We start from the raw sequence: 115,343 nt of genomic DNA, 5'->3' as shown, positions 1-115,343 counted from the left end.
GCAACCGTTAAACCCGTAAACATGATCGCAATGGCACTGGCTGCTTTATCTTTTGAAACCAAACCTGTCGCGATGGTCGATCCAATCGAGAAGAACACACCATGGGCAAGGCCTGTCAAAATTCGTGCGGCGATCAGCGTGTTATAGCCTGGAGCTTGCCACGCCAATAAGTTACCAATGACAAACAATGCCATCACGGTTAGCAATACCGCTTTACGATTCCACTTTCCGGTTAATGCCGTTAATACTGGTGCGCCAATAGCAACGCCAAGCGCGTATAAACTGACTAATAGGCCTGCCGATGGCAGAGATACATTCAAGTCGCTCGCCATGGTAGGAATCAAGCCTACGATGACAAATTCTGTGGTTCCGATGGCAAAGGCGCTGAGCGTCAATGCAAGTAATGCTAATGGCATAATCATCTCTCTTACTGTTCTTTGTTAAATACCGAGCGCGATAAAATGGGGCAGCTTGTGACTGCAATAGGAGCGCTTCGTTTGATGGCGGGGATTATCTAGTAATATATATTTGTGATAAATGACGTTATTAACAAATAACCTTTGTTAAATTTGCAATTATTGAAGAGTTAGCCGATCATTGGATTAAGCTGATGAGATCGAAAAGACAAAGATGATTTGAGCTGTGATGAGCACAAGCGAGATGACATTAAACAAAATGAAGATAGCGAAGGAGCCTTATGTTAACCCGTTCAGATGATTTAGAAATGGTACTCACCGTTGTCGATGCTGGTGGTTTTTCTGCGGCGGCAGAGGCGCTGGATGTGCAGGTCGCCAAGGTATCTCGTTCGGTGAGTAAGGTTGAGTCGCAACTCGGCGTCTCAATATTCAACCGAACAACGAGACGCGTGGAATTGACGGAGGAAGGGCGGCAGTTTGTCGATTCAGTCAGGGTGGGATTACAGATGATTCAGAGCGCGGAAGAAGAAATCGTGTCGCGCGGAGAGTTGCCAAAAGGTCGTTTAAGAGTCGATGCCGCCAGTCCATTCGTATTCCATCAGCTAGTGCCGTTGGTGCAGTCATTCAAAGAGGCTTACCCAGACATTGAGTTGGAACTCACTTCCAACGAAGGCTTCGTTGATCTTCTCGAAAAGAGAACTGATGTTGCGATTCGAATCGGTAAGTTGTCCGATTCAACACTGCACGCTCGCCCGTTAGGAAAAAGTTTACTCCATATTGTGGCGTCACCTGATTATCTCGCTAAGCGTGGGCTGCCCACCAAACCTGAAGATTTGAGTTCGCATCAAATTGTGGGGTTTGCGGGTAACAAAGTGCTTAACCATTGGCCTTTACCAAACCAAAGTGATGTCGCGCCTACTGTGACAGCCAGTAATGGTGAAACCGTGCGTCAACTAGTCTTAGCTGGAAATGGGATTGCTTGTTTATCGGGGTTTATGGTGCAGGAAGATATGGCAGCAGGTCGCCTAATCCCTATCTTGGAACAAGACAAACTTGCCAACACAGACCGAGAGCGAGTGAATGCGGTTTACTACAAGTCGTCATCGGTCTCTAAACGTATCTCGGCGTTTATCGACTTTATTCAGCCCCGTTTGAGCTTGTAGGGAAGGCTTGTGTAGAGACGATAAAGGTTATGCAGCGTGAACAATGTTTTCGGTGTTGATCCTTACATGTCCCTTAGATGAACAACAGCTTTAGCGCTTACGTAAGTAATGCGTTTGCACAATCTCATATAAGTAAGTCGACACGCCTGTTAGTGTGAAATCAAGCGGTGAAACTAGATCTCCAAACAATGGTGAAGCATCACCCAGACCGAACAGACTCACCATCGAAATGGTAGAAAACCCGCTAAGTTTATATTGCCTGACACTCACTCAACTTAGGTGATTTGTAGGTCAATTTACTGATCTTCAAATTTATACTGGATAATTACCTATAAATTTCAGGATTTAGCAGTAATAATCAATGAATAGATCGGAATAGCTTGTTCATTGAAAAGCTGTACGGAAAGTTTCTAAAGACGCATCGTGAAAAGGAAGTCAGATACATGCCTGTGCTCCAACGCATCAGTTTAACGTTAATCTTAATCGCCGTTTTAGGTGGGTGTTCTTCACTTCCTGAAGGCATCGATCATCCAACAGAACCGCCAACCTCTCCTGCACCTAGCTCTTTATCGGTTCTAACCAATGAATTTCAGCCTGAAGCTTTAGAGCAAGGCACCACTGCGGTTCGTCTGCAAGAGTCCGGTTGGGATGCTTTGGCACAGCGATTAGCGCTGGTAGAAAGTGCCGAGCACACCATCGACATTCAATACTACATCTGGAACTCTGACGAATCGGGAAGCTATCTCGCTAGCCGTTTATTAGCCGCGGCTGAGCGTGGTGTGAAGGTGCGCGTAATGCTGGATGATATCAACCTCAACGAACGTGAAGGGTTGCTGTCGGCACTGGATGCACACCCGAACGTCGAGATTCGTATCTTCAATCCAACACCAACACGCCGCGGTTTCAGTAAATGGCTGAGCTTTGTCGGCGACTTTTCTCGTTTAAATCGCCGTATGCACAATAAGTCGTTTACCGTCGATGGTACTTTGTCTGTGGTGGGTGGACGTAATATTGGTGATGAATACTTCGACCTTTCTGATGAAATCAATTTCCGAGACCGCGATGTATTAGTCATGGGCTCGGTAGTTAACACCATCCAAACCAGTTTTGTTGAATACTGGAACAGCCGTTGGTCTTACCCTGTCGATATGCTGGGTGATGACGAGCAACCTGATCTCTCGAAGATAGATAATATTGTCGTTCCGCATTATCAAAATTACCCGGAATTGCCACTAGATCGTAAGGCTGCTGATAGTTTGCTGAAAGAGGTGATTGGTGAGATGGCATGGGTGAATGCGCGTTTTGTTTACGATCAGCCTGTTCCTGATGATTCAGACAATACCGATGAACCGAAAGCGACCGCGATTCTTCTAGGTAAGTTAGCGAGTGAATCGAAACAAGAGATCTTATTGGAATCGGCTTACCTTGTATTCGATGATGGTCAGCTTGAAGAGTGGCAAGTGTTGAACAATAAGGGCGTTGAGATAAAAGCGCTAACTAACTCTATGGCCTCTAATGATCTGGTGACTAATCATTCTGCTTATGCGGGCAGACGTTACGATATGTTGGAGCATGGCATCGATCTGTTTGAGCTAAAACCAGAATCTAAGTTGTGTGAAGCATCGACTCAAGACGTGTCTAAATGTGCGCCTGAGACAGCCTATGGCTTGCACGCTAAATCAGTCGTATTCGACCGCAGCATCGCGAGCATCGGCTCATTTAACTTCAACTTGCGCTCTACCTACCTCAATACTGAATCGGTTTTGATCATCGAAAATAAAGAGATTGCTGAAACGTTAGCAGACACTATTGAGCAAGCAATGAGTGAAGATAATAGCTGGCGCTTGGAATTGGAAGACGGTGATGTGTATTGGTATTCAGGCGATCAACGTTGGGACAGCGAACCTGACACTGGTCAATGGGAACGAATGCAGTCAGGCTTCCTACAGTTGTTACCGATTGAGAAATATCTGTAAGCTAGCCGCCTCCGGATAAATAAAAATGTCAGCGTATATTACGCTGACATTTTTGTTTGTACTGCTGTTTGCTGTGGTTTGTTGCAAGCTCTTAACGGCTTAACGGCTTAACGGCTTAACGGCTTAACGCTTGGTCAGCTGCTTGCTGTTCAAGTAAGGCAGGATATGCGGGCGAGATTCGCCAGACAGCTTTTGCGTGATCTGCTGTGACCAACTGCTCTGTTTTTGGTTGCTTGAACGGCTTGCGTAGTAGCTCTGCATTGAATCATCGTAGCTGGCAATGTCATCTAGGCTCAGCGGTTGGTATTGGTTTTCGTGCATCACCACGTGAGCTGGAAGGCGAGGCTTGACCTCTGGTTGCTGTGCCGGATGACCTAAGCACATCCCAAACAACACGGCGGTATGTTGTGGTAGTTCTAACAGTTCATCGACTTGTTGTGCGCTGTTACGCAGCCCGCCAATGTACACGCCACCTAAACCTAGAGACTCAGCAGCCAACATGCAGTTTTGCGCCATGATGCCAGAATCGACAGCGCCAATCAGGGTCAGTTCAGTAAAGTCGGTTTTCACTTCAGGGTTGATTTGAGCGTGGCGTTGATAGTCGATACAGAACACCAAAAACTCAGCCGCGTTCTCCACGTAAGCTTGATTGCCTGCGTATTCGGCTAGCAGTTTACGCTTCTCTTTGTTTGTCACTCTCACGATAGAAACAGCCTGCAGTAAGCTCGATGACGAAGCCGCGAGACCAGCCTGAATAATCACATCAAGTTGTGCTTTTTCAATCGGTTGATTTGTATATTGACGAATGGAGCGGTGCCCCAGAATAGTTTCAATCGTGCTGTTCATAACTCTCAGACAGTCCTTGTGATGATGGCGTAGAGAATCACAATAACGACAATTACCATGAGCGTAAAGGGCATTAGAGCCTTTCTGGTTGACATATTTCAGCAGCGTCAGCCCAGTTTTTGAGATTCTATTTATAATCGATTAATGCCAGCTGCTATGCCGCTGGCATTTTATTATTGAGTGAAACTTGCTTCGAAATAGGCACCAAATGCTCAGAACTGTCGGATAAAATAGGGCATACTGGACTCAATATATAAACCCAAGAAAGTAACCACGCGCATGAATCCAATCTGCCTCAACGACCCTTTTTTTCTTCCTAATGGCCAAGTGATCAAAAATCGCCTGTTCAAATCGGCAATGAGTGAACAGCTAGGTGATAAACATCATAACCCTAAGCAAGGTTTAGTCACGCTTTACCAGCGTTGGGCTCAAGGAGGAATTGGTCTATCCATGACGGGTAACGTGATGGTCGATAGAGGTGCGCTTGGTGAACCTAAAAACGTGGTGTTGGATGAGCACAGTGATTTAAGCGTATTTCGTGAGTGGGCGAGTGCCGGAACACAGAATGGTTCGCAGATATGGATGCAGCTGAATCACCCAGGTAAGCAAATTCCTAAATTCTTATGTGATAGCCCGGTTGCTCCTTCGGCTATCTCTTTAGAGCGTGGATTAGAAAAAGGCTTTAATACGCCACGAGCTCTGACTGAGAAGGAAATAATCGCAATCATTGATAAATTCGCGCTGAGTGCAAAGCTTGCAAAACAAGCGGGTTTTACTGGTGTACAGATTCACGGTGCTCATGGTTATCTTGTCAGTCAGTTTTTGTCTTCTAGACACAATCAACGCCAAGACAAATGGGGTGAGTCACTCGAAAACAGACTTCGTTTCGTGCTTGAGGTTTATCGCGCGATTCGAAAAGAGGTTGGTGAAGATTTCCCTGTCGGAATTAAGCTCAACAGCGCCGACTTCATGAAAGGTGGCTTCACTGAAGAAGAGTCGATGCAGGTTGTGCAAACACTGAGTGATAACGGTATCGACCTGATTGAGATCTCTGGCGGCACCTATGAAAGTCCATCAATGATGGGTTCAAAGAGCAAAGCTGAATCAATCAAGTCCAGCACAGTAAAACGTGAAGCGTATTTTATGGATTACATGGTTAAGGCGAGAAAACTCGTGAGTACACCGCTGGTGGTCACGGGTGGTTTTCGAACCGCGCAAGCAATGAATGAAGCATTAAACACCTCGGCGACCGATTTTATTGGTATTGCGCGAACAATGGCGGTTGATCCTGATTTCCCTAACAAGTTAATTGAAAACCCTAGCCACGGCATGCCACTAACGGTGCCAACCACAGGAAAACCCGCATTAGACAAGGTGGCGATGGTCGGGCTGGTTTGGTATGAACATCAGATGTGGCGCATTGCCTCTGGCAAGAAAGCCGACCCAAAACTAAGCGCACTCGGTGTGGTGTTAAAAACAATTTTCAGCGCCGGCTGGCACGCTTTCAAAAAGCGCAGAGCGTAAGCAGTCATGGATTGTTAAAGCAGAACTTTGAGGAATTGAAGTTCTGCTTTTTTGTTTGTCTCCTTTTAAGTTCTCGATAAATACATCGCAGAGCACCCTCAGCCAGCTTAGCTGTGGTACTAATCTAATACCAACATGAGCATTGGTTATAGTGTTCATAAGTGGCAAATCAGAGTAGACCAACTAGGATGAATTGAATTAAACCCTACAATTAATTCAACAACATGGTAGTTGCTATGAAGAAAATAACCCTCTTATCTGTCGCGATCTTATCCAGTCTCTCTTTCTCATCTTTTGCTAAAGATTGTGATCCCAACTTGCTGCCTTCTTGGAAGGACAGCGAGAGCAAATCCGCTATCGTCGACTTTGTTGGGCAAGCCACTAAAGCTGAGTCTGATACGTTCGTGGCAATTGAAGATCGCATTGCCGTGTTCGATAACGACGGTACGCTTTGGTCGGAAAAGCCTTATTACTTCCAATTAGCCTTTGCACTAGATCGTGTAAAAGAGATGGCGCCTGATCACCCTGAATGGAAAACCGAAGCACCGTTTAAGTTTGTACTCGAAGATGATATTGAGAGCGTTCTGGGCAGCGGTGAAGAAGGGCTATTGAAAATCATCATGGCGACACATTCTGGTATGACTGTTGAGCAATACCAGCAAGACGTTGAGCAATGGCTGACGGTAGCAAAAGATAAACGTTTCAACAAAGCCTACACAGACCTTACTTATCAGCCAATGAAAGAGATGCTGACTTACCTGCAAGAGCATGACTTTAAGACTTATATTGTGTCGGGCGGAGGCGTTGATTTCATGAGGGCGTGGGCTCCACAAGCTTACAATATTCCTACAGAGCAAATCATCGGTAGTGCGCTTAAATACAACTACAGCTACAACGATGGCAAACCAACGGTGACCAAAGATTCGTTGATTTTGACCATTGATGACAAAGCCGGAAAGGTCACTAACATTCAGCATATTATCGGCAAGAAACCTATTCTAGCGGTCGGCAACTCAGACGGTGACCAAGCGATGATGCAATGGGCAACGAGCCAACCCAATTCAATGGCGATGATTGTTCATCACACTGATGCTGAGCGCGAGTGGCAGTACGATCGTGAGTCTCACGTTGGCAAGCTTGATAAAGCGCTAGATGAGGCGAATTCCAGAGAGGATTGGACACTGATCGACATGAAATCCGATTGGTGTGAGGTGTACTAACGCCAAGTATACCCTTGGTCAAAACTTCAAAGGCTCGGATTTTAAATTCGAGCCTTTTTTGTGAGCGGAGGTTTTGGGAATGAACGGTTTGAAAGCAATCGTTTGAAAGGAATAAGGTGTTATGGGTTCGCTTTAAGCAAGAACGTACTATAAATTTTCAATGCATGACGGTTTAATCGAGTTAGTCGGAAATTAAAGGAATAGAAAAATGAAAACGATCGGTTTGCTCGGCGGTATGAGTTGGGAGTCGACAGTGAGCTACTACAAATCCATCAACGAGGGCGTTAAAGCCACACTCGGCGGGCTCAATTCTGCAAAGGTTTGTATGTACAGCGTGAACTTCGATGAGATAGAAAAGCTTCAACATCAAGGTCGCTGGGCTGAGACGGCGGATATCTTATCGGACGCGGCTTTATCGGTAGAGAAGGGCGGGGCTGATTTCATTCTGATTTGTACCAATACCATGCATAAGGTCGTTCCTGAGATCGAAGAGAAGGTCACGATTCCTATCTTGCACATCGCTGATACCACAGCGCAGAAGTTGCTTGAACAGGGTGTAAAGAAAGTTGGATTACTCGGTACCGCTTTCACCATGGAACAAGATTTCTATAAAGGCCGTCTGACTAACAAATTCGGTATCGATGTGGTGATTCCTGATGAGAGTGACCGAGAGAAAGTCCACAACATCATTTATCAAGAGCTGTGTCGAGGCCAAGTAAAAGAAGAATCTCGAGATGTATACCGTCAAATCATTGAGAAGCTAGGCCAACAAGGTGCAGAAGCCGTTATTCTGGGCTGTACTGAAATCGCCCTCCTGATTCAGCAGCAACACACTGATGTTCCCTTGTTTGATACCACAGCCATTCATGCAGAAGCGGCTGTACGTTTGGCGACGAGTGACTAACTTCTAGTTCTTATTCTTAGTTCCATAGCTGTCCTATTTTCGCTCTTGTACGATTTTCATTCGTTGAAGTGAAAGTTTTTTGTACAAAAGCAGGTCGTTAGTTAAAGAAGCGATGCTTTGTTCATTAACCAAGGCCTTATCGGTAGGTAAGGTTTTAGTTAATGACTGAGGTATCCGCGCTTTTAAGCACTATGCTTTAGTCATGACCGAAAGAGGATTTATTATGAAATGGCTTATCTTATCTGTAACGCTGTTATTCGTGGCAGGATGCCAATCGACGGGGTCTCAAGAAGCACAAGTCGGTGACGACATGAATCGAGTTCATACCCAAGGGTGCAGCAGCTAATCTTCTTTTGTGGAAACACATTTTCAGCTGCTCCGGTAGAGAGTTACCCCTACAAAGCCTTGTGTTGTCACAAGGCTTTTATTTTATACAAAATCTAAAAACTGATTCGACTATATCGCGAATTATCAATGAATACTGGTGTTAATAAACTCTGTTTTATTAAAGCACGCTCTCGTGCTTATAGACCGGAGAAACCAATATGAATTACGAGGGAAAAGTATATCGTCCATGGACAGAGGCGAAGAGCATTCTGATTTAAACCACTTTAGATTGCAGTATCAACACGTGCACGTTCTGTAATATGTTCAGCGATAAACGATTCAAGGTTTGTGATATTGAGGATGTGTTTAAAGATATCGAAGAAGCTCGCCTGATTTATCCTTATGTTGAATCAATTTTCCTTATCGATGGCAACGTGATGGCCGCCCGCACGCACGGATTATCTCCTTAAGATTTTGGATAAGCTTCGTCATACCTTTCCAGAAAGCAGAAAAGTATCGCTCTATAGTGGTTTGAACGATTTCCGTCGTAAAAGCTTGAGCGAACTTAAAGAGCTTAAAAGTGCCGGTCTCACTATGTCTTATGCGGGGTTGGAGTCAGGCGATGCGGTTGTACTCGACAACATCAAAAAGCGCATGACACCAGAACAAGCGATCGAAGGCATGGAATTAGCCAAAGAAGCCGGCATTGAAACCTTACTTTCGTTTATCTTCGGCCTTGGCGGTCGTGATCGATCACGTGAACATATTGTCGAGACCACAAGATTACTGAATATCATGAAGCCTGAGCAGATAGCGCCAATGGCGTTAGCGATTCAGCCAGGAACCGTGATGGAACAAGAAGTAAAAGGTGGCAAGTTCGTTATGCCGACGCAACTTCAGATCTTAGAAGAAGAAAAGTATCTGCTTGAGAATCTAAACATCGACACTTTCTATTGGGGCGACCATGGTAATAACATCGTGACTCAGAAAGGTTTCCTGCTTGATTCAAGAGAGCAATTTTTGGCTAAGGTGAACCATGCGATAGCATCAAACCCAATGGCTAAAGACAGTGTTATTCAGACGTTTGCTTGGTAGCGTTTAGTTAAAAACGATACTTGCAGGCTAAGTAAAAATCGAAAGAAGTATTGTTTTCGAGGCGGGATAATCGCCATAAGCCTACTTCCGTTACTGAGACAATTCAAAATCAGTAAAGCCATTTTCTTGGTGGATGTTGTAAATTTGTGAATCTGAACTGTCTATATTCTAGGCTGTGTACTGGATCTCATTTGTTATTTGAGTCCCTTGCTAAGGTAAATAATGAATGTGTACTACCAATCACTTTACTCAACTTAAGAGGTTTCTATGCTAGGTGAAAATCACTCTCTTGTTCACGAATTTCCTGAAATGAAAGACAAAATTGCTGAGCTTGCTAAAACTGACGATGGCTTTGCAGAAGATATGAAGACATACGACAACCTTGATAAAGAGATTCGTAAACTAGAGCTGAAAGATTCACCCATTGATGACGGCTCGATGCACCAATTGAAACATGATCGTTCTGAACTTAAAGATTCACTGCATGCTCGTTTAACTGGCTAGTGAGTTGGCAATTTTGCTGACTAGCTAAATGGCGAATTACAGACTTAGACAAAAACTCCTTCGGGAGTTTTTTTTCGTTTTGGCTCAATCACTTCTTCACAATTCAACTGAGTTAATACGTTGTATTGTTATGTTAATGACGCATAATGAGGGTTACTGGTACACGATTTTTAAGATTTTATTGGTAATCTCATGAATATTGAACACCTCAAATTGTTTGTTCGTTTAGCTTCCACACATAACATCAGCATGGCTGGGCAAGAGCTTGGTTTGTCTCCTGCTGTTGCAAGCTCGCACATTAGTAAACTGGAAGACAATTTAGGCGTTCGCTTGGTGCATAGAACCACTCGTAAGGTCTCTTTAACCGAAGAGGGGGAAGCGTTCTTGCCTCATGCTGAAGAGGTGTTATCGAGCGTCGATGCTGCCAAATCGGCGGTTGGTGTGGGCTGTGACTCTCCAACCGGAACGCTGAGAGTTACCGCATCTGCGTCTTTTGGGCGTTTGCATCTTGTCCCTGCTTTACCTGGATTCTTAGAGCGCTACCCTGGGTTAAAAGTCGATCTCAGACTATCAGATTCGATGGTGGATGTTGTTGAAGGTGGCTTTGATATCGCGATTCGCATCTCGGAGCTGAAAGACTCGACACTGATTGCCCGAAAACTTGCGACAGACAAGCGTATTGTGTGTGTATCGCCTGATTACTTAATCAAATATGGTAAGCCAGCCACACCTCGAGATCTTAATGATCATCAGTGTATTAGCTTAATTGGTTTAGAAAACTGGACGTTCAATACTGAAAGCGGGCCTAAGACGATTAAGGCATCTGGGTCGTTCAGGGCAGATAACGGAGAAGCACTGCGTGACGCAGCCTCAGGTGGTATGGGTATCACGGTGACATCGAATTGGTGTGCCTATGAACAACTGAAAAGCGGTCAGCTGGTTCAAATATTAGAAGATTACCCATTAACATCAGAGCCTGCAATTTGGGCTGTGTACCCAAGCACAAGGTTACTTGCACCAAAGGTGAGAGCCTTCATTGACTACTTCTCTGAATATTATGGTAATCCGCCGTATTGGGAGAAAACATAGAGACAAACGTTATTAAAGCGCTGACATGGTGAGCGTTTTTAAATGTGTTGTTTCGTTGAGATAAAGAATAGCAACCTTTTGTGAAGTTGATAATCAACCGGATTAATAAAACACTATTTAGTTTTTGTTGAAAATAGAGGTGTGAATAAAGTCTCAGGCTGAGCGGAATAGTAGACAATAAAAAAGCTTAGCGTGGGGAGCGCTAAGCTTTGTCATTATTTATATTCAGGAGCGGATGGTTTTGCTAGAAGAACTAACCGACTTGAGAAAAGTTCACCACAGTGCTTTCAAGATTCTCTTTTAAGTAGCTAGAAACTGCATGCTGCTCTGTTTCACTTAAGTACAGGCCAAGCTTGGTTCTGCGCCACAAGATGTCTTCGTCAGTCATCGCCATCTCTTCATTGATCAAGTAATCGATCTCAGCTTGATAAACGCCGTGTGCTTCGCTTGAGAATTGGGTACCAAGATCAGCTTCGCTCGTTGCACCTTCCAGCAGCTTCCAAGTGTAAGTACCAAATTGAGTCACATAACGTAGTAACAATGCTTCTGATATCCAAGGGTACTTGGTGTGGATCATCTTAGCGAGCTGTTCTCTGCTGCAGCTGAAGTTACCACCCGGTAGTGTGTCGTTAGCTGTCCAAGGTGCGCCCATGTGTTTCAGGTAAGGTTCTAGCTTGTTCAGTGCCGCTTCGCCGAGTTTACGATAAGTCGTTAACTTGCCACCAAAGATAGATAGCAGTGGTGCTTGATCCATTTCTGCATCCAGCTCCAGTGTGTAGTCACGAGTGATCGCTTGTGGCGAGTCAGATTCATCATCACAAAGCGGTCTTACGCCACTGTATGTCCACACAACATCGTCACGCTCTAGTTGCTTAACAAAATGCTGGTTAACGATATCAATCAAGTAATCAACTTCTACATCGTCGATAGCCACTTCGCGAGGATCGCCTTTGTATTCAAGGTCGGTAGTGCCGATGATCGAGAACTTATCTAGGTAAGGGATCATGAACACAATACGATTGTCTTTGTTTTGCAGAATATACGCTTGTGGTTCGTCGTGAATGCGTGGCACAACAATGTGCGAGCCTTTGATCAGACGAATATTACGAGGCGAAGCCTGCTCTAATCCATCATCAAAGAACTGCTTAACCCAAGGGCCAGCCGCGTTAACCAGCGCTTTCGCTTTACGTTCAAAACGTTGGTTTGTCATCACATCAAGAATCGTTACATGCCAAATGTCGCCTTCGCGGTGCGCTTTTTCAACTCGGCAGTAGTTGCGTACTTCTGCGTTGTTTTCTTTCGCCGCCAACACGTTCAGCAATACCATACGAGCATCATCAACCCAGCAATCTGAGTATTCGAAGCCTGTCTTCATTTCTGGTTTCAGTAGCCCTGATTTTGCTAGGTTGACTGTCTTACTTCCAGGAAGAGTGGTGCGCTTACCCAAGTTATCGTAAAGGAATAGGCCACAGCGAATCATCCAAGCTGGGCGTAAAAATGGTCGATGAGGTAAACGGAAACGCATTGGCTGAGCAACGTGAGGCGCTTTTCTTAACAAGACTTCACGTTCAGCGAGTGCTTCCGAAACCAAACGAAATTCGTAATGTTCAAGGTAGCGTAGGCCACCGTGGATAAGCTTTGAGCTAGCAGAAGACGTCGCAGACGCGAAATCATTTGCTTCGTATAAGCCAACGTTTAGACCACGACCTGCTGCATCTGCCGCGATGCCTGCACCATTGATGCCGCCGCCAATCACGATCAAGTCTAAAGTGGAAGATGTACTGTTGTTTGAATTATTTTGTTGAGCACTCATGGTTTTGACCTCTTTCTGAGCGAACGAGCATTTTAGAACATAATTGAATTCTATATGAACTTTCGTTTGCGGTCATTTATTATTTTCGTTTATGCGCGTTTTATGTGATTTGGGCATAAAAAAACCTCTGCTTATGAAAGCAGAGGTTCAAATAAGACTAATTCGAGCATAGAAGCGACAGTGACAGCGAGCAAGTTTTACTTTATTAACTTTTCTATAAAGAATGGTGATTCATTTAAGAAAGTGGCGTCACTGAGCTCTTATGTTTAGTTATTCGCTCATAGGACGAGCGGTATCGATCACTTCTAATGGTATTGCCGAATCTTTAAGGATGTTGAGAATCTCTTCCGGTGGCTGTTTATTGGTGAACACCATGTGTGCTTGAGAGATGTTACCCAGCTTAACCATTGCGTTGCGACCAAACTTACTGTGGTCGACTGCCAGGAAGATGCTGCGGCTGTTTTCGATGATAGCTTGCTTCACTCGAACTTCATGGTAGTCAAAATCAAGCAGTGAGCCGTCAAAGTCGATGCCGCTGATCCCTAGAATGCCGAAATCGAGGCGGAACTGCTTCACGAAATCGAGTGTTGCTTCACCCACGATACCGCCATCACGGTTTCTCACTTCGCCACCTGCCAAGATAACCTTTATCTCGGGGTTTGGTAGCAGGATACTGGCAACGTTGATGTTGTTAGTCACGACTCTGAGTTGTTTGTGGTTTTTGTTCAGCGCGCGTGCCACCGATTCTGGTGTGGTGCCGATATCAACGAACAAGGTTGCACCATCTGGAATGTGTTTAACCAGCTCGTCGGCAATCACATCTTTTTCATTGAAGTTAAGCGCTTTACGCGTGTTGTAAGAGGTGTTTTCTGAGCTAAGAGGAATGGTTGCACCACCGTGATAACGACGGATTTTGTTGCTATCAGCCAGCTCATTGAGGTCTCGTCTGATGGTTTGTGGGCTAACATCGAACTTCTCTACGAGCTCTTCGGTGCTCACATATCCTTGTGTTTTTACCAGGTCTACAATCTGCTGGTGTCTTGGTATCTGCTTCACTTAACTTACCACTCCCTGCACGCTATGGGCTCTAGCGCGTCACAATCGAAAATATTAACTCGCGCTATTGTGCTCGAATTGATGAGGAGAGAGAAGTAATGATAGTAAGGAATTATGTCCAAACCGCAAAAACGTTGATCAAAACATGAAAAATTGGCTCCAAACGCAAAAAAGAGCACAAAATAGTGCTCTTTTTAGTTTCGTTTACTGAGGAACGAACAATTCAATCGATAAGAGAGTGATTATTCGAACGCTCGATTTTACTCTTCGTCGTCATCGTGCAGTTCAGACCAAACCTGTGCACACTTGATTGCACGCTTCCAACCTTTGTAACGGCGGTTACGTTTCTCTTCGTCGTGGTGCGGCATGAAGGTGCGGTTAAGAACGGCTTTGTCTTGAAGCTCGTCAATGCTGTCCCAGAAACCAACCGCTAGGCCAGCAAGGTAAGCGGCACCAAGAGCCGTTACTTCCGTTACTTCAGGGCGGTGAACCTCAGTATCAAGCACGTCTGATTGGAATTGCATTAGGAAGTTGTTCGCTACTGCGCCGCCATCAACACGTAGGTTTGCTAGCTTGATGCCAGAGTCCGCTTGCATCGCGTCTAGTACGTCACGCGTTTGGTAAGCAATACCTTCCAAGGTTGCACGGATGATGTGGTTAGAGTTAACACCACGAGTCAGGCCAACAATCGTACCGCGAGCGTAAGCATCCCAGTATGGTGCGCCTAAACCAGTAAACGCAGGGACTACGTAAACGCCGTTTGAAGAATCTACTTTGGTTGCGAAGTACTCAGAGTCTTCTGCGCCAGCCAGTAGTTTCATTTCATCACGTAGCCATTGGATTGATGCGCCGCCCATGAATACCGCACCTTCCAGTGCGTATGCAGGTTCGCCTTTAGGGCCACATGCCAGTGTGGTTAGAAGGCCGTTTTTCGATGTGACTTTCTCTTGGCCTGTGTTCATTAGAAGGAAACAACCAGTACCATAAGTGTTCTTAGCTTGGCCTGCTTCTACACACATTTGACCGTAAAGTGCAGCTTGTTGGTCACCCGCAATACCCGCGATTGGAATACGAGTACCGCCTTTACCACCAAGGTTCGTTTGACCGTAAACTTCAGAAGAGCGCTTCACTTCAGGCATCATGATTGCTGGAATGCCCATTTCATCAAGTAGCTTCTGATCCCAGCATAGGTCGTTGATGTTGAACAACATAGTACGTGACGCGTTGGTGTAATCCGTAACGTGTACACGTCCTTGAGTCATTTTCCAAACCAACCAAGTATCAACGGTACCGAACAGTAATTTGCCAGCTTCAGCGTCTTCGCGAGCGCCTTCAACGTTGTCTAGAATCCATTTTACTTTTGTACCTGAGAAATACGGGTCAAGGACTAAGCCTGTATTGTCACGTACGTAGTCTTCTAGGCCACGTGCTTTAAGGTCTTCACAGATGTCTGCAGTACGGCGACACTGCCATACGATGGCGTTATAAACAGGCTTGCCTGTCTCTTTGTTCCAAACAATGGTGGTTTCACGTTGGTTCGTGATACCAATGCCCGCTAGCTCATCGCTGCGGATGCCTGCTTTAGCAAGAGCTTCAACCAATGTAGAGCTTTGAGTCGCCCAGATTTCCATTGGATCATGCTCAACCCAACCGGCTTTTGGATAAATCTGAGTAAATTCTCGTTGAGAAGAACTAACGATGTTTGCATCGTGATCGAGGATTACAGCGCGAGAACTTGTGGTGCCTTGGTCTAGGGCAACAATGTATTTTTGCTCGGTCATGGTAAGAATCCTTTTTCTTTTGTTATTTATATTTTAGTAAATGTAGGGTCGCTTAGGAATTAAGCTTGAGCTTGTTCAGCTTCTTCTTCTGTTTCACATTGGTTTGGAATTGTGCAGCCTTGGCCTTCTACTGGTAGGTAAGCACCGATAACACGTGGGTACAACCAACCACCAAAACACGCACCAGCAATTGGAGCAAGAATTGGAACGATGAAGTAAGGAATATCACGAGCACCGCTTAGTGCGAAATCCCAACCTGCAAAGTAAGCGAACAGTTTTGGTCCGAAGTCACGAGCAGGGTTCATTGCAAAGCCCGTCAGTGGACCTAAAGAACCACCGATAACCGCGATAAGAATACCGATCAGTAGAGGGTTCATTGCACCGCGAGATGCGCCGTTGTTCTCATCACCTAACGCTAAAATGGCAAACATCAACACTGCAGTAATCACGAATTCCACAGCAAAAGCGCCGAAGAAAGAAAGTGAAGCATGTGGGTAAGTCGAGAAGATACCAGCAGTTGATAGTGCGTCTTGGCTGCTACGAACGAAGTTATGTGCGATTTCGTAGTCAGTAAATAGGTTGCTGTACAGGCTGTAAACCAATGCTGCAGAGCAGAAAGCGCCAAGCAGTTGCGAAATGATGTAAGGCACCACTTTCGCTTTATCAAAACCATGGAACATGGCCAGTGCAATCGTTACGGCTGGGTTGATGTGTGCGCCTGAAACGCCGGCAGTACAGTAAATTGCAATCGCAACACCGAAGCCCCAGATGATGCTGATTTCCCATTGTCCGAATGTCGCACCGGTTAATACCAGAGCGGCCACACAGCCAACGCCAAAGAATATGAGTAATCCTGTACCGATAAATTCAGCCAAGCATTGCCCAAATAAAGAAGGGTGTTTGTTTGTTGTCATGTTCGAGTCCTTTTTAGTTTTGCTTATCTAGCACGTGTATTGTGCATATATTTGCGAACTCGAAAATAAACGAACATCAAAAGTGAGCGTTTGAGCATAAAATTGTTAATTAAAGTCACTTGAAATGTTAATCCGAACGCTTTTGCTCGAAAAAGATGCTCGCATGAACGTCATTGCTGAATTGATAGGTTGCGAAGCCGCTCAAACTACCTATATGTAAATGAATGCGCAACTGGTACGAGGAGTTTATGTTTGGATTTGTGATGCTACTTCGTGAGTGGTGGATTATTAGACTTAATTAGGGAGGGCTGTGTGATGTTTTTGCTATGTAACAAGTGCGTTAACAAATGAGCTTATATGCATAAATGAATAAACTGCCAACTATGTTGTAGTTTGGCAGTTTTAATTTGGGTGTATGTTCTTGTTATACGAGACGAACTTACCGCTCTAAACCAGAGCTGCCACTTTTCCTTTCGCAACCAATTGATCTCGAACTGAGTCATACGCCCAGTTGAACGCAATCGCGTAAAGTACGAAGAAGATAACTAGGCCGATGTCCATGATCAGTACGGTTAGGAAGTCGAGTTGTAGAACCCACATCAAGACAGGTAGAGTCACTGTCATTAAGCCAAGCTCAAAACCTAATCCGTGCAGGATACGTGTTTTCGTGGTTCTTTTGCTTCGGTCTGCTCCGTAAATTTTGTCGTAGCCATAGTTGTAAACGTAGTTCCAAGCCATCGCTATCAATGATATTGCGAGCGCTAAGCCTGCCATTTCACCTGCGCCGTTTCCTGTAATATAGGTTGCAAGCCCTGCCATCAAAACCAAAGCAACCAATTCAAATAGCACCATGTGCAACATGCGTTCTTTATGTGACATTTTTCTAACTCTCTTTACGATTAAATAGCCGCCGATGGGCTAATGACTTGGCTAAATAATATCTACTTAAGTGATAATATAAAGATAGTTAGTATCACATATAGTGATAGTAAGTTTGGGAGAAACCGAATGTACAACATTGAACAACTGAAAATGTTTGTGTATGCCGTTGAATTAGGGTCATTTTCTGCCAGTGCTCGTCATTTGGGTAAGGTACAGTCGGCGGTGAGCCAAGGCATCAGTAATCTTGAAATCGATTTTAATGTTGAGCTTTTTGATCGTTCGACTCGAAAGCCTTCACTAACCAAAGCGGGTGAGCAGTTATTTAAACAGGTGAAAGCAATCGTGCTTCAGGTTGAAGATCTGAATGTGACGGTTAACGCGATGGGTAGCGGTGAAGAGGGGCTCATCAAAATTGCATTAGATGATTCACTATTGGTCCCGAATCTATCTAAGATCCTTAGTCAGTTCAGTAAACAATTCCCAGCGACGGAAGTTGAATTGGTTGCGTGTACCACGACAGAGGTCAATCCGTTGATTATCGAAGAGAGAGCCGACATTGGATTGATGTTTACCAATTTGGCTTTTGATGTCGGTTCTGAGCCATGCTTTATCGGCCACCTACCGTTTATTGCTGTGTGTCATCCAAGTCATTCACTCGCAAAAACAGGTGTCGCGAAACTCTCTGATTTACTCCCACATCGTCAGTTAGTGTTGAGGGGAGACAAGGGGAAGGTGATGGATCAGTTTCCGATGATTGCCGGTAAAGTGTGGTGGTCAAACAGCTTTATTGTGATCAAAGAGATGGTACTCGGCAGTGATATTGGCTGGGCATACTTACCGAAACACCTTGTTGAAGAAGAGCTTATTAAACAGCGCTTGGTAGAGGTGAATGTGTCATTTGACCATAAAACTTGGTCGCCTCCGGTTGATCTTGTTCTGTCTAAAACACGCTCAAAAGGTCCTGCATTACTTTGGCTTGAACAAGCATTGAAAGGCCTATTAGACGAAACTGAATAAAAGAAAAGGCTCACCGTTTAACGTGTGAGCCTTTCTGTTCAAAGTGATGCTGCTTTTTGTTAGTTCTAGTTCTAGGTGTAGACGTAGATGCTATACGCTAGGTTTAACCGTCTGACCGTTGTAGTACTTGTCTTTCATCTTAAGCGCCACGTTCACAAGGTAAATCAGCACAGGGACTTCAATCAGTGGACCGATAACGCCTGCAAAGGCTTGGTCTGAGTTGATACCGAATACTGAGATAGCCACGGCAATCGCTAGCTCGAAGTTGTTACCTGTTGCTGTAAATGCAATTGATGCGTTCTTGTCGTACTCGATGCCCATCTTTTTACCGATGAAGAAACTGATGAAGAACATCGCAGTGAAGTAGATAGTCAGTGGAACCGCAATTAATAGAACGTCCATTGGCAGTTCAACAATCATTTCACCTTTCAGGCTGAACATCAGAACGATAGTCGCCAGTAGTGCAATCAGTGTGATTGGAGAGATGCGTGGAATAAATACGTCGTTGTACCACTGCTCGCCTTTCATCGACACAAGGATCTTACGGCTTAGGAAGCCCGCTAGGAATGGGATACCTAGGTAGATAAGTACACTGTGTGCAATGTCGATCATCGAGATATCAACCAACATGCCTTCGTAACCAAATACTGGTGGAAGAACGCTGATGAACAACCACGCCATAAAGCTGTAGCTCACCACTTGGAATGCACTGTTTAGAGCAACCAATGCCGCGCCGTACTCTTTGTTACCGCCGCCGATGTCGTTCCAAACCAGAACCATCGCCACACAACGAGCAAGACCAATCAGAATCACCCCAACCATGTAACCTGGGTGGTCACCCAAGAAAGTCAGTGCCAATACAAACATCAGAATCGGACCAACAAGCCAGTTCATGATCAAAGATAGTTTGATGGCTTTCTTATCTTTTACCACAGTGCCTAATAGGTTGTAGTTAACCTTAGCCAAAGGTGGGTACATCATTAAGATAAGGCCAATCGCAAGCGGAATGTTAGTGGTGCCAACAGACATTGAATCGTTCCACTGTTCGATCTGTGGGAATAGGGTGCCGAGTAGTACACCAAGGCCCATGGCAATAAAAATCCACAGTGTTAAGTAGCGATCTAGAAAACCTAACTTTGGTTTCATGATAATCTCTCTTAGTTGATATCGTAAATCGTCGAAAAACGATTGGTTGTGGCAAAAAAACACGCTTAAAAGTAAAGGCTATCAAAGCCGATCATTCAAGCGTGAACTTCTATTTTAAAATGCTGTTAAATATCGATTCGAAGCGTTGAATATTGTCGCGGTCGATGCGGTAACACATCTTCGGCGGAATCGACTCAGCCGTAATAAAACCTGAGGCTTTCAATATTCTTAAGTGCTCTGATACCGTTGATTGAGCTAAACCCAATTCACTCACCAGATCACTGTTCAAGCAGCCGCCCGATTTTTCTAACGTGGAAAGGATACTCAATATACGTATTCTTGCTGGGTGAGCGAGTGCTTTCGCCAGTGCGGCCATTTGCTTTTCTGCTTTAGCATCACCGTGTTCGATGGGCAGAGAACAGCCACCAGATGTCGAGCAAGTTGAGTTCATATTGACGTCTCACTTTCATTAATCGTTAAAAGACGATTAATGATAAGCCTATTTTAAATAGGGGTCAATGCTCACTGTCTATTTGAACGAACTTTAAGGTGGCGATTCAGGGACTATGGTTGAACTCTGCTTTGACTCAGCTACGCAAAATGGCGTGAACATCGATTAAACGCCATTTTGCTCGGTTATCCGCTAGTTAAGAACGGTATAGCCTCGGTTGATCATACAGTTACGATTCACTTGAAACTTCTGCTGCTCAGATAGCTCGGCGGATTGTCTTTTTTGAGCACCGTGCTTTAAAGCGCCGCTGATAATACCGATGCCAGCACCAATTTTTGCACCATCATGACCACTCCCGCCAGAGACGGCTCCACCAACCGCACCCAGCGCTGCACCCTTAGCGGTTGAACCGACAATATCGCTGCCAAGAGAATCGACCTCTTCAGGCTTCACTTGTTGAGCGTATTGCTCACATTCATACAGATCGGCGTGATACTGTGTTTCATCAACACCTTTAGTATCGACAATAATTTGATTAGCAAATACTGAACTTGATGCTACAAGCAATATCGCTGCGATTGGAGAGAATGGAAATTTCACAATATAGACCTCTAGAGTATTCATTGCATTGTTAAAGTGACGTGTAGTTCTCGATGAAATCAAGGCGACGATCGGTGTACTCACCAGAATCCAACATCTTAGATAACCCGCGAAGCGTGTTGTAAGGCTGAGAAACGGCCACCATGTTAATGAGCCAATACGGAATATCGCCACCTGGATCACTCAATACTCGATAAGAGATATGGGTGGTGTTTTCGTCGATTGGTGTCAGGATCCAACTCGCCTCTAATTCAGCCACTCTGATGATTTTTTTATTATTGTTTGGCAGGTAATCAGGCCTACCATGCTGATCAATGGTGACAACCATCGTCTCTGGATCTTGAGTGATGACGTTCTCTACGATAGCTTCACGATCGGCAACTGGCCAAGGTGCCTTGGTATAGGTTTTGGTGATCGTGTGCGCCGCACTAAAATGCTCTATTTCTTCCATGTCATCGATGTTTTCTACCCATTGCGTGCCAACAGAGGTATCGATAAAGAGTGCGATAATAGAAGTGAGGGACGCGTTGATGTCGCCTTCTGCTCGAAATTCTTTAAAGTGACTGCCTTCAATTTTACGGTTATAAACCTCGATGCCTTTTTTATCGCGTGCCAGTGACCAGCCATCGGTGTCTGATGCAAACACCGAAACTGAACAAGCAAGAAGAAGCAAAGTAATAATCTTATTCATCATGTTAATGAGCGCCCTTTCCAGCTGATTTTATTGGTTTTAGATAAGCGGTAACTGTTCAGCACGAGTAGGCTTTGAACACAAATACCGAAGGGTACGGTTAACGCAAATTTTGCGGGAACAAACAGTTCCTTAACCAAAATGAAGTAGGTGACGATCGACACCAAGAGCATCACAGAGCTGACAATGAGCGAATAAGCATGAATGGCAGACATGTCACTGATGAAGGCGTTCGCCGATACCAGCATCAAAAGCGGTCCCGCCCATGCGATGATGTTGGCTTTGATGAAGACTTTTAAAGCTTGTGCTTGCGATTGACAATTCACAATAAGATTCATGTTTTTGGAAAAGCCAGCCCAGATTGAGTTGAAGTCTGAATACATGTGCGTACTCATTAGTTTGTCTGCAAATGCCCAGAAAATCTTAAATCCATTGACCTTCATGACTTTTGCAAAGGCGATGTCTTCCGATATCGCGTTTGCTACTGCGGCGTGTCCACCGACTGCGTCGTAGGATTTTCGGGTAAACAACATCGCCTGACCGTTAGCAATCGCTTCTTCCTTAGTCATGTCGTTCGAGTTTTTAAAGTTCATATAAGATGCGATCGATAGAAAGATGCCCGGCAAGGTCGCTTTTTCTGCCACAGACGCAAAAGTTTGTTTTGGATTAAACGATAAGAGATCAGTTTTTTGTTGGATAGCAAAGTCGATAACGCTCTGTAGCATCGCGGGTGCTGAATCGGTATCTGCATCAATGAAATACACATATTCACCGCTAGCGTTGAGTGCGCCAGCCATACATGCATTGCTCTTACCAAGCCATCCGGTCGGTAACGTTCTACCTGAAATACAGCGCGCGTTAACGTCGAACTTACTGATCAATGCTTCTACTTTTGCACGGGTTGAGTCAGTAGAAAAGTCATCAACAACAATGACTTCAAACTTGTCTTTTGGGTAGCTCTGCTTCAATAGAGAGCCAAGGCTGATTTCAATATTGTCTTCTTCATTTCGCGCAGGAATAATGACGGAAACAGTCGGCCACTCAGTTCTTTTGAACGATATTTTAGGTTCAATGTGAATACGATGGCGCTCTAAGTTCGCAAGTGTGATTAGAAACTTGACGGTAACGATGCAAAGCAAGGTCGTAATAATAGCTAAAATCATAATGACTGTGGTCGGAATAAAGTGATGGAGAGACAGGAAAGAATATAGTGGAGTGTGACCTAACGCACATCTTGTATGTAGGACTTAACCCTTCAAACTGGAATGCGCTTCTGTTAGCGTTTGCCTTGGAAAGATGTGAAACAGTGACTGACAGGCGGTAAAATAAGCATTGTATTCACCAGCGACTCTAGCGATATAATCGAACCCAGAACCGTTACTCAAGATAACGAATGATCATAATCCAATAATAGGTACGCCCGACATGCCCCAACAAAACATCAAATTTATCGCGACTGATATGGATGGCACCTTACTCGATGAGCATGGAAAGCTCGACCCTGAGTTTTTCAATCTTTATGAGCGCTTAGAAGCGCAAGATATTATTTTTGCTGCCGCGTCTGGCCGCCAGTATTACAGCTTGCTAGAAACATTTTCCCCGCTTAAAGATCGCATGATGTTTATTGCTGAAAACGGCACATTAGTGATGCACAAAGGCCAAGAACTTTACAGCTGCTTGCTTGATACCGATGCCATTAAAGAGATCATTAAAGAAGCTCGAGCTATTGAAGGCGCGCATGTGGTGCTATGCGGTAAGAAATCGGCATACATCGAAACCAAAGATGAGCGTGCTCTGGCGGAGATCTCTAAGTACTACCATCGCCGTGAGCAAGTAGAAGACTTACTGGCGGTAGAAGACGATTTCATCAAGGTGGCTATCTGTCACTTCGACGGTTCACAAGAGAAAGTGAACCCAACTATTGATGCCAAATTCGGTGAGAACTACCAAGTGGTTGTAAGCGCAAAAATTTGGTTAGATGTGATGAACGCTGAAGCGTCAAAAGGTGCGGCGATTAAACATCTACAGAACACATTAGGTTTCACTTACGAGCAGACCATGAGCTTTGGTGATTACCTAAATGACTTGGAAATGCTTAAAGAGAGCTACCACTCTTACGCGATGGAAAACGCGCATCCAAAGTTAAAAGAGATCGCGCGTTTTGGCGCGCCAAGTAACGTTGACGCGGGTGTGTTCCAAGTACTTGAGAAGTTGCTAGCGTAACGCTCTTAAGCTAGATTCGATTTTTATCAAAGCCAACTCGTGAAAATGAGTTGGCTTTTTTGTTGGCTGCTGTTGTATTGAGTTAAATTTGAACGAGTGTTCAGCTTGTTGTAGTCTAACCAGAAAGATGGGTATTCACTTTGAATTGGATACGCCTTAGTAACGATATTTGGAATGATTATGAGCAAGAAACTTCAACTTGATATTATTTCTGACGTAATGTGCCCGTGGTGCGTAGTCGGTTACAAAAACTTAGAGCTAGCCGTTGCGGAACTTGGTTTAGAAGACCAGATTGAACTTGAATGGCAGCCGTTTGAGCTTAACCCTGACATGCCGCAAGAGGGCGAAAACCTGCGTGCCCATATCATGAGAAAATACGGTTCTAGCGCAGAAGAGAGCCAACGTTCACGAGAACAGCTTTCGGCTCGCGGCCAAGCGGTTGGTTTCGATTTCAATTTCTATGACAGTATGAGAATGGTCAATTCACGTCATCTACATGTACTTCTCGATTTTGCACTAGCGCACGGCAAACAGACTGAGTTAAAGCTACGCTTCTTTGCTGCTCACTTCACAGAGCAAAAAGACCTGTCCGATCTTGAAGTCATTGCACAAGAGCTTGAAGCGGTTGGCTTAGACTCAACGAAGGCACTGAAGCGCCTAAAGAACACCGACAACTTGAAGCAAATTGAAGCGCAAGAGTTTGAATGGCAACGCATGGGGATCTCTGCGGTTCCTACTGTGGTGTTCAACCGTAAGAGTGCAGTAACGGGCGCGCAGACGGTAGAAACCTACAAGCAGATTCTTCAAGAGCTTATTGCTGAATCATAAACGGATCATTGCTATCAATTAGAGTCTGAATTTCATGGAATCACTGTCACTCGCTCAAGCGCAAAAACTGGTATTGCTTTCGCAAAAGCTGCCGCCTAAGAAGTTGCCACCTAAAAAGCAACGCAATGGGGGCGCTTTGGCGAACACGTTGTCTGCGATTGAAAACCTTGGCTATGTGCAAATTGATACCATCTCTGTGATTCAACGAGCTCACCATCATACGTTGTGGAATCGAAATCAAGACTACCAACTGAACCATCTTGATAAGCTGTTAGAGCGTCGAGAAGTATTTGAGTATTGGTCGCATGCCGCCGCGTATTTACCCATGCGTGACTTCCGATTCAGCCTACACCGCAAGAATGGTTTTGCGAGCGGTAAGCTCAAGCATTGGTATAAAAAGGATGACGCACTGATGGCTCATGTTCTCAAACGTATTGAGAATGAAGGGCCGTTGATGGCGAAAGATTTTGAAGGGGATAGGCCAAACCCCGGCGGTTGGGGCGGTAAACCGGCCAAGCAAGCATTAGAAACATTGTTCATGCAAGGCGACTTAATGGTGCCAAGCCGAGTTAACTTTCATAAGGTGTATGACCTAACCGAGCGAGTTTTACCGAGCGGAATTGATACCTCTGAGCCGACAGAACAAGAGTACATCGAGCATCTGATAACACGTTATTTAGAGGCTAACGGAGTTGGAATAGCGTCGGAAATGAGCTACCTACTCAAGAACACAAAGCCTTTGATTCAGAGAGCACTCCAACAGATGCTTGAAGATAAGCAGGTTCTGAAAGTAGATATTCAAGGCTCTGATTACTATGTCCTGCCAGGTGCTTTTGAACTGCTGAATCAACCTCTTTCCAGAACCAAGCTTAAGATACTGTCTCCGTTTGATAACCTGCTGATTCAACGAAAGCGAATGCAATCATTGTTCAACTTTGATTACCTCCTAGAATGCTATGTTCCAGAGGCCAAGCGTCAGTTTGGTTATTTTAGCTTACCGATTCTGTGGCAAGGTAAGCTGGTGGCACGAATGGATTGCAAGGTCGACAGGAAGAGTGGTTTGCTCAATATCCGTAACTTGGTTGTGGAAGAGCGAATTAAAAACCATGAGTTGTTGGTTCATGCTTTATGCGATGAACTAAAACACTTCATGGTGTTCAACCAATGTGATGAGATGATCGTCCATAACACCACGCCCTCTGATCTTGGCAAGCGCTTGATGAGCCAATGGCAAACAGTCTAGCGGTCTTTGTTGTTTAGAAAGCGCTTAGTTACTCAGCAAATGCAGCTAACAAGAACTCGACAAAGGTTCTGTTCTTCAACGACAGTTGCTTGGTTTTGTAGAGCAAGTGAATCGGCTTTGGTAACGGCGCCATGCCGGGTAGGATTTCCAACAGCGCTCCACGATCAATCTCTTCTGCGACTAAGATAGTCGGTTGCAACAACACGCCCACACCCTGCAGGGCGGCATACCGCAACACATCACCATTATTCGACATCAAGCGCACACGTTCTTTATTCGGTGTGGCGTGAGGAGCTTGGCTGCTGTAACTGAATCCAAGCGATGGGTGCTGCGCCAAGTCTTCCAATACTCTGATTTCAGCATGTTGGTTTAGGTAAGCGGGCGCCGCGCAGTAACACATCTCATAATCCCCTAAATACCTTGCGACCAAGCTTGAATCGGATAGGTCACCAATTCGCACAATCAGGTCAATGTCAGATGAATAAGGATCAACAAGGTCATTATTCAACATCAGCTCAACGTTAATGGTTGGGTGATGCGCGAGAAACTTAGCTACGATAGGGGCGAGTACCTTGTTTCCATAGGTGACAGGGCAGTTTATTTTTACCGTGCCTTGTGGTTGATTTTCCAAGGTTTGAATCAGGTTCTCTGCATTGCTGATGTCTTCGAGAATTCGCTTACACTCACGATAGTAAAGTTGTCCTGAATCGGTTAACGATTGCTTACGCGTGGTGCGGTGGATCAGCTGAGACTTCAAACTGGCTTCTAAGGAATGGACATGTTTGCTTATCATGGTCGCCGACAGGTTGAAGTGGTTTGCGGCGCTGCGAAAGCTACCTTGTTCCACCACATAGACGAAGACTTTCATGCTGGTTAACTTATCCATTGAACACTCTTGGTTGATAAACAATAAACAAAAGGTGAGTTTATCAATTATTAGGGGTTAATTATATTAATGGCAAACCGATAATTAACTAAAATAAGAGTGTGCAATGCCTCAAACGAATGAAACTATCTTTGTTACTGCCGAACTTAAGATCAAAACCAACATAGAACGAGCAGCTGCGCTCGAAGCTATCGAACAGTTTTGTTTAGACATGCAAAGCGAACCGGGCTGCCTACAAGCAATTGCAACCTATGATCAAAGCCAAAGCGATCGTGTGATCTTGCTTGAGCAATACGTAAACCGCGAGGCGATCAATCAGCACTTTGTGATGCCTCATACCCAAGCGTTTATTGAGCGTGATATTACCGAGTTGGTTCAAGCATTCGAAACGCAACGTGGGCCTATCAAAGCACAAGAGCAGGAGATCTAAGACATGAAATGGGGAATCCTAGGAACCAGCTTTATCTCAGGCGTAATGGCGGATGCGATTAAAGGCGATGCTCAAAGTGAGCTGTATGCTGTTGCTGGACGCACAGAGAAAACACTCAATGAGTTTGCTGCCCAATACCAGCCAACACGAACCTTCAACAACTATGAAGCCTTGATTGAAGATGAGTCGGTCGACATTATCTACATTGCTCTACCAAACCACGTTCATCATGAGTATGTGATTAAAGCGGCTCAAAAAGGCAAAGCGATCTTGTGTGAGAAGTCTTTGTCGGTAGATATGGAAAAAACCGAGCAAGCTTTACTAGCCGTGAAAGAAGCGGGCGTATTCTTTGCTGAAGGTTTGATGTATTTAAACCATCCACTTATCACCAAGCTTCATCAAGAACTGGCAACTGGTGAGATTGGCGAAGTGCGTTCAATTCAAGGTTCCTACGTTGCGGCGATTGATCAGTTCGTGAATCCTGCGAGCAAAGGCGCGCTATACAACCTTGGCTGTTACCCAATGTCGCTGATTCACTCTGTTGCGCAGCAGCAATTTGGTGAGAGCGTGTTCGATGACGTGCAGATCTCAGCAATCGGTCGACGAGGCGAAGATGGCAATATCTGTGAATCGTCGGCGATGATGCATTTCAACGACCGTTTTACCGCACAAATCCACACTGCTGAAGACCACGGTTTAAAGCATGGTTTTACGATCCTAGGCAGCAAAGGCTGTATCACGCTAGATACTAATCCATGGCTACCGACGGCAGAAAACACGTTTACGGTAGAGATCTATGAGACGTCGACACGTGAAGTGAAAGTCGAAGCGCAAGGTGATGGTTTCCATTATCAAGTGCGCAATATCCGCCAAGCGGTTGAGCAAGGTGATACACAACTTGCTGCGCCAATGGCAACCCACCAAGACTCTCGCGTAATCATGAAGTTATTAACTGATTGGGAACAAGCGGCGAGCTAATGTTTTAGTAAATTCTATACTCGTCTCATGTTTGATCGCCTCGTAAGCTATCAAACATGAGGCGTTTCCTCTATATCTTCCAGTCGACTCTCCCCAATAAATACTTTGCATTTGAAACCGCCACAGTGTCCAATATCAGGTAGTACGAAACTGACCGAAAAACCTTATTTTTTAAGGTGTTAAATAGGACCTTTGCCGCATGCGTAAATCAGATAAGAAAATCGAGAATCAAATCAGAGACGTGTTAACTGACGTTTGTGAAGACACGCTGAAAGGCTTCGATGGTTTTTTGTGGGTGACTCACTCGGTCAACTTTTCCTCTTTTCCGCAAAGTTTGAAAATTGTCTGTGTATTCGATACCAATCAGGATAGAACGAACTTCTTAAGTGGCGAAGGTCAACAGAGTGTCTCAGGGGCTATTCAACAAGCGTTCAATCAAGTTGGAATTCAACTGAAGAATATCGATAAGCATGTTAGCTACGATACGCAAGAAAATTGCGATCGCGACCATCAAGGGAAGTGGAACAAGAGGCTTTAAGGAGCGTTGTCATCGTTCTTGTTTAGACAGCCTATCCAAATTGAGTTTCAATAGTGTGGCGCTCAAACTGAGATTCGATACAGCAAATCCAAGTCCTATTCTGAGTTCTAGGCTCTGATAACTTCTCATCTTCCAAACCGTATTATTCTCATTTTGAGAAAATCTGAGCTGATTTCTCGTTAGCCGGAGATACTTGGTTTCCAAATAAAATTAAAATCACAAAAACTTATATTTTCCTTAATGCATTGATTTTGAATCGGCATTTGCTCGTTTTACTTGCCACCGATGAAACAAGACAGACGAGCACTTGAACAATAGAGCCATGTAGTCGATACTTTTTTCGTATTTTGATTCCTAAATTGACACGTAAGTTGGCTGACTTTTCGTCTTGTGATTTAAGGCATGACAGTATCGATTAGGAAATTTGAATCATGAAAACCTACATTTCTGGGCTGCTGGCACTCATACCGTCATGTTTAATCGCTGGTTACGCTTTTGCTGTTGGTACAGCGGTTGTGCTGCCAGGGCAACATGAAGTTGGTGTTGATCTTTCGGGCTCCCCACTATCTACGAATGCCGCCATTGATTGGGAAATTTCCAACAGTGATATTGTGTTCGGAGCTTATGCCGACAAAGCCGACAATGAGCGGGCCACGACAATTGGTTATATGTACAACCAAGTCATGGCGATGAACTCGGGTTGGTTGGAGAACGATCTCCGTAACCAAGCTGAGTTAGAAGGCCTCAATTTCGAAGACTATTTCCTGCACTTTTCTGAAGATACTGTCATTGCCGAAGTTGATAAAACTCATGGCGAAAAGACCCTTTTAAACCGAAAACCTATGATCTTGGGTTATACAGCCAGTGAAGACCATGCTGGTTTTTGGTTGTATCAAGAGCCTCCGTGGGATGCCGATGTGTTTGAGAATTTCGAACAGGGTGGGGCTTTGTATGTCTATCATGCTGAACAGTTCGAACGGCTGACCTTTAAGTTCTCACAGTTTGCTGGCAGCGGTGAATTTTGGATTGAATACCCAACTGCTATTGATTCTCAGGGTAGGGTTTCACAATGGGAAAGGCTTGATGTAAAGAAAGACAAAACGCTCAATATGACCAAAAACCAATCGGTGATCTGGAACCTTCCGGATAACTGGTTAAGAGCCACAACTCATGATGGGAGCGGTGCGAGTTATGGCGGCGGCCAGTATTTTGGTTCAACCTTTTTGAGAGGTGGTGGGCGCTTATACGTTGTGAGAGTTCGTTGGCAAAGTGAGAACGCCGACGACAGGCCGCGTTTAAAAGAAGTGAAACTCAAGAACAGCTTTCCAACCGTCAAGTTAACCGACGCTCCGATTACAACGCCGGACGGCAATGCTATCAGCCAATGGCGAAAAATCCGCGGCTTTGATGTGTCTGCAGACCTAGATGGCGATAACTACTTGTCGCCAAGTGAGTATAGAAATCGAACCAATAAGAACGCGACAGCGCGTTTTCGTTGGGAATCAAGAGTTGTGCCATTTGGTCGAATGTGGAGCGCTAACTCATCTTGGTCGCTAACGAACGTCGCAAACGCGGATTATCTATCTGCTATTCATCGCTACTACAAGCAAAGCTGGGCAAGACAAGGTTTGAATGGTGCGTACAACGACGACACAAATAAACTCATTGGCTCGAACCAGTTCTATGTTCACTCTGGCGGGCATGTTCAAGAGTTAGGAGCTGTTGCGGGTTCGAATCAAGCGGATGATCTCTACAAGCAACAATTTTCAGCGTTTCTCAAAAATCTTTCTGCTTTAGAAAGTGATGCGTCGATTGGGTTGAATATCGGAACCGCGAACTTACTGGGTCGAAATGGACAGTCTCATCTTAGCGAGGCGGGCTCTCTGTATTTACGCGAGCACTACATTTTTCCGTCTACTGGGTTTAGTGGTTACTCGGGGATCTCAAAATTCTGGGATAATTCTGCGCTCGCCTACAATGGGCAAAGTGTTATTTTTCAGGCGACAACGCGTTATGGGCGAGTTCAATATCTTGGAAATAGTGAAGATAATTGGAAGCAAGACCAATACTCGACCCTAGCGATCTACCACCTCAATCGACATGCTCAACATAGCTACTTTAATCAGTGGAACAATGGTTACGTCTATGGAAGTGGCAATACGACGGCTGACACTTTCTGGCAAAGTGGTGTCCCTAAAAACATCGCCTACCAACCCAGTTCGTTATTGGCCGTTGACTTGGGAGAGCCGAGTCATCAAATCCCACAAGGCTTTGCGCCGATTCCTTTGATGCTTTCGACAACGACACCTCAGCCTGCTGACTACACCATCGTTGGCGATTCCTCGATGAACGAAATGGTGCATGCTGATCTGCCCAATGGTATCACTCACGTTCTACCGACGTTCACGTACTTTATGTATCAATCTGAAAATCAGGTGGTTGCTGGTGGCCCTGAGGACATGGTGTTAGCGAGAGAGTTCAGCAATGGTCGTGTGTTGTATCGCACGGATTTCCACGGTAAGAATCCGAGCTTTTATGACGCGGCAAAACTCACCATCGCGCTGGATGTTCCAATGAAACTTGTTGATGCTAACGGTAACGTTGGTGACTATGTGAGTGAAATAGAAATTGGCGGTTATGAAGGGCTGTTCTTACTTTATTAGAACTAATGCGAGTGAGCACTCTCGAACCAGAGCAGACTAGAGCTTAGGTTCGGGATATGAGCTTATTCTTTTTACACTGCTTAAATTCTTTGGCGATCCACGATTGCTCGTTTAAACCATTGTCGATTAGAGCAAAAAGGTAGCCATCGACTTTGCCTGAAGCCGCAGGATATTCTTGAAAAGCGTGCTTAGGGTAGCCGGGGTAATCCATCTCGTATTGAGCGTCTAACTGCTTACCGAGTTGACGCCATTTTACGAATAACTCAGAAGAAGATGTCTCAACCTTATATTGGCCCAAAATGCGTTGGTGATGGGTTAACGCCACTTTAGCGCAGTGATTGGTCTGTACGACTTTTTGTATCAATTCAACTTGTTCTTCACTCATGGTTTTCGCCAGTACATTCTCTTGTTCGATGCGCGCCATTCGTTCACCAAACGTTTCAGCATGGGTGGAAAACACAAAAGTAAGCGGTAAAGCCAATACCAAAAGACGCTTGTAGAACATAACCTAACTCTTTGAATGGATTCATGACTATTATGCCGTTGAGTAACAATATTATTAACGAATAAACACGCTTAATTGTAAGAATTATTTTTATCGAGTGGATAAATAGATGATTTTGGAGTTGTGGTATTCAGGCTCTGAATGTTTGGTTATTTTACGAAGCGACACCGATAACAGAATCAACCCAATATCTAACCATCTTGATTATAAATGTTGGATATCAATCGAGTGGTAGGAAAAACCGATTGCTTTAGCGGCGTTCAACAAAGCTTGTTGAGTCTTGAATACCCTGGGTTGCATTTTTCTGTCGGATTCAAGAAAGCTGTTTACTCCCCACTTATGACTTTTGACCATTAAGTAATAACCATTAGCTCCAGGGGACACGACACCAATTGCTGCTTTCAGGTCGCCACGACTGAAATGTTTTTTGAACTCACGTAATACCATATCAACATCCTTATTCGATGATAAAAAAAGGGAGCGCATTGCTCCCTAGTTAGTGCTTTTCTTAATGTTTACAAGAATGCGCGGTATGGCAGTTCTGGGTCATTTGTGAAGATGTCTGCAAAGCCACGGAAGTGCTGGTAGTGCATGCGGCCTTTATCTGTTGGGTATGTGTATTTACCACCAACTTGCCAGAAGAAAGGTGCGAAGCCGTATTGAAGACGTTCTTTCTTCATGTTCCACAGCATTTCGATTTCACGCGGGTCATTTTGGAAGTTAGCCCAAATGTCGTGGTGGAACGGAACAACTACTTCACAGTTCAAAGACTCAGCAGCACGAAGAATGTCTGAAGATGTCATTTTGTCTGTTACGCCACGTGGGTTCTCACCGTAAGAAAGCAGTGCAACGTCGATCTTGTGGTCATTACCGTGTTTAGCATAGTAGTTTGAGTAGTGAGAATCACCAGAGTGGTAAACTGAACCGCCTGTTGTTTCTACTAGGTAGTTCACTGCACGGTCGTCCATTCCGTCTAGAATTTCTTTGTCTAGGGAAGATGTTCCTTCAGGAAGTGTCACTAGAGCTGTACGGTCGAATGCGTCAAGAACCTTGATGTTCACGTCTTTGATTTTGATCTCGTCGCCAACTTTAGCAATAACACACCGATCTTCTGGCACACCCCATTTCATCCATAAATCAACACACGCTTTAGGGCCAATGAATTTAACGTGGTCGCCGCAGTTTTGTAGAACTGCCGCTGCAACGTTGATATCAATGTGGTCGCCGTGGTCATGAGATGCCATAACTGCATCGATCTCTTTGATAGCGAAAGGGTCCAATGGGAAGATCGCGGTACGTAGGTTTGGTTGAAGTGCTTCCACACCGCCCATACGCATCATTTGGTGCTGGTTTTTCATTTTTTGAACGGCTTGTGTTTTTTTACCAGTACCACACCAGAAGTCCATTGATAGGTTTGCACCTTCTTCTGATTTTAGCCAAATACCTGTACAACCCAGCCACCACATAGAAAACGTACCCGGTTGCACAACTGTTTGTTCAATCTCTTCATTTAACCATGTACCCCACTCAGGGAATGTATTTAGGATCCAAGACTCGCGAGTGATTTCGTTTACATTGCTCATGATAATACCTTTTATTTCAATAATTTGATTAATTTTGGATGTAGGGAGCCGAGCGCCTTAATTTGGATTAAGGCACTGAGCTAAATTTATTATTATTGGTGGGCTAGTTAGCCCTGCGATTTAAACTAGGATGACTTGCGTCCCTTGAGCTTCAATCAGTTTTACGACTTCGGGATTGGCGTCTTTACCGGTGATGACAATGTCTATTTGCTTGGTGCTGCAAAAGAGCATTCCGGTACGTTGTCCAACTTTTGAGCTATCGACCACGACGACAAGCTTATCGACCTGTTCGAGCATTTGTTGTTCGGCTACGGCCGTTAACATGTCGGCTTTGTACAGCCCGGCATCGGTTAAGCCTTTACCTGAGGTGAACATCCAGTTTCCCGCATAGCCGCCTAATGAATTAGGGGCAGGGTTTAGAAAGATGTTCTGCGCTTTGTTGTATTGACCACCAATGATGATGACATCGTCATGATCTTCGTTGATCAAGTAGCTTGCGAGTGGAAAGTAGTTCGTTACGATTTGAACGTCATCGCCACATAGTTGCTGACCGAGTAGGAAAGCCGTCGAACCACAGTTGATCACGACTGTATCGCCAGCCTGACAAAGCCCTGCAGCTGCTTGAGCAATCTCTGATTTCTCTTCATAGAACTCAGTGCTGTTGATATTCAGTGGTGACCACTTTCTCTTCTGAGTTTCTACTCGTTCCGCACCATTTCGAATTTTTCTAAGTCGGCCAACTTCATCTAACTTAGCGATATCGCGCCTAGCAGTAGCAGGAGAAACGCTAAATTTATCAATAATATGAGAGACGTTGATTGTCTGCATATCTTCTAACAGCGACAAGATGCCGTTATGTCTTTGTACTTCATTCATATTTATCACTCTTTTTGTCGTTGTGACAATTTAATGATTACTTTTGATTTGTTTTGATTCTAATAATCACCATCATGATTGTCAAACCACATCGCTATAAAAACCAGACATTAATCACAATGTTTTATAAGTGGTTGATTTTATTGTATTTATAATTTTTACGTGTGATCTAAAGCTCAATTAAGCACATTCTGGGTGTGGTTAATTGATATAAATCAAAGTAATCACAAGTGAGCATTGAATGATTACTTTTGATTGGTAAAGTCTAGTTCGTGAGCAAAACTAGAATCATCACATCCTACAAATCATTAAAATTAAAAATCAATCAGGGGTAAAGATATGGAATTCTTATACGATATTTTCTATATTTTTTACAGTCAGGTAATGACCAAAGCACCGTTGCTACTCGGTCTTGTTACTTGTCTCGGCTACATCCTTCTAAAACGTGACGCAACAACTGTTATCTCCGGCTCTATTAAAACCATCGTTGGTTTCATGATAGTGCAGGTAGGTGCAGGAACATTGGTAGCGGGTTTTAAACCGGTTATTGAAAAAATGAGTGAAATACATGGATTAACGGGATCGGTAATTGACCCGTACACCTCCATGATGTCCACCATGGAAACCATGGGCGACAACTACTCTTGGGTTGGGTATGCAGTATTACTGGCTCTTGGGCTAAACATTCTACTTGTTGCCTTCCGACGTATTACGGGTATCAGAACCATCATGCTGACTGGGCATATCATGTTCCAGCAAGCTGGCCTCATTGCTGTTTTCTACTTCGTGCTTGGTGCAGATATGTGGGAAACCATTATTTATTCAGCAATATTGATGGCGTTGTACTGGGGTATCTCCTCAAACATCATGTTCAAGCCGACTCAAGAAGTCACTGGTGGTGCGGGTTTCTCGATTGGTCACCAACAACAGTTTGCTTCATGGGTAGCCACCAAGGTTGCACCGAAGCTTGGCGACAAGAACGACAGTGTTGACCACATCAAACTGCCTAAGTGGTTACACATTTTCCACGACAGTATCGCTGCAACAACGTTAGTAATGACTGGTTTCTTCGGCATTATTCTTCTTTCGTTCGGTCTTGATAACCTTCAGGACATGGCAGGTAAAACGCACTGGTTTATCTACATTTTTGAAACTGGTTTGAAATTCGCTGTTGCCATTCAAGTCATCGTTACTGGTGTTCGCATGTTCGTTGCGGAACTGTCCGAGGCATTTAACGGTATTTCTCAACGCCTTATTCCTAACGCTGTTTTAGCAATCGATTGTGCTGCTATTTACGCCTACTCTCCTAACGCAATGGTATTTGGTTTCATGTGGGGCGCAGTGGGTCAATTCACCGCTGTTCTTGCAATGCTAGCGTTTGACGCACCAATCATGATCATTCCTGGCTTTATCCCAATGTTCTTCTCGAACGCCACTATCGGTGTGTTTGCTAACCACTTTGGTGGCTGGAAAGCGGTGATGAAGATCTGTTTCGTGATGGGCATCATCGAAGTGGTTGGCTCTGCGTGGGCAATCCATATCTTCGCTCAATCAGGTACTGAGTTTAATGGCTGGATGGGCATGGCTGACTGGGCTCTGGTATTCCCACCAATCATGCAAGGTATCTCAAGCTCTAGCATGTTCTTCTTTGTGATTTTGGCTTTGGCTGGCATCTACATGTACTTCGCTTCTAAGCAACTACGAGCTGAAGAAGACGCAGAAGCTGCTGCTGAAACAATGACCGCAGTAACGCCTGAAGGTATTGAGGTTGAAGTCGCGGTTCCACAACAATCGACAGCAACCGCTGAAGCACCATCTGTTTCAACAACGGCAGCTTCTACAACATCAGAAACTCGAATCTCACCAGCCGCTGACCAGAAACCGGTTCGTGTCTTAGTGTGCTGTGGCTCAGGACAAGGTTCTTCAATGATGTGCTCTAAGAAAATCAAAGAGTATTTGGACAAGAAAGGCATCCCAAGCTCGACCTTTAACAGCGCCATCACTGATTACAAATCACACCTTGGTTCATTCGACATCATCGTTACTTCGGTTGCTCTTGCAGCGAAGATCACGGGTCTGCCGGAAGGTAAGCAACAGTTAGCGGTTAAGAACATGATTATGGTGAAAACTTTCGGCGACGAACTTGTTTCCATCATCGAGAACAACTTCCATAAATAATTAAAAACGGCTCAGTGGTGTCGCACTGCTGAGCCAATAAAAACAATTATATAAGTGAGCAATAACATGAACTTAAAAGAATCTCTTATCAAGAATAACTCTATCCTACTGAACGCAAAAGCAGCTGACTGGAAAGCGGCGATCAAGCTTGGGACTGATGCATTGGTGAAAGCGGGTATTGCAGAAGAGCGTTACTACGACGCGATTACCAAAGCGATTGGTGAAGAAGGCCCTTATATCTGTATTCACGATGCGTTCGCACTGCCACATTGCCGCCCTGAAGACGGTGTTATTCGTACTGGGTTTGCGCTAACCGTGCTTGAAACGCCAATTACGTTTGAAGGTGTTGATGAGCCTGTAGATGTGCTGATAACACTAGCGGGTAAGGACTCAGAAGAGCACATCGAAGGCACCATGCAAGTGGCGAACTTGATTGAATTCGATGAAGACTTCTCAAAACTTCGCGCGTGCAAAAGCCCAGAAGAAGTGGCGCGTTTAATTGATGCTGCATTGCTTCAAGCGGAAGCGGCGTAAGGAGGCAACGATGTCTAAATATAGCCAATTGAAACAACGTGTTTTAGAAGCCAATTTGCAACTTCCGAAATACGGTTTGGTGACATTTACTTGGGGTAATGTCTCTGAGTTTGACCGTGTTAACGGAGTGATAGCGATTAAACCATCAGGTGTCGAATACAGTGATATGACGGCTGAAGACATGGTGGTCGTCGATCTCGAAGGCAAGGTTGTTGAAGGGAAACTCAATCCTTCAAGCGATACCGCAACGCACTTAGAGCTCTATAAAGCTTTCCCTGAAGTGAGTGGCATTGTTCACACGCATTCACGCAGTGCCACCATTTGGGCACAAGCGGGTATCGACATCCCAGCCTTAGGCACCACTCACGCTGATTATTTCTACGGTGACATCCCATGTACACGTCGATTGTCTCACTCTGAAATTTCTGAAGAGTACGAGAAAAATACTGGCTTGGTGATTATTGAAGAGTTCAAGCAACGTCGAATCGATCCAATGGCCGTTCCAAGTGTGATTGTTGCAGGACATGCGCCGTTCTCTTGGGGCAAAGATGCCAACGACGCCGTTCATAACGCGGTGGTATTAGAAGAAGTGTCGGCAATGGCGTTGGCAACGCGCACCTTGAATAGCGGCATCAAAATTCAGCCAGAACTATCCGACAAACACTACTTACGTAAGCACGGTGAAAATGCTTATTACGGCCAACAGTAAATCGACTGTTCGTTTAAGTAGGCTGTTTAAGTAAGCCGTTTAACGAGCTTCGACTCTAAGTAGCTTCAATATTGATTAGGCCCGACTTCAGGGAATAAGTAGAGGACTCTATGTATAAAGTGCTGGCGTTAGATCTCGATGGAACCGTGTTAAAGGATGATCACACGATTCATCCAGAAGTAAAAAAGGCGATTCAAGAAGCCAAACAAAGTTGTCACGTCATGATTGTTACTGGCCGACACCACACAGCAGCACGACCTTACTATTACGAATTGGGGCTAGATACTCCAATCATCTGCTGTAACGGCACTTATGTTTATGACTATCAAACTGAAACGGTATTGACTCAAAACGCCATAGAGAAAGATAAGGCACTTACTTTCATTAACATGGCTGACGAGTTTCAGCTCAAGATGGTGATGTATATAACTCATGCCATGACGTACTCACAGTACAACCCATTTGCCTACATGTTGACATTGGAAAGCTGGGCTGAAACGGCACCAGAGCAACATCGCCCACAAATTTACCAAGTGGAATCATTCATAGAAACAGCTCAACAAGCTGAACACGTTTGGAAGTTTGTGGTAGAGGGGAGCCAAGATTCCGTCGACCGTTTAATGCAACACCCATGGATAGGAGAGAACTTCAACGGTGAGCGTTCTTGGTCAAACCGAATCGACTTTGCTGCAAAAGGTAACAGTAAGGGCCTACGCCTTGCTGAATACATCGCAGAACTCGGTTATCACGCCGATGACGTCATTGCCGTCGGTGATAACCACAACGACATATCCATGATTAAGTACGCCGGATTCGGTGTAGCGATGCTCAATGCTGATGACATCGTCAAATCACACGTTCAACGCGTGTGCTCAACAGATAACAACCATGATGGCTTAGCCCGTCTAATACGTGAACAAATTAAAGGATAACAACATGACTAAACCAATGATTCAGATCGCCCTAGACCAAACAAATCTTCCTGCCGCAATTGAAGTGGCAAACAACGTTGAAAGCTTTGTTGATGTGATTGAAGTGGGCACTATTTTGGCTTTTGCTGAAGGGATGACAGCGGTTTCTACCCTTCGTAAAAACCACCCAGACCATATCCTTGTGTGCGATATGAAAACCACCGATGGCGGCGCAATTTTGGCTCGAATGGCATTCGAAGCGGGTGCTGATTGGATAACCGTTTCTGCGGCTGCACACATCGCAACCATTGGTGCGTGTAAGAAAGTCGCTGACGAATTTAACGGTGAAATCCAAATCGAAATTTACGGCAATTGGACAATGGACGATGCTCAATCTTGGGTCGACCTAGGTATCTCTCAAGCTATCTATCACCGTTCTCGTGACGCTGAATTAGCTGGTGTGGGCTGGACTGAAGAAGATCTTGTGAAGATGCGTGCATTGTCTGAAATGGGCATCGAGCTTTCTATCACAGGTGGCATCGTGCCTGAAGACCTTTACCTATTTGAAGGCATTAAAGCGAAAACCTTTATTGCAGGTCGCGCACTTGCGGGTGAAAAAGGTAAAGAAACAGCAGAAGCACTAAAAGCTCAGATCGACCGTTACTGGAATTAGGAGGCGTTATGTACCAAAACTTATTACGCCACCGAGTAGGGCTTTATGAGAAGGCCCTACCTAACGAACTCAGCTGGGAAGACAAACTGGCAACAACCAAAGAGCTCGGCTTTGATTTTCTTGAGATATCGGTAGATGAATCAGACGAGCGCCGTAGCCGTTTGGATTGGAATGACGATGAAGTGTATGTCTTACGTCGCCTGTGTGAAAAGCATGGTGTACCGCTGCAATCCATGTGTTTAAGCGCGCATCGCAAGTTCCCATTTGGATCTGCAGATCCGGTGATTCGTGAACAAGCGGCTATCCATATGGAAAAAGCGATCTCACTCGCTTACAAATTGGGTATTCGTACCATCCAATTGGCTGGGTATGACGTTTACTACGAGCCTGCGGATAAGGTGACTCACCAGAGGTTCATTGAAGGCATGAAGCTTTCTGCGCAGTTGGCGGAAAGGTCGGGCGTTATGCTCGCTGTGGAGATCATGGATACCGATTACTTGAACTCTTTGAGCAAGTTTGAAGTGCTGAGTCGTGAAGTCAATTCACCGTATTTCACGGCGTATCCAGATGTGGGTAATATCTCCGGTTGGAATTACGACATAGTGACGGAACTAAAGTTGAGCAAGCCTCATATCACTCAGATCCACCTCAAAGACACTTATAAAGTGACTGACGAATACAAAGGTCAATTTCGAGACTTAGTGATTGGTGATGGTGAAGTCGACTTTAATGCCATTTTTGAAACATTGAAAGAAACGGAGTGTGTCGTACCACTCGTGATTGAGATGTGGGCTCAAGATGAGCGTTGGAAAGAGAATATTCTGACGGCACAAAAGCGTTTGAACGAGGTATGTGTGCAAACGGGTGTTCCGATGTTGTTTGACCACTAGCTCTACTTAGAATGATTAACCCGTTTCTCTTTGCGTTCTCAATGCTCCTAACGAAAAGAGAAAATGCAGCATATTGCCCCCCAATATGCTGCATTTTTATATCAACATGTCGCTCTAAACTGTTGAAGCTGAGGTTATGTCAATTTCGAAATAGTGGCTGTTCTTAAACAGCAATAGTCACATGATCACGGCCTACTTCAGCCATCTTAATTAGGTAGTCCGTATGGTATTTCTTCTTGATGACGATTTGGCTACCGATTTCAGCAACAATCTTCACGACCTCTAACGCATCAGAAGGATGCAATGAAGAATCTTTTGAAATTTCGATATTAACGCCCAAATTTGCCAGTTTCATAATGTCGCTAGAGTGCATGATAATATCCAATATATTTTATTATGGTGGACTATATCATCATCGATTAATTCAACGCCACTCTGCTAAGCCCAAAGTTTTGAACGATGCCCTCAAACTATGATTTCAATATGCAAGTAGTGAAATTTGATCGCAAACTGATATCATGGTCTTTCTTATGGGATTATGCCAACTTTGGCGGGGATGTTGTTGTTCAGTCTCGTGTGAAGAAATGAACAGTCAACTTGATAGGTTTTATCTATAACAAAGATAAATAGAAACGATTATGTTTATTTTTAATGCCGACCTATTCTTTATCCACACTAATTCAATGGTTTAAATGCTGGGTCTACTTAAATTTACGGTGTCACAACGATTGTGCACATTTACCCTCTAAGGAATCGATCATGAGTAAAAAATTAACTACAGCTGCGGGTTGTCCTGTTGCTCATAACCAGAATGTTCAAACTGCGGGTAAACGCGGTCCTCAACTTCTTCAAGATGTTTGGTTTTTAGAAAAAATGGCGCATTTTGATCGTGAGGTGATTCCAGAGCGTCGTATGCACGCGAAAGGCTCAGGTGCTTACGGCACATTTACCGTTACACACGACATCACAAAATACACCAAGGCAAAATTGTTCTCTGAAATAGGTAAAAAAACCGACTTGTTTGCACGTTTCACAACAGTTGCGGGTGAGCGCGGTGCTGCCGATGCTGAACGTGATATTCGTGGCTTTGCATTGAAGTTTTATACTGAAGAAGGCAACTGGGATATGGTGGGTAACAACACGCCAGTATTCTTCCTTCGTGATCCTCTTAAGTTCCCAGACTTAAACCACGCCGTTAAACGTGACCCTCGCACTAACATGCGCAGCGCGAAGAACAACTGGGATTTCTGGACTTCTTTACCTGAAGCACTTCACCAAATTACTATCGTGATGAGTGATCGCGGTATCCCTGCGACTTACCGCCACATGCATGGTTTCGGCAGTCACACGTTCAGCTTCATTAATGCTGACAACGAACGTTTCTGGGTTAAATTCCACTTCAAATCTCAGCAAGGTATTAAAAACTTGTCTGACGCAGAAGCGGCACAAGTGATCGGTGATGATCGTGAAAGCCACCAACGCGATTTGCTAGACAGCATCGATAACCAAGATTTCCCGAAATGGACGTTGAAAGTTCAAATTATGCCAGAAGCTGATGCGGCAACGGTTCCTTACAACCCATTCGACTTAACTAAGATTTGGCCTCACGCTGATTACCCATTAATTGAAGTGGGCGAATTTGAGCTAAACCGTAATCCACAAAACTTCTTCGCAGAAGTTGAGCAGTCGGCGTTCAACCCAGCAAACGTAGTTCCGGGTATCAGTTTCTCACCAGATAAGATGCTTCAAGGTCGCCTATTTGCTTACGGTGATGCACAGCGGTACCGTTTGGGTGTAAACCATCAGCACATTCCAGTGAATGCGCCTCGTTGCCCAGTACACAGCTACCACCGTGATGGCGCGATGCGTGTCGATGGTAACTTCGGTGGCACATTAGGTTATGAGCCAAACAACGAAGGTCAATGGGCTGAGCAACCAGATTTCGCTGAACCAGCACTGAACCTAGATGGCGCAGCAGCACACTGGGATCACCGCGAAGATGAAGATTACTTCTCGCAACCGGGTGACTTGTTCCGCCTAATGACACCAGAGAAGCAAGCGATTCTTTTTGATAACACTGCTCGCAACCTAGGCGGCGTGCCAAAAGAGATTCAATTGCGTCACCTAAGACACTGTTACAAAGCTGACCCTGCATACGGTGAAGGCATTGGTAAACTGCTTGAAATCGATGTGAGCGAATTTAAGTCGTAATCAATCATCTTGATTCGTTAATTGAAAGGCCGTTGAGTGAATCACTCAACGGCCTTTTTTGATCTCGCTGTTTATTAAGCAACCCTAAATCATTGAAAAATTTAATAATCCACATTGATAGTTTTTACCTATCGAATTGATAAATCTATCCCATTATCTTTGTAAGAGTGATGGGATTATTCTACGACTATCAGTTTATAAAGTAGAAGAGTTTGAGATGAATAAGAGCGCATTAATCGTTGAAGGTGGAGCAATGAGAGGCATTTTTGCTGCCGGAGTTTTAGACGCCTTTATGCAAGACGATTTCCGTCCTTATGACTTTGCCATCGGCGTATCTGCAGGTGTGTCGAATCTGGTTGGCTACTTATCTCATGCACCAAAACGCAGTTATGATGTGATCACCACGATGGCGACGGATAAGACCTTCTTTAACCCTGCTCGCTTTGCCAAGGGCGGTAACTTAGTGGACGTTAAGTGGTTATGGAACGAATCCAATCAACGTTATCCGCTGGACTGTGGCGAGCTATTTTCAAGTATCCCACTCATTGCTGCTGTCACAAATGTCGATACGGGCAGTGCAGACTACTACCATATTAAGCCAGAAAACCTTTCTAATGTTGTTGAAGCAACAACGGCTTTACCTATCGCTTACCGTGAAACTCCGTGTTTCTCTGGTGGCTGTTATACCGATGGCGGTGTAGCCGATTCGATTCCGGTTCGTGAAGCATATCGCCGTGGCGCACGCGATATTACCGTGATTCTGTCTCACCCATTGAGCTACCGAATGAAGCCTCAAAAGCACCAATGGATGCTGAAGAAACTATTAAAGAAATTCCCGAATATTGCTGAGTCGATGGCGGTACGTGCTGAAAACTACAACCAGTCTCTGGAGTTCATTCGTAACCCACCCAAAGATGCGACCATTAAAGTGATAGCGCCGCCAGAAGCGTTCGCGGTTAAGCGTTTAACTATGGATCAAAGCACTCTTAATGCAGGTTACGAGATGGGCGTAAAAGCCGGTGAAGAGCATCTTGCCATTCGAAAAGGCGTGTATGGTTTAGACACCGAAGATTGTCATTTCTGCGTCTAGGAACGTTTTTAGAATACTGGATAAACGACAAAGCCACGCTGTTCACTTAGGAATAGCGTGGCTTTATATTTGTAGACCTAGTTTGTTTTTAACTCAGTCTGCTATTAACTCAATTAGCTATTAAACGAGTTCGTTACCGCTGGTGTTGCCAGCAAAGAAGGCATCAACACTGGTGAGCGTTGTATTGGCGATGTTGAACAGAGCATCTTTGGTCAAGAAAGCTTGGTGACCTGTGAACAATACATTGTGACAAGCAGATAGGCGACGGAATACGTCATCGACAATCACATCGTTAGATTTGTCTTGGAAGAACAGCTCTTTCTCGTTGTCGTAAACATCAAGACCAAGCGCGCCGATTTTGCTTTGTTTGAGCGCTTCAATCGCTGCGGTTGAATCCAGCAGTTCACCACGGCTGGTGTTGACGATCATCACGCCATCTTTCATCTTCTCAAATGCCGTTGCATCCAATAAGTGGTAGTTCTCTTTACTCATCGGACAGTGCAGAGAAATCACATCAGACTCTTGGTAAAGCTCGTCTAGTTCAACATATTTAGCCCCAAGTTCGACAGCCAACGGATTCGGATATGGGTCGTAGCATAGGATGTTCATGCCTAAACCTTTCAGAATACGCATGGTCGCTAGGCCAATTTTTCCAGAGCCTATCACACCTACAGTTTTACCGTGGAAGTTGAAGCCTACCAAGCCCTCAAGAGAGAAGTTTGCATCACGAGTACGCTGATACGCTTTGTGCAGCTTGCGGTTTAAACACATCATCATGCCGACCGTATGTTCTGCTACTGACTCTGGTGAATAAGCAGGAACGCGTACCACTTGCAAGCCAAACTCTTTGGCTGCGTCTAGGTCGACCTTGTCAAAGCCCGCACAGCGCATCGCGATTAACTTGGTGCCGCCTTGAGCAAGAATCTCTAACGCGTCTCGCGATAGGTCATCGTTTACAAACGCACAAACCACTTCGTTGTCGTGCGCCATTTTTGCTGTTGTTGTGGTGAGTCGAAAATCGTGAAAATGAAACTCAGCGTTGAGTTCGCCTTTTGCCAGTTCGAATGATTTTTCGTCGTATGATTTTGAGCTAAAAAAAGCAATGTTGAGCATGGCTTCCTCTCTTACCTAAAATATAAATAACCCACTAATTCATTCTCTGAAACGGGATTAAAACAAGGGCATGTTGACCTTTCGCGGTTAAGTTTTGTTCGAGATAAAATCGTTTTAATCGCGACGAGAGGTTTGCCGCCTAGTCATTCTAAGCAAAACCCTCTCAACAAAGAGTAAAACGATTTTAGCCGAACCCTTCGGGCAGTGTTTGTGGTTCCTTTCTACAGCGTTATCGAATTCTCATGTAGGCGAGCTACACGTCGAATTCTCTGCCTTGTATAAATAACCCACAAACGGCTGCAAAAATCAGCTCGATAGGTCAACATGCCCTACAACTCTGTTCAGTGTGCTAGAGTTTTTTTCTCTTGTCTATCACCATTAGTCATTGTAATTGCTATGGTTATTTGATCTTTTGTCTTCACTTATTGAACATTAAAAATCACATTACGAGGTTGCTTGCTTATAAGTTCATCAATATTGAATGAATCTTACTTTCGGGCGTTGAACGTTGAATTTTCCAGTGTGACGGAATACGTAAATGACTCATATAAAACCTCTTATCTGTCTGTATTTTGAATATAAGCTTTAGCTTTGATGGAATTGGTGACTGTGATTACCAGTAGTTTTCACTGCTGAATTGGCCGGGTTTTCGGCGTAAGTGCTTCTCGAAACCTAAGCTAGTTAGCGCTTCGCTTGTGTCACGAACCATTTGCGGATTGCCGCAAAGGTAGAAAAAACTGCGGGTTTGATTGAAAGCGACAGACGCGGCTTGCTCGAGGTCGCCTCCAAGTAACAAATTTGGGATTCGTCCGCGCAAAGTTCCGGTAACTGATTCTCTAGAAATAATTGGCACATATTTAAGTCTCCCTTGAAAGTGATTAACGAGTTGAGTGATACGATCTCGATAAGTCAGGTCTTGCTCTGTTCTTACAGCATGCACTAGAACCAGATTCTTGAATGAAGAGGCTTTGTCTGAAGCCAACTCATTTTGCTGTATCTGCATGCTCTCAAGTATTGAGATAAATGGGCCTACCGCGGTTCCGGTTGAAAGCATCCATAGATCGTCTGCGATCTCTGGGATCTCATCCAATGTCATAAATCCACTAGGGTCTTTGCCGACAAAGACATCATCACCCACCTTCAGTTGATGGAGTTGAGGAGAGAGCTGGCCGTTTTGATCCTTAACAATCAAAAACTCCAGATGTTGATGACCTTTTGCATGTTCTGGCGCATTCACCATTGAATAAGCGCGTCGAACAAATTCACCTTCACTGTTGCGTAACCCCAACTTTGTGAATTGACCAGCTTGGTAGGATGAAACTGGTGCACTGACTTGGAGTGAGAACAATTGATCGGTCCACTCTATCTTGTGTAGGACTTTTCCGGTTACCAAACCATGAGGAATATCTGTCATATCATCACCTTTACGTAGAGAAGCTATCTCATTAAGGATACTCAACTATCTTACTTTTTGGAGTTGCATGTACCATGCCAATAATGAGAATGCTTATCAGTACTAATTCTTTAGTGGGATATAGGTTTGATTGAGTCAGAAAGACTAGATTATTTTGGTGTCCAAAAGACTCTATTGTGTTTTTTTGTTTCTATTAGCGTTCTGAGAGTTAAGTGAGCCATGTCCGAGATCTGTTGAGTGGTTCGACCCTTAGGATATTCCACCAATAACTAAAGAGAATAATTTGTAGATGCGTATAATGGCGGCTTTCGATCTCAATATAGCCGTGTTTTATGCTTGATAATCTTCGTATGGCCTTGAACGTGTTGTTCGTGACCATCAATACTGCAATGACTGCGTTTACCGTAAGCTTCTTTGGCCTCATTAAACTAATTCTTCCAATCCCTGTTGTGCAGAAGTCATGTACTCGTCTCGCTAACTTCACATTCTGGTGTTGGGCTTCTCTTAATTTATGGATGTTGAACGCCAATAACGATATCGAATGGCAAGTGGAAGGGGGGGAAGATATTTCGACCAAGCAGTGGTATTTGATGATGTCTAACCACCTAAGCTGGGCAGATATTGTGATTTTGTCTTCAATCCTAAAAGACAAAATGCCGATGACGAAGTACTTCTTGAAACATGAATTGTTGTACGTACCATTTGTTGGCTTGGCCTGCTGGGGCTTAGATATGCCATTCATGAGACGCCACTCTCGTGAGTTCCTATTACGCAACCCAGAACGCCGTAATGATGATTTTAATGCAATCAATAAAGCGTGTACTAAGTTCAAATTAGCACCGACAACATTGGTTAATTTTGTTGAAGGGACTCGTGCAAACCACGAGAAACTGGCGTCAGCAAAGACCCCTTATCGCCACTTATTGAAGCCGAAAACTGGGGGCGTGGCATTTGCTTTATCTGCAATGGGCCCAATTTTGGATGGCATCGTGGATGTGACCTTAGCTTACCCTGAAAACCAAACCTCTCCGTTTGAAGATATGCTGAAGGGCAAAATGACTAAGGTCGTTGTGCGTATTAAATTGCATCCAATGGATGAGAACGTGAACGGTAATTACTTTGAAGATAAGGCTTTTAAACGTCGCTTCCACAATTGGTTGAACAGCACGTGGAAAGAGAAAGACGTCTACCTTGATACGGTTTATGGGGTTGATAAGCCTTCTGAGGTAGAGACAGTTGACGAGCCTGATGTGGCTTATAAGAAACAAGAACAGTAAGCTAAAACTGAATCGATAGCATTAATAAAGCCGATAGCTCATTGAACTATCGGCTTTTTTATTAATTTGACTTTCTTAATATTCAAACCATTAAGTTAGTACTTACTATGGCTCAACCGCCTGGTAAGCATCAATAATATGCTTTACTTGGCTAGGTTTGCCTTGCTTCTCTTGTCCTTGATGGATACGTAAGTAGTGCTGCAATGTTTTGGCTTTGTATTGCTGTGATACCTTCACTTGTTCATCACAACTTGGTGTCCAGATCTTGTCACCGACGTTTGATATCTCGCTAACGGTTTGGCTCTTTTCTGAATCACCGCGACTATTACTCACCAATAAAATCTCGTAGTAACGACGGTTCTCTTCAATCAACACTTCATCAATAAGACCAAAATGGATCGCCTTTAAATGGCTTCTCAACTCGAATTGCTGATGCACCGGACAAAGCAAGAAATCGATCGCTTTGTCTGGGTGTTGGCGATGAATATCATCTACGAGCTTTTGAGTAAGATCGCCACCGACGCCCGCAATAATCACCAGGTGTTTGCCTGTATGTTTCTCAAGCGGAATAGCGGCGACATCCATGCAGTAGACTTGCCATTGGCTGCTAACCGTTTGTTCGGCTCTGTTATCTTGCGGAAAGTAGCGCGCTAGCTTGCCTTCAAGCTCACTCATCAGAGACGGGACAATGTCGACAAAGTGAATCTGAGGCGCTTTATTATCCGATAACAGTTGAACACCCAAAAAGCCATGATCACAGCAACAGTCCCAAATATGCTGGTAGTCATTGCTGACAAGGGAGTGGAGAGTTTGCAGTCGGTTACTTAGCTTCATAAGGTTCGCGTCGTTAGAAAAGGGGTGTTGTCTTATCGAAGGCGCATTGTAATGACTTTCTAGAAAAACAAAAGCATCTAGGGTGTGAATCCTAGGTGCTTTGTAGTGGCTACAGAATTGTTAGTATAGGTTTACGATGCTTTGGCAACAGCCCTGATGTGGCCTTCAACTCGATTTTTTCCAAGCTGTTGAGCAATCAACTTTGCTTGCTCCGCCAGTGCTAGAGCTGTATCTGGCTCTCCCTCTATTTGTGAAAAACCGACACTCACGCCTAAAGAGAGGCTGATGTCTGGCGTCACAATAGTTTTCTCTGCTACGCCAATTCGGCACTGGTCTAGTTGGAACTTGGCGTCGTTGCCGTCGTTTGCTTTAAATAATACTGCGAACTCTTTGCCTCCAATACGAGCAAGGCATAGTCCTTTAGGCTTCGGAAAGTACGAGCGTAGTGCTTCTGCTGTCAGCTTGATCATCTTGTCACCCACAGCTTCACCATAAGCACGGTTCACGTGGTCAAAATTATCGATATCGAGTAGAGCTATATAGGTTTCAGGCTGGTTGGCGTAGTTTTCCAGTGCAATATTAAAGCTACTTTTGTTGTCTAATTGCGTCATCAAGTCCTTGCTACTCAACTGGTGCTGAAGCAGTAAGTTGGACAGTGAGACTTCCGTGTAATCTCTGATCATACGCAGAATACTCTGGCTGATCGGTAAGTTTGCGTTTACGTACAACACTGCGATCAACTGCTTGCGAGAGTGCAAAGGAATACAGTAATGGCGTTGGTGTATTTTGAGTTTACACGCTAATGGGTCTGCGTACTTTCCGCTTCGGTAAGCCATGGTGTCCGGTGTAAATCGTTCGGCAAGGGCTTTGTCACAATGTACCGTTGATTTGTTTCCGTGATAGTCGATGGTACTGAATGCGTGGTTCTCAGGCTGATAGAGACAGAATTGAATGCCTTTTTGGTAGGTGAAACTATCCAGTATGGATTTTAATTCTCGTTTAAAGCTTACAAGGTCATCGACTTTATTCAGTTGTGACAAGGACACGTTCAAACGATAAGCCAAATAGTTTGCGCCAATCCACAATAGAAGCAGTGAACCAAGTACCAAGCCAGTTAGCGTAAATTGGTGTGAGCTGGTTAAGATATCGTGGCGATCGGTGCCCGCAATGAACACCCAATTTAAGCTGTTGTCTGCGTCAAATACCGATATTTTGAAGTTATCTTGATAGTAATATTCGTGCTTACCAACGGTTTCACCTTGTGAGAGTTGGTGGCTGATCCCTGCATGGAAGCTGATGGATTTAGAACCGATACGCTGTGGATCCGGGTGGAATACCAGTCGCTCTGTTGCTCTGTCTACAACAAATACATAGCCATTATTAAGCGTTTTTAAATCTCTTAAACCTTGCGTGGTATGCATTAAATCAAACTCAATCCATATTTCTTCGTTGAGCTTTTCTGCAGTGTGTTTAACGGCGAAAACCCAACGACCATCGGGCTTTTGATAAATAGAAGAGATATAAAAATCGTCAACAACACTGTCTATTGGATTCCATTTGATGGAGGCAACTTGTTCGTTGGAAAGAGGTAAGCCACGACTTGATATATATTGTTGAGTTTGAGGTTGGTATCGAATGATATCGGAGAAGTTAGGTGTTCTTTTTAGAATGTTATCACTCAGTTCTCTGAATTTTCGATCACCGATTGGAGCGGTTTGAGGTAAGCCTAAGCTGGTTTCTAAAAAATAGAGCTTGCCAAATGTGGCTTCGATGTTGGAACGAATCGTGGAGCTTGCGATTCGAATATTTGATGATGATTGTTCGGTTGCTGCTGTTTCTACTTTTTCAAGCTGAGCCACAGCAAGATAGAGCATCCCTCCAGTTAATAAAATAATGTATGGTTTAAAAAGCCGAATTAATGTTTTAGGTAAAGCCATGATATCCAAAGACGTTATAGATTCATTTTTATAGTACGGCAATACTAAACAGTTTCATTAACCACATCAATGCAAATGATTCCATATGGATGAATGATTTTTGTGATATTCAGCTAACAAAAAAGCCAGCTGTAAATATAACTAGCTTCTATGGTTTTCGGTGTTTTATTAAGCTGACTAAGCTTTTGCTTTAATCAAATCAGCCTGATCTGGCGAATAGTGCAAAATTGCCATCGAAGTTGGCGACAACAACATTTCACCTTCTGCATGACCGGGTTTAACGTTTCGCAAGTTGGTATCACAGATGGTTACCCAGTTTTGTTCACGGTCATTCGGTAACGAGAAACGTGCTGGCGCATTGGTTTGGTTGATAAGATAAATTAACTCGTCGCCATCTTTACCAATACCTAAATGCAAAGCGACTGAGCTTAAGCGGTTCCAGTCGTCATGCTCCATAAGTGTGCCATCGACACGGCTCCAGAAGATGCGGTTAGAGTTACGCTTTTCGCCACTGAATGCCTTAATAAACGGCACCATGTATTGCTGACGAGCAGAGATCATTTCAGATAACCAAGTCTTGAAGTAAGTCTTGCGCTCTGAATCTTCCCAGTTAAGCCAGCTGGTCACGCCATCTTGGCAGTAAGCGTTGTTGTTACCTTTTTGAGTGTGAGATAACACATCAGCTGTCAGAATATGTGGAATGCCAAAGGCAAACAACAGACTCGCCATGAAGTTACGTTTCTGTTTTTCGCGTGTGGCAACAACCAATAGGTTTTCGGTTTCCCCTTCAACACCGTAGTTATCAGAGCGGTTATCACCGTGTCCATCTCGGTTGTTCTCGCCGTTATTTTCATTGTGCTTGTGTTTGTAAGAGACAAGATCTTGCATTGTGAAGCCGTCGTGATACGTGATGTAGTTTACGGTTAGTCTGTATGGCCAGTGTGCTGCGCTGTAGATATCGCGAGATCCCATTAAGCGCGTCGCAAACTCTTTTAGATAGCCTTGATCACCGCGCCAGAAGCTACGTGTGATATCACGCAGTTTGTCGTTACATTCATTCCAGCCTAGTGGAAAGTTACCTACTTGATAACCGTTAGGGCCAATATCCCACGGTTCTGCAATCAACTTGGTCTCTTTGAGCACAGGATCTTGAGCAACGGCTTTGAAAAAAGCAGCTTCAGGGTTGTAATTATCGCCTTCACGTCCCAGCGTCGCGGCCAAATCAAAACGGAAGCCGTCGACTTTGAATTCACTCACCCAGTAACGAAGCGTATCCATCACTAAGTTGAGTGCGGGCTGGTGGGTAAGGTCGACGGTGTTTCCACAGCCAGTGAAGTTCGCGTAATGGCAGCCATGTTTAATGTAGTAGCGGCTATCGAGTGCTTTTAGGTTGAAGGTGGTTCCGCCTTCCCCACCTTCTGCTGTGTGGTTGTACACCACGTCTAGAATGACTTCGATGCCATTGCGGTGCAGTTCGCGAATCGCAGTCTTTAACTCGTTTACGGCATCTTTCTCTGCGTAGCGAGGGTCAGGCACCATAAACAAGTATGGGTTGTAACCCCAATAGTTCACTTTACCCATGTCTAATAGGTGTGGTTCATGCATGCATGCGGCAATGGGCAAAAGCTGTAGAGAGTTGATATTTTGCTGTTTGTAGAACGCAAGCATTTCAGGGCTCACTAACCCTAAGTAGCGTCCTTTAGTATTGGCAGCCACTTCTGGGTGCAGTTGAGATAGACCTTTTACATGCGTTTCAAAAAGAACGGTATCTTCGCGGCTAATGCGTGGCTTTTCTACATCTTGCCAATCGAAGGTGTCATCAACAACGACACATTTCGCCATAGCAAAGCTTTTTTCATTGGTATATGGCGTGACGTAATCGAGCGGTTCGCTTATTGCTTTGGCATACGGGTCTGAAAGCAGGATAGGGCCATTGTCCGTTTCGGCAATGAAGCCGTATTTTTGCCCCGCTTTAATACCATCAATAAAGACATATCTGATATCAGCGTATTCATTTTCCAATTTATAAGTGGTGAATTCGTCGTTCTCGTCAAAAAGAGCGAGTGAAAGAGATTTACAGTCAGGAGAATAAATAGAGAAGTTGCAGCCAGTGTTACCTAGCGTTGCGCCTAGCGGATAAGGGCGAGCGAGCGTTCTAGTCATTGCTTGATTTCTTGTTCGTTTATCGACATCAGTGAACTATAAGTAAAAAGCTTTGTCACAATAAGGTCAAGCAACTTCACAGATTAATTACGGTAAAAAAAATAATTCATCGATGAAGTTCAAATTATATATTTGAGCTAGATCTCACTTATGTTGAATAATTAGATCTGTGTGCTGTCTACTCCTCCTATATTAAGTGATCTACCTCTTTAAAACACCATTCTGTATATTTTCTACTCCCCTCTAGTCCCCCTTAATTAACTTAGGGGCGGAGGAAGTCAAACTTGTCATCCCCTCTTAATATTGACCCCGTTGAAACGAATCAGGGGAAACCCTAAACCTCTCTATCTTACGACTACCATTACTGCCTTTGGTTGCCGCAAGAGAGCAAAAATATAAAAACCTAAAATAAATCGTCCTTAATGGAGTTAAGAATGAAAAAAGTAAGTTTGATTGCTGCTGCAGTGGCAACTACATTAGCTGCTGGCTCTGCGTTCGCTGTAGATTTTAATGGCTACATGCGTGCTGGTACTGGTATTAGCGGAAATGATGGTGGTGACGTTTCATTCATGAAGAATGGTATTGGCCGTCTAGGTAATGAAAACGACAACTATTCTGAGTTTGGTCTGGCTGAAGAACTAAAAACTGGTGAGCAAACTTGGCGTTTAGAGTCAATGATTGCTTCTGGTGCTGATGGCGCAAATGGTTGGGAAGACGGTGACTTTAACGTTGCTCAGTTTGCTGTTAAAGCAACTGGCGTCTTATCTTTTGATGAAGAAGCGACACTTTGGGCTGGTAAAACATACTACCAACGTAAAGATATTCACATCACTGACTTCTACTTTCTAAATACATCAGGTACTGGTGGTGGTATTGAAAATATTTCAGTTGGTAATCAAAAACTTTCTCTAGCAATTATTCAAGATGGCGAAGATGAGAACGGTGCTGGTTACATGGCTGATGCTCGCCTAGCGAATATCGGTCTGTGGGAAGATGCTAGCTTAGAGCTTGGAGTTGTATACAACTTCGGTACTGAAAACAAGAATGGCAAATACGATGGCGATGACGGCCTACTTGCTACAGGTATCATCCACCAAGGTATGAGCAATGGCTTTAACCAAACGGTCGTTCAAGTAGGTACGGCTGGTTACGGTGTTCAAATGGCTAATTTGTGGGGCTCTGGTGCTTATTATGACCGCTCTGGAGACCAGGATGATGGTTTCGGTTACCGAATCCTTAACTGGGGTGTAATGAACCTTGGCGAGTCTTGGGAAATGGGTCACCAACTTGCCTACTTAGCTGGTTCTGATATCGGTGCTTCAAAGCAAGACATCAACCAATATTCTGTAGTTGTTCGTCCAATGTACAAGTGGAACAACACTATGCGTACTATTTTTGAAGCTGGCTACAATGCGGGTGAGCAGATTAATCAAGCTGGCACTGGTGTAGAAGATTTTGGTGGCGCTAAATTTACTGTTGCTCAAGCATGGGCAATGGGTGACAGCTTCTGGGCTCGTCCTGAAATCCGCGTATACGGTAGCTACCTGATGGATCTAGAAAACGATTCATTCGGTGAAGTTAAAGAAAATGGTGTTGTAAAGGCTAAAGGTGCTGACAACGATTTCGTTGTTGGTATCCAAGTTGAAGCTTGGTGGTAAGCCACTTAGCTTAAAATCCTAAACTGTCCTAATTCATAGCCGGCTTACGTCGGCTATTTTTTTAAGGAATGTACGATTAGTAAAAAGGTTTCCTAGGTTAATTATTTTCGTTATGGTAATTAACTAAGTAAATTTCTTAAAAAAATAAAAATAAGGAAGAACTATGTATTTTCGCGCTCTGATGTTGAGTGGTTGTGTTGCATTGGCTGGTTGCCAATCTGCGCAAGTAGTAGAGCAAGTGCAAGTTGCACAAGCTGAACAAGTTAACTCTATTGCTGGTCTTCAATTTGCTCCTATGAAGCTACCAAGTTCGGCAATTTTTGATGTGACACCAAATAGCCAAGTATTAAATTACCAAGGAATAAACAGCCCTGTAGTCGCGGTTGAACTGCCTGCAGATCGCGGTGAGTACTCGATTAATATCACGAGCATTATCGGCGACACAGCGTTTGTTCCAAATGCGGTCATCTATGACGAAAACGGTCGTGAGCTAGAGCGTTATGGTAAAGAGAGCTTCGAATACGCAAAACCAAGACTACACTTAGGAAACCGCCTCGTTGCTGAGAACGATTTTTACCCACCGACAACAGCAAAATCAGTTTATTTAGTTATCTATACAGATCAAGCTGATCTTGGTGGTTTTACTGATGTGATCCATCCTGCTCGCTTGGACGCGGAAGGCCGTGGTAATTATTTACCTGAAGTAAAAGATATCCCGATTCCAAATGCTAACGTTGGTAAGATAGAAGTTACAATCGATAAAGCGAGCTTCTTCTCAATTGGTTCATCAAACAGTGAATCTAATGCTAAACCTGCTGTTGCTAAAATCGATACTATTCAACCTGAAACGCAAACCTACTATCACAATGCGATTCAAACAGCTGTAACTGAAGACAATATTCCTAAAGCTCTTAGCTTATTAGATGAAGCAAAAGCCCTTGGTATTGAAGGTGCACAAGAAGCCTTTGTGCGAGCCGTCAACGCCAAGTAATATAGATAAAGGGTTCCTTTAAAAGTGCAATGCTTGTAAGTTAAGCATCGGTTAGCATCTTCTAAGGAACCCTATCGAATACCGCTTTAATGTATATGCTTTTTATTTGCAATGTTCAGCAACTTTCTCGCCTAAAGGGACTTCTGTATTTTCGCATTTTGATACGTGACCAGTAGTCGTTTCCCCTGCTTTATCCGTTTCCATATATTGATCAACATTACCGTTGCTTTCAAGTGTTTGCAGTGCCTGTTTGTGCGCGGCATTTTCAGCTTGTATTTGTTGCGTTGTTGCAGTGCTAGGAGTATGTGCCAGGGCGCGAGCAGCGTCGGTAGATTCTACAAGATCAGTGGTATTAGCCAAAGCCATCCCGCCCATCAATGCTGTAGTCACGATGCCCATTTGGATGGTTTTGATGATATGTTTACGGTTCATGGAAGTTTTCCTAATCAAAATTTAACGACACCGCAAACAACTGCGGTGTTTTGCTGTTGATAGAATATTACATCGAGAATTGAATGTATTTTAATCGTAATTGTAGGGCGTAACCCTTCAAAAAAGGCTGCCAGGATTAATTCTGTTCACTTAAGGGAGAGCGGCATTCCTACTATGATATATCGTTAAGATTTGGTTTTAACGGTTCTAAGGAATATCCTTTCCCTTTAGTTCTAAGTTTTCAGCCATGTAATCGAATGTAGGGGCTATAAAGTATGGTTGGAAATGCCCCGAATTTTAATGGGCGATGCAGTTGTTTATTATTTGCTTAAATCTGCTGGGTTCAATAGTTGTAAAAAAGGGAGACTGACGTCTCCCAAAGGCTAGCTTGCACTGGTTTTATTATCTTTTTATTAGAATTCCAAGCTTTAAGACTTAGTTCTTGGTTACTGAAACAACTGGGCCATCTACGTCGTCATCCAGCTCGTGAATCGCATTCAGAGTGAATGTATAGCTACCAGCTTCTGTTACGCTTAGTTGGCAGTTACCATCAGTACCTAGGTCGATTGATCCATCAGCAAGTTCAACGGAATCACAACCAAAGTTAGGTGATACCCAATCAGCATCAGCAAACTTGAAGCCATAGTTACCCGCTTCCAAGTTGCCTGTCACAGAATAAACACCATTAGCGACAAAGCTCATTGCCCAATCATCCGTTGCGCCCCATCCATTCATGTCACCTTTAACGTAGACGGTTGTTTGGCCGTATGGCGGAATGCTCGATACATCCTTGCCTGAGTTATCAACCGGCAAACCAGCACCTTGTGCATCGCCTTGAGCTTGTACAAATACAGCGGTGGTTAGTGCAGGGACTGTGAAGGTTTCAGCGGCGAAGCTTGCACCTTTTACAATGTCATCTTCAGAGCTCTGTTGAACGGTGTGAAGTGTAAAGCCGGTTGCTCCCGTGATTTTGAACGATTGAGATTCATTCGTTGAGTTTACAACTGCGACAATCGCATCATTGGCAGGGTCAAGGTCTTCGCCCGCAGACACGCCATCATCGATCGACATGACAATCAGGCCTTCGACTTGATCTTCGCCAACGTTACGGAAGTCGACACGCTTCATAACTTCGTCAGCTGTATCTAAGCGGAACAGTTCGCTTGAGCTACGGATCTTTAATAGCTCTAGGAATTGCTGCTTAGTTAACTCAATGTCGTCTGCGTCTGGTTTAGCCGCGCTGTCAGCAATGATAGTTTTGATCAGATCCCAGTTGGCACCATCTTTGTCTTCACGTGGTAAGCCAACATTCCAGTTGTTGTTAGTACCATCAAACATTACGCGGTTGTACCAGTCACCAGAATCGTAAGAGTCGCGCTGCATAGACTTTGAACGTAGCAGTTCAGACCCCATATGGATGAATGGTATGCCTTGGCCTAACATCACGGTAGAGAGTGATACAGACTGCATGCGAGCACGCTCTGCAGAGCTAGTACCAGTGGCGATTTTGTAAGCGTTGTTATCCCAAAGCGTTTGGTTATCATGCTTCGATACGTAAGAAATGTTCTCTGAAGGCATCTTGGTGTAACCAGCTGGCGCGCCGTTGTAATCAACGTTTTTACCCAATTTGGTATCGCCTTTGTAATCAATCAGTACGTATTCTGCGAGGTTACCTGCCATCCCCAAACGAACAAGGTCTTGGTTATGTAAACGACCATTGATCGAATCTTGATCAACTTTGGTTTCTTCATTGGCAATCGCTGCGTTACCAAAGCCTTGGTTAAAGCGAAGTGGGTGGTTGCCTGCTGAATCGACGCCACCGTCGAACGGACTACCACCACGAACGGCGTCACGCAAACGGTCTGAGAATGTACCGATCTCAGTACCTGCCATATTGATTTGGTTTGCTTGATCGAAGCGGGCGTTGTTGGCGACTTCACCAAAGTCCCAGCCTTCCCCGTAGAACAGAGTATTCGGGTCGATTTTGCGCACTTCTTCCAATGCTTCGACCATTACATCTTTTGGCTGGTGGCCCATCAAGTCAAAACGGAAACCATCCACTTTGTAGTCGTCAGCCCACACCTTAAGTGAGTCGACCATCAATTTACCCATCATCAGGTTTTCGGTCGCAGTGTTGTCACAACAAGTCGAGTTTTCTACGCCACCAGTGTTGACGTTAAGACGGTGGTAGTACCCAGGGACAATCTTATCCAGTACCGACTTATCGTTCACACCAGACGCATTGGTGTGGTTGTATACCACGTCCATGATCAGCTTAAGATCCATGTCGTGCGTAGCTTTGACCATCTGACGGAATTCGAGAATACGCTGAGAACCATTAGGATCGGTCGCGTAACTTCCCTCAGGCACTGTGTAATGGAATGGGTCGTAGCCCCAGTTGAAGCTATCAAGCATACGAAGGTCATTCATTAATGCTTGTGCGTCACCCGTTGAAGGGTCATAACCATCGAGTACGTCTTCGATGACTTTGTTTTCGTCTTCGCTTCCACATAAGGTAGCTGTCGGTTTTACATCACACAGTTTTCCTACGGTGTCGGTGATATCAACACGGCTCGCGGCATCTTCATCGACGGTAGCGATATCAAATGCTGGTAAGATATGCAGCGTAGTTAAACCTGCTTCTTGGAGAGCTTGTAGGTGTTTGACCGACTCACGATCGGCTTCTGTAAGAGCGAGGTACTTGCCATTTAGGCTAGCTGTGCCGAGCTTATCGCTGAAGCTAAAGTCACGTAGGTGTGATTCGTAAAGTACGTGGTCTTCGTCTTTTTCTACGGTTGGTCGTTGGTAGTTGTCCCAGTTCGCTGGTTTCAAGGTTGAATCATTTAGGTCAATCACTTGAGAGTATGCCGAATTCTTCGATAAGCTGAGAGAATATGGGTCTGTCACTAGGCGAGTCTCAATGTTGCCTGTGGTTGGGTGGTAAACCTTCACTTGGTAGCGATAGTAACTGTTGACAGCGTTAGGTACCGCGTCAGTCGCCCAAATACCCGTCTCAGTGCTTTCTGTCATTGGAAAAACTTGTGAGCTTTTCAGGTCTTCGCTGTAAAGAACTAGCTCTACATCTTGCGCGGTTGGTGCCCAAAGCTTGAAGGTCGCCGCACTGCCTTCAACAATCGCGCCGAGTTCTTCAGCCATTGCATTACCAGCATCTTCGCTAGCAAATACCGCATCAAGCACACCAGGTTTTTGAACCTCAGTTGAAGAGATAACATCGCCATTGGCATTGTAGGCAACAAAAATTATCTGAGATTTTAAAATAGTGCGAAGTGTGCTGTCGTCAACATCGATAGCTAGGGCAGGTAAGCTTGCAAGGTGTCGGAAACGCTCTTTCAATTCAGAAGATAGTTCTCCGTCTTTGCTTAGTTCAATTGCAGTTCCACCGACAATCTCTTTGTCATCGTTCATTGTGATGCTGTTGTCTAGTGCATAGAAAAGCTTCACAGAGTCTGCATTGCTAGCCGCTTCCCAACCAATTGTGGTTGCATCTAGCCAGTGTGCTTTTTGACCATCAATATTGACTGGTCGCTCTGAAATAGGGTCGTAGTACAACTCGCTGCTGCCATGGAAACCAAATACGCCTTGTGAATCGCCAAGCTTAGTTAACTCGACTTTTGAGTTCGCACTGCCAAATGCTTTCTCATCACCATTGTGCAAGATGAAGTTCATGCATTTGTGTGGGTCAGAGGCATCTGGGTCAACTTTCAACACATAATAGGCACCGTAAGTATCGCTGATACCATCGTATTCGTAAGGGCTGTTCCAATCGGTTCCGGTTTCATTCAACCCCATGCCGACTAAGTCTGTGCTGGTACAGCCTTCACCATTCCAAAGGTGAAGCCCCCAACCGTCGTAAGTTGAGCCAGATGAGCTGGCAGCGGCAACATCGCGTTTGTAGTAAATAACGACTTCGTTTTCAGCAGCAGGGTATAAACCACTGTTGCCAGGGGCTGTACCGTTGTCGCTATCATTATCACTACCACAACCCGCGATCAAAGTAGCGGTGAAGAGCGGTAACATTGCTTTGGCCAATGTAGAGCGTTTGAAGCTCTTCTTTTTGGTATTGTTGAAGGTATTTCGTAGAGAGATAATTTTATTAATATTTATGTTGTTCACGTTTTGATATCCATATTTCACTTTTTATGAAGATGAATATCCTAGCTTTAACCAAGGTCAACTATTTGTGATGGCAATGTATAAAGTTATTTTAAATTCGTAAATATAGGAAACCTAGTGTCAATATCACGCTTTGTATTTGGTTATTGTTAAATTAATTGGATCAATGACTCATTTGCATAATATCAATAATGTAAGGCGTAGAGGCTAGGCGTAGTTAATAAGGATGAGAGCTCATCCTTATTATTGTGAGTAATATATCGAATTGAGAGAGTGTTAATTTAATATGGAAATTAAGTTATTTATCAATTAGCTAAAAGCGAGCTGTTCGGTAATTTATATTGATAGGTATATCATCCATTTAAGGATAACACCCAAGCCAAAGACGCCAGCGGTTTCAATTCAATATTAAAACTGCCAACACTGTTCTCAATGTCGAGCACTTGTTGCGCTATGCCTTCAATATATTCATTGAGTATGTAACGACCATCAACTAATTTGAGTTTTTGGATTACATCACTTGGAATCTTTAAGTGAATATTTTCAGTGGTATGTTGGCTGAAATTAGCTGCAACAATGGTTAGCTCTTGGTGGTCAGAGCGCAGAAATGCGTAGACTGAATCACTTAAGTTACAGCACTGGTGTAAGTCTTGGTAATCACCTGTTATCGATGAGTGCTCTAGCGAAAAGTTCATTACCTTTTGATAGAAGTGACGCAGCTGCTTTTCGTTTTCGTCTAATAGCCCGCCATCGAATGCGCCGTGGTTCATCCACTTTTGGTGTTGTGGGACTCCGATGTAGTCAAATATGGAAGTTCGTGAGGGCTGTCCAAAGCCTGCATTCTCCGCGCCCGGTTCGCCGACTTCTTGCCCAAAGTAGATCATGGTTGGAGAACTACTCAATAACGCGCTGACTAGCATTGCAGGCTTCGCTATATTTGGGTCACCTACAAATTCAGGAGACGCGATGCGTTGTTCATCATGGTTATCCAAGAAGTGCAGCATGTGATGTTCAATATCCATCATTTGATGTTGGATTTTGGGGATGATAGCCGTGGAAGTATTGCCTAGCATGATGTCTTTTAGACCGTCGTACAGATCTACTTTGTCATAGAGGTAGTCCATTTTGCCTAAGTGGATATAGTCGCGATATAAGTCCGGTTGGTACACCTCAGCCATTAAAAAGGCATCTTGGTTTTTCATCTTTATAGATGAATTAAGGTAGCTCCAAAATTCGACTGGAACCATCTCAGCCATATCGTAGCGAAACCCATCAACACCTTTATTCAACCAAAACAAGGCGATATCTCGGAATTTAGCCCAAGAGTTAGGCACATAAACAGATTCCCAGAAACGGAAATGATCCATGTAATTGCGTTGAGCATAGTCACTCGGTAGTTCAGGGAAGTCTTTTGAACCGTCTGGTCGCATGCCATAATTGATTTTCACCGTTTCATACCAATCATCGAAACTAGGCTTGGCTAAACGTGAGCCGTTACCTGTCCATTTGGCGGGCGTCTCTATAAACGGGGAGTTTAGGTTGGGATGCTGTTCACCACCTAGCGGCGTAAAGGCGGGCTCTATGTCTGGCAATTCAAAGGTGCTGTTGGGAATGTAGTAGAAGTTATTGTCTTTGTGGTATTCCAGCGTTGTGTCATCTTGAGCGCCGAAGTCACTGACACCTTCTGGGTTGTTTAAGCCTTTATAATGACGCGCAACGTGATTCGGTACGATATCGATAATCACTTTTAAACCATTGTCGTGACTTCTTTTGATTAGTGCCTCGAACTCCTCTAGTCGGCATTCAGGGTTGTCTGCGAGATCTGGGTTTACGGAATAGTAGTCTTTGACGGCATATGGTGATCCCGCACGGCCTTTTACCACGCTAGGGTGATCGTCTGAAATACCAAGGTGCTTGTAGTCATTGATGAGCGCATGATGTGGCACTCCGGTATACCAAATATGAGTCATACCGAGTTTGCGGATTTCAGACAGCGCTTTGTCGGTAAAATCACTGAACTTACCGACGCCATTTTGCTCGATTGTGCCCCATGGAACATGTTGGGTGTTTTTATTGCCAAATAAACGCGTAAAAACTTGGTAGATGGCGTACTTTTGGTTGTACATATTTATAATTCCTTTAACTTCCATCATGTTATGTAGGGATGAAAGGGCTTGTTTATTCTTTGCAGGCTAACCGAATTACAATATGCCTTACTCATCCTTATCAAAATCTACAGGGCGTAATTGCTACAGTATGTGAGCTGTTGCTCAAAAGGAGTCATGTTGTCTTCATCTATTCAAATCGTTATCACTTATTTGGTTCTGGTGGCGGTGTCTGTGTTGTTTGCGGAAAGTTCTAAAGCGCTGTTGGTGTGGTATTTGGTTATCGGTTTCGTGACGTTTTTTGTGTACGCGAAGGACAAGCGAGCAGCGATCAATGGCAATTGGCGTGTGCCAGAGAAAACTCTGCATATTTTTTCTGTTGCTGGTGGCTGGCTAGGGGCGTTGATTGCTCAAGATAAGCTGCGTCATAAAACGCAGAAGCAGCCGTTCAGAGCCATATATTGGGTGACAGTGGCAGTGAATGTTGCGGCGTTTGTGTGGACGTTAACGCCGAGCGGGCAGACGATGTTTGGTCGTTGGCTTAGTGAACTTGTGGGTTATTTATAAAGAGAATAACGGTTAGCACAGGAGTACCAACCGTTAAAATACAGAAGTTATTCGACTAGAGCATCGGAATGATCGATGCTAGAAGCAAGCCTGCCATACCGTAGTTGAAGCTTTTGATACGGACTGGTGTTGTTAACCAGTGTTGCAGTTGTTTACCTGCCGCTGTCCAGAATGTCACGGATGGTAAGTTGGCGAGCGTGAAGATACCTGCGATGATCGCAAGCTCCCACCATGAACTGCCGCTGCTATAGACTGAAATTGCCGTCAGCGCCATCGACCAACCTTTCGGGTTCACCCACTGAAAACTTGCCGCGCCGATGAAGGTCATTGGCTTATAAGCCTCGGTGCTTTTGGCTTTGCCGCTCAATGCTATCTTAATTGCAAGGTACACGAGGTAAGCAAGGCTTAGGTATTTCAAGATTTGGTGAGTAACCGGATAAGCGTTGAAAATGCCCATTAAACCGAAGCCAACTAGCAGCAACATGGCTGCAAACCCTAGAGCAATGCCAAGCATGTGCGGAATAGTACGGGCAAAGCCAACATTTGCTCCTGATGTCATGAGCATGATGTTATTTGGACCTGGTGTGAAGGTCGAGACGAACGCAAACAAGGCAAGTGCGCTAAGTTGTTCTAAAGGCATTATGGTTCTCCAGCAAAAAATGAACGAAGTGACTGACCGGTCATGACTTTCACGTGTTGAGAAACATAGTAGGTGGAAAGTGAGGCAATTATGTGCTTTTATTTCCTCTATTATCACTAAATGCACAATAATAAGTACTTATGGATAGATTTGACGAAAGGATATTGCAAGAGCTTAAATTGGACGGCAGAATCTCCAACATTGAGCTTTCAGAACGGATTGGCTTGTCGGCTTCTGCGACCTTAAGGCGCGTCCAGGATCTTGAGCGTAAAGGTATCATTCAAGGTTACCGTGCGGTTCTGGATAATGGGCTGATGGGGGTAGGTTTTATTGCTTATGTTTCGATTGGTTTATCAAGCCACAGCAAAGCGGCTCAGCTGGAGTTTGAACAGCACGTCAGTATGGAAAAAGAGGTGGTGGAGTGTCACAACATTACCGGTGCCAACGAGTACTTGCTAAGGGTAGAAACCAAAGACCTACCGGGCTATAAGAAGTTTCATGCCGATGTGCTTGGGGAATGTGCTCAGGTGAAATCTATTACGACTATGGTTGTGATGGACACCCCTAAAGACGAACGCTAGTCGAGTTTTATTTCAGGAGAGGCGCAGTGCCAAATACCAATCAGTTGTTATTGTTCTTAGATGTGGTTCAACAAGGGTCGTTTACCAAAGCGGCAACCTTGCACGATATGGACAACTCATCACTCTCTAAACAGATCAAAAAGCTCGAGCAAGATTTAGGTGTTCAGCTGCTTAACCGCTCTACACGCTCGTTTTCGTTGACGTCGGCCGGGGAAGATATTCTCGCACAAACCTATGTGCTGAAAGACACTATCAATCAGATCCAAGGAATTGCAGATTCATACCAGTCTGAACCCAAAGGTGTGCTACGAATTACTTCACCGATCTATTTTGGGCAGCAATATTTGCAACCTATCATCACTCAGTTCATGAGAAAGTACCCAGATGTTCAGATCGTACTTTCACTAGACGATAAGATCGCCAATATCATTGCAGGGCAGTTTGATATCGCGTTTCGCTTCAGTAAGCTTGTTGAATCGAATTTGATTGCGAAGAAGATTGCCGACAGTAATTTCATGTTGGTCGCGTCAAACGATTTTGTGAAGGAGCACGGTGAACCGAAAACGCCACAAGATCTACTCGCTCTACCTGCGGTGATTTATACCAATGGTGATATGACGGTCGACCATCTGCGCATTAGTGAAGAGCCGGGAGGTAATACCTTCCAGAGCCTAACGATTCGTGGCAACTATAAGGTGAGTGATGTTCGCACCATGGTCTCTTGCGTAAAAGATGGCTTAGGCTATGGCTTCCTTGACCAATCAAACCTGTATGCCTCAATGAAAGATCTGGGCTTGGTTACGTTGCTTCCAGATTACCCGATTTCAACGATTGATACTGCAATCTACGCTGTGTATCCGCACCGTAAACAGACCAAGCTGGTCAAAGAGTTTATTACTACAGTTCAAGATTATATTGGCTCTCCGACCATTTGGGAGAAGATGCAGCAAGGTTGAGTAGGAAAGCCTAGGTGTCCCACCTCAACATTCTAGCTGTATATCTGCCTTGCCATCCAAAGATGGGCAAGGCAGATATATGATATAGACCCACTAAATCAGTTACGAACCGTAATGCTTCGGTAAGCAACGTCAGTCAGGTAATCATTTAGTCGATGAGATGCTAATACCGCTTCTTCTGCATCGGTATGGCTTACAGCTCTGAGTACTGCTGCATGAAGTGAAGAAGCTTGCGTTAAATCGGATGTTTGATTTTTGTAAGCAAACCAAAAGCGGCGTGATAAACCTTGTAGGGGAGCCATAGCCAACTCTAGGTATTCGTTGCTTGCAGCTTTTACCAACACAACATGAATTTCTTTGAGAAGCTCTGCGTATTTTAAATCATCTTCGTTTTGCGCGCACATTTCGAGCTCCGATGCTAACTGCATCATCTGCTGCTTTTCATCAATGGTTGCCCTTGCTGCGGCATAACGAACACAAAGCGCTTCAATATCACGCCTAACCTCTAAGATCTTCAACTGACTTTCGATTGAAATCGGTGGGATCTGAATACCACGTCTTGGGTGTATTTCCGCCATTCTTTCATAAGACAAACGTTGCAATGCTTCCCTTACTGGTGTTCTGCCTACCCCAAGGCTTTCTGCTAACTGTTTTTCACTCACCATGCTTCCCGGCTCAAGCTCACGAAAGATGATCATTTTTTCTAATTGGTGATAAGCAACTTCAGTCTTATTTACGGGATTGATCGTCATGTCCTTTTTATTCCCTCGTTAAATTGTTTAGTGAGCAATCTCACGATAAGCATAATATCGATTGTAACATAAAAAACTTAAGCATATATTAAAACCACACATCTGATATATCAGATGAACATCAGTAATCTATTAGCGAGTTTACATATGAAAGATTGGCAAATTATTCGTCGTTTTGAAGAGCTTCCAGACCTCCCAGTATTAGCAGAAGTGGACGTATTAGTGATCGGTGGCGGAGCCGCTGGTGTTGCAGCTGCCGAAACCGCAGGCACTTCCGGGCAAGATACATGGCTCATTGAAAAGTATGGCTTTTGTGGTGGTGCAGCTGTAGCCGGCCTTTCCGGCACTATTTGCGGAATGTATATGGCGAGTGATATTGAAAATGCTCAGCCTGAACAAGTTGTGTTTGGTTTTACTGAGCGTTTTCGTTCTGAACTCGCCAAACGTGGTGGTGTAACAGGGCCTCAACGTTACGGCAAAACATTTACAGTTACTCACGATCCATTGATTTGGCGTGAAGTAGCAGATGACCTTTTAGAGCAAGCGAATGTCACTACGTTATTTCATACCGCTGTAACTGGTGTGATTATGGATGAAGAGACCTTTAAAGGCGTAGTGATTGAGTCTAACGCTGGACAAAGCATCATCTTGGCCAAAATGATTGTTGATGCATCTGGTGATGCTGCGCTGATTGCTCGGGCTGGTATGGATTACTATTTTGGCGATAGAGGTCGCATTCAAAACCCGACGATGTTCTTCCGTGTTGCAGATGTGGATATGAACAAATATCTCGACTATTACGGGGAAGACACTATCTGCCCACCCAAAGTGACAGAGAATATTATATCTGCCAATGCGAGTGGGAAGTTTGACCTACCTAGGAATAAGATCTGGATTTTCCCAACCACACGCCCGAATGAGTTGATGGTGAACGCTACGCGGTTGGCTGGCCAAGATGGGCGCATGCTAAATGTGATTGACCCTAAAGATTTTACTGAAGCAGAAGTTTTTGGTCGCCGCCAAGTACGTGAATACACCAAATTCTTGAATAAATTCGTGCCTGGTTGTGAACGTGCTTACGTTGTTGATACCGGGGTTGAAGTTGGAATTCGACAAACCCGTTCTATTGTTGGCGTCGAAATGCTGACTAATGACGATGTAGTGAACTGCCGTAAGCGCAGTGATGGAATTTGTCGAACGCCATGGCCTATTGAACTGCACTCAGGGGACAAGCCCAAGCTTCATTGGCTCCTCGATGATTACTATGACGTGCCTTACAACACTCTCGTACCTGTTGTGGGCGAGAATATTATTGTAGCGGGACGCTGTTTGAGTGCTGAGCACGAAGCCTTAGCTTCTGCTCGAGTCACCGCTCAATGTTTTGAGTATGGGCATGCCGCGGGGATCGCAGTAGTGAAAGCCATTACCGAAAATAAACGTATCCGAGACCTAAAAGGTCAAGATATTCGCAGTGTCATGATCAACAACGGCAGTGCACTTTAAGGAGAATAATAATGAAAAATACTGTGATCAAGAGAGTTGAGCTGTACGCTGTTGCTGACCGTGATGCCCCGCCTATTCCTTGGGCGGATAATCAAGAACCCCTACTGTACACCAATAATATTGTTCGAATTATTTGTAACGACGGTACAGAAGGAGTCGGCGCAACCATTAGTTATACCGAAAATGATTTTGACCGCTGCATCGTGGAAGCAATGCGCACTATCGTTCCAGGCTTGATAGGTAAGAACCCGTTGATGACAGAAGAGCTGAATACCTGGTTACAAGCTCGTTGTTCATGGGGCGGTCTGCCAGCTAAATCACCTATTGATATCGCAGCTTGGGACATCAAAGCAAAAAAAGCCAATATGCCTCTGTATATGCTATTGGGTGGGGCGCGTCATAAAATTCGTTCTTATGCTTCTTCACCTATGTTCGATAGCGTTGAAGAGTATTACCCATACATTGATGATTGTATTGAACACGGATTCACCGCAATCAAGCTTCATTGTTACTGCGTCTATGAGAAAGACGTCAAGCTAGTTAACGCGATTCAAGAGCGCTACGGTAATAGCGATATTCGCTTTATGCTTGATACGGCAACGTTCTATACACCTGCTGAAGCAATGAAAATGGCGAAGCTAATGGACGGTTATAATTGGGAATGGCTAGAAGCGCCAGTTTCTGATTATGACTACAAAACTTACCAACGCTTGGTTGATAAAACTGATTTGGAAATATCTAGCCATGGTAACTGCCTACTGACACTTCAAGAAGTAACGTACGCACTGGGCAATGGATTTTGGTCGGATGTTCGCCAAGATGCAACGGTTTGTGGTGGTATTACACAATTGAATAAGTGTTTCGCAATAGCAGAAGGCCATTCAAAAAATCTAGAAATTCAAAGCATGGGTTATACCATCACACAAGCGGCGAACTTACATGTCGCACTTGCCCACCATAATTGCAAGTTCTTTGAACAGTTCTACCCATATGAAAGCTTTGAATTAGCTTCTCATACTCAAATCCGTACAGATAAAGAAGGCTTTGTCCACGCTCCAGAGGGCAACGGCCTTGGGGTTGATATGGATTGGGACGCAGTTAAAGAAGCTTCCATTCTAAGTTACGTGTTCGAATAAATTCACGAAATACAAAAATTAAAACAATAACGAACCCTACAATCACTTACGCAGCGTTCGGGCGTAAGTGTTCACACAACATTATGGATAAGAATAATGAAAGGACTAGAACGAACTAACCTCGACCAAATGGCCATTGCGGTCTCTTTGGTTATCGTTGCTGCAGTATCACTCTTTTTTTTAAGTGATACAGAAAATGCGATTAGTATTGCAAACAATATATTTACCCTGATTGCTTATAACTTTGGAACCCCCATTCTTTGGTATGCCTTTGGACTAGTGATCATCGCCGCTTTTTTCATATGCTCAAAATACGGCTACATTCGTATGGGCAATGAGAAGCCGGAGTTTTCCACTTTTGCCTATATCACCATGATGGCACTGGCTGGCGTAGGTTCTGGAACAGTATATTGGGCATTTTTAGAGTGGTCTTACTACATAAAAACGCCACCTTTCAATATTGCAGCAGACTCTATCGAAGCCACCGAATGGGCTGTAACTTATAGCTTGCATCACTGGGGAATTACCGCTTGGGCAATTTATGCCATCACGGCGATCCCTGTCATGTACTCATTTTATATCCGAAAAAACAATTCATTGAAAATCAGCGACATTGTGAGGTCGATGATTAAAAATCCAACGCTTGCCAAAGTAATCGGTCGAGTGATTGACATTACTTACCCTATTGCAATCGTGTTTGGTTTGATCATCGTTTTAGCGTTAGGGGTGCCAATTATTTCTGCTGCTGTATCGCTACTGTTTGGCATTGAAAATACCTTGATTTTGAAACTGTCGATGGTAGCGGTTGTTGCCTTACTACTGACGTTGAGCTCATTTTTAGGCATTGAGAAAGGGATGCAAAAAATCAGCAGCTTTGGTACCTATTTTGTCGTTGGCTTAGCAATCTACTTACTTGTTTTTGGGCCTACTCAGTTTATTTTAGAAAACACCAGTTCTTCTATCGCGATCTGGGCACAGAACTTCATCAAGATGAGCTTATACACAGACGCCATTCAGCAATCGAAATTCCCTCAATCTTGGACTGCTTATTTCTGGGCATACTGGATGATTTTCATTCCCTTGATGTGTGTGTTTGTAACTAAGGTTTCGAAAGGTCGTACTATCCGCGAAGTTATTGTTTGCATGATAGGTGGCGGGACGGCAGGCATTGCTGCACTCTTCTCGATTGTTGGATCATTCATGATGAAAACGCAATTGGATGGTAAAGTTGAAATCAGCAAAATGGTGGCAGAAGGTAATGCAAGCCAAGCGATTGTTAACTCGTTAAATACTTTACCAATGTCATCGCTTATCTTGGTGGTATTTATCATCTCGACGTTCTTATTGTTGGTCACGACAATGGATGGCAGTGTGTTTACGGTTTCTTGTAATACTCAAAAGAAATTGGATGAGCACGCTAATCCATCAATCCCACTAAAAATATTTTGGTGTTTGATTATTGTCGCTATTCCTGCGGTGTTCATCAGTGTCGATGCGCCAGTTTCTTCGATGCAGTCAGCGATCTTGATTTTTGCTCTACCAATACTACTCTTGACTAGCTTTATGCTGATGAAAATGTTCGGCTATATGCGTGAGGATTATGGTCACTTAAGTGCAGAAGAAATCAAGGCAATGCATATTATTAATAATGAAGTTGCCGTGATTGAGGCTCCTGAAGAGATCGAATCACAACCTGTGACTAACTAATATTAGTTGTAAAAAATAAGGTTCATCGCGGCTTTCCGGGGAAAGCCGCTTTTATCTTCAAGAAGAAGTAGTCGGTATCTCGATACCCATACCCCATTCGCTTGATTAGCTTTATCTTGTTGTTTATCCCTTCTAGGGTGCAGGTGTTTAGCGGATAACTTGCCGATGCGATAATACCGTGAAGATAAGGACTCAGTTTTCGTGCGAACTCTTTCAATGGCTTAATTCCACTCTCTTGTACTTGTGCCCACCACGCCTCCCAGAGCCCTTTAGCATGTGCTTCTGATTCACAATACCAAAGCTCTTTGAGTTGTGCCCCGAGTATATAAGTGGTCATTAAGTCCTTATTGATATTCAATATTTCTGTAAGATAGCTGTCTTGCCGTGGATTTAAGTTGCCTCTATTTTTCAACAACACCCAGCGTGAGCGCTTGACCCATTGCCTCGCTTTTTTATCTTGCTTGAGTTTGTTGGCTTGGTCGACTCTGACTCTATCCATTACCTCACGGCCGAACTTAGCAACAACATGGAATAAGTCGTAAACGATTTTGGCGTTCGGGCAGTGCGCTTGAACTTCAAGGTCAAAAGCCGTATTCATGTCCATCGCGACCGCTTCGATATTATTGCCATGCTTGCCTAACAGCTCGAAGAACGGTCGTATGTCCTTGCGGCTACGGCCTAACCCTATCCAAATAACTTGGTGAGTCTTAGCGTCAGCGATGACCTTGGCATACCGATGTCCTTTAAAGATAGCGAACTCATCCATGACGAGTTGCCTTAGCCCCTCCCATTTCACTGACGGTACCACTTGGCGAAGTCGGCGTTTATCTATCTCTTTAATGGTGTGCCAATGTACGCTTGTTAACTGGGAGATATGCTTAATGGGAAGAAGAGGCAGCAGTTGTTCTATATAACTTTTTAAGCGCTTCGTGATGCGAGCATAAGGCTCTAACCAAGATAGAGACTCTGTTTTTATGCCGCAGTCACGACACTTGATTCTTCGTGTTTGAACGGAAAGTTCAACAGGAACACCGAGCAACATGGCCTCTTTTACATGACGCCATTGATACTCATGAATAGCCTCGGCCTCGAGACCACAAAGGCACTTAGCCTCAGAGTTAGGTTTAAGAGTCAGGGTAATAAGTGATGCTGTCTGGTGAGACTTTACTATTTGAAAGCCTTCCCAGAATGAAGATAGGAAAGTATGATTCGGCATGAAAACGGTAGTTTGTGTATGATTTTTGTTTGGCGACTAAACCATATCACTTACTACCGTTTTTGTTTTTAGTTCCCGCTAATCCGCGATGAACCAAAAATAAGCCACACTCATTGAGTGTGGCTATTTGTTTGCCGATGGTGTTTCGGTTTTGATACTGATAAATACTAGTTTAAGTTGTTATTAATTTACAATGTAAACCCTAGCTATATGACGTGTGAACGCCAAATTAGTGTGCGCCGATCACCTTATCACCACTTGGGTAGGCTTTTGAACCCAGAACATTACCGTCGACTTCTTTACCATAGTAACCTTGGTGATTGTGGTAGCGCTTAGCATTGCTAGCAACATCACCCTTGTATCGAGGATCTTGTGGGCGTTCATGACTATTCACAAATGCAGCCACATCCCATGCATCTTGAATCGAAAGTTGCTGGCTCTTTCCAAGCGGCATGTTTTCATAGATGAAATAGGCAGCGGTGTTCACCCGGTGCATACCCGCGCCCCAGTTATACGCGTTTTCGCCCCACAATGGTGGAAAGTATGAACGTCCGTCAGCCCCTTTAATACCTTCACCATTTTGACCATGACAGGTTTGGCAGTTGGTTTGGTAAACCTTTTCACCACGCGCTATCGATGGCTCTTGTTCAGGATTATCAATCTTAGGATAGCCACGCCCTGCCAACTTACTGCGGCCATCGATTGGGTATTTGCTTAACAGCTCTTCAGGGAGAGGGAAGCTTTCCGCTTTACCACCGACTTGTAAGTCGGCATCGCTAATCTCAGGAACGGGTGTATCTTGCATGCCGTTCTTGTCTAAGATGCCGCCCATCGCCAGCCAGTATGAATACGCCGTCAGTGCGACCATCTCTTTTGAACCCTCAGCCGGTGGCAGACCATTCATTGAGTAGGTGAAGCAACCTTGGATACGTTCTGCGTAGCTGTTTACCTTGTCGTTCTTGGAACGATACGCAGGGTAGGCCATGTACGCACCCCAAAGAGGTGCTGCGTTAGGCTTCATGCCCGCTTGCATGTGACAGTTTACACAGTTTTGTTCATTGCCTACGAACGTGCCACGCATCTGTTGTGAATCGACAAACAGCGAATAACCCAATTTTACTTTGTCGCCAAATTCCCCAGCAGGGATATCAACCAAGTCTCGTGGCACCAGATATTTGTTATCTTGAGGCTTCTCAACGGCTGGCAGTTCGGTTTGGCGATCGGGTAACTCACCTTCGGCATAAGCGATTCCAGAGGCAAGGGTTGCGGTAATTAGAAGTAATGTTTTCATGCGAGCCCTTTAGTATCGGAAAGAGGCGAAGTAGTAAGACAGGTTTTTGATCTCATCGTCGGTTAACTTGCCCGCGATATTACCCATCATGTTCAAATCATCACCCTTACGAGTGCCATTTTTCCAAGCGTTGAGCTGAGTTTGAATGTAGTCGGCATGCTGGCTTGCTAGGCGCGGGAATTTGTCCACGCCCATACCGCTTGGCCCATGACAGGTTGCACAGGCTGGAATGTTTCTATCCCAATCGCCTTGGAATACAAGTTTACGATAGGGGTTATCGATATCAGCCTGTGAGCCGCGCTGCTCTAAATCGGTAAATTCGTATGAAGGTAGTGATGCAAAGTATTCTGCGACCTCACGACGAACAGCGGGATCAGATACACCGTCAGCCATTCCCTTCATGATCGCGCTTTGACGCTCACCACTTGAGAACAGAACCAGTTGATGTTCTAGATAGTCAGCATTGAGCCCTGCAAGCATAGGGGCAATGTTGGGCATGCCTTTACCGTCGGCTTGATGGCAGCCGCTACAAGTTTCTGCGGCTTCTGGCATTGGATTGGGTGCTGCTTGTGCAAAAGCGGATAAAGAAAGGCTTCCTAGAGCAGCGATGCAAAGCGTTAGAGTTTGAGTTTTAATTGTCAGCTTAGTCATGAGGCGTCGCTATTGGTTGTAATGCACACATTTTCGACATAATTGGTTGTTCGCGCTATTGTGGATTTCCACATTAATTCACTTGGAACTTGAGGTGAGTCTCACATTAATAACCTCAGTCACCATAATGGTATTGATGTGAACTTCGATAGGCTGATCCAACTGCCGTTTATGAAATGCAAGGGAACTGCCATGTTCGCCTCGGTATAACTGCTTGTTAAGGCTCTTTTATGGCACCGATTGTATAAGCATAGCTGCTTTATGGAGGCGGGCTTAAAAAATTGTGGTGAAATGAAGATTACCTAATGGCTTTGGGTTGATTACTCTATCTAGAGCGGATTCTTTATGTAGATTGGGTACTTTATGTAGATTGGACGTTTATCCAAATAGAGTGCTTTTCTAGATCAAGGGGACGAAAAAACAGGGTAACCTCGAATGACGAAGTTGCCCTGTTGTGTTCTCATCTGCAAATCAGATAAGGAAGTGTTTTGACTCTGTGCCTAAGTTATAGCTTGCTGAGTTTAAGTTAGACCTTGTAGATCTTAGCCGGAAGCGCTTGTCTTGCTGCTGCGCCCACAACCCAATCCAACATCACGCCTTTTCCTTCTCTCGTCGGATCAATCAAGCCAATATCATTGATGTTAACGCCATCGTTTGACTTCATTTTCACCGGTTGTTGTGTGTCACCGATCCAGTGTGCACGCTCGCCGAGTTCTTTATGACCAAAGCCGTGTTCAAAGCCTAATGTTCCCGGTTTGATGCCATCAATCACCATCGCCAAAGCATGTGTGGTTGAGCTCGGTGTTTCAATGGCAAACACGTCACCGGTTTTGATACCCGCAAAAGAGGCGTCTTGCGGGTGGATGTAAACCGGATTTACCCCCTTGATGGATTCTAAGCGTGGTGACAAATTCGATACCGCACTGTGAATATTGGACTTGAAGTTAGTTAGCGTAAATGGCCACTCTGTTACTGGGAACTGTTTAGCCAAAGGCGTGCCGTCTGCCAGTTTTTGTGGATACCATGTCGGGCAACCCATGTACTGTTCGCCACTGATGGTGTTGCGAGAGGTACCCAGCTTTTCATTCCAGATAGCCAAAGGTTTGGTCCATTTGTACTTCATAGTTTCATTGGTGTAGGCATTGGTTGCGTCTTCGAAACGACCGCCACGCGCAAAGATATACGCCACTTTGAGCATCTCTTCTGGTTTAAGCGTTTTGTTCATTACAGGTATAAGGCGCTCAAGACCAGACCAAACAATATCTTCCGCATCCACATTCGGCACACCACCTTTTACGAACGCTAAGTTAGCAGCTGAGCGCAGGTAGAAGTCTTCAGCGCTATGAATACCGTGCCAGTTACCTTGGCTATCTTTGATTACGTTGTCGCCGAAGCCACCTAACCCCAGTGTTTTCGCCAGATCAATAAAGAAGTTCTCTAGGTTAATGGCGCGCCCGTCTTGAGTGCGTGAGGTTTTAGGCTCAACAATCGGCCAGCGAGCGGTGATCGCTTTGGTCGCGACGCCATGCCACGGGGTTGCCATGCCCCAGCTTTCGTAGGTCACCGTGTCTGGCACTAGGTAATCCGATAACGCTGTGGTCTCATTGATGAAGGCATCGATAGAGATGATCAAGCCAAGCTGTTTTGGATCCTTAAGCTTTTCACCCAACAAGTTATCTAACCCCGGAACACCATAAAGTGGGTTCGCCATGTGGTTGATCCATGCCTTTGCACGATAAGGGTAACCGTCAATCGCAGCTGATAAGTGCTCAGTTAAAAGCGGAGCTGATATTGGGTACCACGGCGCGCGGGTCGGGTAAGGTGACTCGCCTGCGGCAACGCGACGTTTGTATTCGCTAGTTTTTTGATACGGGAACTTGCTGCGGGACAAGAATACACCTTGAGGCTTAGTCTTACCTTTAAACTTGGTAAAGTCGTAACGTGGACCAGCAACCGAAGTCGGGTAGCCGCCCGCTTTCGCCATCGCACCGCCTTTCGCGTTGATGTTACCGATCAGCGCGTTCAGCATCAGAATAGAGAACGAGTTGTAGAAGCCGTTGGTGTGCATGTTTCCACCGTGAGTATCCACGACTGCTTTTGTACCGTAACTGGTGAAGCGTTTTGCCAGTGCAATAATCTGGTCTTGTGGGATCTCACACTGCTCACTGTAGTAAGCAAGGTCGTATTTGAAGGCTTCTTCTTTCAATCTTTGCAGAGAAGATTTAACGCGAACAGTCTGACCATCGATTTCTACATCTTGATCGACGAACAGAGCCGCTTCATTCACCTGAATATGCGATGATAATAGTGAAGTTGTCACATTGAGTGCGATGAATCCGTCATCGTCAGACATCGGTTCGCCTGTTTCTAGCAACCCTATATCCGATGCACGAAGCATACGCCCATTTTGTGGGTGCGACTCGTCACTGATCACAAGGTGAGATGCATTACACCAGTGTGTGGTGCCTGCTTTTTGCATCGCTTGTGCGCTTGGGCGAGACAAGAAGTCGTGATTGTATCGTTGGTTTTCGATGATCCATTGGATCATGCCAAGAACTAATGCTGAATCGGTGCCCGGTTTGATCGGTAGCCAGTTATTGCGATCGCCCGCCGCAAGGCTTGACGATCCTGCCGGAAGGCTTGGTGTCACTATGGTGTAGCTGAGTTTTCCGTTGGTACGAGCCTCAGCCAATTGTCTTGCTTGACGCTTGAACGGGTTACCCGCTTGAGCCGGAGACATACCGATGAAAAGAATGAACTCTGCGTTGTTGAAATCTGGTTTTAAGTGCGAGAACTTGTCTAGATCGTTCATGATCGCACCTGAACCCGCACGGAACGCGTAACCACAGTAAGAGCCGTGGTGACCAAAGTTGCGTGTGCCGTAGCTGTTAAATGCAAAGCGCTTCAAGATGTCGTCACGGCCTTCATTACCGGCATTGGTCACAAGCAGTTGGTTGGCTTTTGGTCCGTATTCAGGGTTGTTTGGATCGAGTGGTGTTTCGATGTCACGAATCGATCGTAAGCCCTCAACTTTACCTTCACCGAATAAGTCACCACCCTCGGTGATCTCAGAGATAAGTTGTTCGTAGCTGATCGGCTCCCACTTGCCTTCACCTCGTTTACCAACACGTTTTAACGGTTGAGTGATTCGGTATGGGCTGTTTTGAATCTCCAACATGCCGTTACCACGGGCACAGGCTGTCGAACGGTTATTGATGCCTGATTCACCAGACAAGCCAATGTAGGCGTCTTTTACCGGTGTTTTGAATGGGATCTGTTGGTCACTTGATAGCGGGTGATACGGGTTGCCCGAGATACGCAAGATCTCATCATTGCGATTATCGATACGTACACGCAATCCACACAGTGTCCAGCAACCAAAACACATTGATGGTGCAACGCGTTGGTTTGGATTCGGCGAGATCTTACCTTGCTCATCGACACTGTATTCTGTCTCTAGCGAATTACCGTGATGGATGTGATTGGTTTTCTTACCCGCGGTGCCATCGATAGCACCGTGAACCATGTGTTTTGTGGTTGTCGCATAACCTGCAGCAAAAGCTCCAACACCACCGGCAGCAAGGCCTGTTTTCAAAAATTGACGACGTTTGTTATCCATGATGATTCCTCAGACTACAAGCTATGTGAGCGGTTAAGTGGTGAAGGTGTATTTTGGATTGGCTTCGATGTTGTCTTTGGTGCAGAACCAGTTGTTCGTGTAGAACCAGTAGACACGATCTCAGAGGCGAACAACGCAAGTGCTAACCAAAGACCACACATACCAACGATGCCGAGTAATCCTGCACTACCCATAGGCAGTTCATAAGGGAATGCACCCACATCAAAACGGGGAATGGTTTGAACTTCCATCATGGTAACCCAACGTACCGCCCATGCTGAAACGATGGTCGCAAGTGCAACACAAACAATTCCTAACTTGCTTTGAGATAAACGTTGCAGCGGAAGAACCAAGATCATGCACACCAAAATGCTGGTGGTCATGATGCCTAAATTGATGCCCCAAGCGTCGTTCTCATAGAGATTGAAGTGACCATGGTTAGATGCCCAAATCGACGTGAGAATGATGGCAAGGCCACCTGTTAAGGTAATGGTTCTTTGTATCAGAGCTAGGTCTGTTGGTTTTAAGCTTGGTTTGCTTGAAGGCAGCAGAGCCCAAATCAACAGAGTTAAACCCGTTGCGGCAAAGAATGCGGTCGTGAACCAAAGCAATGGAGAAGCCGGTTGATGCCAAAGCGGTCGGCTCGCCAAAATCGCAATCTCTGCGCCTGTATAAAGCGCGATGCTTAGGCCCGAAATAGCCGTCACAGCAGCGAGTGCAATCATCAGCTTTGATGATATTTGCCATTTACCTAGCGTCAGCCAAGACAAACGTTTTAGAAATGGGTTTTCACTTTGTTTAAGCTGTGCGATGTCGTCACGCAGGTAAACCCAAGCCGTCGTGACAGCCAGACCAGAAAATAAAGGTAGAAACAGAGAGCCCAATGACATCCATGACCAAGGCGTAATATGAGCATAGAAGTGCCACGCACGTCCGGGTTGGTGCAAGTCACCGGTTAATGCTAATGGTCCAACAATCGCGCCAATGGCCATCACAAGCACAAGGGCAGAACGGAATTGGTGACTGGTTGAGTTTTTAAAGATCAGTGCAATCAAGAACAAAATAGCGGCCGCGTAGGCTGAACCTATGTAGAAGAAATATTGAACCGCCCACGGTAGCCAAGCGATCTCTTGAGCGGGGACTAACACCTCAGTGATATTCATGCTGTCTCTCCTTGTTTGCCTTGTGTCGCGATTGCCAATTCTTGTTTGCTAGAGGATGAGTTATCGATGGCGGCTGGATCATAAATCGCAGGTTGGCCTTCAATGTGACTAACGAATCGCTCGTTCATGCCGATATAGAAAACATGGGGGTTGGTATTCTGCTCTGGCTTAAGCACCTTGATGTCGTCTTGGTTTTCATTGAGCAGACGGTTGATCTCGCTGTTTGGATCTTTAAGGTCGCCAATGACACGCGCGCCACCGACACAGGTTTCTACACAAGCAGGCAGTAAGCCGTCTTCAAGGCGGTGTGCACAGAAGGTACATTTGTCTGCGGTAAGGGTGTCGTTATTAATGAAACGAGCATCGTAAGGACAAGCTTGAATACAGTAAGCACAGGCTACGCAGCGTTCATTGTCGACCATGACAATGCCGTCTTCGCGTTGGAAGGTCGCTTGAACTGGACAAACCTTGATGCAGGGAGCGTTGTCACAGTGATTACAGAGGCGAGGTAACATGAAAGATTTCACGTCTTGTTGAGCAGTCGAACCATCATCAAGGGAGACTTCATACTGTTTTACGGTGGTTCTGAACTGGCCAATTGGTGCTTGGTTTTCAACGCTACAGCCAACAGTGCACGCCTGACAGCCAACGCACTTACGTAAATCAACAGCCATGGCGTAGCGTTTACCTACTTCGCCTTTGCGGTCAGGTTGGTTGTTATTGCGAATGGCTGTGCTTGCGACTACGGTGTTGATTCCGGTGATGGGAATGAGCGCAGCACCAGCGGAAACCTTGCCGAATTGGCTGAGAAACCGTCTTTTCAATGAGTCCATGTTGGTACCTATAAATGGGTATTCTATCTGTTGGGCTCATTGTCAGATTTTGGGCGTACGCGGGGTATTGTGGATTTCCACATACCCAGATCAAAGTTGATCTAGAACAAATGTGGTTTTACCAATCTAGCTGTTATGCTTTGTTTAAAGGCTCTATTTAACGTGTCGTCAATGCGTTATTCGAGTGTGAACATGCCATCAGTGTGGAGAAAGAGATTTTAGTGACAGTCCGAAACCTAATATCAATCGTTAGCCTTTGTTGGTTGAGTCTAACTGCAGGAATCTGTTTAGCCGCTCAAGCGGAGCAAGAGATTACAACATCAAACACTGTTGAGTCGGAACAGGTGATTGAGGTCGGTGTGCTGGCTATTCGAGGCAAGCTTTCCGCGCAGCAGCGTTGGCAGCCGACGATGGATTGGTTGTCGGAGCGCATTCCCGGCAAACACTTTGTTCTCAAGCCTTTCAACTTAGAAGAGATGGCGGAAGCGGTGAAAGATGTCACGGTCGATTTTGTTGTCACCAATCCCGGCCAAGCAGTGCGTTTAGGACGTCAATACGCGCTCTCTTGGATGGCAACCATGACCAGTCACAATTACGACGATCAAGGTGTGAGCAGCACGCGCAGTATCGGTTCTGCATTAGTGGTCAGAAGAATGTCACCGTATATCTCGTTTGAGCAACTTAGTGGAAAGCCGATTGCTGCTGTCTCTGAAAATGCGTTTGGCGGTTACCTCACCATGCGCTATCAAGTGATGCAGGAAGGGCTGAACCCTAACCAATTTTTCTCTAATACTCATTTCTTGGGCTTCCCAATTGATGCGAGTCTGTATCAACTGCGAGAAGGCCATATTGAAGCGGCAGTGGTTCCTGCCTGCTTGGTTGAAAACATGATCAGTGAAGGTTTGTTGGTGGCTGATCAATATCGTGTTATCGGCAACAAAGCCCCTGAAGGATTCCGATGCCAAGTGTCTACACCTCTGTATTCCAACTGGTCATTTGCCAAAACGGAGCGAGCTTCTTCTGCACTGGCTAAGCAAATGAGTCAGGTGCTATTTGCGATGCCAAAAAGCAGTGTGCCAGCGATTGCGGCGAATGCCTCGGGTTGGACATCACCAACCAGTTTGCTGCCTATCGACAAGCTCTACCAGCAACTCGACATGCATCCACTGCAACAACCTTGGTGGAAAGAAGCGTTAATCTGGCTCAAGTACAATCAACAGTGGGCATGGGCGTTCTTTATTCTTGTCGTGTCTCTGAATGCTTACCACTTCTGGCTAGAATACAAATTCAGCCGCAGCAAAAAGCAACTAGAAGCGACGCTGTACAAGCTGAAAAGTAAGAGTGAACAGCTAGAGCACTCACAGCGTATCGCGGTAGTTGGTGAACTAGGAAGTAGCTTGGCACACGAGATTAATCAGCCTCTGGCAGCAATTCGGAATTATAGCGAAGGTGGTTTACTGCGGATTTCGAAGAACAAACCGCTGACTGACATAGAGCCTGTATTTGAGAAGATCCAGTCGCAAGTGGACCGTGCTGATGCGATTATCCAACGCTTAAGAAACATGATCAAAAAGCGTTCATCAAATAAATCTCAAATTGATATAGAAGTGCTTCTTACAGATACCATCGAGCTACTGCAATTTCGATTAGAGAAACACAAGATAACCATTGAACGTCATGTCGTGGGTAAACCTATCACGCTACATGTTGACCCTGTCGGATTGCAGCAGGTAGTTGTAAATTTGATCAACAATGCGACTGATGCATGTAATGCTCAGATGCATCGCGAACAAAGCGCTACGTCTGATATTGGTAACAAAAATAACGAACCATCGACAATTAAAGTGATTACCGAGTATCAACCGGATAAAATGATGCTGTCGGTTATCGATAACGGTACGGGCTTAGATTTTACCGAGCAACAAGTCACTCAAGCCTTTGTGAGCAGCAAAGAAAACGGCTTGGGATTAGGGCTTGCGATTTGCCAAGATGTGATTGAAGACCACAGTGGCAAAATGAGCATTACTTCACTGACTCCTCATGGTTGTCATGTCGCGGTGACACTACCTTCCTCTATTTCAAATGATTCATAAGGAATCTTGCTATGCCTGAACTTCATCAAACGTTGCCGGTCTATGTGGTTGATGACGATGAGTCGATGCGTGACTCATTGGTGTTCTTATTGGAAGAGCATGATTTTACGGTGTCAGCCTATGAAGATGGCCCGAGCTTTTTAGACTCTGTGGATCTCACAAAGTCGGGCTGTGTAGTGCTAGACAGCAGAATGCCAGAGATGAGAGGGCAACAAGTTCATGAGTTAATGGTGAAAGCGCAGAGTCCGCTGTCGGTTATCTATCTCACAGGGCATGGCGATGTGCCAATGGCGGTGGAAGCTTTGCAAGCAGGTGCGATGAACTTCTTTCAAAAGCCGGTTAAAGGAGGGGAATTGGCCGAGGCAATCAAGCAAGGATTAAAGGCTTCTGAAAAGCATCTTCACATGAATGTGTATCGCCAAGCTTATGCGTCGCTGACCGAACGAGAAATCGACATCCTTAAGCAGATCATTGATGGTAAGCGTAACCAGAAAATCGCTGATGAATTGTGTATCGCGATGAGAACAGTAGAAGTACACCGAGCAAGCTTGATGAAGAAATTCTCAGCGAAGACGGTTGCCGAGTTGGCTTACATATACGGGCAATTGACTTAACTATCACTGTGCGAAATTCCTGATGGAAACCCATCAATTTCGTCACCAAGCTTTAGGACTTTCCTGATGAAAGGCAGCCTTCATAATTTATCTATATTGAAGCAAGATCACACCATTTATGGAGTGCATACGGATAGGTCTTAGTAGACTTTTTATCGCTATGTATTCCTGAGATACTGAACTGAGTTCATTTTAGGGCGGAACGTTTTAATAACGGCGCTTTTCCCTGTAATTAGAAACATACCATTCACTATGGGTTGATCACTTTCCCGATATCGGGGCTAGTATCAGCCGAGTTAGGTTAAAATATTTTATGAGTACAATGGGAATTGCAATTGGTGCGACGGCTCTTTCGTTAATACTTGTCGCCGTGTGGCTGATCTCTTTATCGCTAAGAAAGCAGCGCTTGGAACAAGAACGTAAGGCTCGTGCTGTCGCTTATCGAAAAGCGATTGAAAAAGCGCGCATACAAGAGCAAAAAGAGCGTCACTTCAAAGCCGAAACTGGGCATGTACCGTCGATACTGTATTTGGCAAAAGAAGCTGAACGTAACAATATTAAGGAAGCTCTGTATTGGTACGACAAAGCAGCGCAACTCGATAATATTAATGGCATGTATGGCATTGTGCGCCTAAGCATGAAGCGTAAAGAAGACCTCATTTTAAGAGAGAAAGCCAACTTTTGGCAGCTAGCAATCTCTGCTTTAGACAATGACGTATCGGCGAAATTCGAGATGGGCAAAGCGCTCGTCTTTGGTCGTGGAACCGATAAGAACATCCCTAAGGGTTATACCTATATTGAAGAGTCTGCGGCTGGTGGTAATACCGAAGCGATGCTGTTTATCGGTGACTGGTGTCTAGATAAAGAAAACCCAGACTACTCTGCCGAAAGCTCTGTCGAGTGGTACCAAAAGGCCGCGGAAAAGAATAGCTTAGACGGCAAGATCAAACTTGGTATGAGTTATTTGAACGGTGTGGGTGTTGAGCCTAACCATGGCGAGGCTGTTTACTGGTTTGAGACGGCCGCAGAAAAGAACAGTGCAGAAGCCATGTTTAGAGCAGGTGAAGCTTGGATTGACCATGGTGAACACGGCAATGCCATTGCTTATATCTGGCTATTTTTATCGGCTCATTTTGGTTACTCAGAAGCCAAGCATTTGAGGGATAAAGTCGGCGGGGAACTTGGTGTGGATGCTGTCGTGGGCTTACAAGCTCTGACTAAACCGATAATGACTAAGTTGACCCAAGAAGCAATCACTAAGCACTCAATCATTAAGGCGCTCAACAAGCTCTACAAACGCAATGTCCCTGTCCCTAAGAAGGTTAAAGAAGCGTCCGATGAAGAAGGTGAGGAGTTAAATGTCGATGGTAGTCATTTAGAGACCAAAGCGTCGAGTGAGCAAGGTTCTAACGTCGATTACAGCCAGCAGGCGACGCCAAACCATGATAGCGGTGCTGCGAATCAAGGGTCACCCAGCGATCAAGCAACGCATAACAAAGAAGCAAGTCCTAACTCTCTAGACTTCAGTCAGGCAGCCGTGGATCCAAGCTGGAAAAGCAACCACTAAAACGTGTTGGTTAGCTTTGATGAGTTAGACAAGAATGACTAAAGCTGTGAAGCTATAAATCTATATAGCTCCTAGCCGTAATCTAGAAAACCAAGACAACAAAAAAGGGAAGCGAATGCTTCCCTTTTTATTTGTGTGCTATTTGCTTTTAGAGCTTAGAGCTTAGAGCTTAGAGCTTAAGCCTAATACCCAAGAGCTGTTAAGCTTTGTTTTGCTCAGCTTTACATACAGCCGCAGTGAACACTACGTCAGTTGAGCTGTTAAGTGCTGTTTCAGCCGAATCTTGAATCACACCAATGATGAAACCAACCGCTACAACCTGCATCGCTACATCGTTTGAGATACCGAATAGGCCACAAGCTAGAGGAATCAGTAGCAGTGAGCCACCGGCAACGCCTGATGCACCACATGCTGAAATTGCAGCAACAAGGCTTAGTAGGATCGCAGTGAAGATATCAATCTCAATACCCATTGTGTGTACAGCTGCAAGCGTTAACACAGTGATGGTGATTGCAGCACCCGCCATGTTGATGGTTGCGCCTAGAGGGATTGAAACAGAGTAAGTATCTTCATCTAGCTCTAGCTTCTTACAAAGGTTCATGTTCACTGGGATGTTTGCAGCGCTTGAACGAGTGAAGAATGCCGTTACACCAGATTCACGAATACATTGTAGTACAAGTGGGTATGGGTTCTGTTTTGTCTTTACAAAGACAAGCAGTGGGTTAACGACAAGAGCAATGATCAGCATTGAGCTTAGTAGAACCGCTAGCAGTTGACCGTAGCTTGCTAGTGCATCGAAGCCCGTTGTTGCGAATGTAGTCGAAACAAGGCCGAAGATACCGAATGGCGCAAGACGAATAATGAAGCGAACAATGTGTGAAACACTGTGGCTAAGGTCTTCGAAAACCGCTTTGGTTGTTGCAGATGCGTGGTGCAGTGCAAGACCAAGACCGATTGCCCAAGCAAGAATACCGATGTAGTTTGCGTTCATTAGCGCACTAACTGGGTTATCTACAAGCTTGAATAGAAGGGTATGAAGAACTTCCGCGATACCTTGAGGAGGGTTAGCACCTTCAGCGCCAGCAACCAGTGTCAAAGTGGTTGGGAACATGAAGCTCAGTACTACAGCAGTCAGTGCAGCAGAAAACGTACCAATCAGGTAAAGCACAATGATCGGACGCATATGAGTATGCTGACCTTTCTTTTGGTTTGCGATAGAAGCTGCAACAAGAATGAATACTAAAATTGGGGCAACAGCTTTCAGAGCGCCAACAAACAGACTACCTAGTAGGCCTGCATCTTGAGCTGCTGAAGGAGACACCATGGCGAGAACGACACCGAAAACAATACCAGCAAGGATCTGTAGAACGAGATTTCCACGAGCGATGCGGGCGAGCATGTTGTGATTTTGCATAAAATACCTGCAATTGTTAATTTATTATAGTGATGTATCTTTTTATAAAGTTGTACCAAATCCGACTATACACTAGTGGAATGGGCGGTCATATTAGCGGGATCTAAGAGGGTGTCTAGGAATAGTTTACTTTTAGGGTGATTGTTTGCGCTACGTGGTGTTTTTAGAGCTAAATGTTAATCAAATGTGTTTTGATTGAGATATAAATCTACAAAATGACATTTAATAGACTCAATATACTGTAAATTTGGAAATGTAAACGACTATTGGTAAGAACATTGTGTGCATAAATAGTCACACTAAGACCAAATTGAAACAAAAAGCCCCACGTGTTTAACACTAAGGGGCTAAGCTTGTCTCAAATACAACTTATAGTCGTTAACTTAAAGGTTTAGTCAGAAGCTTTTTTAAGATTTCGACTTTCTGATTGAACGGTTTTGTACATCTTCGAAAGCTGCTTACTGTTAGCACGTTGCTCTGCCAATGAGGCACCATTTCTGGCTTGCTCTCGCAATAGCTTTTGATAGTTATTAAATCGTCTTTCAGACAACTCTCCACTCTCAATGGCTTTGCGTATTTTGCATCCAGGCTCTGATTCATGATGGCAATCAGAGAAACGACAGTGCATAGCTAACTCTTCGACATCAGAAAAGGTTTCGCTTACCCCTTCGGCGCAGTCTGCAAGTTGCAACTCTCGCATTCCTGGCGTATCAAGCAGTAAGCCGCCCGATGTCAGTAAATGCAGTGAGCGTGACGTCGTTGTGTGTCGACCTTTGCTGTCGTCTTCACGAATGCCACCCGTGGCCTGCTGAGTCTCCCCAAGCAGCGAGTTGACCAGCGTAGATTTCCCAACACCAGACGACCCCATCAAAGCCACCGTTTTGCCCGTTTTACACCAAGGCGACAATACTTGAGTAGAGTCTTGGTCTAGGCTATTAACGGCTTCGATCATCAGCATTGGGTCTAGGCTTTGTACTTGCTGTACTTTGTCTTGGTAGTCGTCACACAAGTCTTTCTTGGTGAGTACGATAACGGCTTCAACTTGCGCTTCATTAGCGAGAGCGAGATAACGCTCGATGCGGCTTAGGTTAAAGTCGTTATTTAACGAAACCACGATAAAAACCGTGTCGATATTGGCTGAAATATATTGTTCAGCTACGCGACTGCCAGCAGCTTTACGGCGGAAGAGCGATTGACGGTCTAGTAAGCGGTCGAATTGCAGATCAGAGTTCAAAATCACCCAGTCGCCAACGGTCATTGCCGGTTGGTTTTGGTGGATGGGTAGAACAATTTCACCTTGCTCTGACGCTAATGTATAGCCACTACGGTGATGTGCGACGATACGAGCAATGACGGAGTGGTCATAGTCTTCGAGTGTCAGTTGTTGTTGGAATACAGGTTGCCATCCAAGTTGTTGAAGTGACATTGGATGAGAAAATGCGTTTTGTGAATTCATGTCTATTTACCCAGACGTGCGAGCTTTCTTTTCTTATGAGAGCATTAACGTCTTGTAAGATCTCAGGTTGTTGATGAGATCGAAAAGCGTTAGTCATATCAAAAAGCGTCGAGACGTCAAAAATGTTTTGTGCTTGGGTCGAATTCAAATAGATAGGACCCCGGATTTAGTCATGCGTTGTTGGGCATGCAGGTATTGATCACTTATGATCAACAGTAAACCGGGTAAAAGTGTGCGGTCGTCAATGGATGACGATAAGTTGGTAGATCGGTGTTTAAGTTTGATTAACCAAACAAATTAACGCGTTACTTTTACTGCCAGTTTTAGTGTGTTCATTACAATCATCTTCTATTCTCCTTGGTTTATTGATGTGTTCAGGCTTTGAATAAAAAGCGCGCTCAGTTTAACAAAAAGCCACGATGGCGAGAAGTCATCGTGGCTTAATTTATTTCATTGATTATGAATCCGATTAGTGATGATCGTGATTCATCTTTTTCATGCCGCTCATTACTTTCTTAACCGGCGCGTCAAAGGTTTGCGTTTCACCGTTAGCGAAAGTCAGAGTCATTTCGATCTGCTCACCTTCTTTTAGACCATCTTTTAGGTCGAACAACATGATGTGTAGGCTACCTGGCTTTAGTACCGCTTCACCATTTGCAGGGATTGTGATTTGTTGAACTTGGCGCATCTTCATTACGTCGCCGTCAACGATAACATCATGAAGTTCTACCTTTCCTGCTGCTGGCGTTGTCGCAGAAACAATAGCGCGATCTCTATCGCTGTGGTTCATCAGAGTCGTGAATACCGCGCTGTTCACTGCTGAAGGCGGGGTTGCACGAGCGTACGCGTCATGAACCATAATATCGCTATTGGCGTGAGCAAGGGGAGTGAGCAATAAGCCGGCTAGAGCAAGTGCTTTTAACTTCATGTTGTTGTCCTTAATTTTTATGTTTTTGGTCTGGGACCTGACTTTTTTTGAACTTTATTGAGTAAGTTCTTTGTTTTTACGTTTTACTGCGTCAGCTTGTTGATAGCCTCAACAATTGGCGCTGGCGTTAACGTATGCGGCACTTTGGTAATCAAGGTACCGTCGGGCTTTAAAAAATAAAAATATGAGCTGTGGTCAAGGGTGTATTCCAACTCTGAACCTTCCAGCTTGGTCTTTCTGAAAATAACACCGTAGTTGTGTGCAAGCGTGGTTGTCACATCCAAAGGACCACTTAATCCTTCCATCATTGGGTGGAAGTATTGTGCGTATTCGTATGAGGCCTCTGCTGCATCACGCTCAGGGTCGAGAGAGACAAACATCGGGCGAATCTTGGCTTTTGCTTCATCAGAGACTTGGTTAAGTGCTCCGGCCAACATAGCCAAAGAAGTGGGGCACACATCTGGGCAGCGTGTGAAACCGAAGTAAACGATACGAATTCTGTCATCGGTTTGGTCAAAGATTTCCGTTGGTTGGTTGTCTTTGCCGAAAAGAGTCGTTGCGGAGAACTCTTGTTTTGCAGCGTGTTGTTCTTGAACTTCGTTTTGCCCATCAAGATAGCTTTTGACACCAAAGCCAAGTACAAAAGCGACAACCAATGCTAACGACCAATTTCTACTCATCTTGCCATCCTTATTGCAGGTTTTACGGTTTCAACACCATCGGTGAGCTCACCAAGCCAAGTCATGTGATCCATGGTACACACGGGTAAAATGACATCACCTTCATAGATGTTGTTACCAGTATTTTTTAATTGGAAACGTGCTGAGCCCATTTCCATCTCTAAACCGGTCAGCGATAGCATCAAGGTTTCAGAGGCCGCGCCTTCCCACACCACTTTGATTTTTGTTGGGACTAGAGGTTGAGCTGTTTCATGCTCAAGGGTCATAGCAACGCTGTCTTGCTCACACCATGTTGTTGAAAGCATGCAGTAGTCATCTAAGTTGACGTCAGGAGAGTGGCTCTCTACTACCGATTTAAATTGCTCGACTGCCTGTGGTCCATAAAAGCCAGCGACCAGCGCAATACCGAGCGCAGCAACCTTTAATGCTGGGTGCATGTCGTGTTCTCATTTGATTTTATAAGAACGGCGATGGTATCACACCACTCAATACGTGCTTGTATCAAAAAGCAATTTTGTGCGTATGGTAGAACTAAAAAAGCGAAGCCATTGGCTTCGCTTTTGTCTGTTTAATAGATATGTGAGCTTAGTATTTCTAAGTTCTATCCATTCTGAACATGTTCCAGAAATACGTTGAATGATTAGTCAGCGTTACGCTCTGCGAACTTCTCCAGGCCTAAAACCAATGCAATCGCAGCAAACATCATCACAATCGCCATGACCAACTGAGAAGGCTGAGAGGTTACCGCTTCAAAATCAAACGGTGATAGGTTTTCTTGAATCAGAGGAACTTGTTCACCTTTTGAGTTTGTGCGCCAGCTGATGGTCTCTTTCCAAGGCCAGATCTTAGGCAGCGTACCGATCATCAAACCGGTTAAGAATACCAATGTGAAGTCGCGGAATGAACGCAATAGCCAAGACAGTACATGTGAGAAAGTCAGCAGTCCGATCACACAGCCCGCAAGGAATAGCGCAAGTACATCGACTTGAAATGATTTAACGGCGCCAAGCACGGGGCCATACATGCCAATCAGGAGCAGAATAAAGCTGCCTGAAATACCGGGTAAAATCATCGCGCAGATAGCAATCGCACCCGCAATCAATACGTTGATGCTGGTTGGTTCCATTTGCAGCGGTTTAAGCACGGTAATGCTATAAGCGAAAGCAACGCCAAGCAGCAAAAACACGAAGCGAATCATATCGCGTTTCTCTACTTGCTTAAGAATATGGAAAACCGAGACCAAGATCAGGCCGAAGAAGAAAGACCACAGTGGAACAGGGTGGGTGACTAATAACCAAGAAATCAATTTTGCGAATGTCGCAATGCTCGTGAATACGCCCGCGAACAGTGAAATTAGGAAGAAACCATTGATGTGATTAAACGCGGCTTTGAAGCCTTCGCGTTTCCATAAGCCAAGTACGCTAGGGTTAATTCTGCGAATGCTTTCTAGCAGCGTATCGTAGATACCAGTGATGAATGCGATGGTTCCGCCCGACACGCCAGGAACAACGTCTGCTGCGCCCATAGCCATGCCTTTGAAAAAAGTACTTAAGTAGTTCATTGCTTCATAGAGTTGAGGATGATTTTGTGCAGTATACAAACTTTAGTGTAAAAAAAGTATGAATATGCTTTTGGGGAAGGGCTTTTATTACTCTATTAATTGTAAGGCAATAAGTTGAAGTGAATATTTGCCTAACATTTAGATAACAACCACTTAGTGATTTGTCATTAAGAGCAGCGATGAAACTGATCTCTTATCGATATTGCATCTTGGTTGCATTATGCAAATGCACTTTGCAATTCGCATGACAAATTCATGGTTTTTATGCGATGCAGGGCTTATAAAACGTCGAATAAAAGTTGGCACGCTAACTGCATTATATACATTGATCCTTCTTAAGCCGAGGGTCACCTAGCCAACTGACGTTGTTAGTGAACCTATGATTTGTTCACAAATATATAGAGCCAATCGCGATTATTGCGGTTGGCTATTTTTTTGCCTGTCGTTTGGTGATCGTCTTTTTACTTTTCCCATTCCTACATTTTTAGGTTCTAAACTTCAGATGAAAAAAAAGCCAGCCACCATCGGTGACTAGCTTATGTTTTCTCGAATCAATCTCGAATCAATCTCGAATCAATCTCGAATCAATCTCGAATCAATCTCGAATCCGTTTTAGTACCCCATCAACTGCAGCAAGTTTTCCGCTGTGCTGATTGCTTCTTTACGGTTAGCAATATTGAGTTTTTGGTAAAGGTTACGGATGTGAGTCTTGATCGTGGTACCCGCTACATCGAGTTCTTGAGCGATCTGCTCATTACTGAATCCTGAATAGATCAGACCAAGCACTTGCCATTCACGCTGAGTGAGTGGGCTAGTGCGCACCAGCTCAGGGATATTCGGGTGATTAACCAAGTTCTCAACAAAGTCTTCATCGAAATGCACCGAACGACTGCGTTGGGTCGTGGAGATATCCTTCATGATTTGTTGCGCGCGGTGACGTTCTAAATCACCTAAGCCAGGCTTGTTGCTCAACTTATCCAAGATATGCCCGATAGTCCCACCGTCGACTAAGAAGTTACCGACCATACCGGTTTGGTTAGTCATATGAAGCGCTTCTTCAAGCAGTACTCGTGCGCTGTCTTCATCGTTAATTTGTGTACGTAACACGGCTTCAACGATCAAGTTGCGGTTGGTGTCTGTAATCAGGTGCGAACGCTGGGCTTCACTCTTAAGGAAAGTTAGCGCTTCTTCTGCGTCTTCATACTGCTCAAGGATGATGTGAGCACGAACGATGTTTCGCCACTGAAGTTGGCAGAAGTGGTTACTTGCCGATTCAGGTCGAACCGCCACACTCAGCCAATCACGTATCGCCTCTTTATCGCCTTTTACTTGCCAGAACAGAATCAAAGAAAGAGAAGCATTTGCCGTCCAATCTACGTGGTAAGTCGATTGACGCAATAGGTGCTGAATCTGGTCGATAAATTTCGACGCTTTATCAATCTCACCACGGCTCAATGAAATACGAGCCAACATAGAATAGCTGTGCAGGTGTTTACTCGGAGAGTGGTGACCAAGGATATCTAAGCCTTTGTAGCAACACTCTTCCGCTTCATCTAGTCGGTTCCAACACCAGAAGATCTGAGCGCGAACACGCAGCAAGAATTCGTGCAGAGGTACGTATTGCAGCTGATGTTCTTCAATCAATTTGAATGCACTGTCTTGTAGCTCAAATGCAGCTTGAACATAACCTTGAGCAATCAAGATTTCGCTTTGTTGCAGAATCGCCCACAGGGCCTGATGGTAAACCTGATACTGACGTGCCAGTTTTTCTGTTTGTTGCATCATCGGTAGCGCACGGCTTAGGTTACCCATTACGTGATTCACTTCGCCTACAACCGAGGTTGCGACAATGCGGCTACGATAAACGGTGGTGTTCAACTGACTCAACGAAAGCTCAGCCAATTCCAATGCTTTCTCAGGCTCATTGCTGTTGATGGCAACTTGTGCGCGTAAGGCGTTGTATTGGCCTTGCTGCTGAGTATCGAGTTCAATGTTTCGAGCTTGATATTGAGTCTCAGCCTCTTCCAACAAAGTACCCACTTGGTCATAACGGTGCTGACTTTGTGCAAGCCAAGCACGCAACATCGAAAGCTTTGGCTCACTGTATAGTTGATCTTTGGTTAGCTGTTTGATCGCCATTTCTAATGACGAAAGCTCACCTTGGTTGAACATCGGCCAACCGTGCTCAGTCAGGATTTGAATGATCAGTTCTGGATCTTCAGCGCGCTGTGCGTGACGTAGTGCTTGGTGTGGTGTGTTTTGCTTGATCCACGCTTTTGCAGCACTTCGATGCAGTTCAGCTTCTTGCTGAGGAATTCGAGCTTGGCGCTCATGTGCGAGGAATTCACCAAACAAGTTATGGAAGCGATACCAGTTCTTTTCACCTTCAAGCGGGTAGATGAACAAACCAAAACGGTTGAGTGATTCGATCATACCTAACGCATCTTCACGCTGTGTAAGTGCACACACAAGCTCATCGTTGAAGTGATCAAGCACAGAACATTGCATCAAGAACTGTCGGGTTTCTTTGTCTAGCAGGTCGAATACTTCTTCAACCAAGTAGTCCCAAAGATGGGCGTGGTTAAAGTGAGAGAATGACTCTGCGGACTGTGCAAGAGTGCGTTTTTGGTGTTGTGCTTGTAGCGCGATAAGTTGTAGTGCAGAAGGCCAACCTTCTACATAACTACAAATGCTATCTGCCGTCGTGTCATCAATGCCGTCGGCTACGCGTTGGTTGAAAAAGCGTGTGGTTTCTTCGGTATCAAACGCCAACGAGTCATTACCTAATTCGATCATTAAGTCACGAACGCGCAGGTTTGCTGTACCAAGTGGTGGCGTACCACGACTGGTGACAACCAACGTTAGGTTATCGGGCATGTGTTTGAGGAAGAAGCGCATGGCTTCGTGGATGTCGTCATTGTTGACCAAGTGATAGTCATCCAACACCAGAAAACACTCGTGATGGAATTCCGACATCTCGGCAAATACTTCACTTAATAAAGAATGCAGCGATGAAAACTGTCGTTTTTCTGCCAGCTTTTGGGCATTCGGACAGGCATTTTGAGTCGCTTTATTAAGTGATTGAAGTAGGTAGTTGATAAAGCGGAAGGCATCGTTGTCGCTATCATCAATGCTGTACCAACCCACATTGGGTTTATCTACCAACCATTGTGCAGCCATGGTGGTTTTGCCGTAGCCCGCTGGAGAGCGGAACAACACAAGCTTATAGCAATCTGCATTGTGAAGCAGATCGAGAACCCTAGGTCGTAGGATTGCATTATGTAAGCGGCCGGGACGAGTCAGTTTCGAAGGGATCCACATATCGAAGTTTTACACCTATTCCGTGGCTATGTTCTGGAATATCCCAATCTATCGTTGAGTGCACTCCAATGACATGAGCCTAATTACTTAAGTCTTTACTCATATTACGTGAAGCCAAACGTTACCGACTACGATCCTCCTCAGAAACCTTGCACTCCTGCATGTTTTTGGGTGTCTACGCCCTTTATTTGAGACTTTGCTCACGTTGCGGGTTGGTTTGTGAATGTGACTTCGTTCATCCCTACACGGGAATCTATGCAAAAGATGAGAGTTGGAAATTATTTTCGTGATCTGAATATCAGATTTGACAATGACTTTAATCTGGTTAAATAAAAGTCACATCAATTGAAGTTAAGTTATCGAACGGGAGCTTGTGATCTTAGTCACTCCAAGTTTTTGTTCTCAGTCAGAACATGAGAGTCAGATCACTAACCCTAAGTCGGTACGCCCCCTACGCCCTCCCATCTACTCCTAGTCAGTTGCATTAGCGGGAGGATGTTTAGTTTATGGTGACCATGCACGATATGTCACAGATGAATTAGAACTATTAAAAGCGAGATTTCTGAAATGAAACCAACTCAGCAAAAAACTTTCGATAAAGTGTCATTCCAAGAGAGTGTTAAGAAACATTTATCTGCAACCTACGCAACAACCGTTGAAACAGCAGACAGCCGTTCATGGTATCTAGCAATGGGTCGTGCTCTTGCAGAGCTAACGACTTTTGACCTGCTAGAAACTGAAAATGATGAAAAAATTAAGAACGCTAAGAGCGTTAACTACCTATCACTAGAGTTTTTGATTGGTCGTCTAACAGGTAACAACCTGATCAGCATGGGTCTTTACGAACAGATCACTCATGCAATGGAAGAGCTAGGTCAAAACCTAACTGACCTTCTAGAAGAAGAACGCGACCCATCACTAGGTAATGGTGGTCTTGGTCGTCTAGCTGCTTGTTTCATGGATTCTTGTGCCGCTCAAGAATACCCAACAGTAGGCTACGGTCTTCACTACGAGTACGGTCTATTCAAACAATCTTTCCAAGACGGTCGTCAACAAGAAGCACCTGACGCATGGCGTGGTGTTGAAGGTTACCCATGGGAAGTAGCTCGTCCAGAACTAGCACAACACATTGGTTTTTACGGTCATGTAGACGTTGAATTCGTTGACGGTAAAGAAGTTCGTACTTGGGTTCCAGGTATGGAAGTAAAAGCAATGCCTTGGGATCTACCTATCGTAGGTTACGAGTCAAACACGGTTTACCCGCTGCGTCTTTGGGAATGTCAGGCAATCGCACCATTCTCGCTAGCAAGCTTTAACAACGGTGATTACTTCGAAGCGCAACACTCGCTAATCGATGCAGGTAACATCACTAAAGTTCTTTACCCGAACGACAACCACGAGAAAGGTAAGACTCTGCGTCTAATGCAGCAGTACTTCCATTCAGCAGCATCGGTTCGCGATATTCTACGTCGCCACGAAGCAGCAGGTTTCTCTCTAGAAGATCTGCCTAAGCAAGAAACGATTCAGCTGAACGATACACACCCAACGATCGCGATTCCTGAGCTAATGCGCATCCTGATTGACGAGAAAGGTCTATCTTGGGATCAAGCATGGGAAATCAGTGCTCACACGTTCGCTTACACGAACCACACACTACTTCCAGAAGCGCTAGAGACTTGGTCTGAATCTTTAATCAATCGTCTTCTTCCACGTCACATGGAAATCATCTTTGAAATCAACCACCGCTTCATGCAAGAAGTTCGCAAGATGTGGCCTGGTGATGGTGAGAAGCAAGCGAAGCTTTCTATCATCCAAGAAGGTTTCCACCGTATGGTTCGCATGGCAAACCTATGTGTGATTGGTTCTTACAAAGTAAACGGTGTAGCTGCGCTTCACTCTCAACTGGTTAAGAAAGACTTGTTCCCTGAATTCAACGAAATCTTCCCAGGTAAACTGACTAACGTAACGAACGGCATCACGCCACGTCGTTGGTTGAAGTTCTGTAACCCAGGTCTATCTGCGCTAATCACGGGTAAGATCGGCACTGAATGGCCAGCAAAACTTGAGCAGCTAGAAGGCATCGCTAAGTTTGCAACAGACGCGAAATTCCAAAAAGAATTCATGGCTGTTAAGAAAGAAAACAAACAGCGCCTAGCTGATTGGGTTCAAGAGAACATGGGTATCGAGCTAGATACTAACGCTATCTTTGACGTTCAAATCAAACGTCTTCACGAATACAAGCGTCAGCACCTAGATTTGCTACACATTCTATCTCTGTACCACCGTATTCTTAACGAACCTGGTTTCGAGTGTGAGCCACGCGTATGTTTCTTCGCAGCGAAAGCAGCACCGGGTTACCACCTAGCGAAAGAGATCATCTTCGCGGTTAACAAGATTGCAGAGAAGATCAACAACGACCCTCGCATCGGTAACAAACTGAAAGTGGTATTCATTCCTGACTACCGTGTAAGCATGGCTGAAATCATCATCCCTGCAGCAGACGTTTCTCAGCAAATCTCACTAGCGGGTAAAGAAGCATCTGGTACGGGCAACATGAAGATGGCTCTAAACGGCGCGCTAACTATCGGTACGATGGATGGTGCAAACGTTGAGATTCGTGAAGAAGTGGGTGATGAAAACATCTACATCTTCGGCCTAGACGTTGATGGTGTTCAAGCTCTGAAAGCTCAAGGCTACAACCCATACGACTACTACAATGCAGACCCACTACTGAAAGCATCTCTAGACCTACTGACTGGCGATGAGTTCACTCCAGGTCAACCAGGCCTTCTACGTGCAACGTTTGATAGCCTGCTAGACGGTGGTGACCCTTACCTATGTCTTGCTGACTTCGCATCTTACGTGAAAGCGCACGAAGACATGGGCACGCAATACAAAGACCAAGCAGGTTGGGCTAAGAAAGCAATTCTTAACACAGCATTGGTTGGTAAGTTCACATCAGACCGCTCTATCCGCGACTACGTGAACAACATCTGGAAACTTGAAGCGGTTAACCGTTAATACTTCCAAAGTAGCCAAGGCAGTTTCTGCCTTGGCTCAATTAGCTTGTGAGCAAACGAAAGGCTTAAAGGTTTCGTTTATAAACAAGCTGCTTACAAACCGATTGTCACAAGCTAATTGATTAGTAAAAATTAAATTAACAACCCTACAAAATAGAAAGCGTCAGAACGTTTTCGGAGAGAGCGATGAAAGAACAGACCGTATTAAAACAAGTCGCAGAAATGGCAAACATTGCCGACAGTTACGTTAGTGCGTGGGGCGATGAAGCACAAGTATCAGACGAGACGATCACGTCTCTATTGGCTTCGTTGGGCTACGATACAAGCAGCGATGATGCACTGCTTAAGTCAGCAGAAAGAAAACACAAAAAAGATGTACTAGACCCAGTTCTTGTCTTGCGTGACGGTGAGCCAGTAGAAGTGGCGCTTAATCTAGGTGTAAGTGCTCGTGAAAGTGAGTTCAGCTGGCGCTTAGAAACCGAGCAAGGAGAGGTACTTGAAGGCTATCTTCAATCTCAAGTCATTCGTGACGAGCGTGCCGAGGGTGGCCCTTTAGTGTTTGCATTGCCAAGTGATTTGGCATGGGGTTATCACAAGCTCATTGTGAGCCGTAAGCGCCGTAAGAAGCCTTACGAGATGACACTGATTATTACGCCAAAAGCGTGTTTCAAGCAGTCACCAATCGAGCAAGGCAAAAAGCTTTGGGGACCCAGTGTTCAACTTTATACCCTAAGAACTCAGCATAACTGGGGTATTGGTGATTTCGGAGACCTAAAACAGCTTGTTGCGGATATCGCTTCTCGTGGTGGTGACTTCGTTGGTCTAAACCCAATTCACTCATTGTTCCCTGCGAACCCTGAAGGTGCGAGCCCATATAGCCCATCTTCTCGTCGCTGGTTGAACATCTTATACATTGATGTGAGTTCAGTTCCTGAATTTGCACTAAGTGCAGAAGCACAACAAACAGTCGGCAGCGCAGAGTTCCAACAGCGTCTACAAAAAGCGCGTGAAGCACACTGGGTAAACTACACCGAAGTGTCTGAGCTTAAGATGAGCATCTTGCCTCTGCTATTCGCAGAATTTAAGACTCGTCATCTAGACAAAAACAGCGACCGTGCACAAGCGTTCTTAGCCTTCGTAGAAGAGGGTGGCGATAGCCTGATGCATCAAGCGGCGTTTGATGCTCTACATGGTGAACTGCATGCAGAAGATTCTGGCATGTGGGGATGGCCGGTATTCCCTGAGAAGTACCGTACATTCGACAGCCCAGCGACACAGAAATACATCAAAGAGAACTTAGAAAACGTTCATCTGTACATGTACCTGCAATGGCTAGCAGATTGCCAGATCAACGATGCACAGTCTCTTGCAGAAGAGAAGGGCATGGCTGTTGGCCTGTACCGTGACTTAGCGGTAGGTGTTGCAGATTCAGGCAGCGAGACTTGGGCTGACGAAGGCAACCTAGTGATGGATGCGAGCATTGGTGCTCCACCTGATATTCTTGGTCCTTTGGGTCAGAACTGGGGTCTACCTCCGTTAAACCCAGAAGTGCTTCAAGAAACAAGCTACGACGCTTACATCAAGCTACTTCGTGCGAACATGAAGCACTGTGGTGCACTGCGTATCGACCACGTTTTAGGTCTACTGCGCTTGTGGTGGATTCCAAAGGGTGAGAACGCAACTAAGGGCGCGTACATCTACTACCCAGTACAAGATATGCTGTCTATTCTGGCGCTTGAATCTCACCGTTACCAATGTAGCGTTATCGGTGAAGATTTAGGAACGGTACCGGATGAGATTGTCGACATCCTTGCAGATGCTGGCGTGCACTCTTACAAAGTGTTCTTCTTCGAAACATCAGAAGATGACGGTGGTTTCATCTCACCAAAACACTACGCATCACAATCGATGGCGGCACTGTGTACTCACGATATGCCAACGCTTCGTGGCTTCTGGCACTGTGATGACCTGAAAATGGGCCAAGAGATTGGCTTATACCCAGATGCAGAACAATTAGAAACCTTGTTCGATGACCGCCTAGAGTGCAAGCAAGGTATCTTAGATTCAGTAGCATGGCATGGTTTCCTACCAGAAGGTGTGGGCCGCGATGCGAGCCAAGTACCGATGGACTCTTACCTTGCTGAGGCACTTCAACTGCACGTAGCGGCTGGTGGTTCAACACTACTGAGCGTTCAGCTAGAAGATTGGCTAGAGATGGACAAGCCAGTAAACATTCCTGGCACGGTTGATGAATACCCTAACTGGCGTCGTAAACTATCAATGAACTTGGACGAAATATTTGCTCACGAAGGCGTTAATCGTATCGCTTCTAAGCTGACTGACGTTCGAGAAAAAGCCGGTAAGTAATGACGTGAGTGACTTGAAATTAGGTGGTTTTTTGCTTACGCCGTACGAAACTACAACCTCGGTCACTCAATAATGAATGCTCATCTGGTAGAATAAACCGTCGTTATATTGCCCGCACTAATAGCGGGCATTTTTGTATTATGTTTTTTGGATGTTTGGTTAGGGAGAAACGTTTTGGAACTAAGTTCGATTTCAAAGCAAAAACAAATATATACCCAACTATCACAGGCTTGTTTCACAGACCCATTCGCGTTTTTAGGGCCATACCTACCTTCTGAGCAAGGTGCATTACGTGTGTGGATTCCTGGGGCAGATAAAGTCGAGTTGATTGTTGGAAAGGAACCTCGTATTGAGTTAGCGCGAGAGGGTGAAAGTGGTTTCATTCTTAAGCAAGAGAGAGACTTACGTTTTACTCACTATAAGCTTGCGGTTGATTGGGCTGGCGTAGAACAGATCATCGATGATCCTTACCAGTACCACGATCTGTACGCGAGTTATGAAGATCTTCATACACCGAAAGATATGTATCATCACATGGGGGCTCAGTTTATTACGCTAGAGCGTGATGGACAGACGATTTCAGGTACGCGTTTCTTGGTGTACGCACCGCATGCAACTGCGGTAAGCTTGGTGGGTAACTTCAACGCTTGGGATGGTCGCCGCCACCCAATGCAACGCCTAGATTACGGTATGTGGGGCTTATTCATTCCTGAACTGGAAGAAGGCGCTCAATACAAGTTTGAATTAAAAGGACCAAATGGCGAAGGCTTACCACACAAATCTGACCCATGGGGTTTCTACTCTGAGCAATACCCATCGTTCTCATCTGTAACTTACGATCACGCTCGTTACCAGTGGCAAGATACTCAATGGCAAAATCGCCCGGTAACGCAAAAGCGCAAAGAAGCGCTTTCGTTCTATGAATTGCATGCAGGTTCTTGGAAGCGTAACGCTGAAGGTGAATTCTTAAATTATCGCGAGCTTGCGGCAGAGCTGATCCCATATCTAACGGATCTTGGCTACACGCACGTTGAACTAATGCCAGTTTCAGAACATCCATTCTACGGTTCTTGGGGCTATCAGCCTGTAGGTCTATTTGCACCGACTAGCCGTTTTGGCTCTCCAGATGATTTCAAATACTTCGTCGATCAATGTCACCAAGCGGGTCTTGGCGTTGTTCTGGACTGGGTTCCTGCTCACTTCCCAAGTGATGATCACGGCCTAGCAAACTTCGATGGTACGCCATTATTCCATGATCCAGATCCACGTCGTGGTTGGCATCAAGATTGGAACTCGTACATTTACGATTTAGGCAAAGAGCATGTTCGTCGTTTCTTAGTTTCTAATGCACTGTACTGGTTCGAGCAATTCCACATTGATGGCATCCGTGTTGATGCGGTTGCTTCGATGTTGTACCTCGACTATTCGCGTAGCCATGACCAATGGATCCCGAATGCGGATGGCGGCAACGAAAACTACGACGCTATCGCAACCCTTAAGTGGATGAACGAAGAAGTGTATAAACACTTTCCGAATGCGATGACGATTGCTGAAGAATCAACGGCTTTCCCTGGTGTTTCAGCACCGACTTTTATGGGCGGCTTAGGCTTTGGCTTTAAGTGGAACATGGGTTGGATGCACGACAGCTTGTCTTACATTCAAGAAGACCCAATCAACCGTAAATATCACCACGATACGATTACCTTCCCACTGGTTTACGCACACAGTGAGAATTATGTATTGTCTCTGTCTCACGATGAGGTGGTTTACGGTAAAGGTTCTATCCACAACAAGATGCCTGGTGATGAATGGCAGCAAACGGCAAACCTACGTGCTTATATGGGTTACATGTATGCGCAACCAGGTAAGAAGCTGAACTTCATGGGTGCAGAATTTGGTCAGACGGCTGAATGGAACCATGACGACCAGCTGCAATGGTTTTTGCTGGATTACGAGCGTCATCAAGGTGTTCAGCGTTTAACGAAAGACCTGAACAATCTGTACCGCTCTGAAGCTGCAATGCACGATCTTGATTTTGATCCGAAAGGCTTTGAATGGCGTCTACAGGACTCTGCTGAAGCGAGCATTCTTGCGCACGAGCGCATCAGTGAATCTGGTGAGCGAGTATTGATAGTGTCTAACTTTACGCCAGTGCCTCACGAGCATTTCCGCTTAGGTGTTCCTGCAAAAGGTGAATACGCATTGTTGTTGAATACAGACTCTGTCGACTATGCAGGCAGCGGTTTTGAAGTGAAGCAGACTGCTGAGATTGAATCTGTAGAGAGCGAAGGGCTAGACACATCGATTGAGCTGCGTTTGCCGCCGTTATCGACCGTTTTTTACAAGCTAAATTAGGTCTATAAGTTGAGCAGGTCATCGCTGCTCACTTTTCTGAAAGTCTAAAAAAGGGAACCCTAGGGTTCCCTTTTTCTATTTCAGTAAGCTGGTTAGCGTTACTTGAAGTTGGTGAGATAGAACATTGAGCGTCCGACTACCATTTCAAGGATTCGAACTGAGTCGTTGCCTAAACTGTCCAACATCTTTTCACGAAATTCGCCGTTCGAGCTGAGGTTAAATTGCTCAGGGTTCTTTATTTGCGAAGCATGGAAAAACATCAATTTAATCACGTATCGAAACTGCTCATTATCTAGAGCGGCTTGCCAAGATTGGATAAAAAGCGCTTCCGATGAAAAGTCTAGACCGTCTATAACGATCGATAGCATGTGTTCGTGAAGTACTGAACGAATAGCGCGGGTCGACGGATAATAGCCCTGAAGCGTCGTTAAACTAATGCCAATCTCTTGAGCAATCCTTGCATAAGTTAGTGCTTCATGTCCTTCAGCCAGAAAAAGGTTTAGTACGATCTCATCGTAGTTTTTTTGATTTTCTAGTTTTTGTACTTGAGTAATTCGAGCCATTACAAATCTCTACTGATTGTAACATTCTGTAAACGAGTATATTAAGAGCCTATGAATTAAATCTCAAACTCCAAGGGTAAATAACTGGTCAATTTATCGTTAAATATAGTCAGTATTGTGTCATTGGTTCAATTATCAATTAGATTTTGGCATAAACAAAAACACCGCCCTATTGAGCGGTGTGTTATTTAAAGTCTTTGTTTATCAATGCTAATTCAGATGACTAGAACGGATACCAAAATAACTGCGGCTCTAGAATGCGTTTCGCAATGGCTAACACCACGATAAAAGCGATGACACCTAAACAAACAAAGTCGATACGTTTCAAAGGTGCATAGCTATACCAAGTGCGAGCTTTGTGTCGGCCAAAACCTCGTAACGTCATTGCGTTAGAGATCTCGTCTGCTCGGTCCAAGCTAGAGAAAATGAGCGGGCCTAGAACCTTAGCCACATTTTTGATTCGAGTAATTAGAGGCGCTTTCTTTGAGAGCTCTACACCACGAGCCTGTTGAGCATGCATGATATTGATGAAGTCTTTCTTAACTTCTGGCAAGTAACGCAGTGTTAAGCTGACCGCATAGGCGATCTTGTAAGGAACACCGATACGGTTGAGGCTAGCTGCAAACTCAGTCGGATGCGTTGTGAAGACAAAAATCAACGCTATCGGGAACATGCTCATGTATTTGAGCGTCACAGTAACCAAGTAAAACAGAGTCTCTTGGCTCAACGAGTAGTTACCCGGCAATGTCAGCAATAAGGTTTTGCTGCCGATGAGCTCAGTACCTTGCTGTGGAGCCAGCAGATACATGAACAAAGCATTTAGGCTCAATACACTTGCCGTACCCAATAACAGAGGCTTATATACGCGTACAGGCACATTGGTCAGCTTTAGCAGGTATAAACCAGTCACAATAAGCAGTGCAATCAATCTTAGGTCGAACGTAGTTAAGACCACGGTTACCCAAGCTAAGAAGAGCGCAAATTTGGTGATGCCGTTAAGTGCATGAAGCGGTGATTTTGTATCAATGTAATTGATGCCGAATTTTACTTTTGATACGTTCATTGAGCGCTTCTCTCGTAGTCGATGAAGTACTGCATGAATGCGTTGGTGTCGTCGATTTTCATCATAGTCGCGAGTTCATAAATGCTGGTGGTACAAAGATTTGCGCGTTCTAACAGCGATGGCTGACTGAATACTTCCGTCATCGCGGCATTGGCAATCAGCTTGCTGTCAGCAATGACAATTGAGCGTGTGGTGTACTCTAGAACAAGGTGCATGTCGTGTGAAATGATCACGACGGTGATACCTAACTCGCGGTTAAGCTTTTGGATAAACGCCAGCATTGAGGTGTAGTTGCGGTAATCTTGACCCGCTGTTGGTTCATCCAAGATCAGAAGCTCTGGCTCCAATACTAAGATCGAAGCGATCGTTACGCGTTTTTTCTGACCGTAGCTTAGCGCTTCGATTGGCCAGTGGCGGAACTTGCTCAAGCCACACAGCTCAAGAACGTTTTCCACCTTCTCTTTGATTTCCTGCTCTGCAACCCCACGATTACGCAGACCGAATGCAACTTCATCAAAAATCATATGATGAGAGATCATATGATTTGGGTTCTGCATCACGACACCGACTTTCTGGCTTCTTTCAAAGATAGAAAGCTCAGATAGGTCTTCACCATTTAGATAGGAAGAGCCTGAATCGGCATCGATCACACCCATGATGAGTTTAGTGATGGTAGATTTGCCTGAACCGTTTTTGCCTAAGATTGAAACGAACTCACCCTTACCAATCTTAAAGCTGACATCTTCGAGAGCGTTCTTTTCACCATCGTAAGAGTAAGTCAGGCCGTGGACCTCAAGCAAAGGTTGGTACTGCTTCTCGGCAACTGGAGTCGGGCGCTCTGCAAACCAAGCCTGAACCGCAGGGCGGAATCTTTTGTAATCGAGAGCTTTGAGGTTTGATAGCTTATCTTCACTGGTCAAAGGTGCTTTCGCTGCCTTCAGAGCAGATAAATAAAGTGGTTCACGAATACCGTGTGTTTCAAGCAGTTCAGAAGCTAAGATTTCATCGGGTGTCATGTCCGCGACAATTTCACCGCGCTCCATCAAGATCACTCGATCGATATCGCGATGTAGTACATCTTCAAGGCGATGCTCGATGATGACTATAGTCTTGTTGGTTTCTTTATGAAGTTGGTCGATGATTTCGATAGTCGCTTTACCCGTTTTCGGGTCAAGGCTAGCCAAAGGTTCATCAAACAACAGGATGTCAACGTCATCAACTAAGATGCCCGCTAATGACACGCGTTGTTTCTGGCCGCCGGATAAATCATGTGGCGAGCGATCAAGCATATCTGCTAAGTCGACCATTTTTGCTGTCGACTTAACCAGAGGGTACATATCAATGTTCGACACTAACTGATTTTCCAGTGCGAATGCGATGTCTTCGCCAATACTCAAACCGACAAATTGGCTATCAGTATCTTGTAATACTGTGCCAACCTGCTCGGTATAGTCGTGCATAGAAAAATCAGAAATGTTCTTACCGTTGATCTCTAGAGAGCCAGTCACCTCACCTTTGATAGCATGAGGAATCAGACCGTTAAGGCATTGACCTAGGGTAGATTTACCACTACCACTTGGTCCAATAATGACGATTTTCTCTCCTTTCTCTATCCTTAGATTGATATTTTTTAGCGTCGGTTTATCCAGCGACTCATATCTAAAAGAGAAGTTCGAAAATGCTATAGTCATTATCGCTTATGCCTCAGTCAGGTTGCGGCTTTGTTTGTTGCGTTTAGCGACTGATTTTAGGATCAGTAAGCCCACAACAGCGATCAGAACGGTGTTACCCGCTGCGATGATAGACAGCTGAGTGAAGACTTTAGTAAACGGTTCTGCATAAAGGATGGTATCTAGGAATGCAGAGCAGCCGTAACCAACCACATTACCGGCAAGGGCAAGTACCACAAACAGCGCGAAGTCCTTCATAGGCAGTTCACCTTGTTGAAGGCGGTTCTTAGTCATCATTGGGAATAAGCCGATAACCATACCTACGATACCTGAGCCTAAAACCCAAGTTAACCACACGCCCCAGCCTGCGAATAGATCCGTAACCCAGTGACCGATAAAGCCAACTAAGAAGCCAACAATTGGGCCGAACAAAACAGAAAACAGTGCTAGAACTGCCATCGCTGGTTTCAATGTCGTGTTCGCAAACACTGGGACACCAAACATAGGTAAACCACCAATGCCGTACAGTGCCGCGCCAATGGCAATAACGACCACTGTTTTAGCTGAAAAGTTCATAGATAACCTCGAATACTGAAAGATAAAGCTTAATAAAGAACGAATATTCGCCATTATTAATATGCGTCTCAATGAGAACGTTTTTTGGGCAAATATAAAAAATAAGGCGCGCATTATACAGTAGAACCCTTCCATAAGGGAAGGTAAGTGTCTAGATGTCTAAAATTCCATCTGAACACCTAAATATCGTGTAAAAAGCGCAATTTTACGGTTAATCAAGCAACAAAAAAGCCAGAGCGGGTCTGGCTTTTTCATTCGTCTTAACAATGTGTTAAGCGGGTTCGTCACATATCTACGCCCGTTTAGTGGTCTAGGTATAGATAGTTTTGCCAACTCTTCATGCGAATAAGGACCTTACGCATGATAGACACGTGAGTGAAGCTGTCAGAATAAACGGCAACTTCAACCGCGGTACCCATAGGTAAATGGTAGTCAGACAGATCATCAGTGATGCTCAATTTAACAAACACACGACCACTGGTACGCAACGCATCAGTACCTAGAAGCGCGCCTCTAGCTTGGAATTGGCTCTCACCAATAGCTGGAATCACTTCATCAATACGTCCTTTGAATATCTTCCCTGGCAATGCTCTAAACAAGAACTCAGCTTCGTAACCCGGTTGCAGGCGTTGTAAGGAGTTTTGTCTGAACGCAGCGGTATAGAATTGTTCTTCTGTGTGAACAAACGTCATTACCGGAGCTAAAGGAAGCGGCACTGCCATAACGCCTGGGCGCAATGCTAGCTGCGTAACGTATCCGTCAGTGGGAGCTCGAACCACGGTTTGCTCTAAATCAAACTGAGCTTTACGCAATTCAGCCAGTAAGCTTAAAACGGCTGTATTCTCGCCACCAATTTCAGAGTCTAAGGCGATTTTTGCCTGTTCTAGATTAGCATCTGCCACTTTCACGGCGGCTTCTGATGCCTTGTAAGCTTGTCTGCGAGTATCTAATTGTTGCTCAGTGAAGGCTCCGCTGTCATAACCGCGCTTGTAACGAGAGAATTCACGTTGGGCTTTATCTCTCTCTGCGATGGCTTTGATTTTTGCAGCCTCAGCTTCAGCCACTTCAGATTCCATTCCAAGCGCACCTTGGCTTGCTTCCTTTACTTTAGCTTCTAATCTTGCAACTTCAGCTTCGAATGGAACTGGGTCGATTTTGAAAAGAATATCCCCTTCCTTCAGAGGTTTGTTTGCCTCTACTGGCACTTTGATAACTTTACCCCTAACGCCTGAAACGACTGGCGTTGTTGAGTAAACTTGATTACCAATTTGCGTGAAAGGGTGGTTGTAGTTCATCAGTAGGATCAAAGTACCTATGATGACGACACCACCAAGAACGGCGGTAGGCACGGTCCATTTATTGAGCGGGATATTAAATACTTTGAAGATGGTGATACAAAGTGCCGCGTAGGTCATTATCAGCAGTAAATCCATTACTTAGCCTCCTGATCTTGAACGTTGTTGGTCTCTTTCTCTGAACTGTTTTGCCCAGCACCAGCTTGCTTGAGCTGGGCGATTTCTTCCTGAAGGGTACTCACTTGATCGATGAGAATATCGACGCGATGATGAATATCGTGTTGTTCTTCTTCTAATTTAGCGAAGCCCCAACCACGATCTTTGCGCCATAATGTTGCCCAAATCCAAAGAAATGGCCAAATAGTATGTAAAGTGAATAGGCTAACCCAGCCTGAGACGTGAATAGCATCTTGATGAGGGTGATTGCGTTCTTTCGCAATTTCATAGGGAATATCGTGAATAACGATGATGCCGTAAAAGATTACTAATGCTACGAAAATAAGTAAGCCGAGCGCAAAGTAGTCTAAAAACATAACAGATCCTTGTAATGTTAGATATTAGTTATAAATATACTACGCTATCATCCAAGTAATTGTTATAAAAATGATTTACCGAGTTGAAAATAATGTGTTGTCGCTTCTAATGCGAATAAAAGCATTGATGAATCTTATAAAATTTCATCGCGTTTGAAGAGGCTATTTCGGCTTTCTGGTTGGTATTTCAGCTGAAATGATGACAGCTACGATTCTAAATGACGTGCATAACCACAAGGGATAAATACGGATGTATATAGGTGAATTGGCGGCCATTGGCGCTGCAATTGTGTGGGCATGTGCGACATGGATCTATGGGCAATTTGGACATCGCTTCTCTGCGATGCAATTGAACATTGTTAAGGGTGTAGTAGCCTCTGGCATGATGCTGTTGGTCATGCCGTTAATACCGATGCCTGAATTTGAATTGAGTACCAACCATTTTCTGATATTGGCAATTTCAGGTGTGATTGGTATTGCGATTGGAGACAGCGCCTATTTTGCGGCGTTGAAAAGAATCGGTGCCGATAAGACGCTGTTACTGGAATCTTTAGCACCACCTCTTTCTGGTGTGCTGGCACTCATGTTCCTTGGCGCTGTATTGACAGTACAAAGTTGGCTCGGTGTCGTGATTACAACACTAGCGGTGACCTTCGTTGTCTTCCAGCCATCAAAATCGGTGAGCGGTAAATCGAATGACCAAGAGCAGTGGGGTGGCATTGGTTATGGGCTTGTGGCGAGTGTCTGTCAGGCATCTGGTGTGGTTATCTCTCACTACGCGCTAGTGGCGGGTGATATTCCACCATTGTTAGGTGCGCTGATTCGCCTGACGATTGGCGTGTTTGCTGTGATGCTGATTATCCCTTTTGTTGAAAAGAAGCCGTATTCATCGATAAAAAGAGACCTATGGGAAATGACTAGGTTCGATAAACTGTGGTTATTAGGGGCAATCTTTGTCGGAACGTTTCTCGCTTTATGGCTTCAACAAGTGGCGTTGAAAAATGCTAACCCTGCGATTGCACAAACGTTGATAGCGACCAGCCCGGTCTTTATTCTGGTGATCTATGCGCTGAAAGGGGAGAAAGTGTCAAAACAAAGTATCATCGGGACGCTTGCCGCCCTTGCTGGTATTTCTCTGTTCTTTTTTCAATAAGCTGTTGGCCTTAGCTACAGAGTGACATGCCATTACTCTGTACACACTTGATTACGGCCGTTGGCTTTAGCTCGGTATAGCGCTTTATCGGCACGGTAGAAGGTACGTTGAGTATTCTCTCCGTCACGATGTAAAGTGATACCGATACTCACGGTCAAACCGCGCTCCCCAAGTATCTCATGCCAACCGAATTGGAAGATGCGCTCTCGATAATTTTCAGAGTGCATTTCTGCTTTAGGGAGATCAGTGTTCTCTAGAATGACGAGGAACTCTTCTCCACCAAACCTGACACACGATGCGCCTCTAAACTTAAAGTATGAACGCAGCTCTTGAGACACACTAACAATCGCTTTATCACCCACTAAGTGACTCAGTTCATCATTGATAGACTTGAAGTGGTCAATATCAATAACCATCAGGGCGAAAGAGGTATCGTGCAGCAGCATGTCTTTCAATTTCACATCTAACCAGCGACGGTTGTGTAACCCTGTCAATGGATCGGTGAATACGTCTTGTTGAAGCTGAGCCACCGCATTCTTGTGTTGTTCAGTCGTCTCTTTCAACTCTTTGTTCTCTTGTTCAGAGAGAATGAGTTTGAGTTGTAATTCAAAACGGGACAGGCGGCGTAGCTGGCTTGCACCGAGTTCACTGATCGGGATCTGCTTCATCAGATCGGTTTCAATTCGGTAGCCTTTTTTCTCATAGCTTAGCGCTTCTTGAAAACGCCCTTGATTCATACACACATCACTCAGCGAATCGTAGAATCGTTTTGCAAGTACTGGCGACGAGTAGGCTTTCACGCGTTTGTCTGTGCTCGACAAAATCATGCTCGCGTAGTCTTGCTTGCCGGTTGCACTTAGGCAATGTGCGAGCTCTAGACGAGTCATGGTTGCAAGCCAGCTTGCTTGAGTGCTGTTGGCTGGGTATTGAACCTTAGACAGACAGCGTAGCGCTTCATGGTGTTTTTTCTTAGCGCGCAGCACCTTTGCTTGGTAAAGCAGTATTTGAGCTGTGAGCAACTTGTCACTGACCAAAATACTCAGTTCTTCGCACTCATTCAGTAAATCGCTGGCTGCTGTAATGCGATTGAGTAGAAGTAGGCTTGCTACCATATGCAGCTTGAATTTGAGGCGAAGTGAGCGACTGCTTATCGCATGGTCTATGCTGCTGATTTTTTGGTAGTAACGAAGTGCTCTGTTGTGATCGCCATAGGAATCACACAGGTTGCCCATGCCTAAAATAGCTAATACATACTCATCGATATGACCGTGTTCAACCGCGATAGTCGATGAACTGACGAATTCATTGAGTGCTGAGGTGTAATCACCAGTTTCAACTAAGCGGTCACTTAAACTGGTTTTGACTGTCAGAATATCTTCGATATCGGCAGGAAGGTGGAGCAGATCGAGTGCTCGTCTCAACTCTTCGATACTGGTTTGATTTTGTTGTAACTCGGCACGGTATTCAGAGCTAATGATATAGCAGTGCGCTTGCTCTGTTTGCGTTGTCGAAACGTGCTGACGAATGTGGTTCCAGAAGATGATCGCTTCTTCACCTGATACTGATGAAGGGTCTAAACCGGCGTCTGTGATCTTGCTTAATAGAGTTTCCATTATTCTATTACCTCAGCATCGTCTTCTTCTAATTGTTCAAGCGTGAACGGGAACGTCAAAATATCATTGAGGCTGACGGTCGGTTTCGAACCCTTTAGTCCTTTTCTATGCCATGGATAGATATCAAGCATGGTGCTGAGAGTTTGGAAGGTTTGCTCTGCGGCTTCGCCTTTTTCGGAAAGCATAAGGGCCACACGTTCAGAACTTAGCCTTGCGATGAAGTCATTCTGGTTACATAAAGCATGAGCAATCTCGGTACAGACATCTAAGTAATCAGTATCGACATGATGGAACATAATGATGCTGTGGTTTGAACGTTTAAGCTCTGTCTTGAACAGCACCAACTTTTCCCACCAAAAGGTTTCAGAGACAACGTAAGAGAGGTGCTTTTCAGGATCGTACTCGTGCTGACCGCGAATACGATTAATCAGTTTTCGTGCTCTCTGTTCAAGTTGGCGTTTTGAACTGCGTGCTTTGTCCAAACCGACACGTGTCGTTTGCTCTTTGAGCATGCCGATAGAATATTGACGGTACTTTTTAAAGGCGACGAGCGCGGCTTGGAAGTCTTGGTTTTCTTCCGCCACCAAGGATTGTTGGTAACAGATTTGGCTCAGCAACTCGCCATTATCGAACTCGTTTGCGGATTGTTCTGCGAGCCTCAGTAATTCCGCCGCTTGTTCTGGTCTTTTTCTCAGGAGCTCCAATCTAGCTCGGCTGATGTATGAGTGCGCCTTCATCCAAACTAGGTTGTGTTTAACTGCCAGATTGTGCGCTTTGGCCGTGGCGCGCTCCGCGTCATCTAAGCGTTCAAGACCAAGTAGGGCAAGGCCTCGAAAGTCCCATACCTCTGCATGCCAAGTGTTATCTTTATGGTCTTTTAATGCTTCTTCTGCACCGTCCAATACCGACAGCATTTCAACATAGTTGTTGAGCAGGTAGTAATCCCACGCAAGCAGTATTCTGGCTTTACCCTCTAACCAACCAATGCGGCTGTTGTTAGCAACTTTAACGGCAAGCTGGTGGGTAGAACGTGCAAGTTTATATTCGTGGGTCATCCGCCAAATATTGCCAAGGCCAATGAGGCATTCAATTTGAATTTCGACTTCATCAACCAACGCGGACTGCTCTAAAGCATTGATCCAGAACTGTTGGGCGGAATAGTACTTGGCTTGTCCCCAGAACTGGAGCGCGTGTAAATGGAGGATTTCGGGCAGAAAAAGATCGGTATCTAATCGGCTTTGGCGCTTGTAGGCTTCCTTGATGTATTTTAAACCTTTTTGGTAATCCATCAGGTTCCAGCTACATCTTGCCATTAACATTAATGACTGGATGGCACCCTCTTCAAACAGAACTTGCTCTGATCGGACTAGGCACTGTTGGGCAATCTCTAGGATCACCGATGGCTCAGAGTCGACTCGAGTTTTGAGTTTTTCTAATTCTGTTTCAAGAAGGTACTGATTTTTGTCCAAGACTTACATCCATGATTATCGAACATATTGATAACACAATCATTATAAGAGTGTAATTTGAGATAAGCACCAATTATCTTTCGTAGAGCGTCAAAGGAACATCGATCTTTTCTAATTATGGGTGTTACCTCATGTTGTCGCTTTAAAATCAATGAGTTCCCGAATAATTACCTAGAGGCTTTGTTGCTATGAAAGTAGTTGCTTTAGAGTTAATGGCAGCTCCGCTACGCCTAAGCGTTGTGCTGCCGTGAGCCCTTGCTTATCTTGGTAGCACAGATTGTGCCAAGCTCTAAATATGTCGAGCAATGGAAGAATGCCCCCAGGACGAAGCTTACGTCTGGGCTCATTAATAAAGCTATCAAATAACAACTGAAAGCGCTGTTGATAGAACTTAGTTTGTTGAATTGAGGCTGTGTTAAACCACTGTTTTGGTTCTGGATTGTTACCGGTTAGGTAGCAGATACCTTTCTGGTTATCACCCTGATTGGCAATAGCCCAGCGATCTCGCCACCAACTCATGTGAACGATGTCGATCTTTTCAAAACTTTGGTCGTCTTGCCAGCCTGAATCTTCTTCGACATACATGAGGTCAATATTTTGACTCTGAATGCGCGGCAAACATACACTTAAAGCGGCAGATCTTAGTAATGGATCTTGTGGCATATAGATGGCGACATGCTTGTCTTCGTTACACATATCCAACACATGTAAGAAGTGAGCATAAGAGGTATAAGGCGGTCGAATGAGAGCGCCTTTTGAAGGGTAACTAAATGTGGTGAGGTTACCCATAGGGTCCTCAACGTTACCTCTCGCAAGAATCACTTGGTACTGCTGTTCAATGCGCTCTTTTAGTTTGTCAGAGGGCTGAGGCAGTTCGAGATTTGCTTCTGAAGAGTGCTCTTTGGATACAAATCGTGCCACATCATCATAAGGGTTATGGTCGACGTTTCCTGATGGTTCTTCATTTTGAGAGTAGTTAACGTGTTGGCAAAGTATATAGCCAGAATGCGCCTCGCCCGTCGCTATCCACACCACACCGTTGTTACTTTGTGGTTGCAGACGCTGGTAGTGAGATGCGAACTCGTAATCTTTCGCATGGTTAACCCATCGTGCATCGATCATCGCTAATTTACGACGACAACGGCTCGCGATATGGTCAACATGATCATAGAAAGTCTTTGGGTTGATCTCTAATTTTCGGCAGATTTCACGTACGGAATAGCCCATGAACAGTAAGCCCATGAGGTTCTCTTGAAATTGGAGTTTTTTATTGGATCCAGACCATTTATCAACGAAGGTTGTTTGGCAGTCTTTGCATCGATAACGCTGCCTGTCGCCACTGTAGCCGAAGGCATGATAAAGATGTTTATGGGTATGAACCGATAAGCCGAAGTTATCGCAATCATCATTACGACAAGCAGGGAGCCCGTCGCTGTGAAGTTGTCTTAAGCGATGAAGTTCGCTTAACACTTCACGATTGTTAAGTAAGGGGGGGAAAGCTCCACATTCACGACAAACCATCGCTGGACGCTTAGGGTTCGCGTGTTGCAAAACATACCGTTTTGCATCGCTCAAGCCAAAGTTGTCACACGCCAATGTTTTACAAAAGTTGAGTTGCAAACCATCCGCATCTTTTGGCAGCTTGTCGTTAGACACGATCTCCCCCTCGGGATTATTTGAGCAGCCAAGCGAGCCTGGCTGCGGGGTAACGCTTTTCAATGTATCTTTTATCAAATCGTTAGATGTTGATTGCTGTCTCTAGAGCAACTTTCATCATGTCGTTGAAAGACTTTTGACGCTCTTCAGAACTTAGTTTTTCACCACGGATGATGTGGTCAGATACTGTTAGGATAGTTAGTGCTTTAGCACCAAGGTCTGCAGCAACGCCGTAGATACCAGCCGCTTCCATATCAACACCTAGGATGCCTAGCTTTTCCATTTTTTCGAAAAGGTCAGCTTCTGGAGTGTAGAAAAGGTCTGCAGAGAATACGTTACCAACTTTAACTGGAACTTCTTGTGCACGAGCTTGGTTTACTGCTTCTTCTAGAAGACCGAAATCAGCTATAGCAGCGAAGTCGTGGTTGTTGAAACGAATGCGGTTTACTTTTGAGTCAGTAGATGCACCCATGCCGATAACAACGTCCATTAGTTTAACGTCGTCACGTACCGCGCCACAGCTACCTACACGAATAACGTTTTTCACGCCGAACTCAGCGATTAGCTCGTGTACGTAGATGCAGCATGATGGGATACCCATACCGTGGCCCATTACAGAAACTTTCTTACCTTTGTAAGTGCCTGTGTAGCCAAACATGTTGCGAACGTCACAAACTTGCTTCACGTCATCAAGGAATGTTTCTGCAATGTATTTTGCGCGAAGCGGGTCGCCCGGCATAAGTACTGTTTCTGCGAAATCACCAGCTTGAGCATTAATATGAGGTGTAGCCATGGTCGTTCTCCAAAGTTTAAACGGTAATTATAGGAACAGGATTTAATCAATTACCGATTCTGTTGAATTGAATTCGTTTTGTTGAGGCAATATTAGCGAGTTAGAACGTGGATCCATGAGACTTTAGTCACAAAACAGGTCTGCCATTATAGTTTTATTAATATTGATAACTAAATCTGTTGAAAGCGTAAAGGCAATCGATTTTGTATGGGTTAATTGCAAGCGAATGAGAGGAAAAGGCCCACACATAAACTTGTTGTCTATCAGTTTCGAGACAACAATACGTTGTAGAGACGTTTGATCAGAGATAATCTAAACTTTGATAAAAGACAAACCAAGGATTTGTATGTCGCATTGCGCTAACTCGACGCCTTTGCCGTCAATGAAAACACGACTTCACAGGGCGGTGTCGCTTGTTGTAAGAACTACTTTGCTTGCCAGCGGGATAGCTTCATCGTGGGTGTCTGCTGCAACCTTTGAATTGCCACCAGCGGAAAGCCGCATTGTGGGCAGAATCCAGCAGCATGAAGTGGCGGCGGGCGAAACCTTGGCCATCATTGCCAAGCAATACGATATTGGTTTTCTCTCTTTAATGGCAGCCAACAAAGGGGTGGATCCTTTTCTTCCCGCGGAAGGCTATGTGTTAAGCATTCCAAGCCGCTTGATTTTGCCTGACACCCCAAGAAAGGGGATTGTCATCAATCTTGCTGAGTTAAGGTTGTATTACTTTGAGCCTGAGAAAAATCAGGTGCATGTTTTCCCTGTCGGCATCGGTCGAGTGGGGCGTGATACTCCCGAGATGATCACCAAGATAAGCCAAAAAAGACCGAATCCAACATGGACGCCACCAAATTCAATCCGCAACGAGTATCTTGAAAAGGGCATTGAATTACCGAGAGTGGTTCCTGCCGGGCCGGAAAATCCATTGGGAGAGTACGCTTTGAGGCTTGCTTATGGCGCTGGCGACTATTTGATCCATGGTACAAACAAAGATTTCGGGATAGGTTTACGAGTTAGCTCTGGTTGTATCCGAATGGAACCTAAAGACATTGAGTGGCTGTTTGAGCAAGTGAACCGTGGTGAACAGGTCACCATTATCAATGAGCCGATTAAGGTGTCATTAGAGCCTGATAGAAGTGTGTTTGTAGAAGCGCACGAGCCATTAACTCGAAGTGATGGTTCAAAGAAATCATTACAGATCCCTGTGGAACTAAAATGGTGGCTTGAAGACGCAGAACTGCCAAATTCAAAGGCGAAAGCGGTTATCTTTGCTCAAAACGGCGTACCTGTAGAGATAGCACCACCTGTGATTGAGTTTTAATTCGATTGCCTCTTCTGCAACAAGGGGCGGTTTTATCTTGTTTACTCGCATTAGTGTCACCCAAAAAAAGCACCACATCCGATAAGAAGTGGTGCTGTCTATATACTGCTTTTTGCGACTTATTTAATCTACAGCTTAATCGCGATTAGATCTCAAACTACTTAGTGTAAGACTCAGCGATGTTGTCGATACGGTCGTTAGCACGGTCCGCTTCTTCTTTCGCTGCCATTGCGGCTGCTTCTGCTTCTTGAGCCTTCATTTCTGCGGCTGCTTTGTCACTCTTAAGTGCTTCAACTTCGCTTGTTAGTTGAGCGACTTGGTTAGTTAGTTGATCCATTTCTGACACTGCAGCTTCTTCTGGCTCTGAAGAACAACCGGCTAAAATGAAAACTGATGCTGCAGCTGCGATTAACGTCTTATTCATAAGAACTCCTTGCTTATTTATCATCAAAAGATGCGCTATACATTCTTTATCATATAGTCGCTTCATTAATGATTGTAGCGACTAATTTTTTAACTGCAAAAACAATAACTAAAGAAATTGCTAAATTTTTGAGTTAATTAGCTAAGTATCACGTTGTGTCTCATTTATGAGATGAAGGATTTAGAGACGACTTGAAGGTGTTTTTGGAGAGCTATCCCTTTGCTAGCAATGCATACGTTGTTCTAGCTAAAGATAGATAAAGGGATAAATTTACTGTGATCTCTATCCTTATAAAGTACTTTCGCGGTATCATGTCACGTTAAATTAATTTTATTCAATACCATCATGACTGGAGAGTCCTTTGCACTTTAAAGATTTAGGCTTAGATAACCGCTTACTGAAGAACTTAAAACATTACGACTTCAAGAAGGCGACAGAGATCCAATCAAAAGCGATCCCTGTTGCTATTGCTGGTAAGGATCTATTGGCTTCATCAAAAACGGGATCAGGAAAAACATTGGCGTTTGTGTTGCCAATGATACATAAAGCATTAAAAACAAAAGCGTTTTCTGCTAAAGATCCTCGTGGTGTAATTTTGGCTCCTACTCGTGAGCTAGCGAAGCAAGTTTACGGCGAACTGCGTAGCATGCTTGGTGGTCTGTCTTATGAAGCGGCGCTTATCTTAGGTGGTGAGAACTTTAACGACCAAGTTAAAGCACTGCGTAAGTACCCTCGTTTTATCGTTGCGACTCCAGGCCGTCTTGCTGACCACCTAGAACATCGTTCATTGTTCCTAGATGGTGTTGAAACGCTAATCCTTGATGAAGCGGACCGTATGCTTGATCTGGGTTTCGCTCCAGAACTTCGTCGCATTGCCAATGCAGCTAAACACCGTCGTCGTCAAACGTTGATGTTCTCTGCAACGTTAGATCACGCTGAAGTAAATGGCATTGCAAATGAAATGCTAGACGCACCTAAGCGTATCTCTGTTGGTGTTTCTAACGAGCAACACTTAGATATCACACAGAAATTCTACTTATGTGATCACCTAGATCACAAAGAAGCGATTTTAGACCGTGTACTGGAAGAAGCTGAATACCGTCAGGTAATGATCTTCACAGCAACACGCGCTGATACTGACCGTTTAACAGATAAGTTGAACGAGAAGAAGCTTAAAGCGGTAGCACTGAGTGGTAACCTAAACCAAACGCAACGTAATGCTATTATGAGCCAGTTCGAGCGTGCGGTTTACAAGATCTTGGTAACTACCGATGTTGCTTCACGTGGTATTGATATTCCAAACGTGAGCCACGTTATCAACTTTGATATGCCTAAGCATACGGAAGAGTACGTGCACCGTGTAGGTCGTACTGGCCGTGCGGGTAACAAAGGCGATGCGATTTCTTTGGTTGGTCCAAAAGACTGGGACAGCTTCAAGCGTGTTGAACTTTACCTTCAACAAGATTTGACCTTCTCTGTACTTGAAGGCCTAAAAGGTAAATTCAAAGGCATTAAGCCACGTAAACCTGCGTTTGCTAAAGGCGGTCCTGCTAAGAAGAAGACCAACACTCAAGCGAAGAAAACGCCGAAGAAACCAGTTAAGCGCGATAAGAGCTTCCACCAAAATGTGGCCGTGGGTGATACCGTGTTTATCCCTAAGAAGAAAGTCGCACCAAAAGTGGACGACGAGTAATCACCAGCCAGTTTTAAAGCGTTTGCTAGTAAAACTGACATAAATAAAAACCGCCAATATTAGGCGGTTTTTTTGTATCTGACTTTTGTGCCTAAGAGGTGCTGCCTC

The 115,343-nt window shown here is 44.7% G+C and carries 96 protein-coding genes (1 of these 96 cut by a window edge); 44 read left to right on the top strand and 52 right to left on the bottom strand.

Features of this window, described 5'->3' with window-relative positions; all coding sequences use genetic code 11:
• On the bottom strand, positions 1-416 hold the 5' portion of the coding sequence (locus LMH68_RS15980; protein ID WP_017062388.1) for an MFS transporter. Its footprint begins 772 nt before the window's first position; 416 of the gene's 1,188 nt are visible here — the first part of the coding sequence; it begins with the start codon at positions 414-416; its stop codon lies off the left edge, out of view.
• Positions 417-697: 281 nt separating this feature from the next.
• Between LMH68_RS15980 and LMH68_RS15975 the strand changes: the two genes are divergently transcribed.
• The gene (locus tag LMH68_RS15975; protein WP_017064026.1) at positions 698-1,579 is read left to right on the top strand and encodes a LysR family transcriptional regulator; all 882 of its coding nucleotides are present in this window, start codon (positions 698-700) and stop codon (positions 1,577-1,579) included.
• A gap of 443 nt (positions 1,580-2,022) precedes the next feature.
• A complete protein-coding gene (locus LMH68_RS15970) occupies positions 2,023-3,555 on the top strand; it encodes a phospholipase D family protein (RefSeq protein ID WP_229648096.1) in 1,533 nt (510 codons plus the stop codon).
• A gap of 123 nt (positions 3,556-3,678) precedes the next feature.
• Here LMH68_RS15970 and nfsA read toward each other — a convergent pair whose 3' ends face one another.
• Complete coding sequence (nfsA, locus tag LMH68_RS15965; protein ID WP_017066969.1) at positions 3,679-4,401, bottom strand: oxygen-insensitive NADPH nitroreductase; 723 nt, start codon at positions 4,399-4,401, stop codon at positions 3,679-3,681.
• A gap of 279 nt (positions 4,402-4,680) precedes the next feature.
• On the opposite strand from nfsA, the gene LMH68_RS15960 reads away from it, so the two are divergent.
• The 8 genes from LMH68_RS15960 (at position 4,681) to LMH68_RS15925 (ending at position 11,064) form a co-directional block, all read left to right on the top strand.
• Complete coding sequence (locus LMH68_RS15960; protein WP_229648095.1) at positions 4,681-5,925, top strand: NADH:flavin oxidoreductase/NADH oxidase family protein; 1,245 nt, start codon at positions 4,681-4,683, stop codon at positions 5,923-5,925.
• 236 nt (positions 5,926-6,161) lie between these two features.
• Positions 6,162-7,145: an HAD family hydrolase gene (locus tag LMH68_RS15955; RefSeq protein WP_029235499.1), complete on the top strand. Its 984-nt coding sequence runs from the start codon at positions 6,162-6,164 to the stop codon at positions 7,143-7,145.
• Between the two features lie 208 nt (positions 7,146-7,353).
• Entirely contained in the window at positions 7,354-8,049 is a 696-nt protein-coding gene (locus LMH68_RS15950) for an aspartate/glutamate racemase family protein (protein ID WP_102428073.1), read from the top strand.
• Positions 8,050-8,272: 223 nt separating this feature from the next.
• On the top strand, positions 8,273-8,395 hold the full coding sequence (locus tag LMH68_RS15945) for a hypothetical protein (protein WP_258182976.1): 123 nt from the start codon (positions 8,273-8,275) through the stop codon (positions 8,393-8,395).
• Between the two features lie 301 nt (positions 8,396-8,696).
• Complete coding sequence (locus tag LMH68_RS15940) at positions 8,697-8,846, top strand: hypothetical protein (RefSeq protein ID WP_372127494.1); 150 nt, start codon at positions 8,697-8,699, stop codon at positions 8,844-8,846.
• Positions 8,847-8,850: 4 nt separating this feature from the next.
• Entirely contained in the window at positions 8,851-9,471 is a 621-nt protein-coding gene (locus LMH68_RS15935) for a radical SAM protein (RefSeq protein ID WP_372127495.1), read from the top strand.
• Between the two features lie 267 nt (positions 9,472-9,738).
• On the top strand, positions 9,739-9,975 hold the full coding sequence (locus LMH68_RS15930; protein WP_065606862.1) for a YdcH family protein: 237 nt from the start codon (positions 9,739-9,741) through the stop codon (positions 9,973-9,975).
• A gap of 192 nt (positions 9,976-10,167) precedes the next feature.
• The gene (locus tag LMH68_RS15925; protein WP_102428071.1) at positions 10,168-11,064 is read left to right on the top strand and encodes a LysR family transcriptional regulator; all 897 of its coding nucleotides are present in this window, start codon (positions 10,168-10,170) and stop codon (positions 11,062-11,064) included.
• A 253-nt stretch (positions 11,065-11,317) separates the two neighbouring features.
• Here LMH68_RS15925 and glpD read toward each other — a convergent pair whose 3' ends face one another.
• The 5 genes from glpD to LMH68_RS15900 form a co-directional block, all read right to left on the bottom strand.
• Positions 11,318-12,877 carry a glycerol-3-phosphate dehydrogenase gene (gene glpD, locus LMH68_RS15920; protein WP_229648094.1) on the bottom strand — a complete coding sequence of 520 codons (1,560 nt, stop codon included), beginning with the start codon at positions 12,875-12,877 and terminating at the stop codon, positions 11,318-11,320.
• Between the two features lie 270 nt (positions 12,878-13,147).
• On the bottom strand, positions 13,148-13,933 hold the full coding sequence (locus LMH68_RS15915) for a DeoR/GlpR family transcriptional regulator (RefSeq protein ID WP_229648093.1): 786 nt from the start codon (positions 13,931-13,933) through the stop codon (positions 13,148-13,150).
• Between the two features lie 260 nt (positions 13,934-14,193).
• Positions 14,194-15,714 carry a glycerol kinase GlpK gene (glpK, locus tag LMH68_RS15910; protein ID WP_229648092.1) on the bottom strand — a complete coding sequence of 507 codons (1,521 nt, stop codon included), beginning with the start codon at positions 15,712-15,714 and terminating at the stop codon, positions 14,194-14,196.
• A gap of 59 nt (positions 15,715-15,773) precedes the next feature.
• Entirely contained in the window at positions 15,774-16,628 is an 855-nt protein-coding gene (locus LMH68_RS15905) for an MIP/aquaporin family protein (RefSeq protein WP_004732234.1), read from the bottom strand.
• Between the two features lie 447 nt (positions 16,629-17,075).
• Positions 17,076-17,507, bottom strand: a complete 432-nt coding sequence (locus LMH68_RS15900) for a PACE efflux transporter (protein ID WP_017064018.1) — start codon at positions 17,505-17,507, stop codon at positions 17,076-17,078.
• Between the two features lie 129 nt (positions 17,508-17,636).
• Between LMH68_RS15900 and LMH68_RS15895 the strand changes: the two genes are divergently transcribed.
• Positions 17,637-18,527: a LysR family transcriptional regulator gene (locus LMH68_RS15895; protein WP_229648091.1), complete on the top strand. Its 891-nt coding sequence runs from the start codon at positions 17,637-17,639 to the stop codon at positions 18,525-18,527.
• Between the two features lie 90 nt (positions 18,528-18,617).
• On the opposite strand, the gene arsB is transcribed toward LMH68_RS15895, so the two are convergent.
• From arsB to LMH68_RS15870, 5 genes are all read right to left on the bottom strand, one after another.
• The gene (gene arsB, locus LMH68_RS15890) at positions 18,618-19,673 is read right to left on the bottom strand and encodes an ACR3 family arsenite efflux transporter (protein WP_229648090.1); all 1,056 of its coding nucleotides are present in this window, start codon (positions 19,671-19,673) and stop codon (positions 18,618-18,620) included.
• A 109-nt stretch (positions 19,674-19,782) separates the two neighbouring features.
• Entirely contained in the window at positions 19,783-20,124 is a 342-nt protein-coding gene (locus LMH68_RS15885; protein ID WP_017064015.1) for an ArsR/SmtB family transcription factor, read from the bottom strand.
• A 192-nt stretch (positions 20,125-20,316) separates the two neighbouring features.
• Entirely contained in the window at positions 20,317-20,724 is a 408-nt protein-coding gene (locus LMH68_RS15880; protein WP_029235181.1) for a glycine zipper family protein, read from the bottom strand.
• Between the two features lie 31 nt (positions 20,725-20,755).
• Positions 20,756-21,418, bottom strand: a complete 663-nt coding sequence (locus LMH68_RS15875; protein WP_065583761.1) for an START domain-containing protein — start codon at positions 21,416-21,418, stop codon at positions 20,756-20,758.
• Positions 21,415-22,578 (bottom strand): glycosyltransferase, encoded by a 1,164-nt coding sequence (locus LMH68_RS15870; protein ID WP_017064013.1) that lies wholly within the window; start codon positions 22,576-22,578, stop codon positions 21,415-21,417. Before LMH68_RS15870 ends, LMH68_RS15875 begins: the two co-directional genes overlap by 4 nt.
• Before the next feature lie 262 nt (positions 22,579-22,840).
• Here LMH68_RS15870 and LMH68_RS15865 point away from each other — a divergent pair, with 262 nt between their 5' ends.
• From LMH68_RS15865 to LMH68_RS15855, 3 genes are all read left to right on the top strand, one after another.
• The gene (locus LMH68_RS15865) at positions 22,841-23,638 is read left to right on the top strand and encodes a Cof-type HAD-IIB family hydrolase (protein ID WP_017069716.1); all 798 of its coding nucleotides are present in this window, start codon (positions 22,841-22,843) and stop codon (positions 23,636-23,638) included.
• A gap of 180 nt (positions 23,639-23,818) precedes the next feature.
• Positions 23,819-24,466, top strand: a complete 648-nt coding sequence (locus tag LMH68_RS15860; RefSeq protein ID WP_017060931.1) for a DsbA family oxidoreductase — start codon at positions 23,819-23,821, stop codon at positions 24,464-24,466.
• 34 nt (positions 24,467-24,500) lie between these two features.
• Positions 24,501-25,709 carry a winged helix-turn-helix domain-containing protein gene (locus tag LMH68_RS15855; RefSeq protein WP_229648089.1) on the top strand — a complete coding sequence of 403 codons (1,209 nt, stop codon included), beginning with the start codon at positions 24,501-24,503 and terminating at the stop codon, positions 25,707-25,709.
• A gap of 28 nt (positions 25,710-25,737) precedes the next feature.
• Here the strand turns inward: LMH68_RS15855 and LMH68_RS15850 are convergent, their stop codons facing one another.
• Positions 25,738-26,595 carry a LysR substrate-binding domain-containing protein gene (locus LMH68_RS15850; protein WP_017069718.1) on the bottom strand — a complete coding sequence of 286 codons (858 nt, stop codon included), beginning with the start codon at positions 26,593-26,595 and terminating at the stop codon, positions 25,738-25,740.
• Positions 26,596-26,701: 106 nt separating this feature from the next.
• On the opposite strand from LMH68_RS15850, the gene LMH68_RS15845 reads away from it, so the two are divergent.
• The 4 genes from LMH68_RS15845 to LMH68_RS15830 all read left to right on the top strand — a co-directional run bounded on the left by LMH68_RS15845 (position 26,702) and on the right by LMH68_RS15830 (position 31,204).
• Positions 26,702-27,025 (top strand): putative quinol monooxygenase, encoded by a 324-nt coding sequence (locus tag LMH68_RS15845; protein WP_229648088.1) that lies wholly within the window; start codon positions 26,702-26,704, stop codon positions 27,023-27,025.
• A gap of 3 nt (positions 27,026-27,028) precedes the next feature.
• On the top strand, positions 27,029-28,003 hold the full coding sequence (locus LMH68_RS15840) for a Gfo/Idh/MocA family protein (RefSeq protein WP_229648087.1): 975 nt from the start codon (positions 27,029-27,031) through the stop codon (positions 28,001-28,003).
• Positions 28,004-28,202: 199 nt separating this feature from the next.
• A complete protein-coding gene (locus LMH68_RS15835) occupies positions 28,203-28,541 on the top strand; it encodes a hypothetical protein (protein ID WP_017060926.1) in 339 nt (112 codons plus the stop codon).
• Between the two features lie 431 nt (positions 28,542-28,972).
• Positions 28,973-31,204 (top strand): hypothetical protein, encoded by a 2,232-nt coding sequence (locus tag LMH68_RS15830; RefSeq protein WP_229648086.1) that lies wholly within the window; start codon positions 28,973-28,975, stop codon positions 31,202-31,204.
• 43 nt (positions 31,205-31,247) lie between these two features.
• Here the strand turns inward: LMH68_RS15830 and LMH68_RS15825 are convergent, their stop codons facing one another.
• The 4 genes from LMH68_RS15825 to ulaR form a co-directional block, all read right to left on the bottom strand.
• On the bottom strand, positions 31,248-31,709 hold the full coding sequence (locus LMH68_RS15825) for a hypothetical protein (protein ID WP_017069722.1): 462 nt from the start codon (positions 31,707-31,709) through the stop codon (positions 31,248-31,250).
• A 204-nt stretch (positions 31,710-31,913) separates the two neighbouring features.
• Complete coding sequence (locus LMH68_RS15820) at positions 31,914-32,156, bottom strand: hypothetical protein (RefSeq protein WP_017064006.1); 243 nt, start codon at positions 32,154-32,156, stop codon at positions 31,914-31,916.
• Positions 32,157-32,224: 68 nt separating this feature from the next.
• Positions 32,225-33,292, bottom strand: a complete 1,068-nt coding sequence (gene ulaG, locus LMH68_RS15815) for an L-ascorbate 6-phosphate lactonase (protein WP_017060922.1) — start codon at positions 33,290-33,292, stop codon at positions 32,225-32,227.
• A 120-nt stretch (positions 33,293-33,412) separates the two neighbouring features.
• Positions 33,413-34,168 (bottom strand): HTH-type transcriptional regulator UlaR, encoded by a 756-nt coding sequence (gene ulaR, locus LMH68_RS15810; protein ID WP_017064005.1) that lies wholly within the window; start codon positions 34,166-34,168, stop codon positions 33,413-33,415.
• A gap of 339 nt (positions 34,169-34,507) precedes the next feature.
• Between ulaR and LMH68_RS15805 the strand changes: the two genes are divergently transcribed.
• From LMH68_RS15805 to LMH68_RS15780, 6 genes are all read left to right on the top strand, one after another.
• Positions 34,508-36,346 (top strand): PTS ascorbate-specific subunit IIBC, encoded by a 1,839-nt coding sequence (locus tag LMH68_RS15805; protein WP_229648085.1) that lies wholly within the window; start codon positions 34,508-34,510, stop codon positions 36,344-36,346.
• 66 nt (positions 36,347-36,412) lie between these two features.
• Positions 36,413-36,880, top strand: a complete 468-nt coding sequence (locus LMH68_RS15800) for a PTS sugar transporter subunit IIA (RefSeq protein ID WP_017064004.1) — start codon at positions 36,413-36,415, stop codon at positions 36,878-36,880.
• Between the two features lie 10 nt (positions 36,881-36,890).
• Entirely contained in the window at positions 36,891-37,589 is a 699-nt protein-coding gene (locus tag LMH68_RS15795; RefSeq protein WP_017064003.1) for an L-ribulose-5-phosphate 4-epimerase, read from the top strand.
• Positions 37,590-37,699: 110 nt separating this feature from the next.
• On the top strand, positions 37,700-38,521 hold the full coding sequence (locus LMH68_RS15790; protein ID WP_017065672.1) for a pyridoxal phosphatase: 822 nt from the start codon (positions 37,700-37,702) through the stop codon (positions 38,519-38,521).
• Positions 38,522-38,525: 4 nt separating this feature from the next.
• Positions 38,526-39,173 (top strand): 3-keto-L-gulonate-6-phosphate decarboxylase UlaD, encoded by a 648-nt coding sequence (locus tag LMH68_RS15785; protein ID WP_017064001.1) that lies wholly within the window; start codon positions 38,526-38,528, stop codon positions 39,171-39,173.
• A gap of 8 nt (positions 39,174-39,181) precedes the next feature.
• The gene (locus LMH68_RS15780; RefSeq protein ID WP_065583765.1) at positions 39,182-40,063 is read left to right on the top strand and encodes an L-ribulose-5-phosphate 3-epimerase; all 882 of its coding nucleotides are present in this window, start codon (positions 39,182-39,184) and stop codon (positions 40,061-40,063) included.
• A 163-nt stretch (positions 40,064-40,226) separates the two neighbouring features.
• On the opposite strand, the gene LMH68_RS15775 is transcribed toward LMH68_RS15780, so the two are convergent.
• Positions 40,227-40,436, bottom strand: a complete 210-nt coding sequence (locus LMH68_RS15775; RefSeq protein WP_065583766.1) for a hypothetical protein — start codon at positions 40,434-40,436, stop codon at positions 40,227-40,229.
• Positions 40,437-40,822: 386 nt separating this feature from the next.
• On the opposite strand from LMH68_RS15775, the gene LMH68_RS15770 reads away from it, so the two are divergent.
• Both LMH68_RS15770 and LMH68_RS15765 read left to right on the top strand, forming a co-directional pair.
• The gene (locus LMH68_RS15770) at positions 40,823-42,274 is read left to right on the top strand and encodes a catalase (RefSeq protein ID WP_229648084.1); all 1,452 of its coding nucleotides are present in this window, start codon (positions 40,823-40,825) and stop codon (positions 42,272-42,274) included.
• 217 nt (positions 42,275-42,491) lie between these two features.
• The gene (locus LMH68_RS15765; RefSeq protein WP_229648083.1) at positions 42,492-43,364 is read left to right on the top strand and encodes a patatin family protein; all 873 of its coding nucleotides are present in this window, start codon (positions 42,492-42,494) and stop codon (positions 43,362-43,364) included.
• Between the two features lie 120 nt (positions 43,365-43,484).
• Here the strand turns inward: LMH68_RS15765 and LMH68_RS15760 are convergent, their stop codons facing one another.
• Together LMH68_RS15760 and LMH68_RS15755 are read right to left on the bottom strand one after the other, a co-directional pair.
• Positions 43,485-44,477, bottom strand: coding sequence for a 2-hydroxyacid dehydrogenase (locus LMH68_RS15760; RefSeq protein ID WP_017066331.1), 993 nt, complete (start codon positions 44,475-44,477; stop codon positions 43,485-43,487).
• Positions 44,478-45,090: 613 nt separating this feature from the next.
• Complete coding sequence (locus LMH68_RS15755; protein ID WP_229648082.1) at positions 45,091-45,891, bottom strand: ferredoxin--NADP reductase; 801 nt, start codon at positions 45,889-45,891, stop codon at positions 45,091-45,093.
• Positions 45,892-46,223: 332 nt separating this feature from the next.
• On the opposite strand from LMH68_RS15755, the gene LMH68_RS15750 reads away from it, so the two are divergent.
• Positions 46,224-47,168, top strand: a complete 945-nt coding sequence (locus LMH68_RS15750; RefSeq protein ID WP_229648081.1) for an acyltransferase — start codon at positions 46,224-46,226, stop codon at positions 47,166-47,168.
• A gap of 105 nt (positions 47,169-47,273) precedes the next feature.
• Here LMH68_RS15750 and LMH68_RS15745 read toward each other — a convergent pair whose 3' ends face one another.
• The 3 genes from LMH68_RS15745 to glgX form a co-directional block, all read right to left on the bottom strand.
• Positions 47,274-48,002 (bottom strand): tRNA (adenine(22)-N(1))-methyltransferase, encoded by a 729-nt coding sequence (locus LMH68_RS15745; RefSeq protein WP_229648080.1) that lies wholly within the window; start codon positions 48,000-48,002, stop codon positions 47,274-47,276.
• A 131-nt stretch (positions 48,003-48,133) separates the two neighbouring features.
• Positions 48,134-49,876 (bottom strand): diguanylate cyclase domain-containing protein, encoded by a 1,743-nt coding sequence (locus LMH68_RS15740; protein ID WP_229648079.1) that lies wholly within the window; start codon positions 49,874-49,876, stop codon positions 48,134-48,136.
• Between the two features lie 240 nt (positions 49,877-50,116).
• Positions 50,117-52,102, bottom strand: coding sequence for a glycogen debranching protein GlgX (glgX, locus tag LMH68_RS15735; RefSeq protein ID WP_229648078.1), 1,986 nt, complete (start codon positions 52,100-52,102; stop codon positions 50,117-50,119).
• A gap of 434 nt (positions 52,103-52,536) precedes the next feature.
• On the opposite strand from glgX, the gene lamB reads away from it, so the two are divergent.
• Both lamB and LMH68_RS15725 read left to right on the top strand, forming a co-directional pair.
• A complete protein-coding gene (gene lamB, locus LMH68_RS15730; protein ID WP_065583773.1) occupies positions 52,537-53,760 on the top strand; it encodes a maltoporin LamB in 1,224 nt (407 codons plus the stop codon).
• A gap of 163 nt (positions 53,761-53,923) precedes the next feature.
• The gene (locus LMH68_RS15725; protein WP_065583774.1) at positions 53,924-54,751 is read left to right on the top strand and encodes a MalM family protein; all 828 of its coding nucleotides are present in this window, start codon (positions 53,924-53,926) and stop codon (positions 54,749-54,751) included.
• A 102-nt stretch (positions 54,752-54,853) separates the two neighbouring features.
• Here the strand turns inward: LMH68_RS15725 and LMH68_RS15720 are convergent, their stop codons facing one another.
• From LMH68_RS15720 to LMH68_RS15710, 3 genes are all read right to left on the bottom strand, one after another.
• Complete coding sequence (locus tag LMH68_RS15720; protein ID WP_017058851.1) at positions 54,854-55,183, bottom strand: hypothetical protein; 330 nt, start codon at positions 55,181-55,183, stop codon at positions 54,854-54,856.
• Positions 55,184-55,618: 435 nt separating this feature from the next.
• A complete protein-coding gene (gene pulA / locus LMH68_RS15715; protein WP_229648077.1) occupies positions 55,619-59,317 on the bottom strand; it encodes a pullulanase-type alpha-1,6-glucosidase in 3,699 nt (1,232 codons plus the stop codon).
• Positions 59,318-59,670: 353 nt separating this feature from the next.
• Positions 59,671-61,443 (bottom strand): alpha-amylase family glycosyl hydrolase, encoded by a 1,773-nt coding sequence (locus LMH68_RS15710; protein ID WP_017064221.1) that lies wholly within the window; start codon positions 61,441-61,443, stop codon positions 59,671-59,673.
• Positions 61,444-61,599: 156 nt separating this feature from the next.
• Here LMH68_RS15710 and LMH68_RS15705 point away from each other — a divergent pair, with 156 nt between their 5' ends.
• Entirely contained in the window at positions 61,600-61,989 is a 390-nt protein-coding gene (locus tag LMH68_RS15705) for a DUF1294 domain-containing protein (RefSeq protein WP_017064222.1), read from the top strand.
• Between the two features lie 55 nt (positions 61,990-62,044).
• Here LMH68_RS15705 and LMH68_RS15700 read toward each other — a convergent pair whose 3' ends face one another.
• Positions 62,045-62,629, bottom strand: a complete 585-nt coding sequence (locus LMH68_RS15700) for a LysE family translocator (RefSeq protein ID WP_229648076.1) — start codon at positions 62,627-62,629, stop codon at positions 62,045-62,047.
• A 140-nt stretch (positions 62,630-62,769) separates the two neighbouring features.
• Here LMH68_RS15700 and LMH68_RS15695 point away from each other — a divergent pair, with 140 nt between their 5' ends.
• Positions 62,770-63,210 carry an Lrp/AsnC family transcriptional regulator gene (locus LMH68_RS15695; protein WP_065583777.1) on the top strand — a complete coding sequence of 147 codons (441 nt, stop codon included), beginning with the start codon at positions 62,770-62,772 and terminating at the stop codon, positions 63,208-63,210.
• Between the two features lie 26 nt (positions 63,211-63,236).
• On the top strand, positions 63,237-64,166 hold the full coding sequence (locus tag LMH68_RS15690) for a LysR family transcriptional regulator (protein ID WP_229648075.1): 930 nt from the start codon (positions 63,237-63,239) through the stop codon (positions 64,164-64,166).
• Between the two features lie 98 nt (positions 64,167-64,264).
• On the opposite strand, the gene LMH68_RS15685 is transcribed toward LMH68_RS15690, so the two are convergent.
• The gene (locus tag LMH68_RS15685) at positions 64,265-64,918 is read right to left on the bottom strand and encodes a GntR family transcriptional regulator (RefSeq protein ID WP_102566433.1); all 654 of its coding nucleotides are present in this window, start codon (positions 64,916-64,918) and stop codon (positions 64,265-64,267) included.
• 147 nt (positions 64,919-65,065) lie between these two features.
• On the opposite strand from LMH68_RS15685, the gene LMH68_RS15680 reads away from it, so the two are divergent.
• The 3 genes from LMH68_RS15680 (at position 65,066) to LMH68_RS15670 (ending at position 69,264) form a co-directional block, all read left to right on the top strand.
• Positions 65,066-66,421 (top strand): FAD-dependent oxidoreductase, encoded by a 1,356-nt coding sequence (locus LMH68_RS15680; protein ID WP_102566434.1) that lies wholly within the window; start codon positions 65,066-65,068, stop codon positions 66,419-66,421.
• A gap of 11 nt (positions 66,422-66,432) precedes the next feature.
• The gene (locus tag LMH68_RS15675; protein WP_102566435.1) at positions 66,433-67,557 is read left to right on the top strand and encodes a mandelate racemase/muconate lactonizing enzyme family protein; all 1,125 of its coding nucleotides are present in this window, start codon (positions 66,433-66,435) and stop codon (positions 67,555-67,557) included.
• A 96-nt stretch (positions 67,558-67,653) separates the two neighbouring features.
• The gene (locus LMH68_RS15670; protein ID WP_102566436.1) at positions 67,654-69,264 is read left to right on the top strand and encodes a BCCT family transporter; all 1,611 of its coding nucleotides are present in this window, start codon (positions 67,654-67,656) and stop codon (positions 69,262-69,264) included.
• Between the two features lie 22 nt (positions 69,265-69,286).
• Here LMH68_RS15670 and LMH68_RS15665 read toward each other — a convergent pair whose 3' ends face one another.
• The 6 genes from LMH68_RS15665 to dsrO all read right to left on the bottom strand — a co-directional run bounded on the left by LMH68_RS15665 (position 69,287) and on the right by dsrO (position 78,037).
• On the bottom strand, positions 69,287-70,480 hold the full coding sequence (locus tag LMH68_RS15665; RefSeq protein WP_413756011.1) for an ISL3 family transposase: 1,194 nt from the start codon (positions 70,478-70,480) through the stop codon (positions 69,287-69,289).
• 229 nt (positions 70,481-70,709) lie between these two features.
• Positions 70,710-71,771 (bottom strand): c-type cytochrome, encoded by a 1,062-nt coding sequence (locus LMH68_RS15660; protein WP_229648273.1) that lies wholly within the window; start codon positions 71,769-71,771, stop codon positions 70,710-70,712.
• Positions 71,772-71,780: 9 nt separating this feature from the next.
• The gene (locus LMH68_RS15655) at positions 71,781-72,422 is read right to left on the bottom strand and encodes a c-type cytochrome (RefSeq protein WP_017064226.1); all 642 of its coding nucleotides are present in this window, start codon (positions 72,420-72,422) and stop codon (positions 71,781-71,783) included.
• A 526-nt stretch (positions 72,423-72,948) separates the two neighbouring features.
• Positions 72,949-76,041, bottom strand: coding sequence for a tetrathionate reductase subunit A (locus tag LMH68_RS15650; RefSeq protein WP_229648272.1), 3,093 nt, complete (start codon positions 76,039-76,041; stop codon positions 72,949-72,951).
• 14 nt (positions 76,042-76,055) lie between these two features.
• On the bottom strand, positions 76,056-77,204 hold the full coding sequence (gene nrfD / locus LMH68_RS15645) for an NrfD/PsrC family molybdoenzyme membrane anchor subunit (RefSeq protein ID WP_229648271.1): 1,149 nt from the start codon (positions 77,202-77,204) through the stop codon (positions 76,056-76,058).
• Complete coding sequence (gene dsrO, locus LMH68_RS15640) at positions 77,201-78,037, bottom strand: sulfate reduction electron transfer complex DsrMKJOP subunit DsrO (RefSeq protein WP_229648270.1); 837 nt, start codon at positions 78,035-78,037, stop codon at positions 77,201-77,203. The genes nrfD and dsrO overlap by 4 nt, the downstream gene beginning before the upstream one ends.
• Positions 78,038-78,258: 221 nt before the next feature.
• On the opposite strand from dsrO, the gene LMH68_RS15635 reads away from it, so the two are divergent.
• The 3 genes from LMH68_RS15635 (at position 78,259) to LMH68_RS15625 (ending at position 82,311) form a co-directional block, all read left to right on the top strand.
• Entirely contained in the window at positions 78,259-80,130 is a 1,872-nt protein-coding gene (locus LMH68_RS15635; RefSeq protein ID WP_229648269.1) for a PhnD/SsuA/transferrin family substrate-binding protein, read from the top strand.
• An 11-nt stretch (positions 80,131-80,141) separates the two neighbouring features.
• Positions 80,142-80,744, top strand: a complete 603-nt coding sequence (locus LMH68_RS15630) for a response regulator transcription factor (protein ID WP_017064231.1) — start codon at positions 80,142-80,144, stop codon at positions 80,742-80,744.
• Positions 80,745-81,066: 322 nt separating this feature from the next.
• Positions 81,067-82,311, top strand: coding sequence for a tetratricopeptide repeat protein (locus LMH68_RS15625; protein ID WP_017058838.1), 1,245 nt, complete (start codon positions 81,067-81,069; stop codon positions 82,309-82,311).
• Positions 82,312-82,510: 199 nt separating this feature from the next.
• On the opposite strand, the gene sstT is transcribed toward LMH68_RS15625, so the two are convergent.
• The 7 genes from sstT to malT all read right to left on the bottom strand — a co-directional run bounded on the left by sstT (position 82,511) and on the right by malT (position 91,671).
• Complete coding sequence (gene sstT, locus LMH68_RS15620) at positions 82,511-83,725, bottom strand: serine/threonine transporter SstT (protein WP_004732110.1); 1,215 nt, start codon at positions 83,723-83,725, stop codon at positions 82,511-82,513.
• A 391-nt stretch (positions 83,726-84,116) separates the two neighbouring features.
• Positions 84,117-85,181 (bottom strand): ribosome small subunit-dependent GTPase A, encoded by a 1,065-nt coding sequence (rsgA, locus tag LMH68_RS15615; protein ID WP_052879180.1) that lies wholly within the window; start codon positions 85,179-85,181, stop codon positions 84,117-84,119.
• 469 nt (positions 85,182-85,650) lie between these two features.
• Positions 85,651-86,109 (bottom strand): copper chaperone PCu(A)C, encoded by a 459-nt coding sequence (locus tag LMH68_RS15610; protein WP_229648268.1) that lies wholly within the window; start codon positions 86,107-86,109, stop codon positions 85,651-85,653.
• 83 nt (positions 86,110-86,192) lie between these two features.
• Positions 86,193-86,789 carry an SCO family protein gene (locus LMH68_RS15605; protein WP_004732104.1) on the bottom strand — a complete coding sequence of 199 codons (597 nt, stop codon included), beginning with the start codon at positions 86,787-86,789 and terminating at the stop codon, positions 86,193-86,195.
• Positions 86,786-87,226, bottom strand: a complete 441-nt coding sequence (locus tag LMH68_RS15600; protein ID WP_017064235.1) for a hypothetical protein — start codon at positions 87,224-87,226, stop codon at positions 86,786-86,788. The genes LMH68_RS15605 and LMH68_RS15600 overlap by 4 nt, the downstream gene beginning before the upstream one ends.
• 203 nt (positions 87,227-87,429) lie before the next feature.
• Positions 87,430-88,350: a DUF368 domain-containing protein gene (locus LMH68_RS15595; RefSeq protein WP_017064236.1), complete on the bottom strand. Its 921-nt coding sequence runs from the start codon at positions 88,348-88,350 to the stop codon at positions 87,430-87,432.
• A 612-nt stretch (positions 88,351-88,962) separates the two neighbouring features.
• On the bottom strand, positions 88,963-91,671 hold the full coding sequence (gene malT / locus LMH68_RS15590; RefSeq protein WP_229648267.1) for an HTH-type transcriptional regulator MalT: 2,709 nt from the start codon (positions 91,669-91,671) through the stop codon (positions 88,963-88,965).
• 567 nt (positions 91,672-92,238) lie between these two features.
• On the opposite strand from malT, the gene LMH68_RS15585 reads away from it, so the two are divergent.
• From LMH68_RS15585 to glgB, 3 genes are all read left to right on the top strand, one after another.
• Positions 92,239-94,692, top strand: a complete 2,454-nt coding sequence (locus LMH68_RS15585; protein ID WP_102332726.1) for a glycogen/starch/alpha-glucan phosphorylase — start codon at positions 92,239-92,241, stop codon at positions 94,690-94,692.
• Positions 94,693-94,877: 185 nt separating this feature from the next.
• On the top strand, positions 94,878-97,058 hold the full coding sequence (malQ, locus tag LMH68_RS15580) for a 4-alpha-glucanotransferase (RefSeq protein ID WP_017067441.1): 2,181 nt from the start codon (positions 94,878-94,880) through the stop codon (positions 97,056-97,058).
• A gap of 174 nt (positions 97,059-97,232) precedes the next feature.
• Complete coding sequence (glgB, locus tag LMH68_RS15575) at positions 97,233-99,413, top strand: 1,4-alpha-glucan branching protein GlgB (protein ID WP_065583790.1); 2,181 nt, start codon at positions 97,233-97,235, stop codon at positions 99,411-99,413.
• Between the two features lie 98 nt (positions 99,414-99,511).
• Here the strand turns inward: glgB and LMH68_RS15570 are convergent, their stop codons facing one another.
• The 6 genes from LMH68_RS15570 to LMH68_RS15545 all read right to left on the bottom strand — a co-directional run bounded on the left by LMH68_RS15570 (position 99,512) and on the right by LMH68_RS15545 (position 105,113).
• A complete protein-coding gene (locus LMH68_RS15570; RefSeq protein WP_065583791.1) occupies positions 99,512-99,976 on the bottom strand; it encodes a hypothetical protein in 465 nt (154 codons plus the stop codon).
• A gap of 223 nt (positions 99,977-100,199) precedes the next feature.
• Entirely contained in the window at positions 100,200-101,039 is an 840-nt protein-coding gene (locus LMH68_RS15565) for an energy-coupling factor transporter transmembrane component T family protein (RefSeq protein WP_017064241.1), read from the bottom strand.
• Positions 101,036-102,730, bottom strand: a complete 1,695-nt coding sequence (locus LMH68_RS15560; protein ID WP_017064242.1) for an ABC transporter ATP-binding protein — start codon at positions 102,728-102,730, stop codon at positions 101,036-101,038. Before LMH68_RS15560 ends, LMH68_RS15565 begins: the two co-directional genes overlap by 4 nt.
• Positions 102,731-102,736: 6 nt before the next feature.
• Entirely contained in the window at positions 102,737-103,285 is a 549-nt protein-coding gene (locus tag LMH68_RS15555; RefSeq protein WP_065583792.1) for an ECF-type riboflavin transporter substrate-binding protein, read from the bottom strand.
• Positions 103,286-103,587: 302 nt separating this feature from the next.
• Positions 103,588-104,718, bottom strand: a complete 1,131-nt coding sequence (locus LMH68_RS15550; RefSeq protein ID WP_229648266.1) for an HlyD family secretion protein — start codon at positions 104,716-104,718, stop codon at positions 103,588-103,590.
• The gene (locus LMH68_RS15545; protein ID WP_229648265.1) at positions 104,718-105,113 is read right to left on the bottom strand and encodes a DUF3302 domain-containing protein; all 396 of its coding nucleotides are present in this window, start codon (positions 105,111-105,113) and stop codon (positions 104,718-104,720) included. The genes LMH68_RS15550 and LMH68_RS15545 overlap by 1 nt, the downstream gene beginning before the upstream one ends.
• 250 nt (positions 105,114-105,363) lie before the next feature.
• Between LMH68_RS15545 and LMH68_RS15540 the strand changes: the two genes are divergently transcribed.
• Positions 105,364-106,266 (top strand): DMT family transporter, encoded by a 903-nt coding sequence (locus tag LMH68_RS15540; RefSeq protein ID WP_229648264.1) that lies wholly within the window; start codon positions 105,364-105,366, stop codon positions 106,264-106,266.
• Between the two features lie 32 nt (positions 106,267-106,298).
• Here LMH68_RS15540 and LMH68_RS15535 read toward each other — a convergent pair whose 3' ends face one another.
• The 4 genes from LMH68_RS15535 to deoD all read right to left on the bottom strand — a co-directional run bounded on the left by LMH68_RS15535 (position 106,299) and on the right by deoD (position 111,797).
• Entirely contained in the window at positions 106,299-107,879 is a 1,581-nt protein-coding gene (locus LMH68_RS15535; RefSeq protein ID WP_017072413.1) for a GGDEF domain-containing protein, read from the bottom strand.
• Entirely contained in the window at positions 107,879-109,348 is a 1,470-nt protein-coding gene (locus tag LMH68_RS15530; protein WP_065583795.1) for a hypothetical protein, read from the bottom strand. Before LMH68_RS15530 ends, LMH68_RS15535 begins: the two co-directional genes overlap by 1 nt.
• A 186-nt stretch (positions 109,349-109,534) precedes the next feature.
• Entirely contained in the window at positions 109,535-111,004 is a 1,470-nt protein-coding gene (locus LMH68_RS15525) for a lactate dehydrogenase (RefSeq protein ID WP_017064249.1), read from the bottom strand.
• Between the two features lie 82 nt (positions 111,005-111,086).
• Positions 111,087-111,797: a purine-nucleoside phosphorylase gene (gene deoD, locus LMH68_RS15520; RefSeq protein WP_017061880.1), complete on the bottom strand. Its 711-nt coding sequence runs from the start codon at positions 111,795-111,797 to the stop codon at positions 111,087-111,089.
• Positions 111,798-112,143: 346 nt separating this feature from the next.
• On the opposite strand from deoD, the gene LMH68_RS15515 reads away from it, so the two are divergent.
• Positions 112,144-113,118, top strand: coding sequence for a L,D-transpeptidase family protein (locus tag LMH68_RS15515; RefSeq protein WP_229648263.1), 975 nt, complete (start codon positions 112,144-112,146; stop codon positions 113,116-113,118).
• Between the two features lie 157 nt (positions 113,119-113,275).
• Here LMH68_RS15515 and LMH68_RS15510 read toward each other — a convergent pair whose 3' ends face one another.
• Entirely contained in the window at positions 113,276-113,542 is a 267-nt protein-coding gene (locus LMH68_RS15510) for an Lpp/OprI family alanine-zipper lipoprotein (RefSeq protein WP_017064250.1), read from the bottom strand.
• Positions 113,543-113,903: 361 nt separating this feature from the next.
• Between LMH68_RS15510 and LMH68_RS15505 the strand changes: the two genes are divergently transcribed.
• Positions 113,904-115,235 carry a DEAD/DEAH box helicase gene (locus LMH68_RS15505; protein WP_017061883.1) on the top strand — a complete coding sequence of 444 codons (1,332 nt, stop codon included), beginning with the start codon at positions 113,904-113,906 and terminating at the stop codon, positions 115,233-115,235.
• Positions 115,236-115,343: the final 108 nt, after the last annotated feature.

It is taken from the genome of Vibrio sp. F13, from assembly GCF_020806305.2.
GTDB lineage: Bacteria > Pseudomonadota > Gammaproteobacteria > Enterobacterales > Vibrionaceae > Vibrio > Vibrio crassostreae_C.
Note: the sequence above shows the minus strand (reverse complement) of the source record. Positions and strands in the feature narration are given on the sequence as shown.

Coding starts and splice junctions, on each gene's coding strand:
- LMH68_RS15975 (WP_017064026.1), top strand. CDS start 698: ATGTTAACCCGTTCAGATGATTTAGAAATGGTACTCACCGTTGTCGAT.
- LMH68_RS15970 (WP_229648096.1), top strand. CDS start 2,023: ATGCCTGTGCTCCAACGCATCAGTTTAACGTTAATCTTAATCGCCGTT.
- nfsA (WP_017066969.1), bottom strand. CDS start 4,401: ATGAACAGCACGATTGAAACTATTCTGGGGCACCGCTCCATTCGTCAA.
- LMH68_RS15960 (WP_229648095.1), top strand. CDS start 4,681: ATGAATCCAATCTGCCTCAACGACCCTTTTTTTCTTCCTAATGGCCAA.
- LMH68_RS15955 (WP_029235499.1), top strand. CDS start 6,162: ATGAAGAAAATAACCCTCTTATCTGTCGCGATCTTATCCAGTCTCTCT.
- LMH68_RS15950 (WP_102428073.1), top strand. CDS start 7,354: ATGAAAACGATCGGTTTGCTCGGCGGTATGAGTTGGGAGTCGACAGTG.
- LMH68_RS15945 (WP_258182976.1), top strand. CDS start 8,273: ATGAAATGGCTTATCTTATCTGTAACGCTGTTATTCGTGGCAGGATGC.
- LMH68_RS15940 (WP_372127494.1), top strand. CDS start 8,697: ATGTTCAGCGATAAACGATTCAAGGTTTGTGATATTGAGGATGTGTTT.
- LMH68_RS15930 (WP_065606862.1), top strand. CDS start 9,739: ATGCTAGGTGAAAATCACTCTCTTGTTCACGAATTTCCTGAAATGAAA.
- LMH68_RS15925 (WP_102428071.1), top strand. CDS start 10,168: ATGAATATTGAACACCTCAAATTGTTTGTTCGTTTAGCTTCCACACAT.
- glpD (WP_229648094.1), bottom strand. CDS start 12,877: ATGAGTGCTCAACAAAATAATTCAAACAACAGTACATCTTCCACTTTA.
- glpK (WP_229648092.1), bottom strand. CDS start 15,714: ATGACCGAGCAAAAATACATTGTTGCCCTAGACCAAGGCACCACAAGT.
- LMH68_RS15905 (WP_004732234.1), bottom strand. CDS start 16,628: ATGACAACAAACAAACACCCTTCTTTATTTGGGCAATGCTTGGCTGAA.
- LMH68_RS15900 (WP_017064018.1), bottom strand. CDS start 17,507: ATGTCACATAAAGAACGCATGTTGCACATGGTGCTATTTGAATTGGTT.
- LMH68_RS15895 (WP_229648091.1), top strand. CDS start 17,637: ATGTACAACATTGAACAACTGAAAATGTTTGTGTATGCCGTTGAATTA.
- arsB (WP_229648090.1), bottom strand. CDS start 19,673: ATGAAACCAAAGTTAGGTTTTCTAGATCGCTACTTAACACTGTGGATT.
- LMH68_RS15885 (WP_017064015.1), bottom strand. CDS start 20,124: ATGAACTCAACTTGCTCGACATCTGGTGGCTGTTCTCTGCCCATCGAA.
- LMH68_RS15875 (WP_065583761.1), bottom strand. CDS start 21,418: ATGATGAATAAGATTATTACTTTGCTTCTTCTTGCTTGTTCAGTTTCG.
- LMH68_RS15870 (WP_017064013.1), bottom strand. CDS start 22,578: ATGATTTTAGCTATTATTACGACCTTGCTTTGCATCGTTACCGTCAAG.
- LMH68_RS15865 (WP_017069716.1), top strand. CDS start 22,841: ATGCCCCAACAAAACATCAAATTTATCGCGACTGATATGGATGGCACC.
- LMH68_RS15860 (WP_017060931.1), top strand. CDS start 23,819: ATGAGCAAGAAACTTCAACTTGATATTATTTCTGACGTAATGTGCCCG.
- LMH68_RS15855 (WP_229648089.1), top strand. CDS start 24,501: ATGGAATCACTGTCACTCGCTCAAGCGCAAAAACTGGTATTGCTTTCG.
- LMH68_RS15850 (WP_017069718.1), bottom strand. CDS start 26,595: ATGGATAAGTTAACCAGCATGAAAGTCTTCGTCTATGTGGTGGAACAA.
- LMH68_RS15845 (WP_229648088.1), top strand. CDS start 26,702: ATGCCTCAAACGAATGAAACTATCTTTGTTACTGCCGAACTTAAGATC.
- LMH68_RS15840 (WP_229648087.1), top strand. CDS start 27,029: ATGAAATGGGGAATCCTAGGAACCAGCTTTATCTCAGGCGTAATGGCG.
- LMH68_RS15835 (WP_017060926.1), top strand. CDS start 28,203: ATGCGTAAATCAGATAAGAAAATCGAGAATCAAATCAGAGACGTGTTA.
- LMH68_RS15830 (WP_229648086.1), top strand. CDS start 28,973: ATGAAAACCTACATTTCTGGGCTGCTGGCACTCATACCGTCATGTTTA.
- LMH68_RS15825 (WP_017069722.1), bottom strand. CDS start 31,709: ATGTTCTACAAGCGTCTTTTGGTATTGGCTTTACCGCTTACTTTTGTG.
- LMH68_RS15820 (WP_017064006.1), bottom strand. CDS start 32,156: ATGGTATTACGTGAGTTCAAAAAACATTTCAGTCGTGGCGACCTGAAA.
- ulaG (WP_017060922.1), bottom strand. CDS start 33,292: ATGAGCAATGTAAACGAAATCACTCGCGAGTCTTGGATCCTAAATACA.
- ulaR (WP_017064005.1), bottom strand. CDS start 34,168: ATGAATGAAGTACAAAGACATAACGGCATCTTGTCGCTGTTAGAAGAT.
- LMH68_RS15805 (WP_229648085.1), top strand. CDS start 34,508: ATGGAATTCTTATACGATATTTTCTATATTTTTTACAGTCAGGTAATG.
- LMH68_RS15800 (WP_017064004.1), top strand. CDS start 36,413: ATGAACTTAAAAGAATCTCTTATCAAGAATAACTCTATCCTACTGAAC.
- LMH68_RS15795 (WP_017064003.1), top strand. CDS start 36,891: ATGTCTAAATATAGCCAATTGAAACAACGTGTTTTAGAAGCCAATTTG.
- LMH68_RS15790 (WP_017065672.1), top strand. CDS start 37,700: ATGTATAAAGTGCTGGCGTTAGATCTCGATGGAACCGTGTTAAAGGAT.
- LMH68_RS15785 (WP_017064001.1), top strand. CDS start 38,526: ATGACTAAACCAATGATTCAGATCGCCCTAGACCAAACAAATCTTCCT.
- LMH68_RS15780 (WP_065583765.1), top strand. CDS start 39,182: ATGTACCAAAACTTATTACGCCACCGAGTAGGGCTTTATGAGAAGGCC.
- LMH68_RS15775 (WP_065583766.1), bottom strand. CDS start 40,436: ATGCACTCTAGCGACATTATGAAACTGGCAAATTTGGGCGTTAATATC.
- LMH68_RS15770 (WP_229648084.1), top strand. CDS start 40,823: ATGAGTAAAAAATTAACTACAGCTGCGGGTTGTCCTGTTGCTCATAAC.
- LMH68_RS15765 (WP_229648083.1), top strand. CDS start 42,492: ATGAATAAGAGCGCATTAATCGTTGAAGGTGGAGCAATGAGAGGCATT.
- LMH68_RS15760 (WP_017066331.1), bottom strand. CDS start 44,477: ATGCTCAACATTGCTTTTTTTAGCTCAAAATCATACGACGAAAAATCA.
- LMH68_RS15755 (WP_229648082.1), bottom strand. CDS start 45,891: ATGACAGATATTCCTCATGGTTTGGTAACCGGAAAAGTCCTACACAAG.
- LMH68_RS15750 (WP_229648081.1), top strand. CDS start 46,224: ATGCTTGATAATCTTCGTATGGCCTTGAACGTGTTGTTCGTGACCATC.
- LMH68_RS15745 (WP_229648080.1), bottom strand. CDS start 48,002: ATGAAGCTAAGTAACCGACTGCAAACTCTCCACTCCCTTGTCAGCAAT.
- LMH68_RS15740 (WP_229648079.1), bottom strand. CDS start 49,876: ATGCTCTATCTTGCTGTGGCTCAGCTTGAAAAAGTAGAAACAGCAGCA.
- glgX (WP_229648078.1), bottom strand. CDS start 52,102: ATGACTAGAACGCTCGCTCGCCCTTATCCGCTAGGCGCAACGCTAGGT.
- lamB (WP_065583773.1), top strand. CDS start 52,537: ATGAAAAAAGTAAGTTTGATTGCTGCTGCAGTGGCAACTACATTAGCT.
- LMH68_RS15725 (WP_065583774.1), top strand. CDS start 53,924: ATGTATTTTCGCGCTCTGATGTTGAGTGGTTGTGTTGCATTGGCTGGT.
- LMH68_RS15720 (WP_017058851.1), bottom strand. CDS start 55,183: ATGAACCGTAAACATATCATCAAAACCATCCAAATGGGCATCGTGACT.
- LMH68_RS15710 (WP_017064221.1), bottom strand. CDS start 61,443: ATGTACAACCAAAAGTACGCCATCTACCAAGTTTTTACGCGTTTATTT.
- LMH68_RS15705 (WP_017064222.1), top strand. CDS start 61,600: ATGTTGTCTTCATCTATTCAAATCGTTATCACTTATTTGGTTCTGGTG.
- LMH68_RS15700 (WP_229648076.1), bottom strand. CDS start 62,629: ATGCCTTTAGAACAACTTAGCGCACTTGCCTTGTTTGCGTTCGTCTCG.
- LMH68_RS15695 (WP_065583777.1), top strand. CDS start 62,770: ATGGATAGATTTGACGAAAGGATATTGCAAGAGCTTAAATTGGACGGC.
- LMH68_RS15685 (WP_102566433.1), bottom strand. CDS start 64,918: ATGACGATCAATCCCGTAAATAAGACTGAAGTTGCTTATCACCAATTA.
- LMH68_RS15680 (WP_102566434.1), top strand. CDS start 65,066: ATGAAAGATTGGCAAATTATTCGTCGTTTTGAAGAGCTTCCAGACCTC.
- LMH68_RS15675 (WP_102566435.1), top strand. CDS start 66,433: ATGAAAAATACTGTGATCAAGAGAGTTGAGCTGTACGCTGTTGCTGAC.
- LMH68_RS15670 (WP_102566436.1), top strand. CDS start 67,654: ATGAAAGGACTAGAACGAACTAACCTCGACCAAATGGCCATTGCGGTC.
- LMH68_RS15665 (WP_413756011.1), bottom strand. CDS start 70,480: ATGCCGAATCATACTTTCCTATCTTCATTCTGGGAAGGCTTTCAAATA.
- LMH68_RS15660 (WP_229648273.1), bottom strand. CDS start 71,771: ATGAAAACATTACTTCTAATTACCGCAACCCTTGCCTCTGGAATCGCT.
- LMH68_RS15655 (WP_017064226.1), bottom strand. CDS start 72,422: ATGACTAAGCTGACAATTAAAACTCAAACTCTAACGCTTTGCATCGCT.
- LMH68_RS15650 (WP_229648272.1), bottom strand. CDS start 76,041: ATGGATAACAAACGTCGTCAATTTTTGAAAACAGGCCTTGCTGCCGGT.
- nrfD (WP_229648271.1), bottom strand. CDS start 77,204: ATGAATATCACTGAGGTGTTAGTCCCCGCTCAAGAGATCGCTTGGCTA.
- dsrO (WP_229648270.1), bottom strand. CDS start 78,037: ATGGACTCATTGAAAAGACGGTTTCTCAGCCAATTCGGCAAGGTTTCC.
- LMH68_RS15630 (WP_017064231.1), top strand. CDS start 80,142: ATGCCTGAACTTCATCAAACGTTGCCGGTCTATGTGGTTGATGACGAT.
- LMH68_RS15625 (WP_017058838.1), top strand. CDS start 81,067: ATGGGAATTGCAATTGGTGCGACGGCTCTTTCGTTAATACTTGTCGCC.
- sstT (WP_004732110.1), bottom strand. CDS start 83,725: ATGCAAAATCACAACATGCTCGCCCGCATCGCTCGTGGAAATCTCGTT.
- rsgA (WP_052879180.1), bottom strand. CDS start 85,181: ATGAATTCACAAAACGCATTTTCTCATCCAATGTCACTTCAACAACTT.
- LMH68_RS15610 (WP_229648268.1), bottom strand. CDS start 86,109: ATGAAGTTAAAAGCACTTGCTCTAGCCGGCTTATTGCTCACTCCCCTT.
- LMH68_RS15605 (WP_004732104.1), bottom strand. CDS start 86,789: ATGAGTAGAAATTGGTCGTTAGCATTGGTTGTCGCTTTTGTACTTGGC.
- LMH68_RS15600 (WP_017064235.1), bottom strand. CDS start 87,226: ATGCACCCAGCATTAAAGGTTGCTGCGCTCGGTATTGCGCTGGTCGCT.
- LMH68_RS15595 (WP_017064236.1), bottom strand. CDS start 88,350: ATGAACTACTTAAGTACTTTTTTCAAAGGCATGGCTATGGGCGCAGCA.
- malT (WP_229648267.1), bottom strand. CDS start 91,671: ATGTGGATCCCTTCGAAACTGACTCGTCCCGGCCGCTTACATAATGCA.
- LMH68_RS15585 (WP_102332726.1), top strand. CDS start 92,239: ATGAAACCAACTCAGCAAAAAACTTTCGATAAAGTGTCATTCCAAGAG.
- malQ (WP_017067441.1), top strand. CDS start 94,878: ATGAAAGAACAGACCGTATTAAAACAAGTCGCAGAAATGGCAAACATT.
- LMH68_RS15570 (WP_065583791.1), bottom strand. CDS start 99,976: ATGGCTCGAATTACTCAAGTACAAAAACTAGAAAATCAAAAAAACTAC.
- LMH68_RS15565 (WP_017064241.1), bottom strand. CDS start 101,039: ATGAACGTATCAAAAGTAAAATTCGGCATCAATTACATTGATACAAAA.
- LMH68_RS15560 (WP_017064242.1), bottom strand. CDS start 102,730: ATGACTATAGCATTTTCGAACTTCTCTTTTAGATATGAGTCGCTGGAT.
- LMH68_RS15555 (WP_065583792.1), bottom strand. CDS start 103,285: ATGAACTTTTCAGCTAAAACAGTGGTCGTTATTGCCATTGGCGCGGCA.
- LMH68_RS15550 (WP_229648266.1), bottom strand. CDS start 104,718: ATGGATTTACTGCTGATAATGACCTACGCGGCACTTTGTATCACCATC.
- LMH68_RS15545 (WP_229648265.1), bottom strand. CDS start 105,113: ATGTTTTTAGACTACTTTGCGCTCGGCTTACTTATTTTCGTAGCATTA.
- LMH68_RS15540 (WP_229648264.1), top strand. CDS start 105,364: ATGTATATAGGTGAATTGGCGGCCATTGGCGCTGCAATTGTGTGGGCA.
- LMH68_RS15535 (WP_017072413.1), bottom strand. CDS start 107,879: ATGGAAACTCTATTAAGCAAGATCACAGACGCCGGTTTAGACCCTTCA.
- deoD (WP_017061880.1), bottom strand. CDS start 111,797: ATGGCTACACCTCATATTAATGCTCAAGCTGGTGATTTCGCAGAAACA.
- LMH68_RS15515 (WP_229648263.1), top strand. CDS start 112,144: ATGTCGCATTGCGCTAACTCGACGCCTTTGCCGTCAATGAAAACACGA.
- LMH68_RS15510 (WP_017064250.1), bottom strand. CDS start 113,542: ATGAATAAGACGTTAATCGCAGCTGCAGCATCAGTTTTCATTTTAGCC.